This is a genomic window from Actinopolymorpha rutila, from assembly GCF_013407855.1.
GTDB lineage: Bacteria > Actinomycetota > Actinomycetes > Propionibacteriales > Actinopolymorphaceae > Actinopolymorpha > Actinopolymorpha rutila.
Map to the genome: position 1 here is coordinate 4417821 of NZ_JACBZH010000001.1, position 113459 is coordinate 4531279.

The 113459-nt window shown below is 69.5% G+C and carries 105 protein-coding genes and 1 pseudogene (2 of these 106 cut by a window edge); 55 read left to right on the top strand and 51 right to left on the bottom strand.

From position 1 onward, the window contains the following. Together F4554_RS19685 and F4554_RS19690 are read left to right on the top strand one after the other, a co-directional pair. Positions 1 to 351 carry the 3' end of a phytanoyl-CoA dioxygenase family protein gene (locus F4554_RS19685; RefSeq protein ID WP_179788930.1) on the top strand. Its footprint begins 366 nt before the window's first position, so the window shows 351 of its 717 coding nt (coding positions 367-717); its start codon lies beyond the left edge, outside the window; its stop codon occupies positions 349 to 351. 120 nt (positions 352 to 471) lie between these two features. Then, positions 472 to 1197: a GNAT family N-acetyltransferase gene (locus F4554_RS19690; protein WP_179788931.1), complete on the top strand. Its 726-nt coding sequence runs from the start codon at positions 472 to 474 to the stop codon at positions 1195 to 1197. 15 nt (positions 1198 to 1212) lie between these two features. Here the strand turns inward: F4554_RS19690 and F4554_RS19695 are convergent, their stop codons facing one another. Further along, positions 1213 to 1734: a hypothetical protein gene (locus F4554_RS19695; RefSeq protein ID WP_179788932.1), complete on the bottom strand. Its 522-nt coding sequence runs from the start codon at positions 1732 to 1734 to the stop codon at positions 1213 to 1215. 359 nt (positions 1735 to 2093) lie between these two features. Here F4554_RS19695 and F4554_RS19700 point away from each other — a divergent pair, with 359 nt between their 5' ends. Continuing rightward, the gene (locus F4554_RS19700) at positions 2094 to 2891 is read left to right on the top strand and encodes a phytanoyl-CoA dioxygenase family protein (RefSeq protein WP_179788933.1); all 798 of its coding nucleotides are present in this window, start codon (positions 2094 to 2096) and stop codon (positions 2889 to 2891) included. Here F4554_RS19700 and F4554_RS19705 read toward each other — a convergent pair. Then, a complete protein-coding gene (locus tag F4554_RS19705) occupies positions 2882 to 3280 on the bottom strand; it encodes an ATP-binding cassette domain-containing protein (RefSeq protein ID WP_337796113.1) in 399 nt (132 codons plus the stop codon). The two genes, F4554_RS19700 and F4554_RS19705, sit on opposite strands and share 10 nt — an antisense overlap. A gap of 120 nt (positions 3281 to 3400) precedes the next feature. On the opposite strand from F4554_RS19705, the gene F4554_RS19710 reads away from it, so the two are divergent. After that, positions 3401 to 5452 (top strand): ABC transporter substrate-binding protein, encoded by a 2052-nt coding sequence (locus F4554_RS19710; protein WP_179788935.1) that lies wholly within the window; start codon positions 3401 to 3403, stop codon positions 5450 to 5452. Positions 5453 to 5517: 65 nt separating this feature from the next. On the opposite strand, the gene F4554_RS19715 is transcribed toward F4554_RS19710, so the two are convergent. Further along, complete coding sequence (locus tag F4554_RS19715) at positions 5518 to 6318, bottom strand: hypothetical protein (protein ID WP_179788936.1); 801 nt, start codon at positions 6316 to 6318, stop codon at positions 5518 to 5520. Positions 6319 to 6667: 349 nt separating this feature from the next. Between F4554_RS19715 and F4554_RS19720 the strand changes: the two genes are divergently transcribed. Continuing rightward, entirely contained in the window at positions 6668 to 9511 is a 2844-nt protein-coding gene (locus F4554_RS19720; protein WP_179788937.1) for a glycosyl hydrolase, read from the top strand. 45 nt (positions 9512 to 9556) lie between these two features. Continuing rightward, positions 9557 to 9916, top strand: a complete 360-nt coding sequence (locus tag F4554_RS19725) for a DUF488 domain-containing protein (RefSeq protein WP_238341358.1) — start codon at positions 9557 to 9559, stop codon at positions 9914 to 9916. A gap of 43 nt (positions 9917 to 9959) precedes the next feature. Here the strand turns inward: F4554_RS19725 and F4554_RS19730 are convergent, their stop codons facing one another. Continuing rightward, positions 9960 to 11867, bottom strand: a complete 1908-nt coding sequence (locus F4554_RS19730; protein WP_337796114.1) for an ABC transporter substrate-binding protein — start codon at positions 11865 to 11867, stop codon at positions 9960 to 9962. A 577-nt stretch (positions 11868 to 12444) separates the two neighbouring features. Between F4554_RS19730 and F4554_RS19735 the strand changes: the two genes are divergently transcribed. Beyond that, complete coding sequence (locus tag F4554_RS19735; RefSeq protein WP_179788939.1) at positions 12445 to 13386, top strand: ATP-binding cassette domain-containing protein; 942 nt, start codon at positions 12445 to 12447, stop codon at positions 13384 to 13386. Further along, positions 13383 to 14126, top strand: a complete 744-nt coding sequence (locus F4554_RS19740; RefSeq protein WP_179788940.1) for an ABC transporter permease — start codon at positions 13383 to 13385, stop codon at positions 14124 to 14126. Before F4554_RS19735 ends, F4554_RS19740 begins: the two co-directional genes overlap by 4 nt. Here F4554_RS19740 and F4554_RS19745 read toward each other — a convergent pair. Beyond that, positions 14110 to 17286: an ATP-binding protein gene (locus tag F4554_RS19745; protein ID WP_179788941.1), complete on the bottom strand. Its 3177-nt coding sequence runs from the start codon at positions 17284 to 17286 to the stop codon at positions 14110 to 14112. The two genes, F4554_RS19740 and F4554_RS19745, sit on opposite strands and share 17 nt — an antisense overlap. A gap of 176 nt (positions 17287 to 17462) precedes the next feature. Between F4554_RS19745 and F4554_RS19750 the strand changes: the two genes are divergently transcribed. From F4554_RS19750 to F4554_RS19765, 4 genes are all read left to right on the top strand, one after another. After that, a complete protein-coding gene (locus F4554_RS19750) occupies positions 17463 to 18689 on the top strand; it encodes a cytochrome P450 (RefSeq protein ID WP_179788942.1) in 1227 nt (408 codons plus the stop codon). A 165-nt stretch (positions 18690 to 18854) separates the two neighbouring features. Beyond that, positions 18855 to 19163, top strand: coding sequence for a circadian clock KaiB family protein (locus F4554_RS19755; RefSeq protein WP_179788943.1), 309 nt, complete (start codon positions 18855 to 18857; stop codon positions 19161 to 19163). Next, positions 19160 to 20671 (top strand): circadian clock protein KaiC, encoded by a 1512-nt coding sequence (gene kaiC, locus F4554_RS19760; protein ID WP_179788944.1) that lies wholly within the window; start codon positions 19160 to 19162, stop codon positions 20669 to 20671. Before F4554_RS19755 ends, kaiC begins: the two co-directional genes overlap by 4 nt. A gap of 147 nt (positions 20672 to 20818) precedes the next feature. Continuing rightward, positions 20819 to 22414, top strand: coding sequence for a GAF domain-containing protein (locus F4554_RS19765; RefSeq protein WP_179788945.1), 1596 nt, complete (start codon positions 20819 to 20821; stop codon positions 22412 to 22414). Between the two features lie 75 nt (positions 22415 to 22489). Here F4554_RS19765 and F4554_RS19770 read toward each other — a convergent pair whose 3' ends face one another. Next, positions 22490 to 23332 (bottom strand): HAD family acid phosphatase, encoded by an 843-nt coding sequence (locus F4554_RS19770; protein ID WP_179788946.1) that lies wholly within the window; start codon positions 23330 to 23332, stop codon positions 22490 to 22492. A 222-nt stretch (positions 23333 to 23554) separates the two neighbouring features. On the opposite strand from F4554_RS19770, the gene F4554_RS19775 reads away from it, so the two are divergent. Beyond that, the gene (locus F4554_RS19775; protein ID WP_179788947.1) at positions 23555 to 24910 is read left to right on the top strand and encodes an MFS transporter; all 1356 of its coding nucleotides are present in this window, start codon (positions 23555 to 23557) and stop codon (positions 24908 to 24910) included. A 128-nt stretch (positions 24911 to 25038) separates the two neighbouring features. Further along, a complete protein-coding gene (locus tag F4554_RS19780) occupies positions 25039 to 26661 on the top strand; it encodes an alkaline phosphatase family protein (RefSeq protein ID WP_202889375.1) in 1623 nt (540 codons plus the stop codon). A gap of 16 nt (positions 26662 to 26677) precedes the next feature. Here F4554_RS19780 and F4554_RS19785 read toward each other — a convergent pair whose 3' ends face one another. Continuing rightward, positions 26678 to 27328, bottom strand: a complete 651-nt coding sequence (locus tag F4554_RS19785) for a hypothetical protein (protein ID WP_179788948.1) — start codon at positions 27326 to 27328, stop codon at positions 26678 to 26680. 190 nt (positions 27329 to 27518) lie between these two features. Continuing rightward, positions 27519 to 28028 (bottom strand): GNAT family N-acetyltransferase, encoded by a 510-nt coding sequence (locus F4554_RS19790; RefSeq protein ID WP_179788949.1) that lies wholly within the window; start codon positions 28026 to 28028, stop codon positions 27519 to 27521. A 223-nt stretch (positions 28029 to 28251) separates the two neighbouring features. Between F4554_RS19790 and F4554_RS19795 the strand changes: the two genes are divergently transcribed. The 3 genes from F4554_RS19795 to F4554_RS19805 are packed head-to-tail and all read left to right on the top strand — an operon-like array spanning position 28252 to position 30657. Continuing rightward, positions 28252 to 28899 carry a TetR/AcrR family transcriptional regulator gene (locus tag F4554_RS19795; RefSeq protein WP_337796115.1) on the top strand — a complete coding sequence of 216 codons (648 nt, stop codon included), beginning with the start codon at positions 28252 to 28254 and terminating at the stop codon, positions 28897 to 28899. A gap of 19 nt (positions 28900 to 28918) precedes the next feature. Continuing rightward, the gene (locus F4554_RS19800) at positions 28919 to 29824 is read left to right on the top strand and encodes a carboxymuconolactone decarboxylase family protein (RefSeq protein WP_179788950.1); all 906 of its coding nucleotides are present in this window, start codon (positions 28919 to 28921) and stop codon (positions 29822 to 29824) included. A 44-nt stretch (positions 29825 to 29868) separates the two neighbouring features. Next, positions 29869 to 30657, top strand: a complete 789-nt coding sequence (locus F4554_RS19805) for a phosphotransferase (protein ID WP_202889376.1) — start codon at positions 29869 to 29871, stop codon at positions 30655 to 30657. Here the strand turns inward: F4554_RS19805 and F4554_RS19810 are convergent. The 3 genes from F4554_RS19810 to F4554_RS19820 all read right to left on the bottom strand — a co-directional run bounded on the left by F4554_RS19810 (position 30623) and on the right by F4554_RS19820 (position 33701). Beyond that, positions 30623 to 31045, bottom strand: a complete 423-nt coding sequence (locus tag F4554_RS19810) for a hypothetical protein (protein ID WP_179788951.1) — start codon at positions 31043 to 31045, stop codon at positions 30623 to 30625. The two genes, F4554_RS19805 and F4554_RS19810, sit on opposite strands and share 35 nt — an antisense overlap. A gap of 259 nt (positions 31046 to 31304) precedes the next feature. Further along, positions 31305 to 32723 (bottom strand): IS1380 family transposase, encoded by a 1419-nt coding sequence (locus F4554_RS19815; protein ID WP_179785658.1) that lies wholly within the window; start codon positions 32721 to 32723, stop codon positions 31305 to 31307. 78 nt (positions 32724 to 32801) lie between these two features. Beyond that, positions 32802 to 33701 carry an alpha/beta hydrolase fold domain-containing protein gene (locus tag F4554_RS19820; protein WP_337796116.1) on the bottom strand — a complete coding sequence of 300 codons (900 nt, stop codon included), beginning with the start codon at positions 33699 to 33701 and terminating at the stop codon, positions 32802 to 32804. A gap of 243 nt (positions 33702 to 33944) precedes the next feature. Here F4554_RS19820 and F4554_RS19825 point away from each other — a divergent pair, with 243 nt between their 5' ends. After that, positions 33945 to 34919, top strand: a complete 975-nt coding sequence (locus tag F4554_RS19825; RefSeq protein ID WP_179788953.1) for a phosphotransferase — start codon at positions 33945 to 33947, stop codon at positions 34917 to 34919. A 13-nt stretch (positions 34920 to 34932) separates the two neighbouring features. Here the strand turns inward: F4554_RS19825 and F4554_RS19830 are convergent, their stop codons facing one another. The 3 genes from F4554_RS19830 to F4554_RS19840 are packed head-to-tail and all read right to left on the bottom strand — an operon-like array spanning position 34933 to position 36701. Continuing rightward, positions 34933 to 35403, bottom strand: a complete 471-nt coding sequence (locus F4554_RS19830) for an HIT family protein (RefSeq protein WP_179788954.1) — start codon at positions 35401 to 35403, stop codon at positions 34933 to 34935. A gap of 24 nt (positions 35404 to 35427) precedes the next feature. Continuing rightward, the gene (locus tag F4554_RS19835; RefSeq protein ID WP_179788955.1) at positions 35428 to 36090 is read right to left on the bottom strand and encodes a hypothetical protein; all 663 of its coding nucleotides are present in this window, start codon (positions 36088 to 36090) and stop codon (positions 35428 to 35430) included. Beyond that, positions 36087 to 36701 (bottom strand): hypothetical protein, encoded by a 615-nt coding sequence (locus tag F4554_RS19840; protein ID WP_179788956.1) that lies wholly within the window; start codon positions 36699 to 36701, stop codon positions 36087 to 36089. The genes F4554_RS19835 and F4554_RS19840 overlap by 4 nt, the downstream gene beginning before the upstream one ends. 120 nt (positions 36702 to 36821) lie before the next feature. Between F4554_RS19840 and F4554_RS19845 the strand changes: the two genes are divergently transcribed. The 4 genes and pseudogenes from F4554_RS19845 to F4554_RS19855 all read left to right on the top strand — a co-directional run. Next, entirely contained in the window at positions 36822 to 37829 is a 1008-nt protein-coding gene (locus tag F4554_RS19845) for a phosphotransferase (RefSeq protein WP_179788957.1), read from the top strand. A 205-nt stretch (positions 37830 to 38034) separates the two neighbouring features. Further along, positions 38035 to 40353 (top strand): DUF4838 domain-containing protein, encoded by a 2319-nt coding sequence (locus F4554_RS19850; RefSeq protein WP_179788958.1) that lies wholly within the window; start codon positions 38035 to 38037, stop codon positions 40351 to 40353. 26 nt (positions 40354 to 40379) lie between these two features. Continuing rightward, complete coding sequence (locus tag F4554_RS34230) at positions 40380 to 40532, top strand: MerR family DNA-binding transcriptional regulator (protein WP_476495512.1); 153 nt, start codon at positions 40380 to 40382, stop codon at positions 40530 to 40532. Beyond that, positions 40511 to 40786, top strand: a pseudogene (locus F4554_RS19855) (MerR family DNA-binding protein); the annotation flags it as partial. The gene F4554_RS34230 and the pseudogene F4554_RS19855, both read left to right, overlap by 22 nt. A 32-nt stretch (positions 40787 to 40818) precedes the next feature. On the opposite strand, the gene F4554_RS19860 reads toward F4554_RS19855, so the two are convergent. Continuing rightward, on the bottom strand, positions 40819 to 41505 hold the full coding sequence (locus F4554_RS19860) for an acetate uptake transporter family protein (protein ID WP_179788959.1): 687 nt from the start codon (positions 41503 to 41505) through the stop codon (positions 40819 to 40821). 146 nt (positions 41506 to 41651) lie between these two features. Between F4554_RS19860 and F4554_RS19865 the strand changes: the two genes are divergently transcribed. Continuing rightward, a complete protein-coding gene (locus tag F4554_RS19865; protein WP_179788960.1) occupies positions 41652 to 42572 on the top strand; it encodes a PrsW family intramembrane metalloprotease in 921 nt (306 codons plus the stop codon). Here F4554_RS19865 and F4554_RS19870 read toward each other — a convergent pair. Beyond that, positions 42542 to 43378 (bottom strand): SCO family protein, encoded by an 837-nt coding sequence (locus F4554_RS19870; protein ID WP_179788961.1) that lies wholly within the window; start codon positions 43376 to 43378, stop codon positions 42542 to 42544. The genes F4554_RS19865 and F4554_RS19870 overlap by 31 nt on opposite strands. A gap of 208 nt (positions 43379 to 43586) precedes the next feature. Between F4554_RS19870 and F4554_RS19875 the strand changes: the two genes are divergently transcribed. Together F4554_RS19875 and F4554_RS19880 are read left to right on the top strand one after the other, a co-directional pair. Continuing rightward, positions 43587 to 44696 carry an enolase C-terminal domain-like protein gene (locus F4554_RS19875; RefSeq protein ID WP_179788962.1) on the top strand — a complete coding sequence of 370 codons (1110 nt, stop codon included), beginning with the start codon at positions 43587 to 43589 and terminating at the stop codon, positions 44694 to 44696. Positions 44697 to 44890: 194 nt separating this feature from the next. Then, positions 44891 to 45778: a sigma-70 family RNA polymerase sigma factor gene (locus F4554_RS19880; protein ID WP_179788963.1), complete on the top strand. Its 888-nt coding sequence runs from the start codon at positions 44891 to 44893 to the stop codon at positions 45776 to 45778. Positions 45779 to 45795: 17 nt separating this feature from the next. Here the strand turns inward: F4554_RS19880 and F4554_RS19885 are convergent, their stop codons facing one another. The 3 genes from F4554_RS19885 to F4554_RS19895 are packed head-to-tail and all read right to left on the bottom strand — an operon-like array spanning position 45796 to position 47267. Continuing rightward, the gene (locus F4554_RS19885; RefSeq protein WP_179788964.1) at positions 45796 to 46416 is read right to left on the bottom strand and encodes a dihydrofolate reductase family protein; all 621 of its coding nucleotides are present in this window, start codon (positions 46414 to 46416) and stop codon (positions 45796 to 45798) included. Then, entirely contained in the window at positions 46416 to 46922 is a 507-nt protein-coding gene (locus F4554_RS19890) for an SRPBCC family protein (RefSeq protein WP_179788965.1), read from the bottom strand. Before F4554_RS19890 ends, F4554_RS19885 begins: the two co-directional genes overlap by 1 nt. Before the next feature lie 3 nt (positions 46923 to 46925). Beyond that, on the bottom strand, positions 46926 to 47267 hold the full coding sequence (locus F4554_RS19895; RefSeq protein ID WP_179788966.1) for an ArsR/SmtB family transcription factor: 342 nt from the start codon (positions 47265 to 47267) through the stop codon (positions 46926 to 46928). A gap of 294 nt (positions 47268 to 47561) precedes the next feature. Between F4554_RS19895 and F4554_RS19900 the strand changes: the two genes are divergently transcribed. From F4554_RS19900 to F4554_RS19910, 3 genes are all read left to right on the top strand, one after another. Beyond that, positions 47562 to 48824, top strand: coding sequence for an MFS transporter (locus F4554_RS19900; protein ID WP_179788967.1), 1263 nt, complete (start codon positions 47562 to 47564; stop codon positions 48822 to 48824). Positions 48825 to 48966: 142 nt separating this feature from the next. Then, positions 48967 to 51516, top strand: coding sequence for a wax ester/triacylglycerol synthase domain-containing protein (locus F4554_RS19905; RefSeq protein WP_179788968.1), 2550 nt, complete (start codon positions 48967 to 48969; stop codon positions 51514 to 51516). A 1-nt stretch (position 51517) separates the two neighbouring features. Continuing rightward, entirely contained in the window at positions 51518 to 52429 is a 912-nt protein-coding gene (locus tag F4554_RS19910) for a DMT family transporter (RefSeq protein WP_179788969.1), read from the top strand. A gap of 23 nt (positions 52430 to 52452) precedes the next feature. Here the strand turns inward: F4554_RS19910 and hpnH are convergent, their stop codons facing one another. From hpnH to F4554_RS19940, 6 genes are all read right to left on the bottom strand, one after another. Then, on the bottom strand, positions 52453 to 53457 hold the full coding sequence (gene hpnH / locus F4554_RS19915; protein ID WP_202890069.1) for an adenosyl-hopene transferase HpnH: 1005 nt from the start codon (positions 53455 to 53457) through the stop codon (positions 52453 to 52455). Positions 53458 to 53524: 67 nt separating this feature from the next. Beyond that, positions 53525 to 54643 (bottom strand): polyprenyl synthetase family protein, encoded by a 1119-nt coding sequence (locus tag F4554_RS19920; protein WP_179788971.1) that lies wholly within the window; start codon positions 54641 to 54643, stop codon positions 53525 to 53527. Further along, the gene (locus tag F4554_RS19925) at positions 54640 to 55542 is read right to left on the bottom strand and encodes a phytoene/squalene synthase family protein (RefSeq protein ID WP_179788972.1); all 903 of its coding nucleotides are present in this window, start codon (positions 55540 to 55542) and stop codon (positions 54640 to 54642) included. The genes F4554_RS19920 and F4554_RS19925 overlap by 4 nt, the downstream gene beginning before the upstream one ends. Next, positions 55539 to 56384 (bottom strand): squalene synthase HpnC, encoded by an 846-nt coding sequence (gene hpnC / locus F4554_RS19930; RefSeq protein WP_337796117.1) that lies wholly within the window; start codon positions 56382 to 56384, stop codon positions 55539 to 55541. The genes F4554_RS19925 and hpnC overlap by 4 nt, the downstream gene beginning before the upstream one ends. A gap of 272 nt (positions 56385 to 56656) precedes the next feature. Continuing rightward, entirely contained in the window at positions 56657 to 56992 is a 336-nt protein-coding gene (locus F4554_RS19935; RefSeq protein WP_202889378.1) for a WhiB family transcriptional regulator, read from the bottom strand. A gap of 105 nt (positions 56993 to 57097) precedes the next feature. Then, on the bottom strand, positions 57098 to 57565 hold the full coding sequence (locus tag F4554_RS19940) for an STAS domain-containing protein (protein ID WP_179788974.1): 468 nt from the start codon (positions 57563 to 57565) through the stop codon (positions 57098 to 57100). A gap of 258 nt (positions 57566 to 57823) precedes the next feature. Between F4554_RS19940 and F4554_RS19945 the strand changes: the two genes are divergently transcribed. Beyond that, a complete protein-coding gene (locus F4554_RS19945; RefSeq protein ID WP_179788975.1) occupies positions 57824 to 58528 on the top strand; it encodes a GAF and ANTAR domain-containing protein in 705 nt (234 codons plus the stop codon). Between the two features lie 60 nt (positions 58529 to 58588). Here the strand turns inward: F4554_RS19945 and F4554_RS19950 are convergent, their stop codons facing one another. The 4 genes from F4554_RS19950 to F4554_RS19965 all read right to left on the bottom strand — a co-directional run bounded on the left by F4554_RS19950 (position 58589) and on the right by F4554_RS19965 (position 64681). Continuing rightward, entirely contained in the window at positions 58589 to 59617 is a 1029-nt protein-coding gene (locus F4554_RS19950) for a mechanosensitive ion channel family protein (protein ID WP_179788976.1), read from the bottom strand. Positions 59618 to 59732: 115 nt separating this feature from the next. Beyond that, the gene (locus F4554_RS33705) at positions 59733 to 63035 is read right to left on the bottom strand and encodes a discoidin domain-containing protein (protein WP_179788977.1); all 3303 of its coding nucleotides are present in this window, start codon (positions 63033 to 63035) and stop codon (positions 59733 to 59735) included. Between the two features lie 152 nt (positions 63036 to 63187). Further along, the gene (locus tag F4554_RS19960) at positions 63188 to 63949 is read right to left on the bottom strand and encodes a class I SAM-dependent methyltransferase (protein WP_179788978.1); all 762 of its coding nucleotides are present in this window, start codon (positions 63947 to 63949) and stop codon (positions 63188 to 63190) included. Positions 63950 to 64027: 78 nt separating this feature from the next. Beyond that, positions 64028 to 64681: a TetR/AcrR family transcriptional regulator gene (locus F4554_RS19965; RefSeq protein WP_179788979.1), complete on the bottom strand. Its 654-nt coding sequence runs from the start codon at positions 64679 to 64681 to the stop codon at positions 64028 to 64030. 73 nt (positions 64682 to 64754) lie between these two features. Here F4554_RS19965 and F4554_RS19970 point away from each other — a divergent pair, with 73 nt between their 5' ends. The 8 genes from F4554_RS19970 to F4554_RS20005 all read left to right on the top strand — a co-directional run bounded on the left by F4554_RS19970 (position 64755) and on the right by F4554_RS20005 (position 71871). Then, positions 64755 to 65780, top strand: coding sequence for a hypothetical protein (locus F4554_RS19970; RefSeq protein ID WP_179788980.1), 1026 nt, complete (start codon positions 64755 to 64757; stop codon positions 65778 to 65780). A gap of 98 nt (positions 65781 to 65878) precedes the next feature. Then, a complete protein-coding gene (locus F4554_RS19975) occupies positions 65879 to 66892 on the top strand; it encodes an alcohol dehydrogenase catalytic domain-containing protein (RefSeq protein WP_337796118.1) in 1014 nt (337 codons plus the stop codon). Next, complete coding sequence (locus F4554_RS33710) at positions 66889 to 67938, top strand: Gfo/Idh/MocA family oxidoreductase (protein ID WP_179788982.1); 1050 nt, start codon at positions 66889 to 66891, stop codon at positions 67936 to 67938. Before F4554_RS19975 ends, F4554_RS33710 begins: the two co-directional genes overlap by 4 nt. Before the next feature lie 142 nt (positions 67939 to 68080). Next, positions 68081 to 68836 carry a transglycosylase domain-containing protein gene (locus tag F4554_RS19985; protein WP_179788983.1) on the top strand — a complete coding sequence of 252 codons (756 nt, stop codon included), beginning with the start codon at positions 68081 to 68083 and terminating at the stop codon, positions 68834 to 68836. A 167-nt stretch (positions 68837 to 69003) separates the two neighbouring features. Further along, the gene (locus tag F4554_RS19990; RefSeq protein WP_179788984.1) at positions 69004 to 69279 is read left to right on the top strand and encodes a Sec-independent protein translocase subunit TatA/TatB; all 276 of its coding nucleotides are present in this window, start codon (positions 69004 to 69006) and stop codon (positions 69277 to 69279) included. 116 nt (positions 69280 to 69395) lie between these two features. After that, positions 69396 to 69845 carry a MarR family transcriptional regulator gene (locus F4554_RS19995; RefSeq protein ID WP_202889379.1) on the top strand — a complete coding sequence of 150 codons (450 nt, stop codon included), beginning with the start codon at positions 69396 to 69398 and terminating at the stop codon, positions 69843 to 69845. Next, on the top strand, positions 69842 to 71323 hold the full coding sequence (locus F4554_RS20000) for an MFS transporter (protein ID WP_202889380.1): 1482 nt from the start codon (positions 69842 to 69844) through the stop codon (positions 71321 to 71323). Before F4554_RS19995 ends, F4554_RS20000 begins: the two co-directional genes overlap by 4 nt. After that, entirely contained in the window at positions 71320 to 71871 is a 552-nt protein-coding gene (locus tag F4554_RS20005; RefSeq protein WP_179788985.1) for a cysteine hydrolase family protein, read from the top strand. The genes F4554_RS20000 and F4554_RS20005 overlap by 4 nt, the downstream gene beginning before the upstream one ends. A 35-nt stretch (positions 71872 to 71906) precedes the next feature. Here F4554_RS20005 and F4554_RS20010 read toward each other — a convergent pair whose 3' ends face one another. The 3 genes from F4554_RS20010 to F4554_RS20020 form a co-directional block, all read right to left on the bottom strand. Then, complete coding sequence (locus F4554_RS20010; RefSeq protein ID WP_179788986.1) at positions 71907 to 73022, bottom strand: DNA glycosylase AlkZ-like family protein; 1116 nt, start codon at positions 73020 to 73022, stop codon at positions 71907 to 71909. A gap of 78 nt (positions 73023 to 73100) precedes the next feature. After that, the gene (locus F4554_RS20015) at positions 73101 to 74594 is read right to left on the bottom strand and encodes a serine hydrolase domain-containing protein (protein WP_179788987.1); all 1494 of its coding nucleotides are present in this window, start codon (positions 74592 to 74594) and stop codon (positions 73101 to 73103) included. A 71-nt stretch (positions 74595 to 74665) separates the two neighbouring features. After that, positions 74666 to 77191: a GH116 family glycosyl-hydrolase gene (locus F4554_RS20020; protein WP_179788988.1), complete on the bottom strand. Its 2526-nt coding sequence runs from the start codon at positions 77189 to 77191 to the stop codon at positions 74666 to 74668. 353 nt (positions 77192 to 77544) lie between these two features. Here F4554_RS20020 and F4554_RS20025 point away from each other — a divergent pair, with 353 nt between their 5' ends. The 12 genes from F4554_RS20025 to F4554_RS20080 all read left to right on the top strand — a co-directional run bounded on the left by F4554_RS20025 (position 77545) and on the right by F4554_RS20080 (position 84938). Further along, positions 77545 to 77700 carry a hypothetical protein gene (locus F4554_RS20025; RefSeq protein ID WP_179788989.1) on the top strand — a complete coding sequence of 52 codons (156 nt, stop codon included), beginning with the start codon at positions 77545 to 77547 and terminating at the stop codon, positions 77698 to 77700. A 21-nt stretch (positions 77701 to 77721) separates the two neighbouring features. Continuing rightward, positions 77722 to 77874 (top strand): hypothetical protein, encoded by a 153-nt coding sequence (locus F4554_RS33715; protein WP_179788990.1) that lies wholly within the window; start codon positions 77722 to 77724, stop codon positions 77872 to 77874. Further along, a complete protein-coding gene (locus F4554_RS33720) occupies positions 77871 to 78143 on the top strand; it encodes a gas vesicle protein GvpO (RefSeq protein WP_337796307.1) in 273 nt (90 codons plus the stop codon). Before F4554_RS33715 ends, F4554_RS33720 begins: the two co-directional genes overlap by 4 nt. A 56-nt stretch (positions 78144 to 78199) precedes the next feature. After that, on the top strand, positions 78200 to 78607 hold the full coding sequence (locus tag F4554_RS34235; RefSeq protein ID WP_337796119.1) for a gas vesicle protein: 408 nt from the start codon (positions 78200 to 78202) through the stop codon (positions 78605 to 78607). Beyond that, positions 78604 to 79863, top strand: coding sequence for a GvpL/GvpF family gas vesicle protein (locus F4554_RS20045; protein ID WP_179788993.1), 1260 nt, complete (start codon positions 78604 to 78606; stop codon positions 79861 to 79863). Before F4554_RS34235 ends, F4554_RS20045 begins: the two co-directional genes overlap by 4 nt. Beyond that, on the top strand, positions 79860 to 80606 hold the full coding sequence (gene gvpJ / locus F4554_RS20050) for a gas vesicle protein GvpJ (RefSeq protein ID WP_179788994.1): 747 nt from the start codon (positions 79860 to 79862) through the stop codon (positions 80604 to 80606). Before F4554_RS20045 ends, gvpJ (F4554_RS20050) begins: the two co-directional genes overlap by 4 nt. Beyond that, on the top strand, positions 80603 to 81070 hold the full coding sequence (gene gvpJ / locus F4554_RS20055; protein WP_179788995.1) for a gas vesicle protein GvpJ: 468 nt from the start codon (positions 80603 to 80605) through the stop codon (positions 81068 to 81070). The genes gvpJ (F4554_RS20050) and gvpJ (F4554_RS20055) overlap by 4 nt, the downstream gene beginning before the upstream one ends. Positions 81071 to 81086: 16 nt before the next feature. After that, a complete protein-coding gene (locus F4554_RS20060) occupies positions 81087 to 81863 on the top strand; it encodes a GvpL/GvpF family gas vesicle protein (protein ID WP_179788996.1) in 777 nt (258 codons plus the stop codon). A gap of 4 nt (positions 81864 to 81867) precedes the next feature. Next, positions 81868 to 82110 (top strand): gas vesicle protein GvpG, encoded by a 243-nt coding sequence (locus tag F4554_RS20065; protein ID WP_179788997.1) that lies wholly within the window; start codon positions 81868 to 81870, stop codon positions 82108 to 82110. Positions 82111 to 82158: 48 nt separating this feature from the next. Then, positions 82159 to 82800 (top strand): hypothetical protein, encoded by a 642-nt coding sequence (locus F4554_RS20070; RefSeq protein ID WP_179788998.1) that lies wholly within the window; start codon positions 82159 to 82161, stop codon positions 82798 to 82800. Continuing rightward, the gene (locus F4554_RS20075; RefSeq protein WP_179788999.1) at positions 82797 to 83894 is read left to right on the top strand and encodes an SRPBCC family protein; all 1098 of its coding nucleotides are present in this window, start codon (positions 82797 to 82799) and stop codon (positions 83892 to 83894) included. The genes F4554_RS20070 and F4554_RS20075 overlap by 4 nt, the downstream gene beginning before the upstream one ends. Before the next feature lie 291 nt (positions 83895 to 84185). Continuing rightward, a complete protein-coding gene (locus F4554_RS20080) occupies positions 84186 to 84938 on the top strand; it encodes a GNAT family N-acetyltransferase (RefSeq protein ID WP_179789000.1) in 753 nt (250 codons plus the stop codon). Positions 84939 to 85019: 81 nt separating this feature from the next. Here the strand turns inward: F4554_RS20080 and F4554_RS20085 are convergent, their stop codons facing one another. Both F4554_RS20085 and F4554_RS20090 read right to left on the bottom strand, forming a co-directional pair. Further along, the gene (locus F4554_RS20085; RefSeq protein WP_179789001.1) at positions 85020 to 86879 is read right to left on the bottom strand and encodes a glycoside hydrolase family 9 protein; all 1860 of its coding nucleotides are present in this window, start codon (positions 86877 to 86879) and stop codon (positions 85020 to 85022) included. A 411-nt stretch (positions 86880 to 87290) separates the two neighbouring features. Then, positions 87291 to 87587, bottom strand: a complete 297-nt coding sequence (locus F4554_RS20090) for a hypothetical protein (RefSeq protein WP_179789002.1) — start codon at positions 87585 to 87587, stop codon at positions 87291 to 87293. 126 nt (positions 87588 to 87713) lie between these two features. Here F4554_RS20090 and F4554_RS20095 point away from each other — a divergent pair, with 126 nt between their 5' ends. Next, entirely contained in the window at positions 87714 to 88325 is a 612-nt protein-coding gene (locus tag F4554_RS20095) for a hemerythrin domain-containing protein (protein WP_238341360.1), read from the top strand. Positions 88326 to 88359: 34 nt separating this feature from the next. Here F4554_RS20095 and F4554_RS20100 read toward each other — a convergent pair whose 3' ends face one another. The 10 genes from F4554_RS20100 to F4554_RS20145 all read right to left on the bottom strand — a co-directional run bounded on the left by F4554_RS20100 (position 88360) and on the right by F4554_RS20145 (position 96790). Next, complete coding sequence (locus F4554_RS20100; protein ID WP_179789003.1) at positions 88360 to 89184, bottom strand: Fpg/Nei family DNA glycosylase; 825 nt, start codon at positions 89182 to 89184, stop codon at positions 88360 to 88362. A gap of 67 nt (positions 89185 to 89251) precedes the next feature. Further along, entirely contained in the window at positions 89252 to 91012 is a 1761-nt protein-coding gene (locus tag F4554_RS20105) for a complex I subunit 5 family protein (RefSeq protein ID WP_179789004.1), read from the bottom strand. Positions 91013 to 91035: 23 nt separating this feature from the next. Beyond that, the gene (locus F4554_RS20110; protein WP_179789005.1) at positions 91036 to 91404 is read right to left on the bottom strand and encodes an NADH-quinone oxidoreductase subunit K; all 369 of its coding nucleotides are present in this window, start codon (positions 91402 to 91404) and stop codon (positions 91036 to 91038) included. Continuing rightward, complete coding sequence (locus tag F4554_RS20115; protein ID WP_179789006.1) at positions 91401 to 92417, bottom strand: MnhB domain-containing protein; 1017 nt, start codon at positions 92415 to 92417, stop codon at positions 91401 to 91403. The genes F4554_RS20110 and F4554_RS20115 overlap by 4 nt, the downstream gene beginning before the upstream one ends. Next, positions 92414 to 92791: a Na(+)/H(+) antiporter subunit B gene (locus F4554_RS20120; RefSeq protein WP_179789007.1), complete on the bottom strand. Its 378-nt coding sequence runs from the start codon at positions 92789 to 92791 to the stop codon at positions 92414 to 92416. The genes F4554_RS20115 and F4554_RS20120 overlap by 4 nt, the downstream gene beginning before the upstream one ends. Further along, entirely contained in the window at positions 92791 to 93189 is a 399-nt protein-coding gene (mnhG, locus tag F4554_RS20125; RefSeq protein ID WP_202889381.1) for a monovalent cation/H(+) antiporter subunit G, read from the bottom strand. Before mnhG ends, F4554_RS20120 begins: the two co-directional genes overlap by 1 nt. After that, a complete protein-coding gene (locus tag F4554_RS20130; RefSeq protein WP_179789008.1) occupies positions 93186 to 93446 on the bottom strand; it encodes a monovalent cation/H+ antiporter complex subunit F in 261 nt (86 codons plus the stop codon). Before F4554_RS20130 ends, mnhG begins: the two co-directional genes overlap by 4 nt. Further along, entirely contained in the window at positions 93443 to 93946 is a 504-nt protein-coding gene (locus F4554_RS20135) for a Na+/H+ antiporter subunit E (RefSeq protein WP_179789009.1), read from the bottom strand. The genes F4554_RS20130 and F4554_RS20135 overlap by 4 nt, the downstream gene beginning before the upstream one ends. Positions 93947 to 93986: 40 nt before the next feature. Then, complete coding sequence (locus F4554_RS20140; RefSeq protein WP_179789010.1) at positions 93987 to 95774, bottom strand: thiamine pyrophosphate-requiring protein; 1788 nt, start codon at positions 95772 to 95774, stop codon at positions 93987 to 93989. 59 nt (positions 95775 to 95833) lie between these two features. After that, entirely contained in the window at positions 95834 to 96790 is a 957-nt protein-coding gene (locus tag F4554_RS20145; RefSeq protein ID WP_179789011.1) for a SigB/SigF/SigG family RNA polymerase sigma factor, read from the bottom strand. Positions 96791 to 97130: 340 nt separating this feature from the next. On the opposite strand from F4554_RS20145, the gene F4554_RS20150 reads away from it, so the two are divergent. Further along, the gene (locus tag F4554_RS20150; protein ID WP_179789012.1) at positions 97131 to 100295 is read left to right on the top strand and encodes an FAD-linked oxidase C-terminal domain-containing protein; all 3165 of its coding nucleotides are present in this window, start codon (positions 97131 to 97133) and stop codon (positions 100293 to 100295) included. A gap of 95 nt (positions 100296 to 100390) precedes the next feature. Here F4554_RS20150 and F4554_RS20155 read toward each other — a convergent pair whose 3' ends face one another. Next, positions 100391 to 101365, bottom strand: coding sequence for an AraC family transcriptional regulator (locus tag F4554_RS20155; RefSeq protein ID WP_179789013.1), 975 nt, complete (start codon positions 101363 to 101365; stop codon positions 100391 to 100393). A gap of 100 nt (positions 101366 to 101465) precedes the next feature. Between F4554_RS20155 and F4554_RS31555 the strand changes: the two genes are divergently transcribed. Both F4554_RS31555 and F4554_RS20165 read left to right on the top strand, forming a co-directional pair. Further along, entirely contained in the window at positions 101466 to 102407 is a 942-nt protein-coding gene (locus tag F4554_RS31555; RefSeq protein ID WP_238341361.1) for a Rossmann-fold NAD(P)-binding domain-containing protein, read from the top strand. A gap of 274 nt (positions 102408 to 102681) precedes the next feature. Continuing rightward, positions 102682 to 104490, top strand: coding sequence for a GAF domain-containing protein (locus F4554_RS20165; protein WP_179789014.1), 1809 nt, complete (start codon positions 102682 to 102684; stop codon positions 104488 to 104490). 131 nt (positions 104491 to 104621) lie between these two features. On the opposite strand, the gene F4554_RS20170 is transcribed toward F4554_RS20165, so the two are convergent. The 3 genes from F4554_RS20170 to F4554_RS20180 form a co-directional block, all read right to left on the bottom strand. Next, positions 104622 to 105494 (bottom strand): sugar phosphate isomerase/epimerase family protein, encoded by an 873-nt coding sequence (locus F4554_RS20170; RefSeq protein WP_179789015.1) that lies wholly within the window; start codon positions 105492 to 105494, stop codon positions 104622 to 104624. 99 nt (positions 105495 to 105593) lie between these two features. Further along, entirely contained in the window at positions 105594 to 106670 is a 1077-nt protein-coding gene (locus F4554_RS20175; protein ID WP_179789016.1) for a Gfo/Idh/MocA family protein, read from the bottom strand. A gap of 280 nt (positions 106671 to 106950) precedes the next feature. Next, a complete protein-coding gene (locus F4554_RS20180; protein WP_179789017.1) occupies positions 106951 to 108633 on the bottom strand; it encodes a DEAD/DEAH box helicase in 1683 nt (560 codons plus the stop codon). A 786-nt stretch (positions 108634 to 109419) separates the two neighbouring features. On the opposite strand from F4554_RS20180, the gene F4554_RS20185 reads away from it, so the two are divergent. Further along, positions 109420 to 110262, top strand: a complete 843-nt coding sequence (locus F4554_RS20185; RefSeq protein WP_179789018.1) for a phosphotransferase enzyme family protein — start codon at positions 109420 to 109422, stop codon at positions 110260 to 110262. A gap of 41 nt (positions 110263 to 110303) precedes the next feature. On the opposite strand, the gene F4554_RS20190 is transcribed toward F4554_RS20185, so the two are convergent. Further along, the gene (locus F4554_RS20190; protein ID WP_179789019.1) at positions 110304 to 112166 is read right to left on the bottom strand and encodes an HNH endonuclease signature motif containing protein; all 1863 of its coding nucleotides are present in this window, start codon (positions 112164 to 112166) and stop codon (positions 110304 to 110306) included. A 258-nt stretch (positions 112167 to 112424) separates the two neighbouring features. Between F4554_RS20190 and F4554_RS20195 the strand changes: the two genes are divergently transcribed. Continuing rightward, positions 112425 to 112739, top strand: a complete 315-nt coding sequence (locus F4554_RS20195; protein ID WP_476495514.1) for a DUF402 domain-containing protein — start codon at positions 112425 to 112427, stop codon at positions 112737 to 112739. A gap of 123 nt (positions 112740 to 112862) precedes the next feature. On the opposite strand, the gene F4554_RS20200 is transcribed toward F4554_RS20195, so the two are convergent. Both F4554_RS20200 and F4554_RS20205 read right to left on the bottom strand, forming a co-directional pair. After that, entirely contained in the window at positions 112863 to 113063 is a 201-nt protein-coding gene (locus F4554_RS20200) for a ferredoxin (protein ID WP_179789021.1), read from the bottom strand. A 114-nt stretch (positions 113064 to 113177) separates the two neighbouring features. Next, positions 113178 to 113459, bottom strand: the 3' portion of a protein-coding gene (locus tag F4554_RS20205) for a cytochrome P450 (protein ID WP_420360729.1). 1005 nt of this gene lie beyond the right edge of the window; 282 of the gene's 1287 nt are visible here — the last part of the coding sequence; the start codon falls outside the window, past its right edge; it ends in the stop codon at positions 113178 to 113180.

The window sequence follows — 113459 nt, forward strand, 5'->3', positions numbered from 1 at the left end:
GGAACCGTCGTTGTAGCCGGGTCACACCAGCTTGTACGGCGAACCGTCGCCGCGGCCGGCCCTGACGCCCGCCTGCGGTCCTCGGAACTCAAGGCTCGACTGGCGTCCCGCGACGTGTGGCTCCGCGACCTCTGGACACAGAACGCTTCCGGCGATCGACGTCGGCGGTACCTTCACGACGGCGCGGTCGTCGACGGGGTGCCGCTGCACGTGGCGGAGCTGACCGGCGAACCGGGCGACGTGATCCTGATGAACTCCCGCTCCCTTCACGCCCCTGCACCGAATGTCCTCGACACCCCGCGCATGATGCTCGTGCACATCGTGGCGAACGAGAAGGCTCCGCAGACCTGACATCGGCCGCTACCCAGGAGTTTCCGACTACGTGGAGGACGGTTGCTCACAAGGCTCCCCCAGCATGCGTACGCCGCAGTCGGTCCGCTGCTCGCCGGGCTTGATCACCAGCTCAGCCTGGTGGCGGTCCTCGCCGGTGCGATGCCCGGCCAGGTGTTCGCCGATGACGCCGTACGCCCGAGTGCGGTCTTCGTACACAGCCCGGAAGGAAACTTCGTCGGTGGCGACCCCACGAACAGCCGTGTCGTCGCGGGCTTGCGCGAACACCTCGCAGCTACCTTCCTGCCCGGACGCGATGAGGATCTTGTGCTGTCCTGCGCCCACGACGACGGCTGGACGCAGGCCGCGCAGATGCTCGCGCCGGAACTCACCCACGTCGCAGTACTGCGGCGGCACTACCTGTTCGGCACCGAGCAGCCGATGCCCCGGCCGAACCCGCCTCCCGGGTACCGAATCGTGCCGATCGACGCGGCGTTCCTTCGGCAGCAGAACGTGCCCGGCCATCTGCGGCGCTGGATGGAAGGCAACTGGGGCAGCAAAGACGGGTTTCTCTCCCATGGCTTCGGCGCGGCGGCACTGCACGGCGATGCCGTCGCCGGCTGGAGCCTGGCCGACTGCATCGTCGCCAACCGCGCCGAGATCGGCATCCACACCACGCCCGAACACCGCCGCCGCGGACTTGCCTCCCAGGTCGCCGGAGCGGCTGTCACGCTCGCATTCGACCAGGGGCTGACCGAGGTCGGCTGGCACTGCAACGACGACAACATTGGGTCGTACCGCACCGCCGAGTCTGTGGGCTTCAAATTGCAGCGGCTCTACCACCTCTTCGCGTTTCGCCCTCGCTGAGCTGGCATGCTCGCGTCAGCGAGGCATCTGCTGCTTGCCGTGATGAGACTTCATGAGCGAGAGGTCGAACACGTGCACCGCGGTCGCGTTCTGAGTGCTTCCCGTCGCGACCACGACCACCTGGTCACCATCCTTGATCGACGCGATGCCGTTCCGTCCGGCGACGACCATTGCGTCCGCACCGACGGTGTAGGCGCCCCGGAAGCCATCGCTGCTGCGCAACGTGATCTCGGTGGAGCCGACACTCTGCACCGCACCTCGCTGGACCAGCAACGTCTGGTGGCCGCCACCTGGCTTCGCCATCACGAACTCACCATGCAGCACCCGCTCGAACATGCCGTGCATGCCGTGCATGCCGTGCATGTCGTCCGGCGCCCCGACCTGCAGCGACTGCGAGGTCTGCGCGACCTGAGCCGTCTGCGTCCCCGTACTCGCCGCGGCCGGGCTGCCGGCCGCCGCGGCGCCACCGGTCGTGAGCGCCACCACCGCCACGCCCGACGCGAGGATCCCGGCGAACGAAGATCGGTTGATCTTCATGGGCGTACTCCTTTCTGTGGCAGGAGCTTTCAACCCACTCTTCACCATGCCGTGTCGGACCCTTCCAACGAGGTGCCCGCAGGCGCTGGTGCCTCGCCTGGCGTCCGCTCGCCCTGCGCCCCCACCGCCGCGACCCCGCGCCGTGAGCGCACTCCGACGGTGTCCGGAATCGGATGCCGACCGGCAGCCGGCACAGAATCTGGTAGCGGGACACAGCTCCGACAGGTAGCGTCGGTGCCACCTTCGGGCAGACACCCGAAGTCACCAACCAGATTCAGGTACGCCGGATCTGGTGGCGTGACTCGCTGTCTTCCCGAGGGTCACGTCGCCGCTCCGGCCCCAGCCAGGAGAAGTGAGCGATGTTGACCGACGAGCAGATGGCACAGTTCGAGCTGCACGGGCTGCTACCACTCCCCCGGACCGTGCCGATGGCCGAGGCTCAGGCGATGCGCGATCGACTGTGGGCCTTCCTGTCGTTCACGCACGGGCGCAGGTCCGACGACCCCGCGACCTGGGAACCCATCGAGGGCCGCACCGGCTTCAAGACGCTCATGCGCACAGGTGCCTTCGACGGCCTGAGTGCGTACCTGTCCGAGCCCATCACCGACCTGCTGGGCACGACATGGGCTCCGCCCGCCCACTGGGGCCACCCACTCGTGACCTTCCCGGACCCGGACCAACAATGGGCGATCCCGGCGAGGCGCTGGCACGTCGACTCCACCCAGTGGTCCACCGGAGCCGTCCCTGGCGTCGTCGCCTTCACCTTCCTGGACGAGGTTCGTCCCCGCGGCGGTGGCACCCTCGTCATGGCCGGCTCGCACCGCCTTACCTGGCAGCTCTGCCTGCAAGCAGGCGGGTTCATGAAGACGAACAGCATGAAGGCCGTACTTGCCGATCGACACAGCTGGTTCGCCGACCTGTGGCGCGAACCGGTCACCGGCGAGGATCAGCTCCGCCGCTACCTCGATGAGGGAGCCGACATCGAGGGCACCCATGTTCGGGTCGTCGAGCTCTGTGGTCGACCGGGCGACGTCGTGCTGATGAACCAGCGCATGCTCCACGTCGCCGCGCCGAACACCCTCGACACACCACGGATGATGCTCTCCGACTTCATCACCCGGAACCCGGACGGTGAGCCCGACAGCAACTACGCGTAGGAACGCGCCTGAAGGGTGTAGAGCTCGGCGTACACACCACCTTGGGCCATGAGCTGTTGGTGGTCGCCGAGTTCGGTGAGCCGACCGCGGTCGACCACGGCGATGAGGTCGGCCGTACGAACGGTCGAGAAACGGTGCGAGACAAGGATGGTCACGGCACCGCAAGCGGTACTTGCCTGTCCCGCGGCGGTGTAGTGAGCGAACAGGTCGTGTTCGGTCTGGGCGTCCAGGCTCGCGGTCGGCTCGTCGAGAAAGAGCAGCAGTGGCTTCGTTCTCATGAACGCCCGTGCCAGCGCGAGCTTCTGCCACTGACCGGTCGACAGGTCCGTGCCCTCGTCCCAGGTGGCGCCCAGCCGGGTGTCGGTCCCACCCGGCAGGCGCTGTGCCATGGCGGCGCTCACCTCTGCCGGCGACGCCGGAACGCGACTCACCGTCCGAACCTGGTCGCACCAAGTCGTGTACTGACCCATCCGACCGCCATAGCCTCCCTGGAAAGGGAGGCGGTTGCCATGCGCGCAGATCGCTCGGACGACGCTGTCGATCAGACCCCGCAGCACGAGCACGACTTCTCGATCCTGCGCCACCCGTCACGAAGACATCTGCTGCGTGCCGGCGGTGTCGCCGTCACGGCCGCGATCACGGCCGGCTGCGACATGCTGTCCACCAAGCCCCAGGCGAAGCGTGGCGGCGGCGCTGACGGGGAGGGCGCTTCCGCGAGCGCGAAGGAAGCACCGGCGCTGACCAAACGCGTCAAGGCAGGTCAGCTTCCACCGCTGAAGCAACGGCTCCCCACCGACCCGCTGGTGGTCTCGCCACAGGAGCGGATCGGCACCTACGGCGGCCAGTGGGACCTGTTCGGTGACAGTCCTCCCGCGGCCGGCGGCGCGGAGGTCTACTACGAGTGGCTGGTCCGGTGGAGTGCGGACTGGAAGAAGGTGATCCCGAACGTCGTTCGTTCGTGGGAGATCGGCGGCGAGGGCCGGGAATACACCTTCCACCTGCGCCGGGGCATGAAGTGGTCCGACGGAAAGCCCTTCACCACCGAGGACATCGCCTTCGCCTACGACGACGTGGTGCTCAACAAGGAGCTGTTCTCCGCACCGCCGTCGTTCTTCGTCACCGCCGACAAGCCCGCACGGCTGGAGGTGCTCGACGAGCACACGTTCCGCTTCGTCTTCACCGAGCCGAACGGACTGTTCCTCGAGCAGTTGGCATCGAACGGTGCGCACGTCCTGACCATCTGCCCCAGGCACTACTTCAGCCAGTTCCATCCCAAGTACAACAAGAACATCGGTGAGCTGTTGAAGAAGGAGAAGACCGACCACTGGTACCAGCTCTTCGCCGAGAAGGGCGGGTCACAGGGGTGGATCGGCAACATCTGGCAGCCGCAGGTTCCGCTGCTGACGGCGTGGCACACCACCAGCGTCACCCAGCAGGGCACGCGCATGATCCTCGAACGCAACCCGTACTACTGGAAGACCGATCCCGACGGCCGTCAGCTTCCCTACCTCGACCGCATCGTCCGGCACGTGATCAGCGACCAGGAAGCCGCGCTGTTGCGGGCGATGGACGGGGAGTTCGAGTTCCTCTGCCCGACGTTCTACAACCCGAACCTGGGTACGCCGAAGAACAAGCCGGTGCTGGCGTCCAACCGGGACCGCGGCGGGTACGAGTTCGTCGAAGGGCTCGACGCGACGATGAACAAGACGGTCATCGCGTTCAACCTCAACCACCCGGACCGCAAGCTCCGCGAGGTTTTCCTGAACCGCGACTTCCGGATCGGCCTGTCCCACGCGATCAACCGCAAGGAGATCATCGCGGCGGTCTACCAGCGCCAGGGCGAACCCTGGCAGGCGGCACCGCGCAAGGAGTCGGAGTTCTACCTCGAGCAGCTCGCCACGCAGTACACGACGTACGACCCCAAGCTGGCCGAGCAGCACCTGGACCACGCCGGCTACACCCGCCGCGACCCCGAAGGCTTCAGGCTGCGCCCGGACGGCAAGCGGCTGACGTTCAACGTCGACGTGATCACCGAGGAGCCCACGCAGATCGACGCGCTCCAACTCGTGCGCGGCTACTGGGAACACGTCGGGGTGAAGATGAACCTCTACTCGATCGACCGTTCGCTGTACTACACGCGCAAGGCGGCCAACAAACACGACGCCAGCGTGTGGACCGGCGACGGCGGTCTGCGGGACGGGATCGTTGACCCCCGTTGGTACTTCCCGGCCAACAGCGAGTCGAACTTCGCGCTCCTGTGGGCGACCTGGTACACCAGCCGCGGAAAGAGCGGCGAGAAGCCGCCCGCGGCCGCGCTTCGGCAGATGAGCCTGTACGACCAGATCGGGGAGACCGTCGACGAGTCCCGCAGACGCGAGCTGTTCATGGAGATTCTGCGGATCGCCGCGGAGGAGTTCTGGGTGCTGGGCACGGTCCTTCCGATCGGGACGTTCGGCATCAAACGCAAGAACTTCCACAACGTGCCGAAGTCGATGATCGCGTCCTGGCGCTACCCCACCCCCGGCCCGACCGCACCGGAGCAGTACTTCGTCACGTCCTGAAGCGCATCGAGACAAGTGCCACGGGAAGCGCGGTCGTTCGAGCTGCCCGAACGGGTGGGTGGACGCTAACAGCCCTCGGACTCGCGGCGCCGCCTTCGGGAGCGGATCTCGTCTCGGTCCCTCCTGTCCCGCTTCTTCTCACCTCGGCGGTCCGGCTCCGTCCGCCCTGCCTGGTGGGCGCTTCTCCTCCGGTGCTCGGTACGTCGCTCCCCCTCGTCGACGTCTCCGCCGTGGCGGTCGGACTCGTCGCGGTCGGACTCGTCGCGGTCGAACTCGTCGCGGTCGGACTCGTCGCGGTCGGACTCGGTGCGTCGCTCCCCCTCGTCGACGTCTCCGGCATCGCGGTCCGACTCGTCGTAGTCAACGTCATAGTCGGTCTCCACCGATGGGGCCTTCTCCGCCGTGGGCTCGCCCGACGCGGCGTCCTCCGTCCCTGAGGAGGAGCCTCGGCCCAGAGCGCGCACGCCCTCGCCCGCGCCGCGACCGAGTTCCTCGACACCTCGGCCGACGGGTGCCGTCAGGCTGGTGACTATCTCGGGGTTGTTGTCGATCGTCCGGAGCACCCGGTCCACGACTTCGGCCACCTTGTCCAGCTTGACCTTGAGCATGGCCTGCGCGTGCACGTTGTCGATCTCCAGGTCGACCTTTCCCAGCGACGCGTGGGCGCCCACGTGCAGGTCGACGACCTGCAGGACCCGCGCGTGAAGGTCGACGTCCGCCTGGAGATCCTCGACCGTGAGGGTGATCTTGTCCACGCCCAGGTCGGGGACGCTCAGCAGGACGTCGGGATCCTGGTTCGAGCCAAGCCAGTCCTGTGCGTTCGCGTCCTCGAGGCCACTTCGTCGGCCGGAGTCGCTGTCGTTCATCCAGTCCCCCAGTCACTCGAACACGAGGCGGCCACCCAGGCACATGGGAAGCGGCTCGATGCACCGCCACCCCCGGCACGATCAGAGGCCGTTACGCGCAGGCTAGGTGCGGCCGCGGACGACGCACCTCACCCGTCGGGCCCCGGTCCGGAGGGAAAGGGCCCGGAGCGCCATGACAGAAGCGCGCGTTGCGTGTAGAAACTAAACGAACATTTGGGGCCAGCCCCAGCGCACCCACCCTTCTTGCTCTCGAGGAGCAGACGTGTCCGGAGTACCTCTCCGTCGGCCTCGTCGCCCACTTGCTCTGACCTGCGCAGCTATCGCTGCGGTCTCAGCAGCGGTGGTCGCAGTGAGCACGACCGCCATCCCCCACGGCACAGGCGAGACCACGCACCGAACAGCGCTACCACACGTAGCGAAGGAGTACTTACACGAGATCCAGGGCGTCGACGAGGCCGACGGCGCCGGCGGCGAGACCAAGGAGATCACCAGCGCCCTCGCCCAGTTCAACGACGCACGCAACGCCCCGGGCTTCGCGCTCCAGGGCGGCTACACCGCGGCGGTCGACCACATCCGCGACATGACGTCGACGGGTGGCGCCTGGGACGAGGTCAGCGACGTCCCCTACAACTCCGACGACCAGCGCTACCGCGACTACTACGCGAACACGACTGCGGGCGGCGGCTTCGTGACCGGCCGGGTCCAGGCACTCGCGGCCGGTGGCGACTACCTGTTCGTGGCCGGCGCCACCGGCGGCGTCTACCGCAAGGACGTCGCCCAGAACGGCCCGTGGACGCCCATCTCCGACGTCAGCGGCGGAGTGCCCGCGCTGTCGAGCGGCGCGCTCGCCTACGTCGCGTCCCGGGACGAGCTGTGGTACGCCACCGGCGACGGGTCGACCGGCGCGACCACCTACACCGGTGACGGCGTCTGGGTCGCCAAGCACGCGAGCACCACGCCCGTCTGGACCCACCTCTCCGACGGAGACGCCGCACCCGGCCAGACCGGCACGCGTAAGAACCTCTTCGACGGCGCCGTCATCCAGCAGGTCCGGTTCAACAAGGCCGGCACCTGGGCGTACGCCCCGTCCAGCTTCGGGCTGTGGCGCCACTCGACCACGGACCTGAACGCCAACTGGCAGCCGGTGTTCGTGCCCAACCCGAGCGCACTGCCCGGAGACACCCCCACCGGCACCCACAGCACCGACAACTACGTCACCGACGTCGCCCTCGATCCCGCGAACGACGGCCACCTGGTCGTCGCCTTGGGCTGGGTCGCCGGGGGTGCCGACAACGGGTGGTACGACGGGCGCTACGACGCGGGCAAGCAGTCGTGGACGTTCGCGAAGTCGAACGTGACCGGCTCGATCAACCCGAAGGACATCGGGCGGACCACCTTCGCCCGGGGCCAGAAGAAGCTGTACGCGCTCGTGCACAACCCCGACCACGCCACCCAGGGCAAGAGCTACTCCGAGCTCGGCGGCATCTACGTCTCGAACAGCGGCTCGGTGTCCGGACCGTGGTCGAAGATCGCCGACTCCCACAAGCTGGCCCAGGCCGGCTCCGCACTGGACCCGACCGTCAAGCACGCCGGTGCGGTGAACCCGGGCTACCAGCCCGGCGTCCAGGCCTGGTACAACCAGTTCCTCGCCGTCGACCCGACGAACGACGACCACGTGTTCGCGGGGCTCGAGGAGGTCTACGAGACCAGGAACTCCGGAGCGAACTGGACCACCCCCGGCCCGTACTGGAACTTCTTCTTCTCCTGCTGGGGCAGCGACCCGAACGCCGACCAGCTCGGCTGCCCGAGCACCACGCACTCCGACCAGCACGCCGTAGCGATCGCGAACGGCCGGCTCTACGTCGGCAACGACGGCGGTCTCTACACCCGGCCGGTCAGTGGCAAAGCCGACAGCTCGGGTCACGCAACCGACTGGCAGAGCCTCAGCGCTCCGCAGAGCGGCACGCCGGACTTCCTGCAGTACTACGCCGTCGGCATCGGCAAGGTCGACCCCGGCAAGGCGGCCGCCATCATGGGCACGAGGGCGTACGACCACAACGGCGTCGTGGTCAGCGGTGGTCTCCAGGACAACGGTGGCTCGATCCTGTTCACCGGTGCCTCCTCCGAGAAGGCGATGGGCTCCAACTTCGGCGGCGACGGCGGCGACGTCCTCGTCGACCCGAACGACGGCTGCCGGATCGTCCAGGAGTACGTCGACCTGGCGATGCGGGTGACCAACGTGTGTGCCGCGGCGACCGGGACGGCCTCGTTCACCGACCTCAGCAAGGCGCACACGCGCAGCATCGCGCCCCCGGAGACGACGGCCCGGTTCACCGCGCGGTTCGCCGCGGACCACAAGAACATCGACAACTGGCTGGCCGGCGGGCAGCACGTCTGGCTGAACACCAAGGGCTTCAACATCGCCTCCGGCAAGGACTGGAGGGAGCTCGTCGACCTGGGCACGAACACGGCCGGCACGGCCGCGCGCACCGCGACGGCGGTCGCCTCCGACGATGGTGACGCGATCGTGCCGTTCTGCGGCTCGTGCAACGCCGGTGGCGCGTTCGAGAGTGGCTACGCCGTCGGCAAGGCCACCGCGGCGGCGCTCGGCGACACCTCCGCCAACCACGGCTGGAAGGTCGCCACGACCGGTGACGCCAATGTCGTCGACGCGGGCGGCAAGGTCGTCGGTACGCTGCCGAACCGGATGATCTCCGGCTCGGACGTCTACCACGACACCACCGGGCAGGTTCACTACCTGCTGGCGTTCAACGGCTTCTCGCGGCACTGGGTCGAGGGGCCGGGTGCGGGCGTCGGGCACCTGTTCGAGTCCACCGACGGAGTGACGTGGCACGACTGGTCCAACGGCAGCGACGCCTCGGCCAGCCTTCCTGACGTACCGGCCAACACCGTGAAGTACGTCGGCGACGGCAGGATCGCCCTCGGCACGGACTTCGGGGCCTTCCTCCGCGACGCGGACGGCAACTGGGCAAGGCTCGGAACCGGCCTGCCGGCCACCGTCGTGAACGACCTGGAGCCGGGTCCGGCGGGCGACGACCACCTGTACGCCGCCACCTACGGTCGGGGGATCTGGAAGCTGGCCACGCCGACGGTGCACTACGCCGGCGGCAACGCCTCGCAGGATGACTGGTGGAACGCGAACAAGCCCGCGGGCGCGGCCACCAACCCGTAAGCACCACAACCGGGCCTAGCAGTCGGCGTCGGCCGGCGACCACTGTTGCGGTCGCCGGCCGACGCCGTTTCCGTCTCGGGCTGGACGAGGGATCCTGAATACAGGGCGATCCTGAATACAGCGATCCTGAATACAGGGACACATCCTGGTCGACCGGTCGGATATACGCAGCTACGCAAGTGGTACGGCCACCAGCCGGAGAAGTTCGAGGAGTTCAGGCGCCGCTACACCGCTGAGCTGTCCGAACCCGAACGTGGCGCCGTGCTCGACCGGCTGCGAAAGCTCGCCCGCAACCCGGTGACGCTCCTGACCGCGACGAAGGACATCGAGCACAGTCAGGCTGCCGTGCTCGCTCAATGCCTCAGCGGCTCGAAGACGACGGTGGCCGGCACCCGCGGAACATAGTCCGAGGGCGCCGGCCACCGATGCGACAGGCCGACCGAGCGGCTCAGATCTTGTGCTGCTCCGGATTCTCCCAGAACACCGTCTCAGGGTCGTAGACCGCCGGTGTCGGGTGGATCCACGGAGCCGTGAACCCGCCTTGGGCGAGGTTTTCCTTGCGGGGGACGTTCTTCAGCTCCTGGTGCGCGAGCATGACCGAGGGCGCGTTCGACACCGAGCCCTGGAAGAACGGTCCCTCCTTGATGTGGATCTTCGTCATCTCCCACACCAGGCGGTTCCGTCCCATCTCGTCGACTGTCGTCTTGCTCTGGTCGTAGAGCTTCCAGAGCCGGTCGACCGGGCCACCCTTCTCGGGCTCCATCCGGGGCGGTGTCCGCTTGAACGGGTCGACGTTCTTCTGCTTCCCCTCGTCCGGGGTGCCGATCACGTTGTAGAACTGCCCTTCCAACGGCGCCCAGCGGCTCGGCTCCAACGGGACGAGCCACTGGGGGTAGACCAGGCAGTTGGGACCGTCGCCGACGCCCCAACCGGAGTTGGACATGAGTTTGCCGTTGTTCCACTCCGTGCCGTACGCCTCCGGCGAGATGGGGAACTGACGGGCGTCGATTCCGACCGCCTTCCAGTCCCGCTCCAGCAGATCGTTCAGCTTCTTGTAGTCGTTGCTGACGTTGGAGGCGTACTGCAGCCGAACGATCAGCTTGCTGCCGTCCGGCGCCTCCCGCTTGCCGTCACCGTTCTTGTCCACCACGCCAAGCTCGTCGAGCAGCTTCTTCGCCGCCTCGGGGTCGTGCTTCACGTAGGAGTCGCGCCACTGCTTGTAGACCCCCTTGCCCTCGTCGTTGACGTGGTACTCGATGGCCTTGACGCTCATCGTCCCGGTGGTCTTCTCGCCGGTGTTGAAGTAGATCGACTTCTGGGCGTCGTCGCGGTTGAAGGCGAGCGAGAGTGCCTGGCGGAACTTCGGTTCGCGGATCAGCTTGCGCAGATTCGCCTCGTAGTAGTCGTAGTTGAAGAAGAACGCCGCACCGGTGCCGTCGCCGGCGTCCCAGAGGATGGGTACGACCTTGCTCCTCGCCTGCGCCTGCTTGAGCCCCGACACGTCGCTCAGCGCCACGCCCATGAATCCGCCGAACGTGTAGTCGATCTTGCCCTGCTGGATCTGGAGCTTGGCCACCTCAGGGTTCTGCACGGCGGACGCAACGAGCGTGTCGACGTAGGGAAGCTGGTTGCCCTGCCGATCGACGCACCAGTAGTAGGGGTTGCGCTCCCAGGTGATCTGGCGGCCTTCCTTGTACGACTTCAGCCGCCAGCCCGTCATGGTCGGGCTGTCCGGGTTGATCTGCCAGTTGCGCTTCTTCTCGAACTCACCGTCGGCGGTGGCCCAGTTCTTGGCGACCTTCTTGTTGTACTTCGGGTGGAACTGCTTCATGTAGTGCTTCGGCTCCATCCAACCGGGTCCGATGCCACGGTTGACCCACATGGCGAGCCGGTCGGCGGTGAGCGGGGCGGGCGCGTCGAACTTCATCACGAGCGTGTAGTCGTCCGGTGCGGTCATCTTCATGACCGTCCCCTTGCCCGACTTCGCCTCGTCCGGCGGGACCTCGGGGTGTTGCGTGTTGAGGACCATGTCCTCCCACCAGAACATCACGTCCGCGGTGGTCCACGGCTGGCCGTCGGACCACTTCAGCCCCTTGCGGAAGTGCAGCGTCCACTCCGAGGCGTCGGCGTTGGACTCCCAGCTCTCGACGAGGCCCGGGCCGATGTCGAGGCCGTCGTTGAGCCACCGCAGCGGGGAGTGACCGTACATGTACTCCTTCATCTGCCCGTCGTCGGTGGCGGGCAGCATCATCCGGACGTTGCCGCCGTACTTGCCAGGGTCGAGCCAGTTGTGCGGAACGACGTAGGGCTTCTCCGGCAGCCGCTTCTCGACGGGCGGCAACTTCCCCTGTTTCACCTGCGCGGCGAGCGTAGGAGCTTCCTTGAACGAAGACGGTGGCGCGAGCGGCTTGCTCGCCGAGCCCTTCCGGTTCGCGCTTCCGGACTGGGCCGCAGCCTTCTTCTTCGACCCTCCCTCCTGCCCACCCGAACTGGAGTTACAGCCGGCAACGGTGAAGGCCGCCGCCGCGACCGCGGAACCGTACAGGAGCGCCCGGCGCGTCAGCCCTCCCTGCTGGTTCTCGACTGCGGGGTCGTTGCTCGCTGTCCTACGGACCATGCGTTTCACCACCGATTCCCAACGCTGCAGCTAGAAAACGGTGAGGCCGCCGTACTGGCCGAGCTTCACCGGGGTGACGAGAAGAATAGGTACGCCACCTTGGTTTACCGTCGCTTTTCCGATTTCGGCCACCTAACAACGGCATAACGCTGACCGGCCGTGTACGAGGGATTTCGTACCGTCTTTGTGACCCGGTGCACAACCCTGATCACGCGTTGGAGCCCCCACGTCACCGGGCCCCTCCCGACGCGGGGCCCGGCCGGCCGTGTCAGGGCGAGGTCAGGCCCGTGTCAGCCCGCCCGGCGAGAGTCACCGCATGACAAGTTCAGCGATCGCGGTCTCCGGACTGCGGAAGTCCTACAAGGACAAGATCGTGCTCGACGGCATCGACCTTGACGTCCCCGCGGGAACGATCTTCTCCCTGCTCGGCCCGAACGGCGCTGGCAAGACGACGACCGTCAACGTGCTGACGACCCTGATCAGGGCGGACAGCGGGACGGTCCGCGTCGCCGGGCACGACGTCGGGACCGAGGCCAGAGCGGTACGCGCCGCCATCGGGGTCACCGGTCAGTTCGCGGCGGTGGACGAGCTTCTGACCGGGCAGGAGAACCTCCAGCTGATGGTCGATCTCTCCCCGGTACGCGCCAAGGAGGGCAGGCGGATCGTGACCGAGCTGCTGGAGCGCTTCGAGCTCGTCGAGGCCGCGCGAAAGTCCGTCTCGACGTACTCCGGAGGCATGCGCCGCAAGCTCGACCTGGCGATGACCCTGGTCGGCAACCCGCGAATCATCTTCCTCGACGAGCCGACGACGGGTCTTGATCCGCGTAGCCGGCGCACGATGTGGTCGATCATCCGGGAGCTGGTCGCCGACGGCGTGACGATCTTCCTCACCACGCAGTACCTCGACGAGGCCGACCAGCTCGCCGACCGGATCGCGGTCCTCGACCAGGGCCGCCTCGTCGCCCAGGGCACCCCCGACGAGCTCAAGCGCCAACTCCCAGGGACCCACGTCCGGCTCCGGTTCGCCACCGCCGAGGAGCTCGAGGCGGCGGCGCTGATCCTCCCCGACTCCACGCGGGACGAGGAGGCGCTGACCCTGCGGGTTCCCGGCGACGGCGGCACGAGGTCGCTGCGGGCCCTGCTGGACAGGCTCGACGAGTACTCGATCGGTGCCGAGGAGTTCTCCGTCCACACCCCCGACCTCGACGACGTTTTCCTCGCCCTGACGGGCCACGCCACGGAGGTGGTCGCGAAATGATGTCCCACTCGACGGTGATGCTGCGCCGCAACTTCAAGCACATCGCCCGGAACCCGATGACGGTGTTCAACGCGGTCCTGATGCCGGTCGTGGTGATGCTGATGTTCGTCTACATGCTCGGAGACGCGTTCAGCGTCGGGGTGGACTACGTCGACTACGCGACGCCGGGCCTGATGCTGCTGGCCGTCTGCTACGGGCTGGGGTCGGTGGCGACGGCTGTCAACTCCGACATGACGAAGGGCATCATCAACCGGTTCAAGGTCATGGACGTCTCCCGCGGCGCGGTGCTGACCGGACACGTCGTCGCCAGCGTTCTCACCAACCTGGTCGCCGTCGCCGCCCTGGTCGGGGTGGCCTTCGCGCTGGGGTTCCGCCCGTCGGCGGGGCTCCTCGACTGGCTCGGCGCGGTCGGCATGGTCGTACTGCTCGGTCTCGCGGCCGGCTGGCTCACGATCGCCCTGGGACTGGCGGCGAAGTCCCCGGAGACGGCAGGCCTCGCCTCGGTGCCGCTGGTGATGCTGCCGTTCTTCAGCAGTGCGATCGTGCCGGCGGAGAAGATGGGGCCCGGCGTACGCCAGTTCGCGGAGTACCAGCCGTTCACGCCGATCATCGAAACCCTGCGTGGGTTGCTCAACGGCGCGCCGTCGTCCGGCGACGCGATCGTCGCCGTCGCCTGGTGCGCCGGGATCGCGCTCGTCGGGTACGTCTGGGCGCGGTCCACGTTCAGGAAGCGAGCGTGACCGCGGCCAGCTCCCGCCAGTCCGCCTGACTCCCCTCCCGCGTCGCCTCGGTGAACACGGTGTCACCGAGGCGATGCCGGACGGCCTGCTCGATGCGGGCCACGTCCGGTAGGGAGCGATCCGGCAGGCCGCGTACGCTCGTGCTCGCCGCGAGCAACCGCGCGGCCTGCTCGTACTGCTCGCGGCGCAGCGCCAGGTCCGCGATCCCGACGAGTGCCCGCGCGATCAGGGGCGCGTTCCCCTCCCTGGACACCGCGTGGAAGACCGCGATCCGGTGTTCGCGGGACTGGTCGAGATCCTCGGCGAGGTAGCCGAGCAGGTCGTACGTCACTCCCCTGCTGTACTCCTCGCCGTCCGCCAGCACCGCCCTGGCCCGGGCCACCTCCCGGAGAGCCTCGCCGGAGTCGCCCCGCCAGCGTGCGAGCTCCGCCTTCGCCAGGGCGAGCTGGGCCAGCGCGTCCGGCCAGACGATCCGTTCCGCGCACCGCTGCGCCTCGGCCATCGCGGATGCGCTCGACCGATCGTCGCCGGACAGCCAGTACACCTGCGCCTGCTGCGCCCGGATTCGGAGCACATCCTCGATCGCACCGACCTCGCTGACGGCCTCGACCGCCTGCTCGTAGAGGCGGCACGCGCGGTCGAACTCCCCTCGCGTGGCCAGCCGGTCGGCCAGGGCGGCCAGCGCGAAGCCCGCACCCCAGCGTTCGCCGAGCTCGCGGAACTCCGCGAGCGCGGTCTCGATGTCCGCGTCCGCCTCGCGTTCGTCGCGGCCGAGCAGGATGCGCATCCGGCCACGGGTCAGGCGGGCGTTCGCGCGCGTCCACGGGTCGTCGGCGACGAGCAGCGGTTCGAACGCGGGCAGGAAGTCGTCCGGCTCCCGCAGCATGCGTTCCAGCACCGCGACGAACCCCAGCGCCGGGTGGGGGCGCCGAACCCGCTGGCTGATCTCGTACGCCTGGTGGATCCACTCCTGCGCGTGGTGCTCGGAGGCCTGCCCAGCGGTGACGAAGTACGCGGCGAACGCGTACGCCGTCGCCCGCACGTCGTCGGTGACCTCGCCGGACATGCCGGCGGCGGCGGTGGACAGCTCGATGCCCTCGGCCCGGTGCCCACCGAGCATCCAGTACCACCCGGCGGAAGCGGTGAGCCGCATCGCGCCCTGCGCCTCGCCGGCCGCGAGCGCACCACGCATCGCGGCGGCGAGGTTGTCGTGCTCGGCCTCCAACGTGGCAAGCCACCGCAGTTGTTCGGCGCGGCGAAGATGCGGCTCGGCGGTCTCGGCGAGCTCGGTGAAGTACGCCAGATGGGCACGGCGCGTCGACTCCGACTCCCCCGCCTCGGCGAGACGCTGCGCGGCGTACTCCTTGATCGTGCCGAGCATCCGGTAGCGCGGTGCCCCCTCGCCCTCGGTGACGAGCAGCGACTTCTCGGTCAGCGCGGTCAGCAACTCCAGCACCTGGCCCGGCTCGACAGCACCCGGCTCGACCGCACCCGCCTCGGCCGTACCCGCCTCGGCCGCGTCACCGGCACAGACTCCCTCGGCCGCCTCCATGCTCGCGCCACCGGAGAACACCGAGAGCCTGCGCAGAACCACGCGCTCGGCGTCGGTGAGCAGCTCCCAGCTCCAGTCGACCACCGCGCGCAGCGTCCGGTGCCGCGGCAGCGCGGTCCGGCTGCCGCCGGTCAGCAGGCGGAACCGGTCGTCGAGCCGGTTGGCGAGCTGGTCGAGGGACATCGTGCGCAACCTGGCCGCGGCGAGTTCGATCGCCAGCGGCATCCCGTCCAGTGCCCGGCACACGCGTGCCAGCGTCGCCAGCGTGTGGGCGTCGGCCGCGTCGGTCGCGAGCTCGTTGCGTACGGCGCCGGCCCGGTCCCGCAGCAGCCGGATGGCCGGAGCGGACTCGATCTCGCCGGGCTCGGCGTCCTCGGCGGGCAGCAGCAACGGCGCGACCGGCCACAGAGCCTCACCGGTGATGCCGAGGGGCTCCCTGCTCGTCGCGAGGATCCGCAACCGCCGGCACTCACCCAGCACCCGGTGGGCGAACGTCGCGGCAGAGTCGATCACGTGCTCGCAGTTGTCCAGGACGAGCACCATCGCCCGGTCGCGAACCGCGGCGACCACCCGGTCCGTCGGCTCCGCGTCCGATGCCTCGCCGAGCAACGCGTCCCGCAGTCTGAGCGCGTCAAGCGTCGCCTGCGCCACGTCACCGTCGGCTCCGATGGCCGCGAGCTCGACCATCCAGGCACCGTCCGGCAGGTCGCCTACCAGCGTGCGTGCGGTCTCGGCTGCCAACCTGGTCTTGCCCGAGCCGCCCGGCCCGATCAGGGTGGTGAGCCGGTGGTCGGCGACGAGTTCGCGGACCGCGGTCACGTCGGCGTCCTTGCCGACGTAGCTGGTCAGCTCGGCCCGCAGGTTGGTCCTGACGGGCTGCTCCCGGCGCCCCAGTTCGCCCCGCAGCAGCGCGACATGCAACGCGGACAGCTCCGAGGAGGGGTCGGCTCCGAGCTCGTCGGCCAGGATCTCCCTCGTACGCTCGAACACGCGCAGCGCCTCGGTGTCCCGGCCGGTGGCGACGAGGGCACGCATCAACGCCGCGACCAGGCGTTCGCGCACCGGATGCGCGGCCACCAGGTCGGTGAGCTCGCTGACCAGTTCCGCGCCGTGGCCGAGGTCGATCTCCGCGTCGTACCGGTCCTCCATGGCCGCCAGGCGCAGCCCTTCCAGCCGGGTGGCGGCCGCGTCGAACGCCACGCTGTCGGGCAGGGCGACGTCCTGCAGGGCCGGACCGCGCCACAGAGCGAGGGCCTCGCGCAGCCGCCGGGGGTCCTCGTCGTCGCGGGCACGGGCGAGGAGGCGTTCGAAACGTACGGCGTCCACGGCGTCGGGGTCGACCAACAGCCGGTAGCCGTCCGGCTGCCCCTCGACCGACCCGGCCGGCAGCACCTTCCGCAGCCGGGACACCAGGCGCTGCAGGGCGTTCGCCGCGTCGGCGGGTGGGTACTCACCCCAGATCCAGTCGACCAGCGTGGCCTTCGGGACCGCGCGCCCCGGCTCGAGGGCAAGGGCGGCCAACAGCGCGCGCAACCGGGCGCCGGGCACGTCGGCCAGGGCGCCGTCGTCCGTACGAACCTCGAACGGTCCGAGTATCCCGACCTGCATCCGGCTGATTTTGCCATGGCGATCGGCGGCCCTTCGAACCGCCGACGTGGCGGCCGGGGACGGGAGGGTCGGCGTCAGAACCGTGTCAGGCCCGTGTCAGGCCCGTCGGGGACCGTGGCCACACCGACGCCTCGAAACGACGCCCACGAAGACGACGCCACGAAAGGGACATCCCGATGAGCCAGCTGGTTTCCATCCCGCACGGCCTGCCCATGGAGCGCGACGCGGGCCCCTTCGACCCGCCCCACGCGATCACCCGGTTGCGCGAGGCTCGACCCGTCAGCCCGATGGTCTTCCCCGACGGTCACCAGGGCTGGCTGGTCACCGGCTACGAAGCGGTCCGCCGGCTGATGGCCGACACGCGGTTCAGCTCCCGCCAGGACCTCGGCGTCGTCCACGTGCCGTACGAGACGCCTGGCATGCCCGCGGCCACCGAGCCGTCACCGCAGGTGCCGGGCCTGTTCATCGCCATGGACCCGCCCGACCACACCCGGCTGCGGCGCAAGCTCGTCGGCGCCTTCACCGTCCGGCGCATGAAGATGCTCGAGGAGCAGATCGTCGACATCGCCGAGCGGCAACTGGACGAGCTGGCCCGCCTCACCCCGCCGGTCGACCTGGTCAGGGAGTTCGCCCTGCCGGTGCCCTCGCTGGTGATCTGCGAACTCCTCGGCGTTCCCTACGAGGACCGGGCCACCTTCCAGGTCAACTCCGCGCGCTTCCTGGTCAGGGACCAGTCCCTGGAGGAGAAGATGTCGGCGTACGGCGCGATGACCGCCTACCTCGTCGAACTCGTCACCCGCAAGCGCACCGAGCCCGGCGAGGACATCCTCTCCGACCTCGCGCGCGACGACGACCTCAGCATCGAGGAACTGGTCGGCGTTGCCTTCCTGCTGCTGCTCGCCGGCCACGAGACCACCGCCAACCTGCTGGCCCTGGGCACGTTCGCGCTGCTGGAGCACCCCGAACAGCTGGCCGAGCTGCGCTCCCACCCGGACCTGATGCCCGGTGCGGTCGAGGAACTCCTGCGCTACCTGTCCGTGGCGGACATCTTCTACCGCTACGCCAGCGAGGACGTCGAGCTGGGCGGCGAGACGATCGGCAAGGGGTCGACCGTCGTCGTCTCGTTGCTGGCCGCCAACCACGACCCGCTGCGCTTCGACGACCCCGACACCCTGGACCTCCGCCGCAACGCCCGCGGCCACCTGACGTTCGGCCACGGCGTCCACCAGTGTCTTGGCCAGCAACTGGCCCGCATCGAGCTGCGCGCCGGCTTCGCCGGACTGCTGCGCAGGTTTCCGACCCTCGCGCTCGCCGTCCCCGCCGGCGAGGTGAGACTGCGGACCGACATGAACATCTACGGCGTGCACGAGCTCCCGGTCACCTGGACCGAAACGGCGCCGTAGAGCACATGTCAGGTCATCGGTGCCGGTTACGACGCCGGCAGCGCGCAGAGGCGACCAAGAGTAGGGCAAGGACAGGACCCCTGGTTGAGGGCGCCGTCGGCCGACGCGGGTGACGCTCGAGGGGAGACCACCGCCTTAAGGGATGGATTGGACGAGCGCCCCGTTATGACGGTTTACACCTTCCGGCTGTACGTCGCCGACCAGCGCGCAGAGCGGTCCGAGACCGCCTTGTGGAACTTGCGGCAAGTGTGCGAGTCGCGGGTGGCCGGGCGGTACGCGGTGGAGGTGATCGACCTTGACAGTCGACCGGAGATGGCCGAAGAAGCACGGATTCTGATGACACCAACGGTGATAAGAACTGACCCTCCGCCGCGGCGGAGAGTCATAGGAGTCCTCTCCGACCACCAGCGGGCAGCGTCGGCACTTGGCCTTCCCGACGCTGACGGGCGCGCAGAGGAGGACGCGGAGACATGAGGCATTTCGCCGTACTCGACAAGGTTCCTACCGGTATCAGCGGCTTCGACGAGGTCGCCGTGGGAGGCTTGCCAGCAGGCCGATGCTGTCTGGTTTCCGGGACCACCGGTAGCGGCAAGACCCTGTTCGCCGTCGAGTTCCTCGCCCGCGGCATCGCCCAGTTCGACGAACCTGGCGTTTTCGTCACGTTCGAGGAGACCGCCGACGACATCCGCCGCAATGCCGCCTCCCTCGGCTTCCCGATCGAGGAATGGGAAGCCCAGGGAAAGTGGACCTTCGTCGATGCGTCGGCCAAGGTCGCCGACGAAGCACCGACGATCGGGGAGTACGACTTCGGCGGGCTGCTCGCCCGGATCGGTGCCGCCACGCGCCGGATCAGTGCCAAACGGGTCTCGATCGACTCCCTCGGAGCCATCTTCAGCAGATTCCCGCTGGGTGGCGTCGTCCGCTACGAGTTGTTCCGAATCGTCGCGGGCATGGAGCAACTCGGCGTCACCTCGGTGGTGACAACCGAACGTATCTCCGAGTACGACGGCGTGTCCCGGCACAACGTCGAGGAGTTCGTGGTCGACAACGTGGTCATCCTGCGGAACTACCTGGCAGAGCAGAGGCGTCGCCGTACGGTCGAGGTCGTGAAGCTCCGCGGAGCCCAGCACCGCAGCGGCGAGTGGCTCTTCACCATCGACCCCGAACGCGGCCTGGTCGTCATTCCGATGGCCTACATCGTCCACCGGCCGGCCGCGGCCAGCGAGCGGGTCAGTTCGGGGATACGCGGACTGGACGAGATGTGCGGCGGCGGCTTCTTCCGGGACGCCATCATCCTCATCACCGGCCCCACCGGGACAGGGAAGACCTTGACCAGCCTCCAGTTCATCGCCGAGGGCGTTCGCACCGGCGAACGCTGCCTCCTCTACACCTTCGACGAGACCCGTGAGCAGCTCAACCGGAATGCCGCTGGCTGGGGTCTCGACCTGAACGAGATGGAGGCCTCCGGACTCCTGCGGGTCAACAGCGAATACCCCGAGACCGCCGCACTGGATGATCACTTCATGCGGTTGTGGGCCGTCTTGAGGGAGTACCGTCCGCAACGCCTGGCTGTCGACACTCTCTCCGCGCTGGAACGAATCGGCTCCTCACGGGCACTACTCGATTTCGTCATCTCGCTCGGATCCCTGCTGCGGCAAGGCGAGACCACAGCGTTGCTGACGTCTGCCCCCAGCGGGACCGCCGGCCGCGCCAGCCCTCCCATCTCGGTAGAAATCGCCAGCTTCACCGACGTCACGATTCTTTACCGCTATGTCGAAACGCCCGAACGGGAAATCCAACGTGCCATCGCCGTCGTGCAGACACGAGGATCCACACACGACCACGCCATCAGAATGATCCACATCGACGAGCGGGGTATGCACATCGGCGATCGGCTTCCGGCTTTCCAGGGCGGCACGATAAGCCTTCCGGACAACCCGCAGTGGCCCATCTCTCCTGGGCACCCCACCCTAGGCCCCTGATCCACCACCGTCGCACCGCGACGAGTCACCGGCCGGTGCGCGTAGCATGGTCGAGTGGCTGACACCAATAGCCACCGTTCGGCTGTACCCTCACGTGACTCCTGGCGGTCCCAGGCATCCGGGTGGTCTGCCGAATCACGGCGTCCGGTGGCGACATTCGATCCGGTTCTGGAAGGCATCGTCGAGGCGGCTTGCCGCCTCGTCGGCCGACGCTACGGCGTGTTGATGTTCGATATCGGGGGACTTGTCCCCAAAGTTGTCACCAGCGGCTTTCGGAGTGCTCCGGACGTGAGCTACGACCCCTTGATAACTCAGTTGCACGGTGTCGTCGGCGACGCGAAGGATCCAGTCCGCATCAACGAGCTGTCGAGATACCCAGCCGCCCATCGAACTCTTCGCCGCCACCTTTCGCAGGCCCGTGGTCTCCTCGTGGTTCCGATCCGGAAAGGGGACGACCTTCGCGGGTATCTCTGCGTCGTGTCCGACGAGCAGGAGCAAAAGTTCACCGTCGCCAACGAAACCGCCGTGGCCTCCCTTGTCAACGCCACGTACTGCGCTATCGAGAACGCCACGATCCACGACCGCCAACCCCAACGACGTGGGTGGCCGGACATCGCGGCGGAAATCGCCACACTCCTGCTCGGGGAGGTCGACCTCGATCGGGCCATGCGTTTGGTGACGAAACGCCTGAGGGAGCTCGCCGGTGCCGACTGCACAGCCATTGCCCTGACGGATCCGGCGGACCCGAACGGAACGCTGCGGGGAATCCTGGAGTGGTCCCGAATGTGCGCTGTCCGGATTCGCCTCCCGCGCAGAGGTCTGGTCCGGGAGGTCCTGCAGCGGGGCCAGTCGGTGATTGTCGACGATGTCACCCTCGAGCCCGGTATGGACCTACTTCTTGACTGGGCCGGTGAAGTCGGCCCCATTGGCACGGCGATGTTCATACCGCTTGCAGCCCGCGACGGGTTCGCCGGAGTGCTGTTCTCCGGGTGGCTCCAGAACGCTCCGCTGGCAGAGTGCGCCAAAGCCGAGAAAAGTCTCGTCAGCATCTTCGCCGACCAGGTCACTCCTGTCCTGCAACGCGTAGAGCAACAGCGAATCGGTGTGCAGAGCCGTCTGTTGGAAGACCGCGAACAGTTGGCCGGCAAGCTTTGTGACGTAGCGATGGAACGTATGCTTTCCATCAGCACGCAGTTGCACAGTATCGAGGGACGATCCACCGAGAAGGAGCTACGCGACCGGCTCACTCACGAGGTCGGCCAGCTCGACGACTTGATCCAGCAACTGCGCGCGACGATTTTCGGTGTCGGCGACCCAGGGCCGGAGCTCTCCCCCACCGACAACCTGTCGCAGCCGTCGGTGTCCGATGCTCTACTTCACGAGATCGACTCGTCCCTGGCAATCCTTGGGTTCGTGCCACGACTGGTCCTGTACGGATCCGTCGACGGCATCTCACCCGCACCTGGAGCCGAGCTGATCTGCGCGGTCCGCGAGGCGTTGGCGAGTGCGGCTACCAACTCACCTGGGCATGTCGAGGTGCTTGTCCACGCATCAGAGACGAGCATTGCTCTCAAGGTGACCGACGACGCCCCGCCTCACGCGCCGGATCGCTCGACCTGCCCAACAGAGCTACGGGCCAGGGCCGACCGCCTCGGCGGCACCTGCACGCGCCGGACCGACCGGGACATGCGCACCATGGTCGAATGGACCGTACCCAACCCCTCCGGCTCGACCGTCGGATAGGGCAGCGCCACCACCTGCAGCGTCACTGTCCCGGCCGGGCGTCGATGTGTGTCCTGCCGTTCGGCAGGTCGGCGGTCAGGGCAGGTAGTAGTTCGGGTTCGGCAGCTTGAACGTCCGGTCGGCGTAGCCGCCCTTCAGGTCGCTGTACTGGTCGCCGAAGTTCGCCACGATGTCGTAGCCCAGGGACTCGATGTGCTTACGCGTGGCGGACTTGTAGTGGATCGTCGTGCACGATCCGTTGGGGTCGCCGGCGCAGGCGGTCCGCAGATAGTCGGGGTAGTCGGCGACGGCCGGCTTGGTGAACAGCCCGTCCTCGTCGGCGCTGAGGTCGGTGGGCTTGGGGTAGCCCGCGTCCACCCCGGTCCCGTCGGCGGTGAGGTTGCCCAGCGTGGCGTCCTCCTGGGCGGCCGGGCGGCCGGTCAGGTAGAACACCGCGTAGCCCTCGCGCTCGGCGGTGCGAACGAGGTCGATCATCCCGAAGACCGCGGGGAAGCGCTGCTCGGTGACGAAGGTGGCGTTGGTGGCCGGGTTGTAAGCCCAGTTGCTGAAGATCTCGTAGTTCCAGGTCGCCAGCGTTGTGTCGTCGACGTCGAGGACGATGGCCTTCGTCCCGTGCGTGCGATGCGGCCGGCTCAGCCAGCGCTCGCCCTTGGCCGCGACGGACTCGGCCTCCTTGGCGTAGTTGCTGTCGTTCGCGGCGACGCCGGTGCCGGACGGGTCGCCGTAGTAGTTGCGGATCTGCTGCCGGAGCACGTCGATGTTGGTGATCTGACGTTCCGAGTGCGGGGTGAAGGTCTTGATCGCGGGCTCGGTCGACGCCGCGACCGCGACGCCTCCACCGGCGAGTGACAGGACGGCGAGCACGGCCGCGGTGACGGCGAACCGGCGGGAGGGGTGACGCCAGGACTTCCCGAACACAGTGGTTTCCCATCAGGAGTGAAACGTTGCCTGCGCAACCTAATCCCACGCGGTCGTGGACGCCACTCGGCCGGCCCGGGCTCGGGCGGCGTGTCGTCCGGCCCGGGGTGCGTTGATCAACTGCCGGGTCGAGGGAGTACACAGGGGTGTCACGCCTGGCAGCAGACCGGACCGCTGCAGACCGCACCCGCGACAGACCGGACCCGCGACAAGGAGACTCCCATGGAACCGACGCCGCGCACGGACGAGCAACAACGCGGAACGCGGACCGTCGCCGTACCACCCAAGCAGCGACGCATGGTCGCGGGCGGGGCCATCGGCACGCTGATGGAGTACTACGACTACTACCTCTACGGACTCGCCTCCGCGACCGTCTTCCCCGCGGTGTTCTTCCCCAACTCCAACAGCACGGTGGGCACGCTGGAGTCGTTCGCGACGTTCGCCTTCGGATTCCTCCTGCGACCGATCGGCGGTCTGCTGTTCGGTCACGTGGGCGACCGGATGGGACGCAAGAAGGCGCTGATGATGACGGTCGTCGGGATGGGCATCGTCACCGCCGCCATCGGCCTCATCCCTTCCGCGGACTCCATCGGAGTCGCGGCGCCGATCCTGCTGCTGTTCTTCCGGATGCTGCAGGGCCTGTTCGTGGGCGGTGAGATGGGCGGCGCCGCGTCGCTCGTCGTCGAGCACGCACCGGTGGGCAGACGTGGCCTGTTCGGCGCCCTGCTGATCAGTGGCGCGGGGGTCGCGAACGTCGCATCGGCAGGGTTCATGGCCGCGCTCGGCATCGGCTCCGAAGAGTTCTTCATGACCTGGGGATGGCGCATCCCGTTCCTCTTCGCGCTCGTGCTCGCGGTCATCGCCGTCGTACTCCGTTCCAAACTGGAGGAGTCCGAGGAGTTCAAGGAGCACGCGAGCAACCTCCGGGCGAACCAGGGGAAACAGGCCAAGCGCGAACTCCCGTTGAAGGAGGTGTTCCGACACCCGAAGAACGCCGTACTCGGCATTCTCATCGGCCTGCCGCAGAGCATCGCGGGCTACGTCATCCTCACCTTCGGCCTCGCCTACATGGTGTCGAAGGGCACGCAGGCCCAGGTCGGTTTCATCGGCACGATGATCGTCGGCGCTCTGCAGATCGTCGTCGCGCCGCTGTGGGGAAGCCTGTCGGACAGGATCGGCCGTCGTACGACCTACATCGGCGCGTGCGTCGGCTTCGCGCTGCTGATCTATCCGACCTTCGCGCTCTACCAGACCGACGTGGCGGTGCTCATCTGGCTGGGGATGGTCGTCGGCTTCGTCATCCCCGGGGTGGCGATGCAGGGAACGCTGCAGACGATGCTCGCCGAGATGTTCGACGTGGAGGCCCGCACCACGGGCGTCAACATCGGCTACCAGATCTCCAACACACTCGGCGGAGGCTTCGCACCGCTGATCGCCACGGCGCTGACCGCCGCGTTCGACAGCGTGTGGCCGGTCGTCGTCTACGCCGCCGCGATCGCCGTCATCGGCATCGTCGCCACGGCGTACGCGTCGTTCCGCCCGGACGTGGAGAACGCGCCCCGGCTGGCAGAGCTCTAGGGAACGAGGGCAGCGGTGGCGGCGCTCGTCAGGATCCCTCGACAGACCAGGGTTTCGCTGTCACCCTGACGGCCAGATCAACAACCCCGGCTGGTTGGGGAGGAATCATGCGCCGTCGGATGCGAGCGATGTCGGTCGGGTCGTGCCTCTCGCTCCTCGGGATCCTCGCTCTCACGTCGGCCACGTCGCCTGCGACGCGGGTGGTGGCAGCCGACGTCGCGAACGGCGGCCCTCCCAAGGTGGTCGGCAACTACCACCACCTGGTCGTGATCTACGAGGAGAACCACAGCTTCGACAACCTGTACGGCAGGTGGGGCGAGGTCAAAGGTGAGACTGTCGAGGGTCTGTCCGCCGCCGACCCGGCGCACACCGTTCAGGTCGCGCAGGACGGCACGCCGTTCGCATGCCTGCCGCAGCGGGACGTGAACCTCAAGTCTCCTCCGTTGCCGACCACGTGCACCGACAGCACGCACGGCATCAGTGCGAGCCGGTTCACGAACGCGCCGTTCACCATCGACGACTACATCGCCCCGACCGACAGGACGTGTCCCGCACCGGGTGCGCCCAATCCGGAGGGGATTCTCAAGGACAGCCCCGGCGCAGAGCCCGGCGGCTGCACCCGCGACCTGAACCACCGCTTCTACGAGGAGAAGTACCAACTCGACGGCGGCAGGCAGGACCGCTACGTCACGGGCAGCGATGCCATCGGCCTGGCCATGGGTGTGTACGACACGACACGACTGCCGATCTACCGGTACCTTCACTCCCCCGGTGCGCCGAAGTACGTCGTCGCCGACCACTTCTTCCAGGCGGCGAACGGCGGATCGTTCCTCAACCACCAGTATCTCGTCGCCGCGCGGGCACCGATCGACAGCAGTGGCGGAGCCCTGGGTGCACGGCATTCCGTCGTTGACAGCAACGGGATGCCGGCGTCGTTCCCGCAGTACACCGCAACCCGCCGCGGGGTCGTGAACGGCCAGCTCACGGTGGTGTGTGCCGACGGCTCGAAGGCGGACTTCGACAAGGCCTGCGGTGACTACGCGGTCAACACGGTTCAGCCGTCCAGTCCCCCGGCGAGCAACGGAGTGAAGATCGCTCTGGTCGACGACGCCACCTATCCGAACATCGGCGACCGGCTCAGCGACGCGGGTGTGTCCTGGAACTGGTACGCGGGCGGCTGGGACGACGCCGCAGCCGGCCACCCCGGGCCGCTCTTCCAGTACCACCACCAGCCGCTCAACTACTTCGCCAACTACGCACCAGGACAACCCGGCCGAGCACACCTGCGGGACGAGACGGAGTTCGTCGCCGCGGCGAAGGCTGGCACGCTGCCCAGCGTCAGCTTCGTCAAGCCGTACGGCGCGGAGAACGAACACCCCGGGTACGCGAGCGAGCCCGACGGGAGCGACCACCTCGTCGACCTGCTGGAAGCGGTCGTGAACGGACCGCAGGCCGGCGACACCCTGGTGGTCGTCACCTATGACGAGTTCGGCGGCCAGTGGGACCACGTGTCCCCGCCCGGAGAGGGAAGCCCCACCCCGGGGGTGTACGACGCGTTCGGCCCCGGCACCCGCATCCCCGCGCTGCTGATCAGTCGCTCGCTCCCGCGTTCCGGGGTCGACCACACGGTCTACGACACGACCTCCATCCTGGCCACCATCGAGCGCGGTCTCAGACTGCAGCCCCTGTCCTCGCGTGACGCTCAGGTGGCCGACCTCTCCAGCGCGCTGCGGTCCGTGCGTACACCCTGACCGGAGGTGCCCGTCGTCAGTTCACCGCTCCGACCTTGAGTGCGGTCGTACGCCCGAACTCCTGTGCTCCATCGGTGTTCGCGTCACACCGGGTGGCGATGGAGCTGTCGTCGGTGGGCACGGTGATGATCGCGAACATGTCCGCCCGCCCGAATCCCGGGTCCTTGGCGTCGTACATGAACGTGTCGCCCTCCCCCACCACGAGCGTGCTGCCGTTCACCACGAACAGGCAGGTGTTGTTCGTACCGCTGTCGGTGTCTCCCACCACCTCGATCGGCGACCACACGAGGTACGTTCCCGCGGGCAGGCCGCTCAGCGTGACGACCACGGTCGGCCCGTGGATGGGAACGGATCCGCCCGAGGTCGCCGTGAAGGCGTGGCCCGAGCCCTCCGGCCCTGGCGGGCCCTGAGGTCCCTGCGGCCCTTGAGGTCCCTGGGGGCCGGTCTGACTCCAGTCGAGGGCGGACTCACTCGGCCTGCACGAGCCGCCCGCGGACGGGTCGATCACCCGGAGGGCGCCCTGGGAGGTCTGGTAGCAGCCGTGGATCGTGCCACCCGCGTCCGGGATCGCGGCGTAGGCCGCCGCGCCCACGCCGGCGAGAAGGACGGCTGCGGAGACCACGGTTGCCCGGCCGAGCCACCGTCTGCGCATGAGCATGGCGAACATCTGACTGGCTCCTGCTTTCTGACACCTGTAAGTCGCGACGTGCTGTCGTCGAGGTCAGCACACTCGGCACTCTTTTGCCCGAATCGGCTGCATTCCACTCCGAACGGTGTCCGGAATATTGCTTCGATACCGACCGACTTGTCTCCGGATCCAGATTTACACGAAAGCCAGTTGTTTCCGCCGAAGCTGCTCAGTGGCTGCGCAGTCGAGCCAGGCGGCGTTCGCGGAGTTCCTCCAGAGCGCGCCGTCGGCTGTCGGGGTCGCCGTGGTTCGACGACAGTGGCAGCGCCTTGTACATCCCGCCCTTACCGCGATATCCCAGGTGCTGGTAGAAGCCGACCGCCTCGTCGGCGCCCAGGCCGATCCCGCGCACACCGAGCCTGGTCGCCTCCTGCTCGACGCGTTCGACAAGCCGACGCCCGATCCCTCTTCCCCGGTGTTCGGGAACGAGCGCGATGATCCTTAGGGTCACGTCACAGCCTGGGCCCGCCTCGCCTCCCCTGAAGGCGAGCGCCCCGCCGACCAGGCGTCCGCCGTCCTCGACGACCAGCATCATCGAAGCGTCCTGCGGAAATCGGCGAGCGAGATCGGCGAACCGACGGTCCTCGTGGGTGAACGGCTTCGGGAACTGCGCTCCCAGGACGTCGAAGGCCCCGACAAGCTCCTGCTCCGACTCGACCGAACGAATCACGTACGTCATCGTCGTGATCTACCACGTCGACCGAACTCGACGCATCGCAATATTGTCGCGGCCGTCGCTGGTCCGCCTCACCTGCCTTCGACGAACAGGCACTGTCCGGTGCCCTTGTCCGGAGCACCACTTCCTCTTCATCCGTGAGGCGCATCCTCCACCAGAACTTGATCCCCCTGCGGCTGTACGTGTGTATAGTCAGCTGTACGCACGTACAGTCGGCTCTTCTGGAGTGACCCTTGTGACGCACGTCAGCCCCGATGCGGACGACCTGACCGCACGAGCCCGGATCCGCGACGCCGCGATGCAGCATTTCGGCGAGCACGGTTTCGAGCGCGCGACGATCCGCGGCATCGCCGAGACGGCGGGTGTCTCGTTGGGTCTGGTGCGGCACCACTACGGGTCCAAGCAGGCCCTTCGGGAGGCCTGCGACGCGCACCTCGCACAGGTGATCCACCGACTGAGTGACCAGGTGCGCGCCGGCGCCGAACCCGAAGGCGGCAGCTATGTCGCGGCGGCACGGATCGCGGGAGCGCCGTACCAGGCGTACCTCGCACGCGCTCTCGTCGAGGGCGGCGCCGCAGCGGTGTTCGACGAAATGGTCGAACTCGGTACGCAGTGGCACGCCGACCTGGACCAGGCCCGGACGGACCAGCCGAGCGCCAGTCCCAGGGCTCGGGCCGCGGTGCACACGGCGATGGCGCTTTCGCTCACGGTGCTGCACGAACACGTCTCCCGTTCGATCGGCGTCGACGCACTGAGTCCCGAAGGCGACAACATCGTCGCGCGTGCCCTGATCGACCTCTACTCCCGTCCTCTGCTCAGCAAGGACGACGCCAAGAAGGCGCTCGACGCCATCGAACGGCACGAGAAAACCTAATCCCACAAGGAGATCCGTCATGCCGTACGCCACCACTCCACGGATTCGGCCACTTCCGATCGAGGAGATGGAGCCCGGGCAACGCAAGCTGGCGAAGCTCGGCGCCGACACAGTCGTCCAGGTGCTCGCACGCAACCCCGAGTTGACGAACTCGTTCTCCGGCCTTGGCACCTACCTGCTCGGGCAAGGCACACTGCACCCCCGCATCCGCGAACTCGCGATCCTCCGGGTGGCGCTCCATTGCGAGGCGCCGTACGAATGGGCCAACCACGTGCCGGCCGCCCTCGGCGCCGGCGCGACCGCCGACGAGATCAACGCCCTCTCCGATCCCGGAGCGACCTGGGCGCCCGAGGACGACGCGGTACTCCGGGCCGCCGACGAACTGTGCGCGGACGCGTTCGTCTCCGACACGACCTGGGCCGCGTTGACCGCGACGCGCAACGACGCGGAGATCCTGGAGGTGCTCTTCCTCGTCGGGTACTACCGGATGATGGCCGGCTTCCTGAACTCGGCCGGCGTCCCGGTGAAGCCCGGTCAGCCGGCGCTGGGCGAACGGGTGCTGCCGCCGCAGGCCGCGGAGGTCCCTGTCGCTACCGACCGTCCCAGCAGCGGCAAGATCGGCGCGGACGGCCGCTGGAGCATCACGTTCGTCCACCCGGCCGGGAGCAAGGAGATCATCCTGGATCTGAAGACCTCCGGTGGCGCGGTGTCCGGCACGATGTACGACACCATGCTCGGGGTGACCGCCCCGATCATGTCGGGCACAGTCGACGGCGGGGGCCACCTGGAGTTCACCGCGGAGATGACAGAACCGGCGAGGTTCGACCTCAGCGTGACCGCCTCGATCGACGGTGACATCTTCGCGGGATCGGTGACGATCGCCGGTGGCGGGACGTTCCCCTTCTCCGGCACCCGTACGGACTGAGATACGTCTTCCTGTCACCCGACCGACGTCGGTACTCTCCACCGGTGACCGCGCCTGGCGTTCCCGATCCCGAGATGGCTCACCGCGACCTCTTCTCCGATCCCCATCAGCGGGTCGACATCGCGGACGCACCTCCGGTGGTGGCGACTATCGCAGCAGGCGACCCGATCCGGCTGGCCTGGCGAAACGATCTCGGCGGCAGGACCTACCGCCTGGACCGGGACGACCACACGGAGTACGTCAAGTGGGCACCGGACCACCCCGAGATCGACCTCGAACGCGAGGCACGCAAGCTCGCCTGGGCGGCGCGCTACACCGTCGTACCGGAGGTACTGGGGCACGGACGGGACAGCGACTCCTCGACGTGGCTCCACACGCTGGGGATTCCGGCCATGTCGGCGGTCGCGCCGCGGTGGAAGGCCGAACCACGGCGCGCCGCCCGTGCCATCGGGACCGGACTTCGGATGCTTCATGAGCGGCTTCCGGTGTCGGAGTGTCCGTGGTCCTGGCGAATCAGCGATCGACGCACCCAGATCGCGAACCCCGACGACAGAGTGTTGCTCGACATCGCGCCGGAGGAGGACCACCTGGTCGTCTGCCATGGCGACGCGTGTGTTCCGAACACCTTGATCGGTCCCGACGGCAACTGTGCTGGGCACGTCGACCTGGGCAGCCTCGGCGTTGCCGACCGTTGGGCCGATCTTGCCATCGCGACCTACAGCCTGCCCTGGAACTACTCCCCCGCCTACGAAGACGAGTTGCTGGACGCGTACGGCATCGATCGCGACGACGACCGGATCAGCTACTACCGCCGTCTTTGGGACGCGACCTGAGGCAGGTCAGGGACAGGATTAGCTCGGCGACGGCTTCCGGTGACTGGTGATCGGTTTCGACGACGGTCATGTCGGTGCGGGCGCGGAACGTGCGGTTCAGTTCGAGGAGCGGGGCGCGTTCGCAAGGAGATCCCATCCAGGAGCGTTCGCGGAGGCGTCGGTCGAGTTCGTCGTCGGAGCACACGAGTGCGATGTAGATGATGTGGCCGAGGAAGTGCCGTAGTGCTTGCTGCTCCCACTGGTGGGGCATCGAGTAGCCGACGAGGACCAGGCTGTGGCCTCCCTGTGCCACTCCGACCGCAGTACGCAACCACGTGTCGATGAACCCGAGCCATGCCTCCTCCGAACTGTCGTGCTCGGGGCGGGCGGTGAGGTCGGTGTCCAGCACGACGAGTTCGGTTGGCGAGCGTGTCAGCGCGCGGGAACGACGGCGCGAACCGAGACAGCGAACGCCGCGGGGATGACAGGCTGCGCGAGAGATCAGGCCACGTCCGGCACCTTAGCCCGAATCCACCGATGGGCTGTAGGTGATCGTTTCCGGGGGCGCGTTGCTGCTGGGCTGTGGTTGGGGGCAGGCGCTTTCGCCTGGCCTGGTTGCCAGGTGTCCACGTTCGGGGTTCCGGTTCGCGCCGTAGGAGGCTGGGTGGTCAGGTTGTTGCCGGGGTGGGTGGCCCGCAGGCGTGGGTGAACAGGCGTGTCCACGCGGTTTCCCACGGCCAGGCGGTCGGCAGGTGCAGCGTGATCCGTCGGGCGGAGTGCGCGATGCGTGCGGGGACGGCGATCAGCTTGCGGCGGATCGTGGCCGTGGTCGCGCGGGCCAGCGCCGGCCCGGTGAGAGTGGCCGCGGCGCGGGTCAGGTTGAACGCCATCACGGCCAGGACGAGCCAGGCGGCGTTCGCGGCGAACCGGCCCGAGGGCAGGTGCGCCAGGGCTGAGTTCTTCAGGTCGGCATGGACTTGTTCGATGATCGCGTGGGCTCGGTGGGTCTTGTCCACGGTCACGGTGTCCATCGCCTGGGTGGGCACGGTGGTGAAGAAGGCGTGGAACCGCCACACGTCGAACAGGCCGTCCTGCCCGGGTGTGGTGTTGAGGTCGGGGATGCGGCGGACCACCAGCCGGCCGGGCACCTGGTCGGCCTTCTTCTTCCCGCTGAAGGCGGTGAACGGTAGCTCTGCGACCTGAGCCCGGGAGATCCAGCAGTCGGTGGTCTCGTCATAGACCGCGTGCGGGTACTCGATCGTGTGCCACGCGTCGTCAGCGATGGTGGCGATGGCCTTCTTCACGGGCGTGTCCAGGCGGACGGTGACCGACACCTGCGCGCCCGCGCCGACAGCGGCGGCGATGGTGGGCCGGCCATAGAACGCCGAGTCCGCCCGCACGAGCACAGGGGCCGCAGACGACTCTTCGGTGCCGGCGCCTCGGAGGGTCTTCACGGTCTTCAACGCGTCACGAACCAGGCGTTTCGCGCCGCGTGCGGAGCCGCAGGAGCCTTTGCGGAGCCGCTGCGCCACGATCACCGGTGCGGTCTGCCCGGTGGTGAGCGTGGCCAGCAGGGCGTTCAGGCCGCGCACTCCGGAGTAGCCGAACCCCGCCCCCTGCTTGGCATACCCGTGGACTTCGACGATCGTGTCGTCGATGTCGACGACCGCGTAGTCATTGATGCCGTTGATCCCGGCCACCAGCGGCGTCCTGGTCGCCAGCCCGGTCAGCAGCCGCGAGGCGACCGCATCGAGCTGGCGGACGTGGCCGAAGGTGAACGAGCGCAGGAACGACCCCAGCGTCGACGGCGCATAGGTGCCGGTGAAGACCCGGCCCATCCCACCATGGCGGAGCAGCGCCATGTCGTCGATGCTGTCCGCCCCGGCGACCATCCCACCCACCAGCGACGCCACCTTCGAGCCGGCGTTGGCACCTTTATCGGTCGGCACGCTCAGACATGCATCGACAAGGTCGGCCAACCCAGCCGACTCCGCCAGCCCCATCACCGGGACCAGGCCTGCCGACGACACCAGATTCGGCTCGTCGAACACCGCCGAAGTCGCCGCGAACGTGTGAGACAGTTGCATCTTGCGGATGCCCTTCGTAGTGCCAGAGTTTCGACCTTCGACAAGTCCGATCCTCCAACACACAAGGGCATCCGCTCCTCACGCCACGCTCACACCACCACGCCCATCGGTGAATCCGGGCTTAGCGAAGTTTGGTTCGTGCCGACATCCGCGAGCTTCGGTCCACGGCTCGGATCCCCATGGCAGGTCGACATCCGTTCGGAGATTGTGGTGAACGCCCTCCATCACGTGGAACTCGACCTCCCCGTCGTGCGCACGAAGGGCGCGGACCATGGCCTCCGCCTGGTCGAACGGCACGGTCTCGTCCTCGGTGCCGTGCACGACCTGGAACGGTGGAACACCCGTACGCACGTGGGCTTCGGGACTGGCCAGCCGGCGCAGTTCGGCGGTCTTCGTGGACGGCCCGCCGAAGAGCGCGTCCAGCACTTCGTCCTGCCAGTCTTCCTGCGGCAGTGTGAGGAAGTTGCTCGGGGCACAGCGCACGACCGCCGCCTGAACGGCGCTCGACCATCCAGGTGAGCCACACTCCCCTTCCAGGTCTGCTCGCTCAGCCGTGGTCGCGGCCAACGCGGCAAGCTGCCCACCGGCGGAGTCGCCCCAGACCCCTATCCGATCCGGATCGATGCCGTAGTCGGACGCGTTCGCGCGAAGCCATCGGATCGCAGCCTTGACGTCGTGGATCTGCGCAGGGAACGGCGCCTGGCCACTCATCCGGTAGCTCACGTTGGCGACGACGAAGCCGTGCACGGCAAGATGGGGGCTGTGCCATGGATAGAGGCCGTGCGACCGATCCCCATCTCGCCAGCCTCCGCCGTGCAGATAGACGACCGCAGGTGCTCGCCTCACAGGTTTCGGTGTGGGCATGAGCAGGTCCAGGTAGAGGGCACCCTGCCAGACGGGCAGTCCAGGGACCATTCCGTACCGGACCGGACTTCGAAGCTCCACCGCGTATGGCCTTTCGGGCATCGTCATCAGCATGCCGGCGACGTTAGCGAGGCAGGCTCCCTGCAATCCAAGGCCGACTCCTGTCCACGATCGGCCAACCTCCCGCTGAGCGGACGGCGGGCGGTGAGCGTGGAGGCGCCTGAAATCGCTTGAGGTGTTTGGCGACGTGGGCAAGGCTTGCACCCGCGTGGGGGCAGTCCGAAGGTGAGGTGAACGGCGGGACCACCGGAGACGCCCGTACCGACCGTCGGTGAACTGTCGGCCGACGACACCAAGGTGTGGGACGGCAACCAGTGGGGTCCGCTGTGGCTGCTGCGGGCCCAGATCGTCGAGGCCGCCAAGGCATCCTTCGGCCACGTCGCGCACGCACCTCCGACGTTCATGACCGAAGGGCTCATGAACCAGTCGTGGCGAGTCGATTCGGGCGACGGCACGTACGTGATGCGGGTGAGCCGATCCGACCTCAGCCATGAGCGGGTGGTCTACGAGCACGCCGTGCTCGGCCGGCTTCATCATGAGGTACGGGAAGTCGTACCTGCGATGCCCGGTCTCAACGGCGAGACGCTACAGGCTTGGCGCGGCCGACTTCTGTCGATCTTTCCGTACGTCCACGGCGTCCTGGGCACGGAGGTCGAGGCAGACGTGCGCTGGCCGCAGGTCGCCTCGACCATGGCTCGGATCCACCGTGCCGGCACGGGTCTCGACCGCGGTGCGGCAGACGCCCCGCACACCGTCCTCGACAAACCGACCATGTGGTCGACCGTGCGGCCGGTACTGCAGCGGGACCTGCCGCACACCTCCGAGGTGGTCGAGCTGTTCCGGTTCCTCGACGGCGAGGCCACCGAACTCGAAGCCTGGTTGGAGAATCTGCGAACGTCGGGACGGTTCTTGCCACGCGGTGTGGTGCACGGCGACTTCAACCCACGCAACCTGATCTTCGACCAGGATCAACTCGTCGCGGTCATCGACTGGGAGGGCTGCCACGTCGACGTCCTGGCGTACGAAGCCGCGCTCGCGATCCAAGCGCCGGATCCGATGGCGTTCTGGCGCACGTACCTCGAAGCCGGTGGCCCGCTGACAGCAGCTGACGTCGACCTGCTCGGTGGGCTCGCGCGCATCGGCACGCTCGCCGAGCTCCAGTTCACCACCGACGGCGGCCACCGGAGCAAGCCTTGGGCGGTCGAAGTCCTCCGAGACGTCGCCCATGACCTGCGCCGGCTCCGCGAGCGAACAGCCGGCCTCGGCCTGTGACCGGCGAGAAGGTTCAGAGATCGGTGGAGTCGCCAAGAAGTACCCGCAGCGCTGCCGCGTCCTCCCGCCACTGGTCCTCGGCCAGAAGCACGCTCTTCCCGGCGGGGAGCGGATCGCCGGGAGCGACGTCGTCGACGTAGCGAGCCGTCACGTGCGTGTGCAGGTGAGGAGTCCAGTTCCCCATGGTCAGGTAGTTCAGCTTCAGTGGGCGAAAGTGTCGCTGGATGGCCGAGCCGACGCGCAACACGTCGCGGCCGTACTGTGCGGCCTCATCGAGAGACAGCTCCGTGGGCTCGACGACATGCCGACCACGCCAGACGACGACCGCGTAACCCCGTACCAGTGCACGCCGCATCAGGTAGGTGTCCGCGACCGCGCTGGCAAGTACCCGCGTCCCCGACCTCGTTTCCACCGGCCGGCCCTCGTCGCACAGCTCACACGCGACACCGGCGACTCGTTCGTTCCAGTTGCTCGCCCAAGGCATCAGAACTCCTCACTGCCTGTGCTGTCACCTCAGCTCCTGAACAGCAGCGGTGGTGATGTCGGTGGCGAAGGTACGCAGGTGCGGCCGAACCGCCGCAACCAGGTCGGCCAGCTCGATCACTCGGTCCCGCGTCGAGAGGTCGAGACGGGGATCAGCGCCCACCCGCTGGAATCCACGGGTCAGGCCGTCCTGAGCGACCTCCGACCGGCCGCGGAGAACCTGCTTGATCGCGCCCAATGCGTTCATCAGCGCGCTCTCGTACGGACACCACTCGTCGCCCCGCGCCGACGGGTCATCGTCCACCGAGGTGTCGAACGCGACGGATGCCGCCCACACTTCCAGATCCAGCCGCCACAACAGCGGCAGGCCGTCGAAGCGGACGAACAGTCGCCGCAGGTAGGGCGAACGCTGGTTGTCCGGATCGGACCGGAACGACGCAAGCGGTGCGACGTAAGCCAGCGCGGTGGACACGCAACCGAGGGCCGCGCCGAACTGTTCGTCCGGCACGGCCCAGCCAAGATCGATGTCGCTGTAGACGTCGGCGTTGCCGGCCGCGAGTGACCCACGCAGCTCGGCGGTGGAGCCCGGGATCGCCTCGGCAAGGGTGGCGCGAATCCGGTCGGCGAACGCGAGCCGCTGACCTGGATCCCCCACGAGCCGCAACGTCCCCGGCTCGGGCGAGTTCATCGTGACCCTCCTCCTGCGGGCGTGGGACGCCAGTTGGTGCGTTCCCAGACGTCTCTGTCCCCCAGCCAGTCGAGATACTCGGTGTAGGAGACCACACCCACGTCGATGACCGCCCGGTACACCCAGTATCCGTGAGCTCGAGCCCCCTGGCTGACGGCTTCTTCCTTGATCGCCAGGACAGCGTCGCGCCGGTTCTCGGTGAGCGCCTCTGTCAACGCGTCGGCCAGCTGCCCGGAGGACCGGTCGGCGAGATCGCGGGGGAACAGCCACATGTCGACGTGCCAGGTCTCCTCCGGCGTCAGCTCGTACTCGAGCTTCCAATACAGGCCCTGTGGAGGTCGGTCGCGTTCATCCTTGTACCGCATGGCACGAACCCTCGGCAGCTCCGCGAGTGCGGCGACCACACCGAAGCCGTCCCGGATCGACGGGCTGTCGGCGTAGACCTCCAGATCCACATCAGGTCGTACGACAAGGCCCAACGCGACCGAACCGACGACCACCGGATCGCCGACCGCCTTCCATCGGTCGAGCAGGCTCAGCTCCTCCAGCACCTGCCGAGCCTGCGCCAGGCGAGCATCCGCCCGCGCGGCTCGCTCTTCACGTACTCCCATCAACACCCCCAACGATCCACAACGGCAACACGGAAGTGCATCAGGTCGTGCCCTCGGTCGGCAAGCAATGTGTGGTTGACGGACACGTTTCGGTCGTGGCGAGCTGCTACTGTCCGGGCGGTGATCGTCCACCCGTGGGGATCGTCCACCTGGCGCGACGACGCAGAGCAGTGGGCACATCACCAACTCGACAAGTTGCACATCCGACTGGCGGGGCCGATGACCGACCTGTCGATCCAGCCCTGGTCGGCCGTCTGGCGGATCCCGACCGCTGACGGCGACGTCCTGCTGAAGCAAAGCATCGCGGCCAGGGCCACCGAGGGTTCCGTCCACGCGTTCTGCGCGGACGTCGCACCGGACCACGTGGATCCACCGCTCGCCCTCGACGAATCCAGCGGACGCGTCCTGTTCGCCGACGGGGGGCCGGTGATGAGTGAGACGTGTTCCGACACCCCCGCCGGGATCGCCGCGATGGTCGGCGAGTACGCCCAACTGCAACAGGCCACGATCGGCCACGACGACCGAGCCGAAGCGGCAGGACTCCCGGGCTGGGATCCGGCCGCCGCAGGTCGGGAAGCCGAGAGCCAGGCCGCCGTCCTGCACGCGCTGCCACCATCGGACCCACGACACATGACCACGGCGCAGAAGGCTCAACTGCTGGCAGGCCTCGACGTCTTCCACACATCCGGAACGGCCCTGGCCCAGTCGCCGATCCCGTACACCGTCGAACACGGCGATCTCTGGGCGGGCAACGTGCTGGTCCCCCAGGGTCCGAGTGGGCGTTACCGCTTCATCGACTTCGGGGACGCCGCCTGGACCCATCCGTTCATCTCGCTCATGCCGCTCCTCTTCGGATGTCACCATCGTTGGTTGCCAAGGCCATCTCCGTTCGACCCGAACCACCCCGCTCTGCAGTTGCTCATCGAGACCTATCTACGACACTGGACCGAGTACGCCGACCTTCCGGAGCTGACGGAGACGCTCCACCACGCCCTCCGGGTCGCACCACTCAGGCGAAGCCGGGCGCTGATCACGAACATGGACCGCGCTACGTCGGAGGACGTCGACGAGCTCGGCCCACTCCCGTGGGCCTGGCTGCAAACTGCGATCTCACCTCCAGCCTCGTAGTCACCGACGGGCGCTGACGGCGCGGATCCCGGCAGGAACCAGGTGGCCGTGAGTGGACGTGCTCACGTGTGTGACGTTTCCTTGACACTCCGCGAGGTCCGGCCTAGCTTGTGGCCGCGTTCAGAGTCACCCGAATCACCAGCCCCAGCAGGGTTCTCACTGGTTCCACCGCCGGTTTCACTCCGCACGATCGCTGGAGACATCCATGAGCGGCAACGGTGATACGCGCACACCTCGACCCACCCGTAGGAGCGTCGTCGCGGCCGGAGGGGCAGTCGCCGGTGCCGCACTCGCCGGCGGATCGGCACTCACCTGGGCAACTCCCGCCTCGGCGGCGGACAGGCGGATCCGGCTCGCGGACAATGGCCACGCGCGTTACCAGATCTACTGCGGCCCCGACGAGGACGCCACGACTCGGCACGCGGCCGACGAGCTGGCCCACTACCTGAATGCCATCACCTCGGCGACGTTTCGGGTCGTCGTGTCCGACGACCCGCCGGACGACGCGGAGGTTCTGGTCGTCGGGCAAAAGAACTCCCTCCTGCGTCGCTTCGGGAACCTCGACCCAACAGGCCTCGGAGAGGACGGCTTCGCCCTGCGTACGCGCGGACAGGCCGTCCTGATCGCCGGCGCCAACTCCCGCGGAACCCTATACGGCGTCTACTGGATGCTCGACCGTCTCCTAGGGGTGCGGTGGTTCTCCGCCGAGTTCACGGTCGTCCCTCACGCTCGCACGCTCGAGGTCTCCGCTGCACAGCTCAACGGCGACCAACTGCCGCGGTTCACCTACCGGCAGATGTACGCAGGTGACGCAGCGGATCCCGCCTACCGGCACCACAACCTGCTGAACGGCAACCGCGGTTGGGACGACGCAGAAATCCCAACCCCACTTGACACCTGGTCGACGTACTGGCCGGCGACGCCTTTCGGCGGAACGTGGCGGACGATGGTTCCCGACCAGACGCTGTGGTCCGGCGGGCAGATCCTGGCCATGGACGAACGTACCCGTCAGATGGCGGCGGACAACCTGGCCGCCACGATCCGCAAGCGCATCGCCGACGGACTCGATCCTTCCAGCGGCTTCGACCAGCAGGACGCCGACTGGCAGCCCGACCCCGCGAGCAAGAAGTTCGTCGACCAGCACGGCGGCTCGCTCTCCGCCGCGGTGGTGGATCTGGCCAACGATGTGGTCACCCGCGTCCGGAAGCAGATTCCGCAGGCACGCATCAGCACGCAGGCGTACTGGTTCAGCTTCGCTCCCCCGACCGGCATCAAGCTCGACGACGCCGTCGTACTGACCGTCGCGCCGATTCAGGCGAACTTCGCGCACTCGCTGTTCGCCGACGACAATGCCGAGATCGGCCGGCAGATCCAGACCTGGTGCGGGCTCGCGAACAACATCGTCGTGTGGGACTACCTGATCGACTTCGCGTCCTACATCCAGCCCTTCCCCGACTACTGGGCGATGGCCGACGGGATCCAGACGATGGCCGCCCACCCGCAGGTGCAGGGGTACTTCGGCGAGCACGCCTACAACGCCGTCGGAAGCGAGTTCGTTCACCTCCGCACCTGGGTGCTCGGGCGCCTGCTCTGGGATCCGCACCAGGACACGGATCGGTTGATCCGCGAGTTCCTCCGCGGCTACCACGGCCCGGCCGCGACGTACGTCTACCGCTACATGCGGCTGCTCCGCCAGTCGGTCGAGGACACCAGCACCCGCCTAACCGTCAGCGCGTCACCGGCCTCGCCGTACCTCAACTTCGACACGATGGTGGCCGCCGACGACCTGATGGCCCAGGCCGAGTCGGCCGTACGCGAAAGTGCCGACTTCCGCAAGCACGTCCAGGCCGTACGACTCGGCGTCGACTACGTGATCCTGCTGCGGACGTCGGAGTTCCAGCGGACCGCCCGCGAACGCGGAGCCGACTGGGACCCCGACACGCAGAACCGCCTCGACCGATTCGGGGAGGAGATGCACGCCGCCGGACTCACCCGGTACAGCGAGGGGGGCGGCACTCCGGAGGACCTGCTGCGCCAGTTGCGGATCGCCACCGCACCGGCGACCCCGCCCGCCACCGTCGCGGGCCTTCCTCCGGAGGACTGGGCCGACTACCAGGAGCCGGCGCTGCGTCTGTACGCGCCGGTCACCACCATCCTCGACGACCCCGCCGCTTCCAACGGCTACACCGTACGGATGCCCGGCAACCGGTCGGACTGGGGCGTCCAGCTCCCGCTCGACTCGCTACCGACCACCGGAACCTGGAAGGTGTATGCCACCGTCCGCGCCGACACCGGAACGGCCGCTCCCGATGCGGCTGCGATGGTGGCGGGGGTGTACCCGCCGTTCGGAAACGAACGAACCATCAAGGTTTCGGAGGTGGCGGACGGGAAGTATCACGAGCTCCAACTGCCGGGCGTCTACGAGTACGACGCCGCCAATCCGAAGTACGTCTGGATCGCGCCGCCGAACTCCTCCGACATCGCCTATGTCTACGTCGACCGCGTGTTCGTCGTCCGGGCGTAGGCGAGCGGGAGAGCGGTACCTACTCACTGACAGCGAACACCCCTGTTTCCGCCGTCGCCGCGCGCACCGAACTCTCGCTGCGAACGATTCGCCACTACGAGGAGGCCGGGCTCGTCGTTCCGTCCGCGCGCTCCCAGGGACGTTTCGCCTCTACACCGAGCAGGACGTGCAGCGGCTGATCGTGATCCGCCGGATGAAGCCACTCGGCTTCTCCCTGGACCAGATGCGCGATCTGCTCGACGTCACCGACCGCCTGGACAGCGGGGATCCGGTCGCCGCGGACGAGCGGCGCGAGCTACTGAGGCGGCTGCGCGAGTACGAAACCGCAAGCCAGGAACGCGTCACCGAACTCCGCGTACAACTGGCGCGCGCGGAGGACTTCGCGAAGACGCTCGCGGAGCGGATCGACCGGGCCGTGGCGCCGGAGGACTGACCGCGCTCTCACCGGCGGCTCGGACCCTACGCCTACAGCTGTCCGCGTACGCCTGGCTCGCTCGTCACCTGCTCGACGTCGACGCCGGTCGCCGCGGCTTCGGACGTACGGGCGCCTCCGCGGCGCAGCAACGGAGGAACGCCGCGCCCGCGCGCGTCCTGGTAGAGGGCAGCGAACGCACAGTAGAGCGCACAGGCGCACACCACCAGGCCGACGACGCCGGTGACGGTCCTCCACGTCGGTGAGGCGGTCAGCTGGTAGATCCCGGTGAGCAGGAACCGCAGACCCGCGAGCACGAGCACGAGGCTCGGGAGGACCTTGTCCGGCAACCCGACGACGGCGGGAGCCCACAGCAGCACACTGGCGCCCACCAGCAGGACGCCGAGGCCGGCACTCGTCGCGCCCGGCGTGGCGGTCAGCTTGTCCACGGCGACGGCGGCCCACGTGCCGGCGAGCACGCCGAGCGCGGTGGAGACCACCGGGTCACGTGCGAGACAGGAGACCACGGAGCCGACGAACTGCAGCGAGACCACGACCAGGAGCAGGCCGTACGCCACCTCGTGCCCCTCGGCCGCCGGGATCCACCCGAGTTCGAGGGACGCGAGCAGCACGCTCGCCATCGCCAGGCCGAGGAAGCCGGCCGGCAGCGGTGTCGCGACCGGCCGCAACATCACGTTGACGTGTGGAACGCGCCCCACGCCGTCGTCTCTCGTAGCCATCGCAGCGGTGTACCCATGGCGGTCGTCCGGAAAACCGCCGGCCCCGCTCCCCGCCACCGCGAGCCGCCGCGACCGCCGCTCGGACCGTTTCATGATCCCGGCGTGGGGCATCACCAGCCAACCGAGAATCTGCGGAGAGGTGTCCCATGGTCTCGTCCAGCGTGCGCGTGCGGCGGCCGCCGCGGCGGCTCTACCTACGGATCTTCTTCACCGGTCTCCTGCTGTGGCTGATCGCCGTCGCCGTGACTCTGCTGACCTCGAACGCGAACCTGGTACCCACGGTGGTGCTGCTCGGCAGCTTCCTGGTCCCGGTGTCCTTCGTCGCGTGGGCGTTCGAACGCTGGCGGGACGAGGACGTGACCACCGAACTGGTGGTCACGGCGTTCGTTCTCGGCGGTCTGCTCGGCGTCTTCGGCGCGTCGCTGCTGGAGTCGTACGTCCTCCACCCCTCGCCCCTGTTGTTCCTCGGCGTCGGGCTGATCGAGGAGGGCGTGAAGCTCGCGGCGCTCGTCTTCGTCACCCGCCACATGGCACGGCGGCACACCAGGGACGGCGTCGTGCTGGGGGCGGCGGTGGGATTCGGGTTCGCGGCGTTCGAGAGTGCGGGATACGCCTTCAACGCGATGATCACCGAGAAGGGGCTGTCCCTGCCCGACCTGGTCCAGACCGAACTCCTGCGTGGCGTCCTGGCACCGGTCGGGCACGGGCTGTGGACCGCGATCCTCGGTGGTGTGCTCTTCCGCGCGGCCCGCAGCGGCCGCGTCCACTACCTTCGCGGCGCGCTGCCCGTCACGTACCTCTGGGTGGCGATCCTGCATGCCCTGTGGGACTCGATGCACTCGATCGCACTCGCCCTGACCTTCGTTCTGACCGGGGTCTCGGCGAGCAGCTTCATGCAGACGGGATACCTGCCGAAGCCCACCGCGGACCAGATCCGGTTGTTCACCATCCTGTCCATCGGCGGCCTCGCGTTCGTCTCCGTCCTCGGCCTCGCGACGCTGGTCGCGACGTGGCGCAAGGGCAGGGGCGAACGGACTCAGCCGTCGCTGCGCAGGTCGCGCACGTAGGCCACCGCCTGCTCGACGTCGTGGGCGGTCCACGAACTCGCGCCGTCGGCGGCCGGGTGCGCGAGGTTGTCCCGGCCCTCGTCGTTGAGGTACTTCTGCATGCTGGTGGGCAGCTTGGTGCCACGGGCGTCAGGACGCCCGACCGTGATCCACCGCAGGTGACCGTCCTGACCGACGATCAGGACGACGTCCTGGTGGTGCACGTCGTAGGGGTGCTCGACCGGCCTGCCGGTCAGCCAGTCGCGTACCGGCTCCTTGGTCGGGACCTTCTCGGTGGTCACCCCGAGCGCCTTCCACATCGCGGTGATCCGCGCCGGTTTGCCGGTGACCAGCAGCCAGTTGGGCAGCGCGCCGTACAACTTCGCGTAGGCGTGCAGCCGGCGTACGGTGTCGCGGGCGGGGTCGACCGTCAGCTCCACGAAGACGACCTTGGCCGACGAACCGGAACGCCGAGCCGCCTGAGCCGCCTGGTGGAGGTTCTCGCTGGTCATCGGGCAGGTTTCCTGGCACATGGTCAGCAGCGGCGCCAGGACGACGGTCCTGCCCCGCAGGGATCCCAGGCTCAGGTGCCGGCCGTTCTGGTCGGTCAGCGCGGTGCTCGCCGCGGTCGCGGGCAGCGGCTGGTCCATCGTGTTGCCGGTGGCCACCATCTTCGCGGCCTCGGGCGCGTTCTGGCTGTCGGGCGTACGCCCGGCCCGGCCGGAGGTGTCCGCTCCCCCGCCGCAGCCGGCGACTCCGGCCGCCGCGACGGCGAGCGCCGCCAGAACGCCGACGGTATGACGCACGGTCACCAACCGCAGGCGCACAGCGCAGGACCTTCCTTCCCGGGGACGTCAGCGCGCCGATGCTACCTCCGGAACCTGGTCACCCGACGAGACCGGGCTGCCTGTGTGGGGCAGGCGCGAGGATGTCGATCGCGGCCACCGAGCGGCGCATGGGGCCGCACCCGAGTGGGTACGTCGCGGCCGACCACCCAGCACGGCCGGCGAGCCTGCCCTCGGAGAGGAGACGTGCATGGCTGTCGCGACGGACGTACCCGTGACCGAGGTCGAGACGCGTACCTACACCGTCCCCACCGACGCACCCGAAGGCGACGGCACCCTCGCCTGGGACTCGACCACCATGGTCCTTGTCCGCCTCACCGGCGGCGGCCACACCGGGATCGGCTGGACCTACGGGCCGCCGGCCGCCGCCGACGTCATCCGCGGCGAACTCGCCGACGTCGTACGCGGCCGAAGCTGTCTGGACGTCCAGTCCGGCTACCACGCGATGGTGGCCGCCGTACGCAACGCCGGGCGTCCGGGCCTGGTCTCGATGGCGATCGCCGCCGTGGACACCGCGTGGTGGGACCTGCGGGCGAGGGTGCTGGGCCTTCCCCTGCACCGACTGCTCGGCGCCGAGGCCGGTGCACCCGTACCCGTCTACGGCAGCGGCGGCTTCACGACGTACGACGACCGCCAACTTGTACGGCAGTGCGAGGAGTGGGGGCGGCTCGGCGTCTCGTACGCCAAGATCAAGATCGGTGAGTCGTGGGGCGCGAACACCGCCCGCGACCTCGCCCGCATGCGCCTGGCCCGACAGACCCTCGGGGAGGACGTCGAACTCTTCGTCGACGCCAACGGCGCGTTCGCGCCCAAGCAGGCCGTGCGCCTCGCCGCCGCTGCCGAGGACCTGCGGCTCACGTGGTTCGAGGAGCCGGTCACCTCCGACGACCTCGACGGGCTGCGCTGGGTCCGCGAGCACGTGGGGCCGGACGTGACGGCCGGCGAGTACGGCTACGACCTCACCTACTTCGAGCGCATGTGCGCGGCCGGTGCGGTCGACTGCCTCCAGGTGGACGTCAGCCGGTGCGGCGGAATCACCGAGTGGCAGCGGATCACCGCCGTCGCCGCCGCCCACCACCTGCCGGTCTCGGCCCACTGCGCGCCGGCCCTGCACCTGGCGGTCGCGGCGGCGACGCCACACCTGCGGCACGTGGAGTACTTCCACGACCATGTGCGGATCGAGTCGATGTTCTTCGACGGCCCGGTGACGGCGACCGACGGTGCCCTGCACCCCGGCGACGGCCCGGGCAACGGGCTCTCGTTCAGGGAGTCGGACGCGGAGAAGTTCCGCGTGGGCTGAGCCGCGTGAGCTGAGTGAGCTGATCAGCCGGGCCGGGCAGCGCGGTTCTCAAGTTCTTCTTAGAACGCAATAGTTGCGAATGTGCATACATCCTCTAGCGTGGGAGACGGCCGCCACAGGACACGGGGAGGCGCATCGCGCCGCGGTGCGACGGCGGCCTCGGCAGGTACGGCACGACCACGAGGACGATGCCCATGGACCAGCCCCCGACCGCCTCCGCCGGCGATCCGGGCGTCACGCCGCCCGACGATCCCCGGGAACGCGAGACCGCGCGTCTCTACCATCGGCTCGCCGCCGACCCGAACTCCGAGCCGCTGCGAAGACAGGTGTACGACGAGGTCGTCTGCAGGCACCTCGACCTCGCACGCGCACTGGCGAGGAGGTTCCGTGGCCGCGGCATCGCCGACGACGACCTCGAGCAGGTGGCGTACACCGCGCTGGTGCAGGTGGTGCACAGCTACGACGTGAGCCACGGCGAGGGTTTCCTGGCGTTCGCCGTCCCGAGCATCACCGGCACCCTGAAGCGGCACTTCCGCGACCGCGGCTGGACGGTCCGGCCGCCCCGGCGCCTGCAGGATCTGCAGCTGCGGATCCGCGGCGCGGAGGAGGACCTGGGCAACCGGCTGGGGCGCTCCCCGCGGCCCAGGGAGCTCGCCGAGCATCTCGGCGCCGATCTCGGCGAGGTCATCGAGTCGCTCACCGCGTACGCCTGCTTCTCCCCCGCCTCGCTGGACCACCCTCTGGGCAACGACCCGGACCCCGACGGGCCGACCCTGGGCGACCGGCTGGTGTCCGCCGCGGACGAACTGGCCGCCGCGGAAGCGAGAACCGTCCTCCGCCCGGTCGTCTCCCGGCTGAACCCGAGGGACAAGAAGATCCTGCGGCTGCGCTTCTTCGAACAACGCACCCAGCAGGAGATCGCCGACGTCATCGGGGTCAGCCAGATGCAGGTGTCCCGGCTCATCAACCGCATCCTGCGTGACCTGCGAACCGGCATCACCGGCGACGAGTCCGCCGGCCTGAACGGCGTGAACCGCATGAACGGCATGAACCGCATGAACGGCAGGGCCGCCAGCGGCTGACGTCGGCCGCCGCGCGCCTACCGCTCCCGGACGGCGTAGGTCAGGTGCGTCACCCTCGGGGAGGACTCCGAGCGGACCGGCTCCAGTGCCACGCGGCCGGCGTCCACGCCCTCGAACAGGCGGATTCCGGAGCCGAACAGCACGGGTGAGAGCGTGATCGTGAACTCGTCGACGAGGCCGGCGTTCACGTACGCCAGGATCGTCGCGCCGCCGCCGGCGATGCGGACGTCGCGGTCGCCGGCGGCCTCGCGGGCCTGGTCGAGCGCGGACTCGATGCCGTCGTCGACGAAGTGGAAGGTGGTCCCGCCCGGCCGCTCCCAGGGGTCACGCTTCTCGTGCGTAACGACGAAGACCTGGGTGTGGAAGGGCGCATCCTCCGGCCACATCTGCTCGCCGGCGTCGAACATGCGCTTGCCCATGACGCTCGCGCCGGTGCGCTCGAACGTCTCCCGCGCGATGTCGTTGTCGCGGCCCTCCTCACCGCCCCTGCCGAGCTTCAGGTTCTCCCGGAAGAATCGCAGCGGGAAGACCCACCGCTGCAGTTCCATCCACTGCCGCCCCATCAACTCCTCGGGGGAGTCGGGCGCGATGAAGCCGTCCAGCGACATCGACACGCTGAAGAACACCTTCCCGGCCATCAGTCCTCCGCTCCCTTCCGTGCGAGGTCGGCGACGTAGACCGCCAGGTTGCTCAGCGTCTGCCGGCCGCCCTCGATCGCGTGGTACTTCTCGACCGCCTCCTCGCGCAGCTCCCTGGTGGGGAACACCGTGCGCATCTGAATCCGGGTCACCGCACCGTCGGACTCGAACGTCAGGACCGACTCGAACGCGTTCGGGTCGCCGCGGAACTCACCGTGGAGCAGCGCGATCCGCTCCGGCGGGGCGATCTCTGTCCACGAGATCCACTCGCTGTAGTCCGTCCCGTCCGGTCCGTGCATCACGAAGTCCCACACCCCGCCGACGCGGAACTCGAACGACTGCGTGGTCGTGGTGAACCCCTCCGGTCCCCACCACCGCGACAGGTGCCGGACCTCGGTGAACGCCTCGAACACCAGCTCTCGTGGCGCGTCGATGATCCGGGAGATCATGATCTCCCGATCGGCCGTCGCCGGCTCCGCCCGGGCTTCTCGCCTTGCCCCTGCCATCGGTCATTCCTCCTGCCGTGTCTGCTTCAGGTCCTGCACGTATGCGTCCAGCCGGTCGAAGCTCTCGTTCCAGAACCGCTCGAACCCGCCGGTCCACTCGTGGACCGGCCGCAGCCCGCGGGCGTCCAGGCCGTAGAGGCGCTGCTTGCCCGCCTTGCGGTCCCGCACCAGCCCGACCTCCCGGAGCACCCGCAGGTGTTTGGACGCCCGCGGCTGGGTCATCCCCAGCTCCTGGGCCAGGTCGGTCACCGGCCGCTCACCCGCCCGCAGCAGCACCAGGATCTCCCGGCGCCGCGGCTCGGCGATCGCGTTGAAGACGTCCGACGTCGTCGCTGCCCGGGCCATGACCGAAATCATATGCCCATATCGGCATGCGTCAAGTTGAGCTGAGGCCTGGCTTCTCAGGGCCGGAGGTTGCCGGAATCGGACGGCACGCGAGGCCGTCCGGCCGTTTGGACTCCTTCGGTCCGGGAACCGGTCAGCGACCCGTATCAGGGGGGACACGGAAGGTGGCGCATGGCTGACAGGGCCACAGACCGGAGCACAGGCAGGGGCACGGACAGAAGCGCCGGCACCAGCACCCGAGTGGACCGGGGCACGCCCCCCGACCGGCGGCAGGGGCACAGACGACGACTCGGCATGCGCTGGTGGGTCCTCGGCTGGCTCCTGGCAGGCGGCATCATCAACTACTTCGACCGGGCGAACCTCTCTCTCGCCACGCCGCAGATGATGAAGGAGCTTGACCTGTCGGCGGCCGACATCGGCCTGATGGCGTCGGTGTTCTCCTGGACGTACGCGGTGATGCAGCTGCCCGCGGGGCACCTGATCGACCGACTGGGCAGCCGCCGCGTCTACACCGTCGCGGTCACCCTGTGGAGCGTCGCCACCCTCGCGACCGGGCTCTGTTACCGGCTGCCGCAGTTCCTGGCGGCGCGGCTCGTCCTCGGGGTGGGTGAAGCGCCGTGCTTCCCCGCCTCGGCCAAGATCACCAGCAAGTGGTTCCCCAAGCGCGAGCGCGGAACGGCGACCGGCATCTGGGACTCCTCGTCGAAGTGGGGACCGGCACTCGCGCCGCTGCTGCTGGTTCCGGTCATGGTCCACTGGGGATGGCGGGCGCTGTTCGTGGTGACCGGCGTACTCGGCCTGATCTTCGTCATCGCGTTCTGGATCGGATACCGCGACCCGTCCGGAAGCCGCCGGCTCTCCGCGGAGGAACGCGAACTCATCGAGGCCGACCAGCAGGACGCCCCGGCCGAGTCCACATCCGAGTCCGAGTCCGTCTCCTGGCCGCAGCTGTTCACGCAGCGGACGGTGTGGGGCATGATCCTCGGCTTCTTCTGCACGATCTGGATCTGGAACATCTTCCTCGCGTTCCTCCCGCTGTACCTCGTCCGCACGCAGGGCATCGACCTGGCGAAGCTCGGCCTGTACGCGAGCATCCCGTGGCTCGGCGGCGTGGTCGGCGACGTTGGTGGCGGATTTCTCACCACCAGGCTGGTCGCGCGGGGGGTCGGCTCGCCGCTGAAGGTACGCCGGATGCTCATCCTCGCCTGTGCGCTGCTGGCCGGGCTGTCCGTCGTGCTGGTTCCCAGCGCGCACGGCCTCGCACCGACGCTCCTCCTGCTTACCCTCGCGCTCTGCTTCGTCTCGGCGATCACCGGGTCGGCGTGGGCGATGCCCGGTGACGTGGCGCCCCAGCACCAGGTCGCCTCGGTCGGCGCCATCCAGAACTTCGGCGGGTACTTCGGTGGAGCGTTCTCGCCGCTGGTGGCGGGGCTGATCGTCGACCGGACGGACTCATGGTCGCTGGCCTTCTACTCCGGTGGCGTGGTGGCCGCCCTGGCCGGGCTCTGCTACTGGTTCATCGTCCGCCGGCCGATCACCGGATCCGCCACCACCTGACGGCCCCCGCGGCACGTTCGCGCAAGGCGCGGTTGACAGATGGACGAAGGGTGGGAAGCCACGCCCGGGCCACGTGCCCTCGGCAGCGGTGGCACCGGTGGCAGCGGTGTTCTGGATCCCGTTCGATGGGTATCCACCCACAATGAGCCATCCCCCGGCCCGCTCGAACGGTCGTGCCCACATCGGCGCCCGGATCAGCGACCAGTTCGGCGCCCAGGTCGGCGCTCAGATCGGTGAGGGTCCCCATCGCGTCCTGCTGGTCTCGGCCGACATGGGCGGTGGACACAACTCCACCGCCAACGCGCTCGAGGAGGCGGTCCGCAGGCTGTGGCCGGGGAGCGAGTGCCACCGCGTCGACACGCTGGACGTGATGGGTCCGGGCGTCGGCCGGGCGTTCCGGTCCATCTACGTCTCCAACGTCGAGCGCACACCCTGGCTGTACGAGTTCTTCTACGCCAGCGAGTGGCGGCACCGTTGGTTTGCCCAGGCGTCCAAAAGGTTCACCGGCTCCTGGGCCGGGCGGCGGCTGCGGACCGAGATCGACCGCTTCGAGCCCGACCTGGTGCTCTCCACCTATCCACTGGGCAGTTCCGGGCTCGCCTGGCTGCGCCGTCACCGCGGGCTCGGCGTCCGCACCGCGTGCTACGTCTCCGACTTCGCACCGCACCCGTTCTGGGTCTACCCCGAACTCGACGCCAACTTCGTGGTCCACGAGACGGCGGTGGCACTCGCCCGCTCCGCTGAGCCGGAGGTGAACGTCGAGGTCTGTGCACCGCCGGTCGTACGCGCTTTCGCTCCCGGCGACCAGGCGCAGGCCAGGCGCTGGCTCGACCTCCCGGCCGACGCCTTCGTGGTCCTTCTGTCGTGCGGCGCCTACTCCTTCGGCGACGCCGACGCCACGGTGACGGCCCTGCTGGACACCTCGGACAAGGTCTGCGTCGTGGTGGCCTGTGGGCGCAACGAGCAGACGCGCGTACGCCTCGAACGGCTCGGTCTGCCCCGGGAGCGGCTGCTTCCCCTCGGCTGGACCGACCAGATGCCCACGCTGATGCGGGCGGCGGACCTCCTGGTGACCAACGCGGGCGGGGCGACCGCGCTGGAGGGGATGGCCAGCGCGCTGCCGGTGGTGACCACCACGCCGATCGCCGCGCACGGCGTGGCGAACGCCAACCTGATGGTGGTCGCGGGCCTCACCGACCTGTGCCCCGACCTCGCGATGCTCCAGGCGTACGTACGGTCGGTGGCCGAGAACCAGGAGCCGCTGCGGAGACTGCGCGCCGCGACGATGCGGCACCTGGAGCGGTACGACCTCGACTCGGGCCTGCGCGCGCTCGCGGCGCCCCGGCACACACCGACGCCCGCCTCCACGTCCACGCGTCAAGCCGCCCTTGCCGAGCGGCCCTGGCCGATGCGGCCGGCGGACGCGTTCTTCGCCCTCGCCGAGACCGGGCCGTACGCCCAGGAGCTGGGCGCGGTTCTCGAGCTCGGCCCGCTGCCCGGCGGCCGGGCGGTCACCGTCGCGGACGTGCGCCGGACCATGCAGGCCCGGACGAGCGGCCTGCCGCCGATGCGCCGGGTCCTCGTGCGCCGACCACTGGGCTGGCGGCTACTGGACTCCGTCGACGCGTGGAGCCACGTCGAGGAGCAGCGGCTGACAGGCCACGCGGGTGAGGAGGTCACCGCAGCCATCAGCGACTTCTGGTCGCGTACGATTCCGGCCGAGGCGCCGGCCTGGCGCGGGCTGCACGTGGACGGGCAGGCCGGCGGGCGGAGCACCTTCGCGGTCAAGCTGCACCACGCCCAGGGCGACGGGATCTCCGCACTCGGCCTGCTCGACCGGCTGCTCGACCCGATGCCGGGTGACCGGCTGAGCGAACGCCGTCCCGCGGCCCGCCGGCATACGGCCCGGGCGGGTGCGGTGCAGGTCCTGCGCGGGGTCGGGCAACTGGCCGGCAAGGGTCTCGCTCCGCGCCACCCCCTCAACCAGACAAGGCCGACCGGGCAACGGGACCTGGTCACGGTAGCGGTCCCGTGGAAGCGGATCCGCGACCTCGCCACCGCCTGCGACGCCCAGCCACACGAGGCGATCCTCGCACTGGTGGCCGACGCGCTCGACCGGCTGCTCCGCCCGGCCGGCCTGCTGGCACCCGGCCGCCCGTTACGCGCGATGTTTCCGGTGGCGATGCGGCCGCCGAAGCTGGACCGGATCTCGGGCAACTGGACCGGCGCCCTCGCCGTCGACCTGCCGACCGGGCCGCTCGAGCTCACCCAGCGGACCGCGCGGATCCGCGCCGGCACGCGCCTGCACGACCGGCAGGGCGAGGTGGCCGCGTCGGCGATGGTGATGTGGGCCGCGGGGCAACTCCCCCGCCCGCTGCACCGTACTTTCGCCCGCGCCACCTATAACCGGAACTTCTTCAACACCATCGTGTCCTACATGCCCGGCGCACGAGGGTCGCGGACCTTCGCCGGCGCCGACGTACGCGCCGTGTGCCCGGTTCTTCCGCTGACCTCCGGCGTGCCGCTGACCGTCGGGGTGGTCGGGTCGGGCGCAGTGGCCGGTGTGGGAGTTCTCCTCGACCGAGGTCTGGGGCTGGACCGCGGTGTTGTCAAGGACGCCTTTCGCACCAGCTTCATGGCGGACACCGAGACACCACGCGAACCCTCCGTCGCGGTGGGGGCTGCCGGCTGAGATGGGCACTCTCATCGGCGTCCTGTGCGCGTTGGCGGGTGCGGCGGCCTACGGCGCCGCCGGCGTGCTCCAGCACCACTCGGCGCACCAGGCACCGCAACGCGGCGCGATGCGTCCCCGGCTTCTGTTCGACCTCATCCAGATCCGGGCGTTCCGTGCGGGCGTGATCTTCGCCGCGGGTGGGTTCGTCCTGCAGGTGGTCGCCCTGCGGTTCGCGCCGCTCGCGCTGGTCCAGCCGCTGCTGGTCACCGGCACGTTGTTCTACATCGGCTTCGCCTACGCGATGCGGCGGCAGTGGCCGGACGCCCGGCTGATGCTGGGAGCGCTGGTGGCGATGGTGGGCCTGACCGGGTTCCTGCTGCTGGCGTCCCCGAGCGAGGCACCGAGCGAGGTGGCCGAACCGATGGGCGACGTCGCCGTCGTGCCGCTCGGCATGGTGCTGGTCGGACTCGTCGCGGCCTGCCTCGTGGCGGCCACCGTCGTCCACAGCGACCTGCGCGCGATGCCGTTGGCGATCGCCACCGCGATCTGTTACGGCGTCACCGCCGGCCTGGTCCGCGAACTCTCCTCCTCCGCCAACCTCACAGAACCCGGCTACATCCTTTCGCAGTGGCAGTTGTACGGCGTCGTCATCATCGGCGTGGCCGGCTTCCTGCTCAACCAGAACGCCTTCCAGAGCGGGCTGATCGGCGCGCTGGCGTCCGCGGTCATCACCGTCGGGGACCCGATTGTGGCGGTCGCCTTCGGCGCCACCTGGCTCGGTGAGAACATCGCGAGCGGGCCGCTGGTCACCGCGCTGCAGGCGGTCATGATGGCCCTGGTCGCGGGTGGCGTACTCCTGCTCGCCCGGCGTTCCCAGCAGGTGGCGCAGGAGTTCCGCGAGGAGACCGTCTCCGCCGCAGGGGTCTCCTAGGTTGTGCTGCGGAGTGTCCCGAGTCAGCCGGTGGTGACGGCGCGGATGGACTCGCGCAGTGATCCCATCGTGGCGAGGACCGCGCTCGGCTCGTACCCACAGTGGGCCATGCAGTTGGCGCAGCGGTCGTCGCGGCCGCGGCCGTACGCCTCCCAGTCTGTCGTCTCGACGAGTTCCTGGTACGTCGCGGCGTACCCGTCGGACATCAGGTAGCACGGTCGCTGCCAGCCGAACAGCGAGTAGCTCGGGATTCCCCAAGCGGTGCAGCCGAAGTCGGCCTTGCCCTCCAGGAAGTCCAGGAAGAGCGGTGAGTGGTTGAGCCGCCACCGCTTCCGGTTGCCGCCCGCGAACGCCTTGGAGAACAGCTCGCGGGTCTCTGTCACGCCCGGGAAGTGCGCCTGGTCGGGTGCCTTCTCGTAGGCGTAGGCGGGCGAGATCTGCATGTTGTCGACCTTGGCCTCGTCGTTGAGGAAGTCGAGTACGTCGATGATGTTCTGCGGTGTGTCGTCGCTGAAGAACGTGGAGTTGGTGTTGACCCGGAACCCCTTGCCCTTCAGGAACCTGATCGCCTCCACGACCTCGTCGAAGACGCCGTCCTTGCACACCGACGCGTCGTGCCGCTCCTTCAGCCCGTCCACGTGGACGACGAAGGAGAAGTACTGCGACGGCCTGAAGTGGTAACGATCCCACCACTTGCGCACGAGCATCGCGTTCGTGCACAGGAAGACGTACTTCCTCCGCTTGACGAGCTCGTCGACGAGCCGGTCGATCTCGGGATGCATCAGGGGTTCGCCGCCCGCGATCGAGACCATCGGGGCGCCGCACTCCTCCATCGCGGCAAGCGCCTGCTCCACCGGCATGCGCCGTCGCAGCTCGTCGGCGGGGTGCTGGATCTTGCCGCACCCCGCACACTGCAGGTTGCACGCGAAGAGGGGTTCCAGCTCGACCAGCAACGGAAACCTGTCGCGTCCCTTCAGGCGTTGCCGAACGAGATAGCTTCCGACCTTCAGGGACTGACGCAACGGCATGCTCACGCGGAGCAGACCTCCTTCGGTGCGGAGAAACGAGCGTTCTCGGAGGCGAACGGTCGGGCCATCAGTAGGTCCTCCTGCACAGGAGTTCGGCGAGTGCGGCCAACTGGGCACACACCGACGCCGGCACGTCCAGACCGTCCAGTGCGGCGACGGCCGCCGCGGACTCGCGTTCGGCGCGTTCCTCGGTCCAGGCCCGGCCGCCGGCCCGCTCGACGAGGTTTGCCAGCTCCGCCAGCGCGGCGTCGTCCTCGAGCGTCTCCTCGGCGTACATCCGGCGCAGTGCCCGGCCGGCCGTGCAGTCCGAGGCCAGCGCGACGACGACGGGCAGGGACTTCTTCCGCGCCCGCAGGTCGGACCAGACCGGCTTGCCGGTGCGCGCCGGCGTACCCCAGATTCCGAGCAGATCGTCGATCAGCTGGAACGCGAGGCCGAGGTGGGCGCCGTACTCGCCGAGCGCGGTGGTGGTCCGCGACGGGGCGCCGGCGAGCATCGCGCCCAGGGACGCCGAACACGCGAGCAGCGCTCCGGTCTTGTCCCCGGCCATCCGCAGGCACTCCTCCAGCGAGACGCGCACTCTCGTCTCGAACGCCAGGTCGGCTGCCTGGCCCTTCACCAGCCGGCGGGTGGTCATGTTCAGGTACCGGAGCGCTGCCGGGGTGGCGGGCGAGCCCGCCTCGGCCAGGAGTTCGTTCGCCAGCGCCAGCATCGCGTCGCCGGCCAGAATCGCGGTCGCCGGCCCGAACCTCGCCCACACCGTCGTGCGGTGGCGGCGCTCGGTGTCACCGTCCATCAGGTCGTCGTGCAGGAGCGAGAAGTTGTGCACGAGCTCGCACGCCGCTGCTGCCACGACACCGTCCTGGGTGCCGCTGTCCGAGGCCCGCACCGACCCCGCCGCCCGCGCGGACAGCACCGCCAGCGCCGGCCGTACGCCCTTGCCGCCGGCGTCGAGAGGGCTTCCGTCGGCGTCCCAGTAGCCGAGGTGGTAGCCGCAGGCGTGCCGCGTGTCCGGGTCCAGCCGGTCCAGGCCCGCGCGGATCGCCGGCTCGCTGAGCCGCCTGGCCTCCTCCAGGACGGGCACGGCGACGGGCACGGCGACCGGGTCGGGAACGGCGGCCAGGTCGGACCTCGTGACCGGGTCCGGCACAGCGACCGGTACGAACGTGGACCGCGGGCGGCTCATGCCGACCTCCGGACGAGCGCGCGCACGGCGACCCCGAGCTTCTCTCCGGTGCCCAGCGACAACCGGGCCGCGCGGACGGTCTCGGGGTCGTGAGCGATCCGCCGGAGCAGCCGGCGGTAGATGCCGGCCATCGCGGCGGTGCACGCGGCCGCTCGCCGGTCCAGCAGCGGTAGCAGCGTGAGTCCGTGTTGGTACCAGGTCTCGGCCCGGTCCGCCTCGAACCGCACCAGGGCGGCGAGGCGGTTCGGCGGATCAGCCAGCCGGCCGGCCGCGTCGAGGTCGAGCGAACAGCCGAAGCGCCGCAGGTCCTCCTCGGGCAGGTAGACCCGGCCGATCTGCCGGTCCTCGCGCAGGTCCCGCAGGATGTTGGTGATCTGCAGCGCTATGCCCAACGAGTCGGCGAGCGGCATGGCGTGGGTGAGGTCGGCGGGCGCGTAGACACCGGTCGACAACCGGCCCACCGAGCCCGCGACGCAGCGGCAGTAGCCAACGAGGTCGTCGAACGTGGCGTATCGCGTGCCGCAGCTGTCCGCCTCGCAGCCGCTGACGAGCTCGTCGAAGGCGTCCAGGGGTATCGGGAAGCGGGCCGCGGCGTCGGCGAGGGCCAGCAGCACCGGGTCGCCACCGGACACCTCCGGAGTCCCCGCAGGGGCTACCTCGCCGGTCGCATCACCGCCGAGGTTGACGATGGCCTTGCGGACCTCGGCGAGACGCCGCAGCTTGTCCTCGGCCGGCAGCTCGCCGTCGCCGATGTCGTCGATCCGCCGGGCCGTGGCGTACACCGCGCTGAGGGCCCGCCGCTTCGGCGGCGGGAGCAACCTGATGCCGTACGAGAAGTTCCGGGCCTCCCGGCGGGTGATCTCCTCGCAGACGTCGTAGGCGTTCGTGACGTCACTCATCCAGGGCTCCGCACGCTCGCTCGCAGCCAGGCCGCCGCGACCTGCCGGCGACCGGCCCGGGGTGTTCCGGACAACGTGTCGTGTCCGGCCCGGACGATCGCGGCCGCCGCGGCGCGACCGCCGGCGAGGTAGCCGGACACCGCGAGCCGGGCCCATCCGCGCAGGCTCGGCAGCAGCAGCGCTCCCGCATCGAGGTAGGCCAGCGCACGGCCCGTCTCGAACGCCAGCAGCGCCCGGACCGCCTCACCTGCCTGGGGCGCGTCCAGGTCCTGTTCGCGGACACCGAACAGGCGCAGGTCCTCCTGCGGAAGGTAGACGCGTCCGAGCCGGCGATCCTCGGCTACGTCCTGCCAGTGCTCCACCAGCTGGAGTCCGGTGCACAGGTGATCGGACAGCTCGATCCGCTCCGGTGTCGCCACGCCGAAGATGTGGAGTACGACCTCGCCCACCGGGTTCGCCGACAGCCGGCAGTAGTCCAGCAACTCCGCGAAGGTGTACCGCGTCACCCGCTGGTCCACGAGGTTGGCTTCCACCAGCCGCAGGAACGGATCCGCGGGTACGCCGACCTCTGTGACCAGGGGCCGCAGCCCGGCGACCACCGGGTCGGCGACCTCTCCACCGGCGTACACCAGGCGCACCTGCGCCGCCACGTCCCGCAGCGCCGCGGCCCGGTCGCCGGGGGCCTCGTCACCGAGGTCGTCGACGTACCGGGCGTAGCAGTAGAGCGCGTTCAGGTGCCGGCGGACCCGGCCGGGGAGCACCCGCAGCGCGACCGGGAAGTTCTCGTTCGCCGCCTTGTCCAGCGCGGACGACTCGACACTGGTTGCGCCGGCCGCCGTCACCTCAGCGCCCCGGCGAAGGCACGGACGGGGATGTCTGCCCAGGTCGATGGTCCGCGGCGAGCGTCCGCGGATCGCCGGGAGTTCGCAGGTCGTCGAGTGGGCACATCGATCCTCCGTCGAGCCGGTGCAGACCACCTGGACGCGAACGACGAGGCCGCGACGTCCCAGGGGTGATCTTGGCTAAGGGATCGTTACCCAGGCGGCCGAACTACAACCACCTTCGAGCAGGGTGAATTACACCCCGTGCCCGCGCGAGCACGGGGCAGACGGACCTAGGACGCACGCCGAGCCCCGTCGTACTGCTGTGCTCTCGACCAGCGCCGCGTGCCCTTGCGGTGGGCCTCGGTGGTGCCACCCCACACCCCGTACATCTCCGGAAGGTTCATCGCGTGTTTGCGGCACTGTGTGCGGACCGGGCACGTCTCGCACACCGCCAGCGCGGTCGCCTCCCTGGTGGCTCGTTCGGCCGCGCTCTCGGACTCGTGTCCGTAGAACAGCCGGCTCGACAGTTCAGAGCAGGCTGCCTGGTCGTGCCACTGTGTCCAGGCCTTCGCCGGACGCGCGGAGTTGCTGCGTCCGCCCGGCATGGCTGTTCCTCGCTTGGGCATGTCTGTTTCTCCTCGCCCACAAGATGTACGGGCAGTCGACGGGGGCCAGGTCGGCTGCTCGGCCGGGACACCGGTACGGAACCCGAACGCGGCCGTCACGGCCGGTCAGGGCAGCAGCGGATCGCCGGGATCGGTCAGGTGGAGCAGTCGGCCGGCACCGCTCGCGGGGGCGGCCACCCGCATGTCGACACCCAGCTGTCCGGCCCACCGGTAGGCGGCGGCCAGGCACTCGACGCCGAACGAGCCGAGGAAGCGGGCGTTGTTGAGTCGCAGCAGGAGCACCGGCGGCTGCGCCAGCAGCAGCCACTGCAACTGGCGCTTGAACTGCCAGGCGTTGCCGTGCGTGACGTCGCCGGCGACGCTCACGACCGTGTGGCCGTGGCTGTCCGCGCTCCAGGTCACGTCCAGTGCCGGTGTGCTCACCGGCTGGGGACCCGCCACCAGCGGGCTGGAGGTGCGGGGTGCCGGAAGGGGCAGGAACTGCAGGCGGCCGTCGCCGGCGTAGGAGGTGGGACGAAGGGAGGAACGGCCGACGGAGTCGGCGCGGGGACGGGGGAAGAGGTGACCGGTCACAGCTAGCCTCACCTGGATCGACATTGCGGCCAATGTGCGCGGCTAGCTGTCCAACCAGAATTGGACCTACCCGTGGGGATCGTCGCCAATCGTTGCCGGGACGAAAAGATCAACAAGACACGTCCGACTCCGGACATCGCGGGATGGCAGAAAGAGGACCCGCCCCTGTCCCGCCAGCAGGGCGCATCGGATAATCCCGTGGTCGACACCTTTGCGTGCGCCCTGTCGGGCGGGCGCACCCAGTTCTCGAAGGCGGCGATGAGATTGATCCAGTCCTCCGAAGGCGAGCGCCTGGCGCGTACCTTCGCCGAACTCGCTCAGAACCTGTGGGCGGAAGACTCCGAGGAGTCCACCCTCGCCCTCGTCGTCAAGGCCGCCGTCGACTCCGTGCCCGGAGCGACGGCCGCCGGCATCACCATGCGCCACGCGCGCGGCCGAATCGACACGCCGGTCGCGACGGCCGACTACATCTACGCGGTGGACGAGGCGCAGTACCGCCTGGACGAGGGACCGTGCGTCGCGTCCGTGCGCGGCGGAGAGATCCAGCTGGCCAACGACCTGGCCAACGACGAGCGGTGGCCGAGGTTCGGTCCCGAGGCGCTGCGCCTCGGAGTGGGGGCCATGCTGTCGTTCCGCCTGTTCGCGCGCGACGACACCTTCGGCGCGCTCAACCTGTACGCAGACCGAGCCCACGCGTTCACCGACCGTTCGGAAGTGATCGGCCGGATCTTCGCCTCCCACGCCGGCGTCGCCATCGCGGCCACCCGCCAGGCCGACCACCTCCGCGAGGCGCTGGAGACGCGGGCGACGATCGGTGAGGCGCTGGGCATCCTGATGGAGCGACACCACGTCACCAGCGACGCTGCCTTCACCCTGCTCCGGCAGGCCTCCCAGCAGCGCAACGTCAAGCTTCGCGACGTCGCCCGCGAGGTCATCTACACCGGCGAGACGCCGAGCAGCTGAGGTAGAGCAGCTGACCTGGGGCGCGTCTCGGAACACGGCCCCAGGCCGGCGCCTGCACTCTCAGTTGTTGCGGGAGCCCGTCCTCGCCGGCGTGTCGGCGTCGCGCCGGAGGCCGCTCCCTTCGTCCTCGCTGCGGATCCAGATGGTGCGCTGCGGGAACGGAATGTCGATGCCGGCGGCGTCGAGCGCCTTCTTGATCCGCTCGCGGAGCTCTCGGGACACCGCCCACTGCTGCAGCGGGACCGTCTTGACCGCGACGCGGACGTCGACACCGTCGGCGCCGACGGACTGCACGCCCCACACCGAGGGGTCCTCGAGGAGGATCCTTCGGTACGCCGGCTCCGCGCGCATCCTCCGGCCGGTCTCCTGCAGGATCCGGCGTACCTGGTCGATGTCCGCGTCCCGGGCGACGGAGACGTCGAGCACGGCACGGGCCCAGCCCTGGCTGTCGTTCTTCACCCGCAGGATCTCGCCGTTGCGTACATGCCACAGCCCGCCGTGCAGGTCACGGATCCGGGTCAGCCGCAGCCCGACCTCCTCGACCTCCCCGACCGCCTCGCCGAGGTCGACCATGTCGCCCACGCCGTACTGGTCCTCGACCATGATCAGCATGCCGGACAGGTAGTCGGCCACCAGACTCTGCGCGCCGAACCCGATGGCCAGGCCGACGACGCCCGCACTCGCGAGCAGCGGGCCGAGCGCGATGCCGAGTTGGTCCAGGACCATCGCCATCGCCGTCACCACGATCACGATGGCGGCGATGTTGCTCAGCACCGAGCCGATCGTCCTGGCTCGCTGGCGGCGGCGTTCGGAGGCCCGGGTGCGGTCGCGCCACAACACTCCGGAGCCGCGCGAGCGCGATCCTTCCTCCGCGGGCGACTCCTCCTCGGGCGGCTCGATGAACCGCTCGACCACCCTGGTGATGGCACGTTTGGCGACAGCGCGCAACAGCGCGCCGACCAGGATGATGAGCAGGATCCGCAGCGGGACACCCACCAGCGCGGACATGTTGTCGTGCAGCCAGTCCTGCACGATGCCGGCCTGGCCGGTCAGGCTTGTCAGAACGTACGGTGTCGTTGCGTTGTCCATGGTCAGACGAAAACCTCACGGTCGACTCGTTGCGTTCGGCATCCCACCTTAGGAGATCCCGAGTTCGGTGCCGAGCCCCACCGTCGCGTGGACCGGCGCCGCAAGGATGCGGACCTCACGTGTCCGCGCGGTACACGGCGATCTCGGTCATGGTCGGCGTGTAGACCTCGGTGGCGATCTGCCCGGTGAGCGCCACCCGGAGCCGGGAGGTCGTGACGGTGCCGAAACCGCTCACGGTGCGGTCGTGGCCGATGCCGTCGTCACGGCCGGCGAACGTCACCCAGGTTCCGGTGCCGGCGTCCCAGCGCTGCAGTTCGTACGACTGCACTCGCGGGTTGGTGCCCGAGTCGGTGTACTCGTCCAGGTAGACCTCGTCGAACGTCGTGTCCGCCCCGAAGTCGATATCGAGGGTGATCGGGTACGCCGCGTCGTCGGCGGCAGCCCAGCGGGTGGTGTCGTCGCCGTCGGTGAGGTTCGCGGCGACCAGGGTTCCGTTCCCGCCGGGATGGGTGGAGCTCGCGGTCACCGGCTTGCCCAGCGCAAGGTCGACCCGGCTGTCACCCGGCTCGTCCTCGATCGGGTCGTCGTCGACGGGGTTGGCGACCTTCTTCCCCACCCGGCTCTCGGCGATGCCGATGTCGGGTGCGTCGCCGTAGTAGATGTGGGTGCCGAGGAAGTCCTGGGTACCCAGATGCGGGTTGTACCGTCCGGCGTCGACCAGGGGCGAGTCCGAACGCAGCCGGAAGTGTGCCGCCGCCTGGCGGATCCGGTCCACGCCCGCCCCGGTGACGTACCTGTCCGGACGGCCGACGAACCTCGGGTCGGCCCGCTGTCCACGCGGGTCGGCCGGCTCCTGGGCGGAGTGCGTGCCGCTCGCCTCGTAGTAGTCGCTGTTGGAGAACACCGCGTGCCGCAGGGCGCCGGTGCGGCGGTACCACGGTGTCGGTGTGGACTTCGAGTAGTTGTGGAAGATGTTGTTGAGGAAGTAGACCGTGCTCAGGAACGTCTCGTCATGGAAGTAGTCGAGGTCCGCGCCGTCGTAGACGAAGGTGTTGTTGGCGAAGTAGGTCGGCGAGTAGTTCGTCGACAGCATGTTCTTCACCAGTACGCCGTTGTCGTTGACGCTCAGGTTGTAACGCGCGACCGAGTTGGAGCTGTTGCCCATGTAGGACATCCAGCCCGCCGCGTTGTCGTGTGAGTAGTTGAACTGGTAGGTGACGTTGAAATTGGTGTACTCGAGGTCCCAGGGCGTGCCGTCGAACTCGTTGTGGGGACCGCCGTAGACCTCGTTGTACTGCATGACCGAGTCCGCGCCGGCCCACAGGTAGAGCGCCACCGACACCGAGTCGTAGCGCTCCAGGAAGCCGTTCACCTCGTTGTACTCGACCGTCATGTTCTTGGTGTCGGCCAGCTGGATCGCGCCCTGGCCGATGCTCTCGGCGTAGTTGTGGCCGATGTAGACGTCCCGGCTGTAGAGGTCGCGGGTGCGGACCCAGAGCTGTTCCCAGCCCTCGTGGAACTTCCCGTTCTCGTCGTACTGCCCCGCGTCCGCGCCGTCGGCAGCGAACCAGTTGAAGGCGAACTGGATAGCGTGCAGTTCGACGTTCTCGAACGTGTTGTTCTCGATCCGGACGTCCTTGAAGTAGTAACCACCGGTGGCGTAGTCCTTGTAGCTGTGACTGCCGAAGACCTGGAAGTCGACGGCCCCGTAGTGGATCCGCTGCCAGTAGCTCGGCCCGTCGAGGTTGTGGACGTACACGTCGGAGATCCGGAAGTGGTCCATGATGTTGTCGGCGCCGGCCGGCAGCAGGTCGGCGTTGATCGACACCATGATCCCGTCGCGTACGTAGGAACCCTTGGTGATGTTGGTGGCGAAGTCGTCGTCGTTGGACAGCTCGACGTTGTTGATCTCGAAGTACTGCTGGTTGCGCAGCACGATCGCGCCGGTCAGTCCGACCGTGTCGGGGTTCTTCGTGCCGTCGGCCCGCAGCGGGCTGGGAACGTTGCCATTCGTCGCGATGTAGGGCCTGCCGGCCTTCGGATCGCCGTACGCCGAGATGGTGATCGGCCTGCCCTTGCTGCCCGAGCCCTTCGGCCACAGCTGCTCGTCGTTCCACTGCTCGCCCGCTTTGAGCAGGATGCGGTCGCCGGGCTTGAACGTCCTCGCGTTCGCCGTGGCCAGGCTGCGCCACGCGGTCTTCGGTGAGGTTCCGGCAGCTGAGTCCGAGCCATGGGTGGCGTCGACGAAGTAGTCCGTCCCACCGGTCCTGTTCGGTGAGTTGCCCGGCCAGTTCTTCTGGCCGCCGGAGGTGTCTGCCCGGTCCGCGGCGGCCGTCATCGCCGACCTGTCGATGCCGGCGATCGCGGCGGTGTCGACGTGCAGGCCGGCGCGCTTCACCTGACGCGGCACGAACGTCGCGAACTTCCGGTCCACCAGACTCTGCCGGATGCGCTGGGAGTACGTCTTCAGTGCGGCCTTCTCGTCGACGGTCCGGCTGCGGAGTTCGTAGAAGGTGAGCTCGTCCGCACCGACGATCGGGGCGGAGATCCGGCCCGGCGCGAGCCGTCCGAGCACCCCCACGAGCTCCTGGTCGTACGCGCTCGGCCCGGCCGAACGACCGTGGAACGCGCCAGTGGTGAGCTTGGCGCCGCGCAGCTTCCCGGCGACCTCGGCGAGGTGTCCGGAGGCGGTCACCTCGCGCTTCAGGTGGGCCGTGGCTTTGGCCGACGCGCCCTTCGGAACCGGGACCAGGAGCCGGGTGTAGCGGTAGCTGGTCGCGTTCGCGCTCCACGCCTCGGGGTCGGCGTGGAAGGCGCGGCGTACGTCGGCGTCGCTGACCCTCAGCGGGTCACCCTGCTTGGTTCTGAGCCGCTTCTTAAGCACGGTCGTGATCTCGGCGAGCTGGTGCGAGTAGTACTCCCCGGCGGTGAACCTCGACAGGCCGTAAACGGTCTCGTTCTTCGCTGCGGCCGCAGCCCGCTGGTTGTTCTCGGCGGCAAGCTCGGTCCGGAAAGCCTGGTAGTCGACCGGAACGTCGAGTCCGTACCTGTCGGCGAGAACGAGCGTCGCCTTGTCCCGTTGGATCTCCTCGAGTGCACGGGAAAAGAGCCGCTCGAGAGCGGTCCGGTCACCGACCCGAGCGTCCCAGGTGATCGCCCCCTTCAGGTGGTAGGTGTTGCGCAACTCGTTCTGCACCGTCGGCGCGAGCCGGCTCATGTGGAACAGCAGTTCGCCGCGGGTCACCGGGTGACCGTCGACGGAGGCCACCACGTCTCCTCGGTCCACTCGGTCCGCGGCGGCGACGCCCGCGGTCGACATCGCGACCACGACCGCGCACAGGCCGGCGAGGGCCGTGCCGACGAAGCGGCGAACCGCGGAGTCTCGACGGGAGTGTTGCGTACCAGCTTCACCAGACACAGGACAGCACTCCTTCGCGGAACGCGCGGACGAGCCGAGGGGTGTGGAACGTCGCCGTAGTCTGCCCTACCGAACGTGTTCGCGTCGACACTCTCGCAGGAGTCCGTGCACGCCGACGTGGTACGTGGGAGCCCCTGGTCGGCGAGTCCGCGCTAGGGTTTCCGCGCTTTGACGACGTAGATGGCGGGCACCCTTGTCGCCGCGTCGCCGAGCCCCTCGTACATCTCCGCGACCGGCGCCTCGAAGAACTCCTCGACGTGCAAGCCGGCACGCATCAGACTCATGACGACGTCGCTGACCGGCCACACGAACGCGTCGAACGAGGTCGCCGGCGTCGACCCGGCGGGACGCTTGGACTGGTCGTACATCTGCTGGGTCGGGTTGCCGCGGCCGAAGTAGTCGACGGTCACCTCCACTCCGCAGGTCCGGACTCCGAGAACCTCCCACACGGGATGGTGTTCGCAGAGCAGGAAGGTGCCGCCCGGGCGCAGGCGTTCCACGACCGTCGCCGCCCACCTGTCCAGGTCGGGCAGCCAGCACACGACTCCCCAACTCGCGTAGATGACGTCGAAGTCCCGCAGGTCCGCCGGGAGCTCGTACATGTCGGCGATGAGGAACCGCGCATCAGCACCGGTCTCCCGGGCGAGCGCGTTCGCGGACTCGATGCCGACGCGGCTGATGTCGACACCGGTCACGGATGCACCGAGAAAGGCCCACGAGACCGAGTCGTTTCCGCTGGCGCAGGCGAGATGCAACATCCGCTTGCCGGCCACGTCCGGGAGCAGCCCGGCCTCGAAGTCGTCCAGGGTGGTGCCACCGTCGAGGAAGAAGGCGGCCGGCTGAGGTGGGCGCGCAGGCGCGATCTCGTCCCAGCTGCGCTGGTTCGACCTGGTGTAGGCGAGGATCCGGTCCATTGCGCGACCGTACTCAACCGCTCCCTTGCGGCCAACCGATCAGCTCGGCCACCTCGGCCGTCTCGCCGACCGCGCGAGTCACCGACGGCGGCGCGGGCGTGCTCGCTTCTCGGCGGCGTCGAGTGCGGGTGCGAGTGGCGCGAGTGCGGCGCGGAGCAGGTCGGGCAGTGAGCCCGCCGGCACGACGAGCCCGCCGGCCGAGGCGGACTCGACAGCCGCACGCAACCACCGTCGGAGACAGACCCGAACGGCGGCGGAGACGCTCGCGGCGAGGACCTGGGCGGTGAGGTCGTCGCCATCCTTCACGCGCTGGGCGAGCAGGGCGGTGAGCGGATCCTCGATCGCGGCCGCGGATTCCACGAACGCCTCGCGCAGGGTGGAGCGGCCGGTGATCAGCAGCAGCGCCTCGCGTGCCTGGTCGTCCGGAGCGGTGTACTGCTCGACGATCGCCTCGACCACGGCTTCGGCGAGGGGCGCGTCGATCAGTCTGGCCGCCACCGCCGCCGCGACCCGGGCCTCGCGTTCCGCCGTGACCGCGGCGACGATCGCCTGCTCCCGGCTGGAGAAGTAGTTGTTGTACGTCCTCGGGGAGACCCCGGCAGCCTCGGCGATGTCATCTACGCGGACGTTGTCCGGACCGCGCTCCAGCGCCAGCCGCAGCGCCGCGGTGCGCAGCGCCTCTCGGGTGGCCTGCTTCTTCTGCTCGCGCAGGCCTGTCCGCCGAACAGTCATGGTCCCAGAATGGCACGGCTGAAGTGCGTACGCGCAAACTTGCGTGCACGCACTTTTAGGTTATCCTCAACCCATGCGGGCAAGGGGAATCAGTTACGACACCGGCTTCGTGCGGAACGGCGGCAGCTCCCGGGAGAACTTCGAGCCCGAGGTCGTCAGACGCGAACTCCAGATCATCCGCGACGACCTGCACTGCACCGCCGTCCGCGTGATCGGCGGAGATCCGGAGCGGCTGGAACTGGCGGCGACGTACGCGGCCGATCTCGGTCTGGAGGTGTGGTTCGCGCCCTATCCGCTCGAGCTCACCGCCGACCGGATGCTCGGACTCATTGCCGACTGCGCGGAGCGCGCCGAACGGATCCGGCAGCGGGGAGCCGAGGTGGTCTTCGTCGCCGGGGCCGAGCTGAGCCTGATGAATCCGGGGTTCCTCCCCGGCGACAGCGTGGAGGAACGCCTCGACGGGCTGCTGGGTGACCGGGCTCGGATGCCCGAACGGATCGCCACCCTCAGCGCCGGCGTGAACGACTTCCTCGGCCAGGCCGTGAAGGTCGTCCGCGAACGCTTCGACGGAAGGATCACCTACGCGGCCATCCCGCTCGAGCGCGTCGACTGGGCACCGTTCGACATCGTGGGCGCCGACCTCTACCGCTCCGCCGAGGTGGCCGACCAGTTCGCCGACGGCGTATGCGCCCTTGTGGCGCAGGGGAAACCAGTGGCGATCACCGAGTTCGGCTCGACCTGCTACCGCGGTGCGGGTGACGTCGGCGCCCGCGCCATGGAGATCGGCGAGTACGACAAGAAGACCGGCGCCCTCCTTCGGCTGAACGGCCAATACGCCCGCGACGAACCGGGCCAGGCCAGGTATCTGCGCGAGCTGCTGGAGATCTTCGACGCCGCGGGTGTCGACGCCGCCTTCGTCTTCCTCTTCGCGCTCGAAAGCTTTCCGCACCGCCCCGACGGAGACCCCCGCGACGACCTCGACATGGCCAGTCCCGGGATCGTGAAGGTCCTCGAAGGCCGTGGCGGCGAGACCTACCCGGACCTGGCCTGGGAGCCCAAAGCCGCCTTCACCGCCGTCGCGGACTACTACGGCAGATGACGGCGCCACTTCGGGAGTCCCGCGGACCGTCCGGGCCCGGCCACAAGTCCGCGCCGCGTAGAGCGCCCTCGCGTCCTTGCCCTGCGTACATTCGAACCGTGCCGCCACACGGAGTCGTGCCGCGCTTCCGCGGCAACGGAGTCATCGAGTTCGAGCCACACACCTACCGCGACCCGGGCGACGGCGAGCTGCTGCTCGCCGTCGGTGCCAACGCCATCTGCGGGACCGACCGCGGCGAGTACGTCAATGGCAGTCCCATCGTGCCGGGGCACGAGGCCGCCGGTGTCGTCGTGGCCGCCGGCGCGGGCACCGGCGTCGAGGTCGGCACCCGTGGGGCCGTCTACCTCATGGACTACTGCGGAGAGTGCCGCAGCTGCCGGGTCGGAGCGACCAACCAGTGCTTCGCCAAGCGGGCCGACGTCGGCCAGAACACCGACGGCGGCTACGGCCCGTTCCTGCTCACCCACGAGACGAACTTCTTCCCCGTCGACGACTCCATCCCGTTCGACCTGGCGACGATGCTCCTCGACGTCATGGGCACCAGCGGGCACGCCCTGCGCCGGGCCGAGCTGGTACGCGACGGCATCCAGAGCGTCTACGTCGCCGGCGCCGGGCCGATCGGACTGGGACTGGTGGTGATGGCCCGGATCCGTTACGGCGCGGACTTCCCGATCTTCGTCAGCGACGTCAGCCCCTGGCGGCGGAAGTTCGCGGAGTCGTTCGGGGTGACCGCGCTCGACGCCGGCGACGAGGCCGCGCTGAGGAAGCTCGCACCGGACGTCGCGTTCGACTCCTCCGGCCGTGGCTCGGCCCGCCAGGCGGCGATCTCGGCGCTGGCCAAACGCGGCGCGCTGATCTGCGTCGGCCATGGTGAGGGACTGAACCTGAACGTCTCCCGCGACCTCATCTCCCCCGAACGCGCCGTCCTCGGCAGCGAGTACTTCCGGTACGACGAGATGCCGGACAACCATCGGCTCCTGCTCGAGCACCGCGAGCTGATCGGCCGGGTGATCACGCACACGTTCCCACCCAGTGAGCTCCCGCACGCGTTCGAGCTGTTCCTGTCCGGGCAGACCGGCAAGGTCGTCATCGTCCAGGAGCCGGCGACGTGACGTCACGGACGACTGCGCACCCGACCGGGCACAAGACCGGGCACACGAGCGGGCGCGTCCGGGTGGCGGTCGTCGGCGCGGGCGGCTGGGGAAGACAGCACGCGCGGATCTTCGCCGGCCGGAACGACACCGAGCTGGTCGGCGTCCTCGGCCGTTCACCGGAGCGGACCGCCGCCCGGGCACAGGAGTACGACACAACGCCGTACACCGATCTCGACCAACTGCTCGAGGCGGCCAAACCGGACCTGGTGTCGGTCTGCCTGCCGAACGAGGACCACTTCGAGGTGACCCTGCGGCTCCTGCGGGCGGGAACGAACCTGCTGGTGGAGAAGCCGCTGGTGTTCGACCTCGACGAGGCCGACCGGCTGCTGGCCGCCGCGGCCGACAGCGGCAGCTTCTTCGCGATCAACTTCAACCACCGGTACGCCGAGCCGTTCCTGCGGGCCAAGGCGGCGGTCGACGCGGGCGAACTCGGCCGGCTCACGTTCCTCACCTGGCGCTTCGGCGGCGAGGCGAACCGCGGCAGGTCACCGCACGCCAACCTGATCGAGACCCAGTGTCACGGCTTCGACCTGCTGGAGCACCTGGGCGGCCCGATCGAGTCGGTGACGGCCCAGATGGGCAACGCGACCTACGGCGCCTACAGCACGGTCGCGATCGCGCTGACGTTCACCTCCGGCGCGGTCGGGACGTTGCTGGGCAGCTACGACTCGTCGTACGCCTATCCCGGCACCCAGCAGGTCGAGGTCAACGGCACGCGGGGCCGGGTGGTGGTGGACGACACGGTCCGGCGGTTCACCTTCTCCAGGGCCGGCGACGAGACCCGCACCGTCTGGGAGGCCGGCTACTTCAACGACGAGGCTCGCAGCTTCCACGCCACCTTCGACCGGCACGTGGACGAGGTGCTGGCCGCCTTCCGCGAGGGCGCGCCGCCGCCCGTGCCTGCCGCCGCCGGCCGGCGGGCCCTTCAGCTCGCCCAGGCGGCTATTTCGTCGTACGAGTCCGGCCGGCGCGTCCAGACCCCGGAGCCCACGCCTGGCGATTGAGCGACGCCGCGACCGGCCCGCTGCCACGCACAGGTTGGGCATCTAGGGTCTTTCCTGTGGATCAGGTTCCAGGGTGGTGAGCGGAGATGTGGAGACACGGGAACCGGCCATGATCCACAGGAAAGACCCTAGAGTTCCTGTAGTGGACGTACGGAGACGCCGGCGCTGGCCTCGTCGGCTGGCTCGCCTGGTGGCGCTGGCCGTCGCGCTGGCGGTGGCAAGCGTCGCCGTCGCTCTGGCGGTCGTGCCCGATGTCGGCGATGCCGAACACCGCGCGGCCGACCTCGCCCGGTTCCACCACGTCGCCGGTCCGCCCTCCGCCGTGCCGCCGCGCTTCGCGGCGGCGCTGGTCGCCGCGGAGAACTCCCGGTTCTACTCCGACTTCGGGATCGATCCGGTTTCCGTCGTACGGGTGATCGGGGCCGCCGTGAGTGGCGGCGGCGATGTCGGCGGCGCAACTCTGGAACAGCAACTCGCCAAGCAGTTGTACGACGGAGGGTCCTCCGATGGGGTCCGGCGAAAGGCCGAGCAGGCGGTGCTCGCGGTCAAGATCTACAGCCGGTACGACAAGCAGCAGATCCTGCGGATGTACGCGACGGTGGTCTACTTCGGGCACGGCTACTGGGGGTTGGACGCGGCCAGCCGTGGCTACTTCGGCCGCACACCGGCACAGCTGAGCTGGGGGCAGGCCGCGCTGCTCGCCGGCCTGCTGCAGGCCCCGTCGGCGTACGACCCGATCCGCCATCCCGAACGCGCCTGCACCCGCCAGCGCTACGTCCTCGGCCGACTGGTTGCCACCGGTCAGCTCACCTCGCAGGCGGCGGCGTCGGCCGTGTGCAACGGCCGCACGCGGGGCGACTCGGGTGAGACCGATCAGGTTCTCAGGAACCACGTCTAAGCTGCCCGGGCCGACGCGTGAGCGGCGGTCGGGATGTGGGCAAGCGGGTGCAGTTCGGACAGCAAATATCCGAACGGCGTCAAGCGTCGGCAAAACCGGGCAGCCACCCGGCGGTCGGGCGTGCTCGGCCACCTATGCTCGGTGGGGTTTCAAGCTAAGGAGTGATCATGGGCAGCCTCGGCGCACCGGAACTGTTGATCATCGGTGTCGTACTCGTCCTGCTGTTCGGAGCGACCCGGTTGCCCCAGACGGCGAAGGGGCTCGCACAGTCGCTGCGGGTCTTCCGCCAGGAGCTGCGAGACGACGACTCCGAGCGGCCCCAGGCCGGCACACTCCCCCAGGCCCAGGCGCCGCAGGCACAGCCGACCCCGCAGGCACAGCCGGCGCCGCAGCAGGCGCAGGAGACTACTGCCGAGCCGTCCCAGCCGCACCCGTCGAACTGACCGGCAGCACTGCGCAGGCTGAGCTGAGCAGGCTGGGCTGTTAAGACCAAACTACACAGGTTGGACTGCGCAGGCTGAACTGGACAGTTCAGCCTGTGCAATCTATCGTCGCCCACGTGGCAGCGACCAGTGCAGCAGTGTCGGAGTCGGCCGTCCAGGCTGCTCGGGACGTACGCGTCGTCTTCAGCCGGCTGCACCGCCGGCTGCGGGAGACCTACGACACCGGCGGACTCACGCCCACGCAGACCTCCGTGCTCAGCAGGCTGAGCAGCGAAGGCCCGGCGTCGACCAGTGACCTCGCGGCGGCAGAGCGTGTCCGGCCGCAGTCGATGGCGGCCACGCTGTCGGTGCTCGATGAGCGCGGGCTGATCCGGCGTAGCGCCGACCCCGACGACGGCCGCCGGCAACTCGTCTCCCTGAGCAGGGCGGGCAGCACGTTGCTGGCCGACAAGCGGCGTGCGGGCGACGAGTGGCTGGCCAGGTCGCTGCAGGACCGTTGCACCGAGAAGGAACGCCAGAAGGTCATCGAGGCGCTCGGCCTGCTGGAAAAGCTCACCCACTCGTGAGGTCCACCCTCCCCAACCCGTCCGACGCTGTTCGAACCCTGCTCCGGTCCGGGAGGGGCGCCGGCGCCCCCGACGACAGGTCGGGCTCCTTCGACCGCAGGCTGCTGGGCCCGATGATCCTGGGTTCGGTCCTGAACCCGGTCAACTCCTCGATCCTCGCGGTCTCGCTGGTGCCGATCGGGGCCGCGTTCGGCGCACCGCCGTCACAGACGGCCTGGCTGGTGTCCGGCCTCTACCTCGCGACCGCCATCGGGCAGCCGGTCGTCGGCCGGCTGATCGATCTGTACGGGCCACGGCGCCTCTACCTCGCCGGGACGGCCCTGGTCGGAGTCGCCGGGCTGGTCGGCCTGCTCGCACCGAGCCTCGGTGTCCTGGTCCTCGCGCGGGTGCTGCTCGGGTTCGGCACCTGCGCGGGCTATCCGGCCGCGATGTTCCTCATCCGCAGCGAGGCCAGGCGTACCGGTCACAGCAGTCCGGCCGGCATCCTGACCGCGCTCGCGGTCGCCAACCAGACCGTCGCCGTACTCGGTCCGGTGCTCGGCGGACTGCTCATCGGCCTCGGCGGCTGGCGCACCACCCTCGCTGTCAACATCCCGTTGGCGGTGGCCGGGCTGACGCTCGGCCTGTGGCGGCTGCCGAAGTCGCCGGTCACCGAACCCCGTGCCGAGCAACGTCCCGCCGCCGGGATCGACCTGCCGGGCATCGTCACCTTCGCCGCGATGCTCGTGACGTTGTTGCTGTTCCTGATGAACCCACGGGCCGACCGCTGGTACCTCCCCGTGCTCGCGGTCGTCGCCGCGACTGCCTTCGTGCTCGGCGAGCGCCGGGCGGCGGAGCCGTTCGTCGACGTGCGGGTACTCGCCGGCAACCTGCCCCTGCTCATGACGTACGCGCGTACTCTCCTCGCCTACGTCGTGGCCTACTCCACGTTGTACGGCTACACCCAGTGGCTGCAGGAGGGGCGCGGGCTGTCGGCGTCCCAGGCCGGACTGGCGCAGTTCCCGATCTTCCTCACCGCGATCCTGGTCTCCAGCACGACCGGGCCCCGCAAGGAGATCCGCGGCAAACTGCTGGTCGGTGCGGTCGGCCAGGTCGTCGCCTCCGCCCTGCTGTTCCTGCTCGACGGCGGTAGCGCGGTCTGGCTCCTCGTCGTGGTCGCCTGCGTCTTCGGCATCCCACAGGGCCTGAACAGCCTTGCCCTGCAGAACTCCGTGTACCACCAGGCAGACCCGGCGCGGATCGGTTCCTCGGCGGGCCTGCTGCGGACCTTCACCTATCTCGGTGCGATGGCCGCCTCCTGCGCCAACGGCGTGCTGTTCTCCCACCGTGCCGACACCCCCGGGCTGCATCGGCTGGCGTGGTTCATGCTCGCCGCCGCGGCCGGGTTCCTCGCGCTGACCCTCGCGGACCGCTCCCTGTCCTCGCTCACCTCCTCGTCCGCGCCAGACTCCTCGTCCCCGAAGGGCAATCGACCATGACCCGACCCGCTCTGCTCGTGATGGACCTCCAGAACGCCATGGTCGGCCGCGTGAAGGATTCGCGGTATGTACGACGGGTGGCCGGCGCGATCGGCGCCGCGCGCGACGCGGGCATCCCGGTGATGTACGTCGTCGTCGGGTTCCGCCCGGGCCACCCCGAGGTGTCCGCGGCCAACAAGACGTTCGGCGCGATCCCGCCGCCCGCGTTCACCGCGGCCGACCCCGACGCCGCGATCCACCCCGACGTCGCGCCCCTGGCCGACGACGTCGTGATCACCAAGCGTCGGGTGAGCGCGTTCACCGGCAGCGACCTGGACGTGGTTCTTCGCGCCACGGGCGTCGACCGGCTCGTCCTCTCCGGCATCGCCACCAGCGGCGTCGTGCTGTCCACGCTGCGTCAGGCGGCCGACCTCGACTACCGGCTCACTGTGCTCGCCGACGGCTGCTACGACCCCGACCCCGAGGTGCACCGGGTGCTCACCGAGAAGGTGTTCCCGCGCCAGGCCGAGGTCGTCGACGTCGAGGACTGGATCTCCAGCCTGGCTTAGGTTCTGTCCCGCTGGCGGGCACCTCCCAGAGTGCCCTACGTTCGGCTTTCCACGTGCCGGACGGGCAGACCGTGGAAGTCGCCGAGGTGTTCGGCGGCGGCCTCGACCAGACCGCGCTGCTCGTCGTCGAGCGTGCCGAGCAACCTGGACTCTACGGTGACGGCGTTCCTGCCGACAGTGCGCTTCCACGTACCTACGCGAACGTCGTCCACGACGACGGTCGCCCACCACTGGTCCGGCGCGGCCGGCGCCGGGGAGTCCCGCGGCGGCGGGAAGTTGACGGCCGGATAGGTCAGCACCGCCTCGTCGTACGTCGGGAAGAGATGTGCACGGCGAGGCCCCGGGCCACACCGCGCGGGCGACCCCGGCCGGCCCGACCGCTGCCCGGGCAGCAGCGCCGGGTCGTACCAGTGCGGCACGCCGTCGACGTCCACGCGTTCCAGCCCGTCCCCGGAGTCGGCGAGCGCGGCCTTGGCGTCGGTGACCGTCAGCGAGGCCCAGCGGGTGAAGTCCCGGATCGACGCGGGACCGTGGCCGGCGAAGAACCGCCGGGCGAGTTCGGTCAGGGCCTCCTCCCGCGTGCGTGCGGGAGTCGGCGCGACCACCTCGTCCACCAGCGCGTAGGTGTGCTGAACCCCGCGGATGGGCCCGCCGCACACCAGGCCGCGAAGCTCCGCCACCATCACGAGATTGCCGAGGTCCTGGCCGGACTCCGGTAGCCCGTCTGCGGCGAACCGCACGCCGATCTCCTTGCGGGTAAGGAAGTTATGTCCCGCGAGCGCCTCGGCGAGGATCTCCAGCGCCCTCCCGACCTGCCGCTCGTCCACCGACGACCGCCGCAGCTGGACGGCGAGCACGCGTTCCACCCGCGGCGAGGTCAGGTCCAGCAGCCAGCGCAGGTCCTCCGCGGCGACGAAGTGCCAGGTCGGCCGCAGGATGTGAGTGCGCACGAACGCACCGGAGTCGAGTTCGGCACGTACCTCCGTGAGCGTGGTCGCCCGGCTCCGCAACGCGAGCGAGAAGCAGGCATGCTCGCGCTCCTGCGCCTGCACACACGTGAGCAGGCGCACCACGTCGGCGGCGGTGGGCAGCGGAGGACCGGTCAGTCGCTGGGTGGCCAGGCGGTGCCGGAGGACGGTACGAAGCTCCACGCCGTCATCATGCCCGCAGGCACCCCCACGCCACTCGCCGGAGGAGGTCGGCGCCGCCGCCCAGCCGAGGTCGGCCGTTCAGCCGAGGTCGGCCAGCACGGCCGCGGGCGGGGGCAGGACGTTGTCCACCGTCGTCAGCGTCACCTGGTCGCCCTCGAACCTCAGTGCGTGCGTACGGATGAACGGCGTACGCACGAAGCAGATCCGCAGCTCGCAGGTGTCGTCGTCGGTCCAGGTCGCCCGGACGAGCACCGGGTCGGGATCGTCGCGCACCACGGTGGTGGTGCCTGCCCGCCATTCGTTCGCCCCGCCGACCACCTCGTGCTCGCCACCGCTGTCGCGCAACCTGAGCTTGCACTCGCCGTCGTCGCCGATGTCGAGCCGGATCGTCTGGGCGGCACGGACCGGCAGGCGCAGGGCCAGCACCGGATCCTCCGCGCTGTGGTCGCCGATCCGGACGCGGTAGGTCTGCCCGGAAATCCTGTCGGCCGTGGGCGAGGTCGAACGGCCGGAGGGCTCCGGCAGCGACAGGGTGGCCAGCCGGCGTTCCAGCCGGCCGTGGGTGGCGTCGTCGGGCGGCAGCAGCTCGGCGCCCATCGCCGGCAGCAGGTGCTCCCACACCAGGTCGAGCGGGCCCTGCATGTTCGTGGTGCCGCCGATCATCGCCAGCACCGCGTCCTGGTCGGGCATCACCAGGCAGTACTGCCCGAACGCGCCGTCGCCGCGGTAGGCGCCGTGTCGGCAACGCCAGAACTGGTAGCCGTACCCCTGCCGCCAGTCGATCTCCGGCTCGCCGTCGTTACTCGCCTGGCAGGACGTCGCCTCGGCGACCCACTCCCGCGGGATCAACTGCTCGTCGTTCCACGTCCCCTGCTGAAGGTACAACTGGCCGAACCGAGCGATCTCGCCCACCCGCAGGGTCAGGCCCCATCCGCCGGTGTTGACGCCGCGCGGGCAGGTCTGCCACGTCGCGTCGGTGATGCCCAGCGGCTCCAGCAGCCGCGGTCGCAGATAGTCCAGCAACGTCGAGCCGGTCACCTGTTGGACGATCGCCGACAGCAGGTAGCTCGCTCCGCTGTTGTAGCAGAAGTGTGTGCCCGGCTCGTGCTCGACCGGCTTGGCGAGGATCCCCCGGACCCAGTTCTGCTCTCCGGTCGTACGTACGACAGCGGTGTCGGCCGCGTGGCCGGTGGTCATCGTCAGCAGGTGGCGTACGCGCATCCGGGCGAGGTTCTCGCAGACCTCGTCCGGTGCGTCGTCGGGGAAGAACTTCAGCACCGGGTCGTCCACCGACAGCAGGCCCTGGTCCACGGCCAGGCCGACCGCGCTGGAGGTGAAGCTCTTACTGAGGGAGAAGACCATCCGCGGGCCGTTCAGCGGGTATGGCGCCCAGGATCCCTGTGCCACCACGTGACCGTGGCGGACGAACACGAAGCCGTGAATCGCGTCGGCGCGCTCCTCCAGGGCCGTCACGAAGTCGAGTACCGCCCTGGACGGAATGCCCTGAGCCTCCGGAGTCGACCGGGGCAAGGCTTCGTTGACACCTCGGACACCCATACCCCTGACGTCCATGCCAGACCTCGATTCACCATGCGCGCGGACCGTCCGCGCAACCGATCATGCCAACCGGGAACGAGTCCGGCTCACGCGGCCGGCACCCGCACCGTGACCTGCTCACCCGGTCCGAGCGTGCGCTCGCCAAGATCGACCGACCCCAGTCCGGTCAGGGTCAGCTCACGGACCCGAAGGCTTCCCTCGCGTACGTCGAGGCGGACGTCCACACCCGCGCCGGCGGCCCGCGTCTGCTCGACGGTGCCCCAGGCCCAGCCGTTCGACCAGAACCACCGCGTCGTGCCCGTCCCGGCGCCCGTCGTGGACGCGGCCGCGAACGTCAGCACACGTCGTACGCCGTCGTAGCCGAAGCCCGTCAGCGCGGGCACCGCGCCCCAGCTCGCCATCGCCCGGACGTAGTGGTGACCGCACTCCGCCTCGTCGAACGGGTTGCGCCGCCGGCCGTCGTAGCGGCTCCGGGTCGTCTCGATCACCCGGACACCCTCCTCCGCCATGCCCACGCAGATCATGCCCACGGCGGCGGTGTACTCCAGCCCGCTCCACACCTCGTCGAAGTACGGGAACGGCCGCTCCGGGCGGTTGCCGCGCGGGTACGACGCGACCACCAGGCCCGCCTCGTCGCCCAGGGTGTAGCTGCGCATCGGGTTGAAGTGGCCGGCCATCGTGTCGCGCCGGTTGTGCCGCAGGATGCTCGCCAACGTGGTCCGGACGTGTGCCGGGTCGAGCAGGTCGCCCAGGCCGAACAGGTGGGCGAGCTCCTGGCCCACGAGCTGGTCAGCCAGGCAGCCGTCACCGATCTGCAACTCCGGGTTGACAAGATCGCGGGCGCCGATGCCCTTCAGCCGCAGGCCGGGGGCGATCGCGTCCTCAGAGCCGGGCGGGCGGATCTCGTGCCGGTAGTACTCGCCGTTGAACAGGTGCTCGTCCAGCCACGCGCTGCCGCGGGCGAACAGGTCGGCGCAGGTCGCGGCGAACTCCTTGTCGTCGAGGTAGGTCGCCATCTCCTCACAGGCACGCAGGGCGGCGAGGTACCACACCCCGACCTCCGGGTTGGGGCCGAAGTACTCCACGTCCATCGTGTTGTGCTGCGAACCCTCCATCACGCCGTCGCGGTCGGCGTCCCAGCCGCCGGGGATCCAGGCGAACGTCAACGCCCGCTTGGCAGCCGGCCACAAGGTGCGCAGCAGGTCATCGTCGCCGGACATCCGCCACTCGCGGTAGAGCTTGACCAGGCAGCCCATCTGACCATCGGCCGCGGCCGGGCCGGGATCGGTCTGCGCCCGTTCCAGCGGCAACGGGATGCGGAACGGCATCCGGCCGTCCGCGCCGGTGGCGTACCCCAGCTCCACCTCCCGCAGCGAGGTCGCCAGCGCGCCGAAGAGGAACGGCGTGGCCTGCTCGTAGTTCCACACGTGGGTGCAGTTGCCGGCGCAGCAGCCCACGTCGTCACTGCACCCCTCCCAGCCGAAGAACCGCCCGTCCGCGGTACGGAAACACGTCTGGGTGCGCAGCGTGGACAGGTTGGCCAGCGCGGCCTCCTTGACCACGTGTGGCAGGTCGGAGCCGACGACATCCTGCACGAACGTCCGCGTACGGCGTTCGAACTCGGCGAGTGCCGGCACCGTGTCTGCCACCACCTGCCACGCGTCGGCGTACTTCGTGGCGTAGTGGTTGCCGACCGTCTCGGTACGGTCCCAGTTGCGGCGGTTGGGGAAGTGCCAGCCGAGCAGGAACGTGAACGTGTGCGTCTCCCCCGGCGCGAGCGTCCGGGTCGCGGCGACGGAGGCGGTCGGGGTGTCCGTGCCGCTGACGCGTTCCTCCAGCCGGCCGTCGGCGGTGAAGTCGTCCCAGAAGTCCAGCAGTTCACCGCCCCAGCTGTGGTCGGCCCACGCGGTGCGGGTGGTCACGTCGTCCTCGCCGAGCGCGGCGAGGGCGAGCGAGCCCCACTGCTCGGCGTCGCGCGGCACCCCGTCGGAGGTGAGCAGGACACCGGTGCCGAACTCTCCCCGGCGTACGGTGTTGTGATTGTCCTTGGCCACGCCTTCGGAGCCGTCGGTGCCGACGAAGTTCGAGACACTGCCCGCGACGGACACATCCAGCGGGTGGTCGGCGGTGTTGGTCACCACGTGCCGCAGCACGGCCACCGGCAGCCCGCTTGCCTCGGCGTCGGTGGGCACCAGCGGGTTGAACGCCTGCACCCGCACGTCGGCGGGCACGTCGGGGTCGTCCAGCACCACCTGGCCGAACGGGTACGCCGCGAGGAACTCCGACCGCCGGAACCGCGGCAGGCCGTGGTTGGGCACCCCCGAACCATGCCCACCCTCGTACAACACCAGGTCGATCGGTCCTTCCAGCGCCCGGGCCACCACGTCCGCCGGGTCGGTGCTGCCCGCGGGCGCCGTCCGCAACGCGAAGAAACTCCACCTCGGCGCGAACCCCTTGGCGGGACGGTTGACCACCTCCCAGTCGCGCAGGTCACCGCGCCCGCCGAGGCTCACCGTGCCGGTGCCGATGCCACCCAGTGGCAGCGCGACCCGGAGTGAGTGAGCGACGTCGTAGCGGTTGAGGACGGGCCAGTCGAAGGTCTCCGCGGTCATCCGCGCACTGCCTCTCCGCTCCGGCGGCCCGCGCTTGCAGCTTCATCGGGGCGGCGCCTTCCGGAACTTCGGTCGTCACCTGGGTCGTCGTCCGCACCGAGCTTTCGTGCGGATCTTCGCGAAACTATGGTCGCCGCCCGAACCCTGTCAAGGCGACCCACCCCGGTGCCCGCGCTGCTGGCCGCACCCGGCTGACCGGCACCGGCAGATCCCGGTTCGGGACACAACCGCGTGCTCCGCCGCCTTTCGAATTCCGTCGGCCGACATCACTCGACATGGCACCGATTTCACTTTGCCGGACGGCGCAATGCCGAACGCCGGCAACCTCGAATCTTCGGTGCCCACTGCGTAGCGTGGCAGTAGGAATCAGCGAGGAATCAGCGAGGAATCAGCACCGGATCAACCTCGAAATCGACACCGAAATCAGCATCGCACGCCTGGGACGCGAACGATTGCGCGTCACCGCGACCGCGGAAATCAGGCGCAAGGAAGAGAAACGCAACGTATGACCGACGAACGCAGGCGCGGTGGTGACCGCGTTTCCCGGCGTACTCGTGGCGACGGCCGGCCCGAGCGCGCCCGGCGGACCAGCCGTGACGACCGAGGCGACCGAGTCGACCGCCGCAGTGACCGAGGCGACCGCCGCGGCGACCGTGGCGGCGACCGTGGCGAACGGGACCTGACCACGCGGCGCGGCGCGGATCCGATGCGGGTGTCGCGAACCGCCATGGAACAACTGTCCGCGCTCACCAACTGCGAGGCGGCCGGGGTCTCCCGGTTGGAGAACGACGGGGACGGCTGGATATTTCAGGTGGAGATCATCGAGGTTCCTCGCGTTCCGGACACCACCAGCATCCTGGCGAGTTACGAAACACACACCGACTCCGCCGGAAACATCACCTCCTATCGACGGCAGCGGAGGTACCCGCGTAACCAGGCAGGTGAAATGTGACCGCCCGGCCGCAGAACTCCCAGTACCCCCAATACCGGACGACCGGAGCCACTCCAGTGTCCAGGTCGAGTGATTCGCTCGCCGACATCCTCGAACGAGTTCTGGACAAAGGCGTGGTGATCGCCGGTGACATTCAGGTGAACATTCTCGACATCGAACTCCTCACCCTGAAGGTACGGCTCCTCATCGCCTCCGTCGACACCGCGCGCGACATGGGAATCGACTGGTGGTCCTCCGACCCGTTCCTGACCGGCAACTCCCGGCTGGAGCAGGAGAACCGCGAACTCCGCGAACGCATCGAGCAGATGGAGGACCGGATGCGTGCCGCCGAGCTACCCGCCGCCGAGGTGGGGTCCGGCAAGGCGCGTTCCGGCGAGGTGGGTTCCGGCGAGGTGGGTTCCGGCGAGCGGCGGCACGAGCGCGCTGTCGGGTCCACCTCCACCGAGAGCGGGGCCCGCCGATGAGTGCCGCCGCGCGGAACCTGCTCGCCGGCCGGCCGACGTCGGCCGAGGTGACCTCGCTGCTCGACGAGGCGTCCGAGCGCGCCCGGTCCCTGGTGCGCGACGAACTCGTCGACCAGCTCGTCGAGCGCTATCGCCAGGCGGTGCGTTCGGTGCTCGATGTGGAACCGTTCCCACCGCAGGGGCCGGCGGCCGGGTTCGAACCCGGTCAGGTGCCGCGTGCCCGCCAGGCCCCCACCGAACTCCAGCCGTCCACCGAGGGCCCGTCGCCTGCCAAGCCCCGGTCGCCTGCCGAGACCCCGTCGCCTACCGAAGGCCATCCAGCCGACGAGGGCCGGGTGTCCACCGAGACGGCGTGGTACGTCTACGCGATCCTGCGCAAGGCCGACCGCACCGCGGGCCGGTCCCTGCCCGCGCCGGCCGAGCTTCCGGCAGGGGTGGAGGGTGCGCCCGTCGAGATCCTCGACGCCGGCGACCTGGCCGTCGCGGCGTCGGAGGTTCCCCTGGCGGGGTTCCGGGCCAGCGACCAGGACCCCGACCTGAGCGCCCACGGCTGGCTGCGCGCGGCGGTCGGCGCGCACGAGCGGGTGGTGGAGGAAGTGGCCCGGGACCGGACCGTCCTGCCGTTCCGGTTCGGCGCCCTGTACCCCAGCAGGGACGACGCCCGCAAGATCGCGTTGACAGACGCCGGCCGGCTGGCGGCGGAGCTGGACCGGCTCGACGGGGCGAGCGAGTGGGGCGTCAAGGCGTACGTCGAGTCCCCCACCGACAGCACGGAGCAGGTGCCCGCCTACCTGGACGAGCCGGCGACCGGGACCACCTGGATGGTCCGGCGCCGGGAGGCGGCCGCTGCCCGCGAGGCGGCCGGCCGGGTTCGCGGCAGTGTCGCCGCCGTACTGGAGGACGCGCTGGCCGGTCAGGCCCGCGACGTGATCGTCCGGGCCTCGGCCCGGATAGGGCCCTCGACCACGCACACGACCGGGCAGACGACCGGGCAGACGACCGGGCAGACGACCGGGCAGACGACCGGGCAGCCCGCCGGCCGCACCGACCTGGCGTTCGACGCCGTCTACCTCGTCTCCCACCCCAGGCAGGAGGAGTTCGACGGCGTGCTGCGGGAGGTCGCAAGGCAGTACGCCGCCGACGGTCTGCGGGTGGAGGTCTCCGGACCGTGGCCGCCGTACCACTTCGTCCGGATGCCGACGGACACGGGCCGGTCGCGGACGTCCTCCTCGTCGACGACGGGAGCTTCGCCATGAGTGGCGGCGAACGCCGGCTGGCGCTCGACGACGGCTCGCTGGTCGACGTCCTGGACCGGCTGCTGGACTCCGGGGCCTGCGTCGACGGCAGCGTGCTGATCACGCTCGCCGACGTGGACCTCGTACGCCTCGATCTGCACCTTCTGCTGGCCTCTGTGCACACCCTCGAACGCGCCGCCGAGCGCACCGCCGACGAACACGCGAGGTCGGCGGAGGTGCCCGCCGGGTCGAGCCCGCCGAAGCAGGTCGGCGCCGGGCCCGCACCCGCGCCGCACACCGAACGACCGCACGCCGAACAACTACACGCCGAGTCACCGCACACTGAACGACCGCACGCCGAGTCACCGCGCACCGGTTCGGCGTACCGGCCGAGCACAGGCATGCCTCCCACACCACCTGCCGTCCGTACGGCCGCGGACCTGCCCGATGCGGGTACGGGTGCGGGTACCGAAGAAGGAGACCGCGAGGCCGGTGTCGCCGGCCTGGTGGTGTTCGTGGTCGACCTCGTTCGCCAGCTGCTCGAACGTCAGGCGCTGCGTCGCATGGACGCCGGTGAACTGACCTCGACCCAGGTGGAGCGCCTCGGCCGGTCCCTGATGGCACTGGAACGCCAGGTCGGCGAGCTCACCGAGTTCGTGTCCGGCCGCCGTCGGCGCAGGCCGGACCTGTCGCCGTTCCCCGCTCACGTGGATCCGTTCCCCAACCGCCGAAACCCCGTCGCAGAAGGAAGATGGCAACGATGACAGTCAGCCCCTGGCAGGGCTCGGGCAGCAACCTCGCGCAGCGAGGAAGCTCCAGCAGTCTGTACGACGTCCTCGAACTCATTCTGGACAAGGGCCTGGTGATCGACGTCTACATCAGGGTCTCGCTGGTGGGCATCGAACTGCTCACCATCGACATCCGGATCGTCATCGCCAGCGTGGACACCTATCTGCGGTTCGCCGAAGCCGTCAACCGGCTTGATCTCACCCAGAGCGGCAAGTCCCGCACCTTGCCCGAGTTCATCGGCGACATGGAGGAGAAGGGCGCCGGCCGCAAGGTGAAGGGCGCGCTGAGTGGAGCCGCCGAGTCGGTCGGCGAGGTGTTCCACCGCGGTGGCGACGACGAGGAAGCCGAAGAGGACGAGGAAGAACGAGGCGGGAAGCGGAAGGAACGCGTCAGCAGCAGCCGTGCCCGTCAGGCACGTTCGCGGTCGCGGTCGGAGTGAGGCAGAGGGGGCAACCATGGCAGGGCAGACGAGGCGGACGGAACCCAAGGCGGTCTACGTCTACGGCGTCGTGGCCGCCGACCACCCCTGTGACCTGACCGGGCTCGGCGGCGTGGGGGACCCGCCCGCGGCGCTGCGGAGACTTCGAACCGGCCGGGTCGCGGCCGTGGTCAGCGACGCCCCTCCCGGACTGCGCGCCAAGCGAAGGGACGTCCAGGCCCACCAGGGGGTCCTGGACCACCTCGGCCGGCAGGGAACGGTGCTGCCGATGCGGTTCGGTGTGGTCGCCACCGACGAGGACAGCCTGCGCGGCGAGCTCACCGCCGAGGACTCCGCGCACCTCGCCACCATCGACAACCTCGCCCGAAGGGCGGAGATCAACGTCAAGGTGTTCTGCGACGAGGACGAGCTGATCCGGTCGGTGGCTGAGAACGATCCCACGGTGCGGCGGTTGCGGGAGCACACCGCCAACCTGGACGAGCAGATCCAGCTCGGCGAGGCGGTCGCGGCCGCGATCGAGGACCGGGAGCGCGCGCTCGAGGAACTGCTGGTCGCGGGGCTCGGTCCGATCGCCGTCGACCACCTGGCCGGTTCCAGGGTTCGCGGCGCGGCTGTCAACCAGAGCTTTCTCGTGGACAACGAGCGTGCGGAGGAGTTCGCCGAGACCGCGGAACATCTCGACGCCGCCTGGGGTCCGGCGATCCGGTTGCGGCTGTCCGGGCCGCTTCCGCCGTACAGCTTCGTCAGCACACCGAACCTCACACCCGAGCCGGCGTCGGGAAGGGGGGCGTAGGCACATGGGACTGGTCACCGGGCTGCTCACGTTGCCACTGGCGCCGGTGCGTGGCGTGGGCTGGATCGCCGAGCAGGTCCTCGACCTGGGCGAGCAGGAGTACTACAACGTCGCCCGGATCCGCGGCGAGCTGGCCGACCTGTCCGAGGCGTACGACGCGGGCCTGCTCACCGAGGAGGAGTTCGACGTCGCCGAGGACGAGATTCTCGACCGGTTGGAGGAAGCACAGCGACGCGGCAACCGATGACGGCGCCCGGACGGCAAGGAAGCCGGCCGGCGTCACGAGGAGGGGGAGATGAACAACTCGACGAAGATAGCTCTGGCCGTGGTCGGGGGCTATGTGCTGGGCCGGCGCAAGAAGGCCAGGTTCGCCCTGTTGCTGGGCTCGGCCCTGATCGGCAAGCGGCTCGACCTGCGTTCGCTCGGCCAGGAAGCGTTCGAACGGCTCTCGGAGTCGCCACAGTTCGGCAGGATCCGCGACGAGGTGACCGGTGAACTGGCGTCGACCGGCCGTGCGGCCGCGCTGGCCAGCCTCACCAGGCCGCTCGACCGGCTGGCCGACTCCCTTGAGGAACGCACCGCGGGCTTGACGGGCAAGCCGACCGGGGATGGGAAGGGCCGAGGACGCGAGGACGAGGACCGCGCCGAACGCGAGGAGCCCGAGGAGCCCGAGGAAGAGGAGGAGGAAGAGGAAGAGGAACGCGCCGGGCCCCGTCGCGGTGAGCGGAAGGAGCGCCCCGCTCGCGGGCGTAGTGGCGAGAAGCGTAGCGCCAGCAGGCGTACCGGCGAGGGGCGTACGGGCGAAGGCCGACGCCCCAGCGGCGGCCGTGGCCGCGGCGACCACCCGGAGCGAAGCGGTCGAGGTGGCGACAAGGGCCGACGCACCGGCGGTGAGCGGTCCGGCAGTCGCGGCGCGTCGAGAGGGGGAACCAGATGAGCCAGGCAGGATTCGGGCGCGCTCGCCCCGACCCGGTGAGCCTTTCCGACATCGGTGGCGGCATCCGCAAGGCCGCCGGCCGCAACCCCGCCACGCAGCGCCTCTTCGAGGCCGCGCAGGCGTTCGCGGCGGCGAAGGCCGAAAAGATGCTGGGGAATCTCGGTGACAAGGTGGGCGACGCGACGAAGAACCTCACCGGGATCGCCGGCGGAGACGACGACGGAGGCGGCATGGTCGGGCGAGTGGTCAAGGAGACGCTGAGCGGTTCCTCGCCGGGCAAGGCGGCGGCGAAGGCCGGTGCGCAGGGACTGAAGGACAAGGTGAAGGGCATCTTCGGCCGTGGGAAGGGCAAGTCCGCCTCCGGCGGGAAGTACATGAACATCGTGGAGGATCTCTACGTCCCGGTGCCGGCGCGGACGGCGTACAACCACTGGACGCAGTTCCAGGACTTTCCCAAGTGGTCAAAGGGACTGCAGAGCGTGGACTTCGACAAGGAGGACGAGACGAAGAGTTCCTGGAAGGGGAAGATCGCCTGGTCCAACCGGAGCTGGAACGCGACCACCAGTGATCAGATCCCCGACGACCGGATCGTGTGGCGGTCGGAGGGCCAGACCGTGGTGAACGGTGCGGTCAGCTTCCACCAGTTGGAGGACAACCTCACCCAGGTGTTGCTGCTCCTCGAGTACCACCCGCACGGCTTCTTCGAGAAGACCGCCAACCTGTGGCGGGCGCAGGGGCGCCGCGCCCGCCTGGACTTCAAGAAGTTCCGGCACTACGTGACGGTCGAGGCCGACCCCGAGGAGGAGGGTTGGCGTGGCGAGATCCGGGACGGCGAACTCGTCCGCGATCATGACGAGGTGATGCGCGAGGAGGAAGAAGAACGCGACCGGGACCGCGAGGAGGAGGAAGAACGCGACCGGGATCGTGACGAGGAAGAGGACCGCGACGAGGAAGACCGCGACGAGGAAGAGGACGAGGACGACTTCGAGGACGAGGACCGCGACGAAGAAGAGGACGAGGAGGACGAGGACGAAAGCGAGGACGAGGAGGACGAGGAGCGGCCCAGGTCGCGGCAGCGGTCAAGCCGACGTTGACGGCCTCTGACTGCCTGTGTCTGTCTGAGTGTTTGAGTGTCCGCCTGCAAACCTGTTGACCCTGGCTGACCTCGACGGCATGCTTACGCCGGTTCGCGTCCGGCGCGGACAGTTCCTCCGACCTCTTGGATGATGCCTGTGATCTCGGCGACCCGCCGCGGCCGCCCGTACGCCCAGTCGGCTTGACGCTCTCGCGTACTCTCCGTGCGGCCTCACGCGGCTTCGTGCTGCCCGCATCCCTCTCAGGGCATGTCTCGACACGCCCCCGCTGACCCGAGGTCACACCTGATCATGGACAACATCGTCCAGAGTTCTGTCGTACACAACCTGTCCCGGCGCCCGGCGACCGTCGCCACCGGCCCGTTCGTCATCGGCTGGGATCCCACCACCGACAGCCGGTTCGTCAACTACGCGACTCCGTTGCCGGGAGCCACCGTCACTCCGGCCGACGTGGCCGTCCTCGTGGCCGCCTTCCGGAGCATCGGACGGCTACCCCGGCTGGAGTACGTCACCAGTTGCGCGCCCGACCTCGAGCGCCACCTGCTCGACGCCGGGTTCATTGTGGAGGCCCGCAACGAGTACCTCACCTGCTCACCCGCCACCCTACGGACACCGCCCGATCCCGCAGGGGTGGAGATCGGTGAGCCCACCACCGACGAGGAGCGCGCGGGCGTCGTCACCGCCCAGAACGCGGCGTTCGGATCCGAACGCGTGGCCGGCCCGGACGACATCGCCCGCATCCGCCGCGCCCAGCGAGACGGCGGGGTGCTGGTGTACGCCCGGGATCTCGACGGTGCCTACATCGGTGGCGGCCTGGCGAGCGCCCCGGCCGTCGGCCTGTCCGAGGTGACCGGCATCGCCGTCCGGGAACCGTACCGGCGACGGGGCATCGCCGGCGTGCTCACCGCGCTGGTCACCCGTCGGGTGTTCGAGGCAGGTGCCGTCGGCGCCTGGCTGGAGGCGTCCGGCGAGGACTCCTGGCGGGTGTACGAGCGGATCGGCTACGCGCCGACCGGCAGGCGGCTCTACATCGCCCTGGACTAGCGCACCGCGCCGACGACACAGCGCCCCGGGCCGGCATCCACTGGTGCCGGTCCGGGGCGCTGCGCGATCCGCTACGCCCTGTCAGACCCGACCGCGAGCCGTGCCGGTGCCCTGGTCGGCCGCGAACGACGTCATCCACACCAGCGCGGAGTTCCAGTTGATGGCGTACTCGTTGGTGGAGAAGGACTGGATGTCGTCGACGTAGCACAGCTGCGGACGGCAACCCGCCAACCGCTGCTGCGCCACCGGGTCCTGCAGCGCGGCGTTGGGTCCGCCGGCGAGGAAGCCCGGCGGCGGCGGCGGCAGCCGCTTGTCCAGCTCGTGCGCGAACGCCCGGCTGTGCAGGTTGTGGGACACCTTCTTGCCGTAGCCGGTGACGTAGGACTGGTTCAGCGCGTTGCGGCCGAGAAGGTAGTCCATCCCCTGCAGCGCACCCGTGCGGTAGGACTCCTTCCCGGTGAGGTCGTACGCCGTGGACAGGACGGCCAGGTTGTTGAGCACGTTGGAGTTCGAACCCCAGCTGTAGGACTCCGGCCCGCCGGGCAGCGGAAGTCCGTACGCCTGCCCGCGCTGGGTGGCGAGGTAGCTGTTAGCGGCCCGGACCACCGACGCCTGGGCGGCCCGGCGTTCGGCTGCCGGGACCTTCCCCGGCACCGTCGCGAGGTCGAGCCGGGCGACCGGTCCCACCGACTGCCAGCCGAAGCCGGCGGGAGTGAACACCTGCGCCTTGTGCAGCGGCGATGCCCGCAGGGCGTCGAGGTAGGGACGCTCGCCGGTGGTGAGCGCGAGTTCGGTGGCCGCCCAGTAGAACTCGTCGGTCACGTTGGTGTCGCCGTAGGCACCGCCGCCGGTGCTGTCGCTGTCCGGCGCGTACAGCTTGGGGTGCCGCTTCGCCGCCGCCCACGCCGTCTTGGCCGCGCCGAGGCAGCGGTTGGCGAACGCCTTGTCGTACGGCGCGAAGACGCGGGCGCACTGGGCGCCGGCGGCCGCGAGGTTCAGCGTCGCGGCGGTCGAGGGCCGGTGCAGTTCGCGCGGCTGCGGGTCGTCCTGGGGTGCCATCGGCAGGCCGGTCCACGCCCGGTCGTGCATCTTGTGGTGCGCCATCCCCGCCAGCGGCTGCCCGGACGGAACCTGCATGCGGAGCAGGAACTCCATCTCCCACCGTGCCTCGTCCAGGACGTCCGGCACGCCGTTGTGGCGTTCGGGAATGTTCAGCGTGCCGTCGCCGAGCTCCTTCGGCTGTCCGGTGCGGGCGTACTTCGCGCGCTCCCAGGTGCTGAACAGCTGGTGCACCGCCAACCCACCGTTGACGACGTACTTGCCGTGGTCGGCGGCGTCGTACCACCCGCCGTGCACGTCGAGGCGGTACTTGCAAACCCTGGGTTGACAGGGCACGTCGGCGTCATTGCCGTTGGCGCCCACACCGACGTGGCCGGCGGGCCGGGCGTACTTCTTACCGACCAGGGAGGCGAGGATCGGGATGCCGCTGCGCTGGTGGTAGAAGAAGCGCAGGGCGCTGTAGCGCATCCGCGTGTAGCCCTGCGTGGAGATGTCGAACGGAAGACTGGTTTGTCCGTCCATCCGCAGCGTGTAGCCCCTGCCCGGCCGGTCGTAGCGGGAGAAGTCGACGGTCTGGACGTTCTGCCCCGACGCCTGGTCGGTCCCACGGGGCGTCGAGCGCCCGTCGGCCACCACCCGGCCGTTTCCGTCGCGCAACTGCCACGACAGCGGCTCGTTGGACCGGGTGACCACCGTGGCGTCCTTGGGCCCCGCGGGGAGGTAGCCGACCTGGTTGACCCGGATCCGGCTCCCGGTGTCCTTCTTCCACTCGTCGCCACCTCCGGCGCCGAGGCCTGGGTCGACCGCGCCGGGCCGCCCGCCCGGGTTGTTCTTCACGGCCGTGGTCGTCGGCGCCTGTGGCGAGCCCGCACAACTGGTCATGAACGTGATGAAGACCGCGGTGCACGCGAGTGCGACAGAGCGGGTGCGGCGCGCGGATCTTCTCTCGGGGACACTTCGATGCGAAGGGGAAGGAGTCACGGGCGTCCTCACACGCGGTCGGCGGCCCGGTGGGGCCGCTGAGCGGATTGGTCGTTGGACCCGCTCGGTCGTGACAGACGACCCTGTGTCCCCGATACGGTCGTGCCGACGATTGGAGCGGCTCAAGCCGTGATGTTGACAGCCTCCCTTCGCCGGTGTCAATCACTGCCTGCCTCGTACGCACAAGTGCCGAACAATGTCCCTAAAACAAGGAAAACGGCACTTCACCGGGCGGTTGATGCAGGCCTGTTCCGGGCTTGGTTCAGGCCTGTTCCGGGCCTGTTCCGGGATGGGACCGGTCCCCGCGACCGGTCAGTTGGGACGCGGCTGGTTCGGGTCCTCGGCCTGAGCACGGCGTTCGGCGCCGGACTCCTGCGCGGCACCGGCGTCGTCGTCCCCGCCCACACGACCGACGTAGGTCTCGCTCTGCGCGGTGCCGGTCGTGCCGGTGCCGGTCGAGCCGGTGGGCTCGGGCCCCGCGGCCTCCGGTCCGCCACCGGTTGCCCGCGAGCTGCCCGGTCCGGCGTCCGACGGCGCGTCCGCCTCACCCAGGTGGCGACCGCCCCGGTCCTGCTTCACTCGATCACGAATCCGCGTCCACAGCGACATGACGTGTTCTCCCATTCCGCGACCTGTCCGGCCGCACCTGGACTACCTACCACGCAGTGGACCGCGTACGCGTACGCCACACCCGACGGGGTAGGCGTTATCGGACGTCCTACGAAGGAGGTTCTCATGGGTGACGCACCGATCCAGATGCCCGGAGACGCCGCCAGAGGCGGAACGCAGGACCTCGTCGACCTGCTGGTCGAGGACCACCGCGAGGTCGAGGAACTCTTCCGCGAGCTCGAGTCGGGGCAAGGCGACACCGAACGCCGCCGGCAGGTCGCGGACGTGATGATCGCCGAACTCGTCCGGCACTCCGTGGCCGAGGAGCAGTACCTCTACCCAACGGCGCGCGGTGTCCTGGCCGACGGCGACGAACTCGCCGACCACGAGACGCAGGAGCACGCCGAGGCCGAGAAGCTGATGAAGCGGCTGGAGGGCCTGGCCCCACAGGATGCGGAGTTCGACCGGCTGGTCGGTCAGCTGATCGCCGACGTGCGCCACCACATCCAGGAGGAGGAGGGCATGCTCTTCCCGAAGCTGCGGCAGGCGTGCCCGCAGAACGAGCTGATCGACCTGGCCCGCCGGATCGCGGCCGCCAAGGACGCCGCACCCACCAGGCCACACCCGTCCTCGCCGAGCAACCCGCCGTGGAACCAACTGCTCGACCCCGGCACGGGCCTGGTGGACAAGATGCGCGACGCGCTGTCCCGGCGTTCCACCACGCCGGACGACCTCTGAGGCAGCGCCTGGCCCAGGTGGACAGGGGCAGGCGTCAGCCGGGTTGGCAGTGCGGGCACCACACGGTCGTACGTCCGCCCACCCGGCCGCGCCGAAGCGGGGTGCCGCATCGGGGGCAGGTCTGGTCCTGCCCCCGATCGCGGTGCCCGGTCAGCCAGGAAGGGTGCGCCGGCACCCGGCCGTGCCGAGCGCTGTGCCGTACGACGGTGCGCATCCGCGCGTGCACGCGGTTCAGCGTGGCGGCGTCGAGGTCGGCGGTCGCCTGGTCGGGGCGAAGTCCGGCACGCCACAGGGTCTCGTCCACCAGCAGGTTGCCGAGCCCCGCGAGCACCGTCTGGTCCATCAGGGCGGGCTTGAGCTGACGTCGTAACGGCCTTACCTGCTTGCGAAACTCCCCCGCTGTCACCGTCGCGGCGTCCGGGCCGAGCCCGCCCAGCAGGACGTCGACGGCGTGGTCGTCGGTGGCCAGCCGGATTCCCTGCAACTTCCGCATGTCGCGGAAGCGGAGCTCGCCGGCTGCCGTACGGACGACCACCCGGTCGTGCCGGTGCCGGGGCTCCCCCTCGACTCGCTCCGCCGGCACCCACGACAAACCGCCGGTCATGCCGAAGTGGAAGACCACGCTCGGGTCGTCATGTCTGTGTACGGCCCGCCCGGACCGGGCGAGCGGCAGCACCAGCCACTTGCCGTGCCGGTGAGGTGAAGTGAGCGTCGCGCCGGCGACCTCGCGCCGGAACGCACGACCGCTCACCCCGCGCAGGACTCCCTCGTCGGCGACGTGCACGCTCTCGACACGGGCACCGACCACGTGGTCACTCAGGACCCGCCGGAACCCTTCCACGTCAGGGAGTTCGGGCATCGGTCACCCACCTCCCAACCCGGCCTCACCGAGTCGCCCATCCGAGCCGCCTACCCATCCGAGCCGCCTACCCGAGCCGCCCGGCCAGCAGACCTCCGCACACCAGCAGCAGGCCGGCCACGAGGAAGCTCGCGTAGTCGTTCACCGACCCGGTGTGCAGCCTGCGCAGCGGCACCACCGAACGCGGCACACGGTCACCGGCATACCTCCACGCCAGCAGCACGCCGACCACCGCCGTGCCGAGCGCCACCAGCAACGACGTCGGCGCGAGGTAGTCGAACGTGACGACCGGGCCGAGGGACACGTGCCCGCCACCGGCCAGCACCGACCGGCCGTAGTCCCCCGCGTCCAGCAACCAGTCCGCGGCCGGGCTGAGCACCCGGTGCAGCAGCAGCTTCGGCACCGCGCCGAACGCCACGCACAACGTCGCCAGGGCGACGAACCCGGCCACCATCCCCGGCCGCGCCGACTCCCCGGCCGGCGCCGGGCCCCGGGCCGGCCCGAAGAACACCCGCCACGCCGCCCGGCCCAGCGCAGCCACCGTGACCGCCTGACTGACCAGGAGGGCCGCCAGCGGGACGTACTGATGGGTCTCCTCCAGCCCCTCGTGGATCAGCCCCAGCGACACGTAGCCGTTCAGCGGCGGGACGCCGGAGATCGCGAGTACGCCGACCAGGAACGCCGCCGCCACCAGCGGCATCTGCCGACCCAGCCCGCCGAGCTCGGACAGGCGTTCCTTCCCGGTGACGTGCAGGACCGTCCCCGCGCACAGGAACAGCAGGGACTTGAACAACGTGTGGTTGAGCAGCTGGTACGTGCCGCCGGCCACCCCGACCCGGGTCCCGATCGCCAGGCCCACCGTCACCACGCCGATCTGGGACACCGTGTCGTACGCCAGCAGTCGTTTGAGATCGTCCTGGCCCAGGCTCAGCAGCGCACCCACCACCGCCGAGACGACCCCCACCACCATCAGCACCCCGAGCACAGGTGGCGGCCGGTCGTAGACCAGGAAGGCGAACCTGGCGATCCCGACCACGCCCAGGCTCACCATCAGGCCGGAGAACAACGCCGACACGGGGCCCGGCGCGGCGGTGTGCGCGTCTGCCAGCCAGCCGTGGAAGGGAATCAGCCCGGCCTTGGTCCCGTAGCCGGCGACGAGCAGGCCCAGCGCGACCAGCCCCACCACCCCGACGCCCGGTTCGAGCGACCTGTGCAGCTGACCGAGGTTCAGCGCGCCGTACTCCGCGTACAGCACGCCGGTGCCGACGAAGACGCAGAACGTCCCGATCGTGGTCAGTACGAGAATCTTGAACGCCGCCTCCAGCGCGGTCGGGCGTTCCAGGAAGAAGCCGGTCAGCGCGTAGCTCGCCAGTGCCGCGACCTCGAGCCAGACGAACAGGTTGAACGCGTCGGCGGTCAGCGCGATCCCCACCAGGGCGGCGGCCAGCAGCAGGAACAGGCAGGCGTAGCCGCCGAGCTCGCGGGGTCCGAGCCGGCCGAGCATCGACAACGTGAACACGGTGAGCACCAGACTCACGACGGTCACCGCGAGGGCGTAGCTCAGCCCGAACGGGTCGGCGGCGAACGCGATGCCGAGCGCCGCGCCCCCCTTCGGAGTCCAGCCGCCGAGGTAGGTCACCAGCAGCCGGCCCGAGTAGACCGCGGGGGCGAACAGCGCCAGGATCCCACCGGCGGTGCCGCAGGCCAGCACCGCGACGACCATGGGCGCACGAGCCGAGATTCTCCCCAGTAGCGGGCACACCGTCGCGCCGACGATGAGGACGACCGCGGGCAACGGCAGCAGCGAGTCCAGTGTGGCCGTGCTCATCGGGCTCGCCGTGCTCAGGATGCTCATCCGCGCATCGCCCGCACCTCGTCGGCGTCCACGGTGCGGTGGTGCTGGGCGATCCGGACCACCACCGTCAGGAAGACCGCCGTGACCGCCACCCCGATGACCACCGCGGTGATGCAGAAGTTCTGCAGGACGGGGTCGGCGACGTTGCCGGCCGCGAGCTCGCTCGGGGTCTTTCCCGGCGGCGGGTCGAGCAGGACCGGCGCCGTGGAGCCGCGGCGGTAGGCCATCGACACCAGCAGCAGGTAGGTCGAGGACTCCATCAGGGACAGGCCCATCACGATCCGCAGCAGGTTGCGCCGGGTGAGAACGGCGTACAGGCCGATGCAGAACAACACCGCCGCGGCGACGTAGTTGACGTGGATCACCGGCCGCCCCCGGTGTCGCCGCCGTGGTTGTCGTCGTTGTCGCTGTTGTCGCTGTTGTCGCCGGTGTCGGGGTCCGGCGCCCAGTCGTGGCGCATGCCGAGCAGCCCGAACACCGCGAGGGTGAGGCCGGTCGACACCTCCACCAGCTCCGCCACCGAGAACGCCTGCACGATGCCGCCGGAGCGGATCGTCTGCGCCGGGGCGAGCGGCAGCCAGTTCGCCCAGAACGCACCGGCGACCGCCAGCCCCACCAGGCCGAGGGCACAGATCGCCAGTGCGCCGGCGAGTTCGAGGGGCTCCAGCAGTCCGGGCCGGATCACCCGGCTGATCGCGCCGTAGCCGAGTGCGGCGTAGACGAGCAGGACGACACCGAGCAGTACGGCTCCGGCCGGGAAACCCCCGCCGGGCGAGTATCCCCAGGCGACGAGGTACAGCCCCATGACCGCGAGCAGGGGCGCCGCGGTGCGGATGCCGCCACGGACGACCACGGACATGCCCTGCGCGCGTTCGGGTGCCGGTGTCCCGAGCGGCTCGTCGTCCGGGGTGGCCGGCGCCCGGCTCTCGTGCTCACTCCTCTGCTCGGCGCGCTCCGCGGCCCGGGCCGCGTCCTCCTCGCCCGCACCGTGGGCATCGCCGGGCTCTCCGTGCCGCCTCGAGCCCGGGTCCTCCTGCAGCTGTTCGGGGCCGGCGGCAACCTCCTCGCCCACGAAGCCGGCGCGGGGTTCCCTGGTGCGGGCGAGCAGGACCACTCCCACGACAGCCGCCAGCAACAGGAACGTCTCGCCGAAGGTGTCGAACCCGCGAACGCCGTACACCACGACGTTGACGGGTTCGGTGGAGTGCCAGACCGGGAGGGACTCTTCCAGTGCCTGCCGGGCGACGGCCGGCAACGGCGCCCGGTCGCCGGGCAGTCCCAGCAGCGCCACCACCAGCACGCCCAGGAAGCCCAGCGAGAGCACTGCTCCGACCACTGGGCGGTGCGTCGCCTGCGAGCCGGGCCGGTCGCCACTCATCCGCCGGCCTTCCCGGCCTCTCCCCCGTCCGCGCGTTCGGCTGGGTGCTCGGTCCCGGGCGGGTGCTCGGTCCCGCCCGTACGCTCCGTCCCAGGCGGGTGCTCGGTCCCGGACGGCTCACCGACCTGGGCGGGCTCCACGACCGTCCGGACCTTGCCGATGGCGACGAGGAAGAGCACGGGCAACGCGATCGCGCCCACCGCGACCTCGGCATGTGCGACGTCGGGCGCGCCGAGGACGACGAACAGCAGGGTGAGGACGGTTCCCACCGCCGACAGCGCAACCACGGCGCCGGTGAGGGTACGCAGGCGGACCACCATGACCGCAGCGCCGAGAATGACCGCCAGGCAGGCGAAATCGAGCACCCAGAACATCACCGGCGGCCTCCCCTGTCACCGGAGCCGTTGCCAGAACCCTCGCCGGAACCGTCGCCGCGCCGTTCACCAGCCGACGCCCGGACCTGGTCGACGACGGCGCCTCGCCACATCGGCGCACCGCTCTTGTACGCGGCGCGGACGAGCGCGTGCGAGGCGATCGGGTTGATCAGCAGCAGCAGGCCGGCGACCAGCAACGCCCGGCTGCCGTACGTGCTGAGCGCGCCCATGCCGACCACCAGCGCGAGCAGGGCCGGCAGCGCGCCCATCGTGATGTTCTTCGTCGAGCACTGGATGCGGGTGTACACGTCGGGCATCCGGAGGATTCCGACGACGCCGGAGAGGGAGAAGAACAACCCGGCCACCAGCAGACCGGCCACGATCACGGTCCGGATCACAGCAGGCCCCGCTCGAGATAGCGCGCCCAGACGATCGTGCCCAGATAGCTGAACGCCGCGAGCCACAACGCGACGTCCAGGTAGATGGGCCGCTGGGTGGCCGCCGCGGCGAACACCACCGCCAGCGTCGCCTGGGTCGCCACGGTGTTCACCGCCACGATCCGGTCGGCGATGGTCGGACCGCGCCCCAGCCGGGCGAGCAGCGGAACGGCGAGGAGGGTCTCCGCGACCGCCGCCAGCCAGAAGATCTCGGTCATCGCGACTCCCCTGCCAGGCGATCCACCAGATCCTCCACCGGCGCGTTGATCCGGGCCCGGTTGCGGATCGGGTCCTCGTCGCTCACCCACACCGCGTGGTACTGCAGGCGGGAGCCGTTCCGGTGTACGTCGACCAGCTGGTTGTCGACGATGAGCGAGGTGAGTACGCCGACCGTGGTGAACTCCGCGGCGGTCCGCGCGTTGGTCGGCACCACCAGCATCCCCGACCGGGTCCTCGGGTGCGGCGACCAGATCCGCGCGGCGAGCTGGGCGTTGGCGACGGCACTTCGGCGCAGTGCCGTCGCCACCAGCCTGCCCAGCCACCACAACCGGCGCGGCCCCAGCCGCCAGGGCCGGGGCACCGCACCGAGCGGTGCGAACGTCACCGCCACGACGGCTGCCACCACCGCACCGACGACCCACTGCTCGACGGTGAGCGTCCAGGTGAGCAGCACCCACAGGGCGAACATCCAGATCCACAACGCGGCGAAGCGGCTCATCGGTCCGTCTCCCCGGCCCGGCGACCGGCCCCGGGACGCCTCAGCGCCCGCGGCGCAGCTCCTGTGCCTTGGTCTTGGCTCCCTGCACCATCAGGTGCCAGGCGTTCGGATCCCCCTTCAGCACCGACTGGGCGGTGGCCTTCATCTGCTCCCAGGTGGCGTGCGGCGGGATCGGCGGCACCTCCGGGTCGCAGCGCACGTCGAGCACGGCCGGCCGGTCGGCGTTCAGCGCGCGCTCCCAGGCCGGGCCGAGCTGGTCGGGGCCGTCCACGGTGACGGCCTCCAGGCCGATGCCGGCGGCGAAGTCGGCGTACGAGACCTCCGGCAGGGCCTGCGACTCCTCGAACTTCGGCTCGCCGCCCATCGCCCGCAGCTCCCAGGTGACCTGGTTCAGGTCGTTGTTGTGGAAGACGCAGATCACGCACCTCGGGTCCGACCACAGCTGGTAGTAGCGCGAGATCGTGAGCAGCTCCGCCATGCCGTTCATCTGCATCGCGCCGTCACCGACCAGAGCGATCACCGGCCGGTCGGGGTGAGCGAACTTCGCGCCGATCGCGTACGGGACGCCCGGCCCCATGGTGGCCAGGTTGCCGGACAGCGACCCCCGGATGTCGCCGCGGATCCGCAGGTCGCGGGCATACCAGTTCGCGGCGGAACCGGAGTCGGACGTCACGATGGCGTTCTCGGGAATCCGCTGGGACAGCTCCCACACGATCCGCATCGGGTTGACCGGCTTGGCCTCCAGCATCGCCTGGTGCTCGACGGTCTCCCACCAGCGGGCGACGTTCTTCTCGACGGTCTCCCGCCAGGACCGGTCGTCCTTGCGGGTCAGCCGGGGCAGCAGTGCCGCGAGCGTGCCACGGGCGTCGCCGAGCAGGTTGACCTCGGTGGGGTAACGCATCCCGATCAGGCCGGGGTCGAGGTCGATCTGCACCGCGCGGGCCTGGCCGAAGTCCGGCAGGAACTGCGTGTACGGAAAGCTCGACCCGACGATCAGCAGGGTGTCGCAGTCACGCATCAGCTCATAGCTCGCCCTGGTGCCGAGCAGTCCGATGGAGCCGGTGACGTACGGAAGGTCGTCGGACAGAACGTCCTTGCCCAGAAGGGCTTTCGCCACGCCGGCACCGGTGACCTCGGCGACCTGGCACACCTCCTCCGCGGCGTTCCGGGCACCCTGGCCGACCAGGATCGCGACCTTCGAGCCCGAGTTGAGCACCTCAGCGGCGCGAGCGATCTCCTCCTCCGGCGGCACCGCCAGCGACCGCAGGTCGGCGGGCGGGCTGGAGGGCACCTGCTTGAAGACGTGCTCGGGCGGGGAGTACTCCTCCTCCTGCAGGTCGGCCGGGATGATCAGCGCCGTGGGCGCCCGGCGTACCTGCGCCGTACGGATCGCGCGGTCGAGGGCGTTGGGGAGCTGTTCGGAGACGTTGACCTCGACGAGGTACTCGCTGGCCACGTCCTTGAACAGGGTCTGCAGGTCGACCTCCTGCTGGTAGCTGCCGCCCATGGCGCTGCGGGCGGTCTGCCCGACGATCGCCACCACCGGCACGTGGTCGAGCTTCGCGTCGTACAGGCCGTTCAGCAGGTGGATGGCGCCCGGCCCACTGGTCGCCATGCACACGCCGACCTGGCCGCTGAACTTCGCGTACCCCACGGCCTCGAACGCCGACATCTCCTCGTGTCGCGACTGCACGAACCGTGGCTGGTTGTCGGACTCACCGAACGCCGCCACCAGGCCGTTGATGCCGTCGCCCGGGTAGGCGAACACCTGCTCGACACCCCAGTCGCGAAGCCGGGAAAGGACGTGGTTGGCGACTGTTTCGGCCATCTTCTCCTCCAGTCTCGTGCGGTTCGGTTGGCCGCGGTGCGGGGCAGGCGTGCGAGGTGTCAGCTCGCCTTCTGGCGAGGTGTCGGCCAGTTGGTCGGAACGCCCTTGTCCTCGATCACCGCGGACCGGATGTTGGACAACGTGGTGGCCAGCAGCCGGGAGACCTGCATCTGCGAGATGCCGAACTCGGCGGCGATCTGGGCCTGCGTCCGCTCGCGGAAGTAGGTGAGGTACAGAATCCGACGTTCCCGCTCCGGCACGTGCGGAATCACCCGGCGGACGGCCTCGCGGTTCTCGACGTACTCCACGTTGCTGTCGTCGTGCCCGATCAGGTCGCCCAGGGTGTCGGCGTCCGGCTCGCCGCTGTCCACCGGGCTCTCCAGCGACAACGCCGAGTAGGCGCCGGCGCTCTCCTGCGCCTGGAGGATGTCCTCCTCCCGGACGTCGAGTTCCTCCGCCAGCTCGCTCACCGTCGGTGACCGCCGCAGCGAGTTGGACATGTCCTCGTTGGCCTGGCGTACGGCACGGTGCAGGTCGTGCAGCCGGCGCGGGATTCGTACTGACCAACAGTGGTCACGGAAGTGCCGGCGAAGCTCACCGAGAATCGTCGGCACGGCGAAGGTGCTGAAGCTGGTGCCCCTCTCCGGGTCGAACCGGTCGGCGGCCAGGACGAGCCCGACCATGGCCACCTGCTGGAGCTCCTCGAGCGGCTCACCGCGTCCGGCGTAGCGGGACGCGAGGTTTCTGGCCAGGCCGATGTGGTCGAGAACCAGCTGGGAACGGGAGCCGCGACGGGCGTTCCTGCGGTCGGCGTCCTTCCTGGCCGCGGAAATTGCGGCGGAGTCCTCCTCGGTAGTGGACTCGATGGACTCGGTGGTGGACTCGGCGTCGGACGGGGGGTTCGCGGCGAGCGCCATCCGCGCCTGGCGGATGCTCTCGGTCGGGGAGATGCGGGAAGAGCGAGCGGTGCGCTTGCGGGCGGGGACCGCGGATGCGGCCGTGGTGCTGGTGGCCATGGGTGACCTCCTCGTCCATGCCGGGGTTCGGGGCTGGGTAGGGACCCCTCCCCACGCCGCACACATACGAAACCTCCCGATCGACTGTTTCTCCCCCGGAACCGCTCCCAGGGGACAGAACTACCCTCCAAGACGTATCACCACCCCGCATTACTTGCAATCGCGCAAGTATTGCGAGTATGCAGGAATCCCGCGGGTATCACCGGCCGGGAGCCGGCCGAACGAGGTGGGTACTCGCCGGGATGCACGGGAACTGACTGTGACAACCGGCTGTGCCGACCGGCCGTGCTGACCAGCCGAGACCGACCGGCCGTGACAGACCGGGAGAGGAGCTCCGCCCGTGACCGAGGTCGACCTGCCCGCACCCGTCCTCCATGCCCCACGCCGCTCGCACGTCGACGTGGCCGCCCTGCGGCGGGACCTCGAGTCGAGGGTCGACGGCGAGGTGCGGTTCGACGAGGGCACCCGCGCCGCCTACTCCACCGACGCCTCCAACTTCCGGCAGGTGCCGATCGGAGTGGTCGTCCCCCGGTCGATCGAGGCGGGGGTCGAGGCGGTGACCGTGTGCCGCGAGCACGACGCACCGCTGCTGTCCCGTGGCGGTGGTACGAGCCTGGCCGGGCAGTGCACCAACGAGGCGGTGATGATCGACTGGGCGAAGTACTGCAACCGGCTGCTGCGGGTCGACGCCGAGCGGCGGACCTGCGTGGTCGAGCCCGGCATCGTGCTCGACGTCCTCAACAAGCAGCTCGCACGCCACGGACTGCGGTACGGCCCGGAGCCGGCCACCCACCCCAACTGCACGATCGGCGGGATGATCGGCAACAACTCCTGCGGCGCGACCGCCCAGCGCTCCGGCAAGGTCGTCGACAACATCGCCGGGCTGGAGGTGCTGCTCTACGACGGCACCCGCTTCTGGTGCGGTGAGACCGACGACGAGGAGTACGCAGCGGTCGAACGCCGCGGCGACCGGCGCGCCGCCGTCTATCGTTCCCTGCGCCGGCTGCGCGAGCAGTACGCCGACGAGATTCGTGCCCGCTACCCCGACATCCCGCGCCGCGTGTCCGGCTACAACCTCGACTCCCTGCTGCCCGAACACGACTTCGACGTCGCCGGACTGCTCGTCGGCAGCGAGTCCACGCTGGTGACCGTGCTGCGGGCCGAACTCGAGCTCATTCCCGTACTCCCCTCCCGCACCCTCGTGGTGCTCGGCTTCGACGGAATCGCCGCGGCCGGCGACGCCGTACCCGCCGTGCTCCCGCACGAGCCGATCGCGCTGGAGGGCCTGGACGAACGCCTGCTCACCGACGAGAAGATCAAGCACCTCAACCCGCTCGCCCGCGAGGAGCTGCCCGAGGGATCGGGCTTCCTGATGGTGCAGTTCGGCGCGGAGACGAACGAGAAGTGCGACCAGGCGGCGCAGCGGATGCTGCGGGCGCTGGGGAAGTCCGGCGACGACCCCGACGTCGCCTTCCTCGACAAGCCCGAACGCGAGGACGAGCTCTGGCGGGTACGCGAGGCCGGCCTCGGCGCCACCGCGCACGTGCCCGGCCACCCGGAGACCTGGGAGGGCTGGGAGGACTCGGCCGTCTCACCGGAACGACTCGGCGACTACCTGCGCGACCTGGAGCGGTTGTTCGAGGAGTTCGGGTACGCCGACGAGACCGCGCCCAGCCTGTACGGCCACTTCGGTCAGGGCTGCGTGCACACCCGGATCCCGTTCGGGCTCACCGACGCCGAGGGCGTGGCGACGTACCGCCGGTTCCTGGAGAGCGCCGCCGACCTGGTGGCGTCCTACGGTGGTTCGTTCTCCGGCGAACACGGCGACGGGCAGGCCCGCGGCGAGCTGCTGCCCCGGATGTTCGGGCCGACCATCATGCGGGCGTTCGGCGAGCTGAAGGCGATCTTCGACCCGGGCGACCGGATGAACCCCGGCAAGGTGGTCGCGCCGCACCGGCTGGACGAGAACCTCCGCCTGGGCGCGACGTGGACGCCGCACCTCGAGGGGGAGGTGTTCTTCCACTATCCCGAGACCGACGGGTCGTTCGTGCAGGCCGTCAACCGCTGTGTCGGCGTGGGCAAGTGCCGCCAGCATTCGCACGAGGGTGGCGCGGTGATGTGCCCGTCGTACCAGGCGACCATGGAGGAGGAGCACTCCACCCGCGGTCGTTCCCGCCTGCTGTTCGAGATGCTGGCCGGCCACCACGACTCCCCCGTCGTGGACGGCTGGCGTTCGACCGCCGTACGCGATGCGCTGGACCTCTGCCTTGCCTGCAAGGGATGCAAGAGCGACTGCCCGGCCAACGTCGACATGGCGACGTACAAGGCGGAGTTCCTCGCCCACCACTACGCGGGCCGGCTACGTCCCCGTGCGCACTATGCGCTCGGCTGGCTGCCCGTCGTCGCGGCCGGCGTTACCCGGGCGCGGCTGGGACGGGTGGTGAACGCCTTCACCCACGCACCCTTGCTGCCCCGGCTGGCGACCGCGCTGGCCGGCCTTGAGCCCCGGGAGATCCCGTTGTTCGCGGGCGAGACCCTGCGGCAGTGGTGGCAGCGTCGCGGATCTCGCCCCGCCGGGAGCCGCGGCACGGTGATGTTGTGGCCGGACACGTTCACGAACACCTTCCACCCACACATCGGCCGCGCCGCGGTGGAGCTGCTGGAGGACGCCGGCTGGGAGGTGCGGATGCCGGAGCAGACGCTGTGCTGCGGCCTCACCTGGATCTCCACCGGCCAGCTCGCCACGGCCAAGAAGGTGCTGCGTCGTACGATCGACGCGCTGTCGGATCACCTGCGCTCCGGTGGCTTCGTGGTTGGCCTGGAGCCCAGCTGCACAACGGTTTTCCGCTCCGACGCGACCGATCTGATGGGTTCCGACGACGACGTCGAACGGCTGCGCAAGCAGACCTTGACACTGGCCGAGCTGCTCACCGAGCACACGCCCGGCTGGACGCCACCGTCACTGAACGGCGTGCACGCCCTCGCCCAGGTGCACTGTCACCAGCACGCCGTCCTGGGCTGGGACGCCGACGCCGAACTCCTCGACCGCGCCGGCGCCCGGGCCGAGCGCCTCGACTCCGGTTGTTGCGGCCTGGCCGGCAACTTCGGGTTCGAGGCCGGGCACCTGGAGGTCAGCGAGGCCTGTGCGGAGAGCGTGCTGTTGCCGTCGGTGCGCGACGCCGAGCCGGGCACGGCGATCCTCGCGGACGGGTTCAGCTGCCGTACGCAGCTGCACGAACTCGACAGCGGCGGACGCGAGGGTGTCCACCTGGCCGAGCTCCTCGCCCGCGGGCTGCCGGACCGGCGGCACTCCCCCGACGGTGTGCGGATCGGGGCGACCCGGAACGACCTGGCGCCCGGCGACCGGCCGGGCACACCGAGCTGGGCCGCCCGGGCCGCCGCGCTGGCCGCGACCGCGCTGGCCGCCGGCGCCGCGGCCGCTGTCGCCGCCCGCATGGGTAGCAGCGCCGCCGCCCGGTTGACCAGCCGTCGCACCAGGCGATGACCGTCGTCAAGGCGTAGTTGTCACGGAAGGTCCGTCAGGGCTCCGGGGCCAGGATCTCGCGTGGTCGCATCCACCCCCTCCTGCCGAGAAGATCCTCAGCCTCCGGGTGTGGCCCCCGCCGCTCCGGACTGTTCGGCCGCCGTACGCCGTTGGTGCTCGCGTGGACTCAGCCCACGCACCCGCTTGAACGCCGTACTGAGGGCGAACGGGCTCGCGTATCCCACCCTGGTCGCCACCGACGCGACCGTGGCGCCCGGCTCGGCCAGCAGGTCGGCGGCGAGCGCGAGCCGCCAGCCGGCGAGGAACGCCATCGGCGGCTCACCGACGAGCTCGGTGAACCTGCGCGCCAGCGCCGCCCGCGACACACCGCACTCCGCAGCGAGCCGGGCCACCGTCCACGGCCGGGCCGGCGCGTTCTGCAACAGCCGCAGAGCTTTCCCGACGACCGGATCGTCCTGCGCGGCGTACCACGGCGGTGTGGCGGTGTCCGGGCGCGCGAACCACGTCCGCAGCGACATCACCACCAGCAGGTCGAGCAGCCGGTCCAGCACGACCTCCTGCCCCGGGTCCTCGCGTTGCGCCTCGGCGCCGAGCAGCGGCACCAGCGGTGAGTCCAGGGCCGCGCCCGGCAGCACCACCAGCGCGGGCAGGGCGTCCAGCAGCAACGCCCCGACCGCGCCGACCTCGGGGTAGGTGCCGACGAGCATGACAACCTGGCCTTGCGGGTTGGTTCCCCAGCTCCGTACGCCGAGGTCCATCGCCTGGCTCAGGCTCTCCCCGGTCGGGGTGGTGCAGCGCTGGCCGGGGTGGATGACCACCTGCGGGGGCGTGTCCGGGTGGTCGGTGACGACGTACGGCTCGGGTCCCCGGAAGAGCGCGACGTCACCCGCGCGGAGCGGGCGCGGCTCACCCCTCTCGGGCAGGACCCACGCGTCGCCGCGCACCATCACCACCAGGGTCAGTGGCGCCTGGTCCTGTACCCGCATCGACCACGGCGGGTCGAGCAGCGCACGCAGCAGGAACGCCTGCCGGGCGCGGGGTCCGGACAGTAGCCCGGCGAGCGGGTCCATGTCCGGGAGTCTAGGTCCCAGGTCCAGGCGTGGACGCACGCGTATGGAACCGAGCTTCTCAGCCATGGCGCGTCCAGGTCGGCGGCGGTTGGCTGGAGCCATGACACAGACCTCGCAGAGCCAGAATCCGACCCAGCAGACAGCCCAGCGGGCAGCCCAGCAGACAGCCCAGCAGACAGCCCAGCGGGCAGCCCAGCAGCCGGCGAGGGGCGCTGCGGGCACCACCCTCGTCCTGGCCGGTACGGGAAAGACCGGTGCCCGGGTCGCGCGGCGGCTCGCCGAGCGCGGCGCATCCGTCCGGATCGGCTCCCGGTCCGGGACCCCGCCCTTCGACTGGGAGGACGCTCGCACCTGGCCGGCGGCGGTGGAGGGCACCTCGGCGGCCTACGTCGCGTACGTCCCCGATCTCGGCTTTCCCGGAGCAGCGGAGACGGTCGGCGCTTTCACCCGGTTGGCCGTCGACCACGGCGTGCGCCGACTGGTCCTGCTCAGCGGGCGCGGGGAACCGGAAGCCCAACGGACCGAGCAGGTGCTGCGGAACGCGTGCGCGGACGACGCCGCCTGGACGGTCGTACGATCCAGTTTCTTCGCGCAGAACTTCAGCGAGGGCTTCCTGGTCGACGCCGTCCGCGTGGGCGTGCTTCCCTTCCCCGCCGGCGATGTCGCCGAGCCGTTCGTGGACGCCGACGACGTGGCCGACGTGGCGGTCGCCGCCCTCACCGAGCCGGGCCACGAGGGACAGGTGTACGAGGTGACCGGGGCGCGGTCGCTCCGCTTCGCCGAGGTCGCCGCGGAGATCTCCGCGGCGTCCGGACGGGAGGTGACATACGCACCCGTCTCCGTCGAACAGTTCGCCGCCGGCATGGTCGAGGAGGGTGCTCCGGCGGAGTTCGCCGCCCTGCTGTCGGGGCTGTTCGGCGAGGTGCTCGACGGGCGCAACGCTGGGTTGACAGACGGTGTGCGGCGCGCGCTGGGCCGCGCACCGCGCGACTTCTCCGCGTACGCACGGTCGGCCGCCGCGCTCACTGCCTGGACGTCCTGACCGTACGGAAGTCCCGACGACCCGAAAGCCCTGACCGCACTAAAGCCCCATGGCACGAAAAGCCTGACAGGGCAGGCGGAACGAGGACCGGTCGGCATCGTGACAGCACCCCTGCCGGGCACCAGTACGAGGCACTACTGACAGTCGCTACGACCAGCGCTACGAGAAGCGTGGGGGATTCCCCGAACAACCTGGCGACCGACCGCCGAAGCTGGGGTGATCACCCCGGTTTCGGCGGATCGGTCCCGGTTGACAGCCGCCTACGATCGAAGCCATGGCATCGACCGCCGACCGTTTCGGCCCGGCGTCCCCCTCGTCGCCCGGCCCCCAAGACACCGGACAGGATCTCACCGAGACCCTCCAGCGAATCGTCTCCACGGCGTGTGAGCTGGTGGGTGCTCGCTGTGGTGCCCTGCTGGTCACCGAGTCCGACTGGAACGTCCGCGAGTTCGTGACCTGCGGGCTGACCGACGAGGAGAGTTCGGAGGTCGCCGGGCTTCCCCGGCTGCACGGACTGCTCGAATTACTGCTGGAATCCGAGCGGCCGGTCAGGCTGAACTCGCTGCGCGACCACCCCGCCGCGCAGCATCTACCGGCCCACGAACTGGCCACCACGCTCCTTGCCGTCCCGGTGCACCTGCGCGACGCGTCGTACGGCCACCTCTACCTCGCCGACAAGGTGGACGGGCAGGAGTTCTCCGAGACGGACGAGCAGACGGCCGTCGGGCTCGCCCGGGCGGCGGCACTGGCGATCGAGAACTTCCGGCTGCTGGGCCAGCAGCAGCGCAGGCAACGGTGGCTGGAGGGTTGCTCGGAACTGACCGCCATGCTGCTGGACGAGGTGGACCTCGCCGCGACGACCCGGCTGGCGACCCAGCGGTTCCGGAAGATCTCCGGCGCGGAGTACGCCGCGGTGATCCTGGTCGATCCGGCCGACCCGGACCGACTCGTCTACCAGGCGGCCGCCGGCCTGGCCGACCTGCCCGCCCCAGGTACCCGCGTTCCCCGCCGGGGGCTCGCGGCCGCCGTCCTGGACAACGGCGAGCCGATCGTCACCGAGCACCTCCTGGACGACCCGCGCTTCGACCCGGGTCCGGACCCGCAGGAGGACCTGTCCGGTCTGGGGCTGACCATGGTCCTGCCGCTCGCGGTGTCCGGCGAGTTGCTGGGTGTGCTGTTCGTGGGCTGGCGGCGGGACTCCCCCGCCGCGCCGGTGGCCGCGTGCGAGGGTGACCTCGTCCGTACGTTCGCCAACCACACCGCCCTGGCCCTGCTGCGTGTCCGTGCCCAGGAGGCCCGCAACCGACGCGAACGCTGGCTCGAGGCCGCCGCCGAGATGGCCCGGCTGCTGCTCGGTGAGGTGGACCGCGACGAGGCGATGCGGTTGCTGGTGGACCACCTGCGCGAGGTGTCCGGCGCGGACGTCGCCGGCGTGCTGCTGGCGGACCCGATCGATCCGGGCTCGGTGTTCGCCGTGGTCTTCGAGGGCGGCGGTCTGGTGCCCGCACCGCCCGACCTGCGCATCCCGCGGGCAGGTCTGCTGGCCCGGGTGCTCGACACCGGCGAGCCCGTCGTCAGCGACGACTATCCGAACGAACCCGGACACGACCCGCCTCCGGCCTGGCAGAGGGCGCTGGCGGTCCTGGGACTGGGCATGATGCTCCCGCTCACCACCGACGGTGAGGTGCTGGGCACGTTGTTCGTCGCCTGGCGCCGCGGTTCACCCCAGGCTCCCCTCGCCCGCGAGGAGGTCGTGCAGATACAGATCTTCGCCGACGTGGCCGCGCTCGCACTGCAGCGAGTGCGTACGCAGGGAGACCGCGAGCACCTGGCCGTACTGGAGGAGCGCGACCGCATCGCGCACGAGATGCGGGACGTGATCGTCCAGCAGTTGTTCGGTGTCAGCCTGCGCCTGCGCAGCGCCGGCGGCCTGAGCTCCGAACCGGTCGTACGACAGCGGCTCAGTGACGTCCTCGACGACCTGGACCGCACCAGCCGTCAGGTCAGGAGCGCCATCTTCGGCGGCGACGACGACTCTCCCGACGGCTACGACGGGTACCACCCCTCCGACACCGGCGACTGAGCGCTCGCCCTGAGGTCTGTCTCCGCGACACATCCTCGGTGCGGCGTCGGACAAGCCCGGGTTGTCGTCAGGGTCACCTTGACGACAACCCGGGCGTCAGGTCCGGCTTGACAGCACCCCTGCGGCCGAGGTCACACGCCGAGGCCGCGGAGGTTGTCCCTGCTGATCCGGGCGCTCTCCAAGGGCGTCTCGCGCTGGGTGACGTCGGTCTCCACGATCAGCCAACCGGCGAAGCCGGCCTGGCCCAGCAGGGAGAACATCGTGGCGAAGTCGACCTCGCCGTGTCCCACCTCGGCCCAGATCGCGTGTTTTTCGAACGTGGAGTAGTCCCAGCCCGCCACGCGGCCGCGGTCTCGTACGGCCGTGTCGATGTCCTTCAGGTGCGCGGTCTTGATGCGCTCGGCGTGCCGGCGGGTGAACTCCACCACGTCGACGCCGGCCCAGGCGAGGTGACCGGTGTCGGGGCCGAGGAACAGGACCTCCGGGTCCACCGCTGCCAGCAGCCGCTCGATCTCGTCCTCGGTCTCCACGAACGTGCCGACGTGGTTGTGGTAGCAGGATCGCACGCCGTACTCCAGCGTCGCCCGCGCGATCGCGTCCACGGTCCGCACCAGCTGGCCGAACTCCTTCTCCGACAGGGCGTCGTCCGGGCCCGCGTGCGCGGCGACGTCCCGGCGGGTGTGACCGGACCGGGTGGTGGTGTTGAACCCGCCCGCGGAGACGTAGAGCTCACTCACTCCGAGGTCGCTGGAGATCCGGGCCTGTTCGTGTGCCTGCGCGACGTACTCCTCGTGCCGGTCCTCCTCCCAGAAGTCGCCGCCGAAGTAGCCGGGTGCGGGCGCGAGGCCGTACCCGCCCCAGATCTCGGCGATCTGCTTGGCCGTACGCCCGCCGCGGGCACTCAACGGCGCGCCGGCGTAGCCCGCCTCGGCGATGTCGGCGAGCACCTTCTCCTCCGGGACACCTCGCCACGTGATCTGGCCACAGCCCAGGTCGACCTTCATCCCGCCTCCTCGATCTGCCTCGGACGACTTCCTGACCACGCAGAACGACTCCGGATCACTCCGAAACCCTTGCCTGCATGGTGTTCCGACACAACCACGCTAGCCCAGCAGGGCCGCACGCTCCTCCGCCGACAGCGGTGGCGCCGGAGTGCACGTCGTGGTCAGCTCCACCCGCTCCCCCGTCCCTGCCGAGCGGACCAGGCCGGCGATCAGCTCGACCACGTGACAGGCGATGTCGCCGCCGGCACGAGGTCTGCGGCCCGCCCGGACCGCCGCCGCGAGCTCACCCACGCCGAGTCCGCGCAGGTTGTGCGGGAGGTCGGCCGGCTGCCGACTGTCCGGGACCTCCTGCCAGTCCTCGCCGTACCGGCGGACGTAGGCCGGATCACCAAAGTTGTTCGGGTTCGGCGCGGCGAGCTCACCGTCGCTGCCGTAGACGGTGAGCACCGGAACCTCCCGCGGATGGTCGGTGCCCCACAGCAGCGCGGTGTTCGCCAGCAAGCCGTTCGCGAACTCCACCACCCCGGCGGTGGCGATCGCCGCGCCCGCCGGCGGCCGGGTCGGTTCCTCCCCCGCACGCAGGGTGTGGGCCGCGCCGCTCACCCGCACCGCCGGGCCGAACAGGTTGACCAGCGCGGAGAAGTAGTACGGCGCCATGTCCAGAATGGGTGTCGCGCCCTCGGTGTAGAAGCTCGCCCGTCCCATCGCGCCGCGAAACATCAGTCCGGTCGCGGACAGCGGCGTGCCGACGGCGCCGTCGGCGAGAGCGGTTCGCGCGGCCTGGAATCCCGAGCCCAACAGGGTGTCCGGGGCGCATCCCACCGCCAGCCCGCGCTGGTCGGCCTCCGCGATGAGCTCCCGCGCCTGTTCCAGCGTGGGGGCGAGCGGCTTCTCCGACCACAGGTGCTTGCCCGCTGTCAACGCCGCCTTGCTCACCTCGACGTGCACCGCGATCGGGGTGAGGTTGACGACCACCTCGACGTCCGAACTCTCGAGCACGGTCTGCGGATCCGTCGCCTGCGGCACGTCGTACTTCGTGGCGACCTGTGCCGCCCGCTCCTGGTCGACGTCGGCCACCACGGCGACCTCGACGCCGGGCATCCGGCCCAGGATCGGAAGGTACATGTGGCTGACCTGTCCGCACCCGATGACTCCGACCGTCGTCGTCGCCGGCATCCCGCATCCCCACCCTGAGTGTCGTCGGATCGGCTGTCGCGGCTCGGCGCGACCTCGCGCCCCTTCGCGGTGCGGGCGGTCACCAGGCGGGCCGGAACCGTTCACTGGACGCTAGCAGGGTGCGGGCGGCCGGGCCTGTCCGATTCCTGACGTACGAACCTCGCCACGGTCCGGTGACGCGGGTGCGAGCCGGTTCCGGCCGTCCTGCCCCACTACGCGGACAGCCGCGCGGGCGGTCGCGCGGGCGGTCGCACGGGCGGTCGCACGTCGAGGGTGGCGGTCAGCGCTGGCGTTCCCTGCGTACGTTGACCTTCCGGCCCTTCACTGTCGTGGACCGCAACGCTGAGATGACCTCGTTGGCGGCGTTCTCCGGCACCTCCACCAGGGAGAACTTGTCCGTGATCTCGATCGCACCGATCTCCCGCCCACGCAGGCTGGACTCGTTGGCGATCGCACCCACCAGGTCCTGGGGCCGCACGCCCGCCCGCCGGCCGAGGCCGACGAACAGCCGGGTCATGCCACCTGCCCCGCCACGGCCCCGCGCGCGACCGCCCTGCGGACGGCCGCCATCTGCCCTGCGCCGCGCGCCGTCGGACTCCGGAGTCGCGTCGGGAATCTCCGGCTCGTCATCGTCGACCCGGCCGCCGGTCGCCTCGTGCGCCAGCTTGACCGCGGCCAGCGCCACCTCCATCACGTCGAACTCGTCGGTGAGGGTCTCCACCACGACCCGGAAGTGCTCCAGGTCGTCCTCGAGCAGGCTCTCCTGCAGGGCGGCACGGGTGAGTTCCAGCCGGCGGGCCTGCAGGTCGGCGACCGTCGGCATCTTCTCGACCGCGATCTTGCGGCCGGTCACGCGTTCGATCGTCTTCAGCATCCGGTGCTCGCGCGGTGCGGCCAGCGTGATCGCCACGCCCTCCCGGCCGGCCCGGCCCACCCGGCCGATCCGGTGGACGTAGGACTCCGGCGCGGACGGCACGTCGTAGTTGACGACGTGGCTGAGGTGTTCGATGTCCAGGCCACGGGCGGCCACGTCGGTGGCCACCAGCAGATCGGCGGTACGGCTGCGTAGGCGCCCCATCACCCGGTCGCGCTGCTCCTGGCTCATGCCGCCGTGCAGGGCCTCCGCGCGATAGCCCCTGCCGTTCAGCGTCTCGGCGAGCTGGTCGACCTCCTCGCGCGTACGGCAGAAGACCAGCGACGCGGTGGGCGACTCGACGTCGAGGACCCGGCCCAGCGCCGCCGACTTGTGCGCCCGCGGAATGACGTACGCGACCTGCCGTACCAGCGGCGCCTCACCAGGCTCTGGCGCGCGCCGCTCGATCTCGATCCGCTCCGGGTCACGTAGGTGGCGCCGGACCATTCCGCTGATGCGCGGCGGCATGGTCGCGGAGAACAACACCGTCTGGCGTTCTTCCGGCGTCTCCTGCAGGATCGCCTCGATGTCCTCGGCGAAGCCCATGTCGAGCATCTCGTCGGCCTCGTCCAGGACCACGCAGGTGAGGCTGTCCAGGTGGAGGGTGTCGCGGCCGATGTGGTCGAGGGCGCGGCCCGGCGTGGCGACCACGACGTCGACGCCGTTCGACAGCGACCGCAACTGGCGGCCGATCGGCTGACCGCCGTAGATGGGCAGGACCCGGATGCCGATGCCCCGGCCGTACCGATGGAACGCCTCCGACACCTGTACCGCGAGCTCGCGCGTGGGGACCAGAACGAGCGCGGTCGGGTCCGGGCCGCGGTCACCTCCGGGCATCCGCTGCAGGATCGGCAGCGCGAACGCAGCCGTCTTGCCCGTGCCCGTCGCCGCCTGCCCGAGCACGTCCCGCCCGGCCAGCATCGGTGGGATCGCCTCGAGCTGGATCGGCGTCGGCTCCTCGTAGCCCAGGCTGGACAGCTCGTGGAGGAGCTCCGGACGCAGACCGAGATCGTCGAAGCTGGTCGGGTTGTCGGATTCGTGCACGGCCATGGTCAGGTCAGGCTCCTCAGGGGTCCGGGCACGAGTGTCCCGGCGTCGCGGCGACGTCAGGGTTCATGTTCCCCCGCCCGTCGTTGATTCGCGCGCACGACTGGCGCGGCGGGCCGGAAAGGCACACGCAGTCCCCACGACGAACACCCTGTGTCACCTACGGGGCGCGCACGGCCGGGCTCGTCCGGCCCGGTGGAACCCGCGGTTGCCGAGAGACCCTGGCCGCGGAGTCGAACCGCGTCAGGACGATCTTGCCGGATCGCCCGCTCTTCCGTTGAGCTAGCCAGGGGAGAAGATCACGTGGCAGTCCTCAACCAGGCGGGAGTTCCGTGACCGAGAAGGACGTTCCCCTATGATCGACCCGGCATGATCCCGTTGTCCGGGGAATGATCGAAGTGCTGTCGCAGTCGCCTTTGGAGTCGTTGCCGACACCCCGGTGAACGTCCTACGATCGGGCTGCGCCTGGTTGCCGATCCGGCCGGCGCATTCGCCCGCGACGCACATCGCGCGCCGGGCCGCCCGACTCCCCGCCACGCCGGTCCTGGCGTACCGCGGATCCCGCCTCGGCGGACCTTCTCGCCCTCCTCCGTTCGCGTGCCCCTCTCCCGTGAACCTCTCCCGCGCATCTGCCCTGGCGCTCCTTTCTGCGCATCCCCGCTGGCGCGCCCCGTTCTGAGGCACCCGCTCTCGCGCGCACCTCTGCTCGCTCCCTCGTCCTCGTCCACTCCCTTCGTCCTTGTCCACTCCCCTCGTCCCTGTCCGCTCCTCTTCACTACGAGGTCTCCCATGACTGCCCCATCCGCGACGACCGTTCTCTCCTTTGTCGACGAAGTTCTCGGTCCGTGCACGGTCGTACGCGAGCACAGTTGGCCGCACCGCGGTGCCGCGGTCTTCGAGGTGCGCGATGCGCAGGGCCGCCGGTGGTTCGCGAAACGACACCAACGTCAGGACCAGTACGAACGCGAACTCTCCGCGTACCGCCGATGGGTGCCCGCGCTGCGACCGAACGCTCCCGACCTGCGCGCGTACGACGACGAACGACGCACGTTGGTGCTGTCGGCGGTGCCGGGGAAGTCCGTGCCCGATCAGACTGCCGACCTGTACCACGCGGGCGGGGCGCTGCTGCGCCAGCTGCACGATGCCGAGGAGTTCGCGCCGGACCCGGACTACGCGGCCGCGAAGGCCGCCGAACTGGAGGGCTGGCTTGCGCGTTCCGACGGGCTCCTCGATGCCGGGGAGATGGCGTTCGTACGGACCGAAATCCGTTGGCTGGAACAGCTTCCGAGTCCGAGGACGGTGCCGTGCCATCGTGACTACGGTCCGCGCAACTGGCTTCTGGACGGCAGGAGTCTGTACGTCATCGACTTCGAGTGGGCTCGTCCCGACGCTTGGGTGACCGACCTCGCCAAGCTGTTCTTCGGGCCCTGGCAGAGCCGGCCCGACCTGCGCGAGGCGTTCCTGGACGGGTACGGGCGCAGGCTGACCGCGGACGACCTCGCCCACCTCGTCCACGGACACGCACTGACCGTGACCTGGCAGCTCATCTGGTCGACCCGGCACGACAACCTGAGCTTCGCCACGGGCATCCGCCAGGTCCTCCAGGGACTGATGCGCCGCGCCTACTCCTGACCGTGTGACGTCGGTGCGCCGTCGGAGGTCATCGATGCCGCTCACGGGCGGACGATCCGTTGTCGCACGTCCACCCACTCGGGCGGGATGTACTCGGGATGGCCGTGGTCACCCATCCGTACATGCCAGCCTCTGTGGTGGACGAACGTGTGGTGGGTCTTGCAGAGCAGTACTCCGTTGGCGAGATCGGTCGGTCCGAAGTCGTCCCAGGCCGTCATGTGGTGGGCGACGCAGCGGCGTTCGGGTACCTGGCAGCCGGGGAAGTGACAGTGGGACCCGTCGCGGATCGCCAGTGCCCGTCGCTGCGCCTCGGTGAAGAACCGGTCGGCCATCCCGACGTCGAGGATCTCACCGTTGCCGCCGAGCACCACGGGGATGATGTTCGCGTCACACGCCATCCGGCGGATCGTGGCGACCGAGAGCGGCTCTCCTCGCAGGCCGAGGATCCGGGCCGACCCACCACCGCCACCCTTCTGGCAGCCGTCGTGGGGGTCGATGTGGTCGTGGGCAGCCTCCGGCCCCGCCGCCCCCTCCTCCGGTTCGGAGTCAGTGGCGGCGTCGTCTTCCGCCGCGAGGCCCCAGTCCTCGGGTTCGGCGTCTACCTCCGGATCTGTTTCACCTGTTGGACCCGATCCGGTGGCGGAGTTCGGCTGTCGGTGTTGCCCGGGTTCCCGGGGTTCGGGTATCCGGTCCGCGACCCCACCCGGATCGGTGGTGTCGGGTGGTCGATTCTCCTCGACGGGTTGAGCATTCCGGCCACTCGTCCCACTACCGCCGTGAGCCTCGTCCGGGTCGGTGACACCGCCAGTGCCGGCTCCGCGCTCGGTGTCGTCGGTGCCTTTGCGGCGGGCGGGCTTCTTGGGCTTGGTGCCCGTGGCACCTGTGGTGTCGTTGTTGTTGCCAGTGTTCGTGTTCTGTTGTCGGGTCTTGCGCTGGGTCAGGCGTTTGGCGTCGGGGGTTTGGCAGGTGCAGGGCATGGGGCGGACGGGGTTGAGGTCGTCGATGGTGCCGAACCCGAGGCCGGTCAGTAGCTGGTCGACTCCAACGGTGACCGTGACGCAGTCGCGTCCGCGTCCTCTGTTGGGCGATGCCTGCTGCTGCGCCCACTGGGCGATGAGTTCGGCGAACGCGTCACCTCGGCGCTGGTCGAGGGGCCGTTCGTCGGGGTCAGGGCGGGAGTCGGAGGCGATCAGCGCCTCGATCAGCTTCCGAAGGGTCTCCATCTCCAGCACCGGCAGCTTGATCACCACGGTCTCCGACCCCGGAATACCGTTCGCCAGGTAACGCAGGGACCGTTTGCGTTCGGCGGCACGCTCGGCGTCGCCGAGCTCCTTGCCCAGGCGCCGTTCCCACTCTTCGGGTGCGAGCACCTGCAGCAACGCCCGGCCCAACACCCGGATGTCGTCGGGGTTACGCCGCTTCGACCAGGCGATCAGGTACTCCTCGGCCTTCACCCGTTGTTCAACACCGATCCAGGTAGGCAGGTCCTTGACCGCGAACGCGATCACCTGCGCGTGCTTGAACGACAGCTCACCCCGCGCCAGGGCGGCGGCGGTCAACGTCACCGTGCGGTCCAGATCCCTCGCCAGCGTCACCGTCGCGGAGGCCTCGGTCTTCGACATCCGCTGCGCGGTACGCAACCACCCCGCCGTCGTCGCAGCACCCGTCGTCTTGCCCACATCACACGCCTCGGCCTGACGAACCCAGCCGAGCTTCACCGCGTCGAAGCGGGCCGCCTCGACCCCCAGCTCCCCGAACAGCAACCCCCAATCGCCGGCCTCCACCGAGGTGGCGGGTGTTGAAAGCATCTCCGTCACCCCGGCACGCACCATCGCCAACGCAGCCCTCAACCGGCCAACGGCACCACTGCCGCTGCCGGGAAGGTCCTGCGTCATCGAATGCATGTTCGAAGTCTAGAGGCGACGACCGACACGAAGATCGTTGTCCACAAGGAGACCCGAGACACAACCGATCCGCCACCTGTGGACAAAAACCGGGTCACGGAAGCAATGCCCGCCGGTGAACCGTTCGCCTCGAACCGGCTTGTGCGAAGCCCTGATTAGGTCGTCATATGGCGCCTACCCCAGGCCGAGCCTGAGATCGACGAGCCGGTGAGTTTCAGGCTGCACAAGTGGGACGGGTCACCGCACCGCCAGACGACGATGGTGTATCTGGGGACCGACGAGTACGGTCCCTGGCTCCCCATCCCGACCGGCGTCAGAGTACGGCGACCAGGTTGCACTGCCGTCGGCAGCCCGGCGCACGTCATGCTCGTACCGCACGACGGGTACTACCTCGCTCACTTCAACGCACCAACAAGCGAGAATGTCATCTACGCGGACATCACGACCTTGCCGGAGTTCGCTCACGACGGGAATGGCTGGGTCATCGCGGCGGCGGACATGGACCTCGACGTGGTACGCCACGCCGACGGCCGGGTCTGGATCGACCGCACCACGGTGGTCACAGATCTCTGAGTTGCCAGCCGGAGGACTGCCCAGCCCGGCCGCTCCAGAAGCAAGCAGGTACGGAAAGCACCAAGGAGCGGACGACGATGCGTCGCCCCCTCCTCAGCGCCTGGCCGTCAGGATCCTGGTCGCTCAGTCCTCTTCGTCCGCGACGCTGATCGCACCGGACGGGCACAACTGCGTCGCTTCCCGTGCGACATCGGCCTCGGCAGCCTCGGGCTGGCGGAGCAGTACCACCAGCCCGTCCTCTTCGCTCTGGTCGAAGATGTCCGGCGCGGTCAGCACGCACATCCCCGCGCCACAGCAGATGTCCCGGTCAACGTTGATCCTCATCCCGTCACCTCCCGTACCGGGGAACTCCGTGCCGCACAACGTAGCGGCCGAACCTCGCCGCATGTCGAGCGGTCACAACGGCCACAGCGGCCACAGCGCCCACGACCACGCCGGCTACCACGCCACCGGCAGACTGTGCACGCCGTAGATGGCCATATCGGTTCGCAGCTGCACGTCCTCCGGCTCCACCGCCAGCCGGAGATTCGGGAACCGCGAGAACAGCGCGTTGAACCCGGTCCGCATCTCGATCCGTGCCAGCTGCTGACCGAGGCACTGGTGGATGCCGTGCCCGAACGCCAGGTGCCCGGTCGCCGAACGGCGCAGGTCGAGCTCTTCGGGGTCCTCGAAGCGTTCCGGGTCACGGTTGGCGGCCGGCAGCGACAAGGTGACGACCTC

Excerpts from the sequence above, each read along its gene's own strand:
- F4554_RS19735 (WP_179788939.1), top strand. The coding sequence starts at position 12,445 with ATGACAAGTTCAGCGATCGCGGTCTCCGGACTGCGGAAGTCCTACAAG.
- F4554_RS20070 (WP_179788998.1), top strand. The coding sequence starts at position 82,159 with ATGAACAACTCGACGAAGATAGCTCTGGCCGTGGTCGGGGGCTATGTG.
- F4554_RS19715 (WP_179788936.1), bottom strand. The coding sequence starts at position 6,318 with ATGAACGACAGCGACTCCGGCCGACGAAGTGGCCTCGAGGACGCGAAC.
- F4554_RS19785 (WP_179788948.1), bottom strand. The coding sequence starts at position 27,328 with ATGTTCGCCATGCTCATGCGCAGACGGTGGCTCGGCCGGGCAACCGTG.
- F4554_RS19910 (WP_179788969.1), top strand. The coding sequence starts at position 51,518 with ATGGGCACTCTCATCGGCGTCCTGTGCGCGTTGGCGGGTGCGGCGGCC.
- F4554_RS19705 (WP_337796113.1), bottom strand. The coding sequence starts at position 3,280 with ATGGCACAGCGCCTGCCGGGTGGGACCGACACCCGGCTGGGCGCCACC.
- F4554_RS19905 (WP_179788968.1), top strand. The coding sequence starts at position 48,967 with ATGAGCCATCCCCCGGCCCGCTCGAACGGTCGTGCCCACATCGGCGCC.
- F4554_RS20005 (WP_179788985.1), top strand. The coding sequence starts at position 71,320 with ATGACCCGACCCGCTCTGCTCGTGATGGACCTCCAGAACGCCATGGTC.
- F4554_RS31555 (WP_238341361.1), top strand. The coding sequence starts at position 101,466 with ATGACACAGACCTCGCAGAGCCAGAATCCGACCCAGCAGACAGCCCAG.
- F4554_RS19970 (WP_179788980.1), top strand. The coding sequence starts at position 64,755 with ATGCGGGCAAGGGGAATCAGTTACGACACCGGCTTCGTGCGGAACGGC.
- F4554_RS19920 (WP_179788971.1), bottom strand. The coding sequence starts at position 54,643 with ATGAGCCGCCCGCGGTCCACGTTCGTACCGGTCGCTGTGCCGGACCCG.
- F4554_RS20065 (WP_179788997.1), top strand. The coding sequence starts at position 81,868 with ATGGGACTGGTCACCGGGCTGCTCACGTTGCCACTGGCGCCGGTGCGT.
- F4554_RS19710 (WP_179788935.1), top strand. The coding sequence starts at position 3,401 with ATGCGCGCAGATCGCTCGGACGACGCTGTCGATCAGACCCCGCAGCAC.
- F4554_RS19750 (WP_179788942.1), top strand. The coding sequence starts at position 17,463 with ATGAGCCAGCTGGTTTCCATCCCGCACGGCCTGCCCATGGAGCGCGAC.
- F4554_RS20170 (WP_179789015.1), bottom strand. The coding sequence starts at position 105,494 with ATGAAGGTCGACCTGGGCTGTGGCCAGATCACGTGGCGAGGTGTCCCG.
- F4554_RS20075 (WP_179788999.1), top strand. The coding sequence starts at position 82,797 with ATGAGCCAGGCAGGATTCGGGCGCGCTCGCCCCGACCCGGTGAGCCTT.
- F4554_RS19700 (WP_179788933.1), top strand. The coding sequence starts at position 2,094 with ATGTTGACCGACGAGCAGATGGCACAGTTCGAGCTGCACGGGCTGCTA.
- F4554_RS19835 (WP_179788955.1), bottom strand. The coding sequence starts at position 36,090 with ATGAACTCGCCCGAGCCGGGGACGTTGCGGCTCGTGGGGGATCCAGGT.
- F4554_RS20135 (WP_179789009.1), bottom strand. The coding sequence starts at position 93,946 with ATGAGCCGCTTCGCCGCGTTGTGGATCTGGATGTTCGCCCTGTGGGTG.
- F4554_RS19895 (WP_179788966.1), bottom strand. The coding sequence starts at position 47,267 with ATGGCCCGGGCAGCGACGACGTCGGACGTCTTCAACGCGATCGCCGAG.
- F4554_RS20115 (WP_179789006.1), bottom strand. The coding sequence starts at position 92,417 with ATGAGTGGCGACCGGCCCGGCTCGCAGGCGACGCACCGCCCAGTGGTC.
- F4554_RS19875 (WP_179788962.1), top strand. The coding sequence starts at position 43,587 with ATGGCTGTCGCGACGGACGTACCCGTGACCGAGGTCGAGACGCGTACC.
- F4554_RS20085 (WP_179789001.1), bottom strand. The coding sequence starts at position 86,879 with ATGACCAGTTGTGCGGGCTCGCCACAGGCGCCGACGACCACGGCCGTG.
- F4554_RS19960 (WP_179788978.1), bottom strand. The coding sequence starts at position 63,949 with ATGGACCGGATCCTCGCCTACACCAGGTCGAACCAGCGCAGCTGGGAC.
- F4554_RS19950 (WP_179788976.1), bottom strand. The coding sequence starts at position 59,617 with ATGGACAACGCAACGACACCGTACGTTCTGACAAGCCTGACCGGCCAG.
- F4554_RS19840 (WP_179788956.1), bottom strand. The coding sequence starts at position 36,701 with ATGGGAGTACGTGAAGAGCGAGCCGCGCGGGCGGATGCTCGCCTGGCG.
- F4554_RS19800 (WP_179788950.1), top strand. The coding sequence starts at position 28,919 with ATGCCGTACGCCACCACTCCACGGATTCGGCCACTTCCGATCGAGGAG.
- F4554_RS20045 (WP_179788993.1), top strand. The coding sequence starts at position 78,604 with ATGAGTGCCGCCGCGCGGAACCTGCTCGCCGGCCGGCCGACGTCGGCC.
- F4554_RS19900 (WP_179788967.1), top strand. The coding sequence starts at position 47,562 with ATGCGCTGGTGGGTCCTCGGCTGGCTCCTGGCAGGCGGCATCATCAAC.
- F4554_RS20180 (WP_179789017.1), bottom strand. The coding sequence starts at position 108,633 with ATGGCCGTGCACGAATCCGACAACCCGACCAGCTTCGACGATCTCGGT.
- F4554_RS19850 (WP_179788958.1), top strand. The coding sequence starts at position 38,035 with ATGAGCGGCAACGGTGATACGCGCACACCTCGACCCACCCGTAGGAGC.
- F4554_RS19925 (WP_179788972.1), bottom strand. The coding sequence starts at position 55,542 with ATGAGTGACGTCACGAACGCCTACGACGTCTGCGAGGAGATCACCCGC.
- F4554_RS20080 (WP_179789000.1), top strand. The coding sequence starts at position 84,186 with ATGGACAACATCGTCCAGAGTTCTGTCGTACACAACCTGTCCCGGCGC.
- F4554_RS19790 (WP_179788949.1), bottom strand. The coding sequence starts at position 28,028 with ATGACGTACGTGATTCGTTCGGTCGAGTCGGAGCAGGAGCTTGTCGGG.
- gvpJ (WP_179788994.1), top strand. The coding sequence starts at position 79,860 with ATGAGTGGCGGCGAACGCCGGCTGGCGCTCGACGACGGCTCGCTGGTC.
- F4554_RS20105 (WP_179789004.1), bottom strand. The coding sequence starts at position 91,012 with ATGAGCACGGCCACACTGGACTCGCTGCTGCCGTTGCCCGCGGTCGTC.
- F4554_RS19965 (WP_179788979.1), bottom strand. The coding sequence starts at position 64,681 with ATGACTGTTCGGCGGACAGGCCTGCGCGAGCAGAAGAAGCAGGCCACC.
- F4554_RS20200 (WP_179789021.1), bottom strand. The coding sequence starts at position 113,063 with ATGAGGATCAACGTTGACCGGGACATCTGCTGTGGCGCGGGGATGTGC.
- gvpJ (WP_179788995.1), top strand. The coding sequence starts at position 80,603 with ATGACAGTCAGCCCCTGGCAGGGCTCGGGCAGCAACCTCGCGCAGCGA.
- F4554_RS19990 (WP_179788984.1), top strand. The coding sequence starts at position 69,004 with ATGGGCAGCCTCGGCGCACCGGAACTGTTGATCATCGGTGTCGTACTC.
- kaiC (WP_179788944.1), top strand. The coding sequence starts at position 19,160 with ATGAGGCATTTCGCCGTACTCGACAAGGTTCCTACCGGTATCAGCGGC.
- F4554_RS20095 (WP_238341360.1), top strand. The coding sequence starts at position 87,714 with ATGGGTGACGCACCGATCCAGATGCCCGGAGACGCCGCCAGAGGCGGA.
- F4554_RS20155 (WP_179789013.1), bottom strand. The coding sequence starts at position 101,365 with ATGGACCCGCTCGCCGGGCTACTGTCCGGACCCCGCGCCCGGCAGGCG.
- F4554_RS20190 (WP_179789019.1), bottom strand. The coding sequence starts at position 112,166 with ATGCATTCGATGACGCAGGACCTTCCCGGCAGCGGCAGTGGTGCCGTT.
- hpnH (WP_202890069.1), bottom strand. The coding sequence starts at position 53,457 with ATGCCGTTGCGTCAGTCCCTGAAGGTCGGAAGCTATCTCGTTCGGCAA.
- F4554_RS19780 (WP_202889375.1), top strand. The coding sequence starts at position 25,039 with ATGTCGGTCGGGTCGTGCCTCTCGCTCCTCGGGATCCTCGCTCTCACG.
- F4554_RS20020 (WP_179788988.1), bottom strand. The coding sequence starts at position 77,191 with ATGACCGCGGAGACCTTCGACTGGCCCGTCCTCAACCGCTACGACGTC.
- F4554_RS20130 (WP_179789008.1), bottom strand. The coding sequence starts at position 93,446 with ATGACCGAGATCTTCTGGCTGGCGGCGGTCGCGGAGACCCTCCTCGCC.
- F4554_RS20145 (WP_179789011.1), bottom strand. The coding sequence starts at position 96,790 with ATGGCCACCAGCACCACGGCCGCATCCGCGGTCCCCGCCCGCAAGCGC.
- F4554_RS20140 (WP_179789010.1), bottom strand. The coding sequence starts at position 95,774 with ATGGCCGAAACAGTCGCCAACCACGTCCTTTCCCGGCTTCGCGACTGG.
- F4554_RS20120 (WP_179789007.1), bottom strand. The coding sequence starts at position 92,791 with ATGTTCTGGGTGCTCGATTTCGCCTGCCTGGCGGTCATTCTCGGCGCT.
- F4554_RS19865 (WP_179788960.1), top strand. The coding sequence starts at position 41,652 with ATGGTCTCGTCCAGCGTGCGCGTGCGGCGGCCGCCGCGGCGGCTCTAC.
- F4554_RS19885 (WP_179788964.1), bottom strand. The coding sequence starts at position 46,416 with ATGGCCGGGAAGGTGTTCTTCAGCGTGTCGATGTCGCTGGACGGCTTC.
- F4554_RS19755 (WP_179788943.1), top strand. The coding sequence starts at position 18,855 with ATGACGGTTTACACCTTCCGGCTGTACGTCGCCGACCAGCGCGCAGAG.
- F4554_RS20175 (WP_179789016.1), bottom strand. The coding sequence starts at position 106,670 with ATGCCGGCGACGACGACGGTCGGAGTCATCGGGTGCGGACAGGTCAGC.
- F4554_RS19890 (WP_179788965.1), bottom strand. The coding sequence starts at position 46,922 with ATGGCAGGGGCAAGGCGAGAAGCCCGGGCGGAGCCGGCGACGGCCGAT.
- F4554_RS20100 (WP_179789003.1), bottom strand. The coding sequence starts at position 89,184 with ATGCCCGAACTCCCTGACGTGGAAGGGTTCCGGCGGGTCCTGAGTGAC.
- F4554_RS20090 (WP_179789002.1), bottom strand. The coding sequence starts at position 87,587 with ATGTCGCTGTGGACGCGGATTCGTGATCGAGTGAAGCAGGACCGGGGC.
- F4554_RS19695 (WP_179788932.1), bottom strand. The coding sequence starts at position 1,734 with ATGAAGATCAACCGATCTTCGTTCGCCGGGATCCTCGCGTCGGGCGTG.
- F4554_RS19935 (WP_202889378.1), bottom strand. The coding sequence starts at position 56,992 with ATGCCCAAGCGAGGAACAGCCATGCCGGGCGGACGCAGCAACTCCGCG.
- F4554_RS20015 (WP_179788987.1), bottom strand. The coding sequence starts at position 74,594 with ATGGACGTCAGGGGTATGGGTGTCCGAGGTGTCAACGAAGCCTTGCCC.
- F4554_RS19820 (WP_337796116.1), bottom strand. The coding sequence starts at position 33,701 with ATGCTGATGACGATGCCCGAAAGGCCATACGCGGTGGAGCTTCGAAGT.
- F4554_RS19945 (WP_179788975.1), top strand. The coding sequence starts at position 57,824 with ATGAGATTGATCCAGTCCTCCGAAGGCGAGCGCCTGGCGCGTACCTTC.
- F4554_RS20060 (WP_179788996.1), top strand. The coding sequence starts at position 81,087 with ATGGCAGGGCAGACGAGGCGGACGGAACCCAAGGCGGTCTACGTCTAC.
- F4554_RS20165 (WP_179789014.1), top strand. The coding sequence starts at position 102,682 with ATGGCATCGACCGCCGACCGTTTCGGCCCGGCGTCCCCCTCGTCGCCC.
- F4554_RS19745 (WP_179788941.1), bottom strand. The coding sequence starts at position 17,286 with ATGCAGGTCGGGATACTCGGACCGTTCGAGGTTCGTACGGACGACGGC.
- F4554_RS20185 (WP_179789018.1), top strand. The coding sequence starts at position 109,420 with ATGACTGCCCCATCCGCGACGACCGTTCTCTCCTTTGTCGACGAAGTT.
- F4554_RS19815 (WP_179785658.1), bottom strand. The coding sequence starts at position 32,723 with ATGCAACTGTCTCACACGTTCGCGGCGACTTCGGCGGTGTTCGACGAG.
- F4554_RS19880 (WP_179788963.1), top strand. The coding sequence starts at position 44,891 with ATGGACCAGCCCCCGACCGCCTCCGCCGGCGATCCGGGCGTCACGCCG.
- F4554_RS19775 (WP_179788947.1), top strand. The coding sequence starts at position 23,555 with ATGGAACCGACGCCGCGCACGGACGAGCAACAACGCGGAACGCGGACC.
- F4554_RS19740 (WP_179788940.1), top strand. The coding sequence starts at position 13,383 with ATGATGTCCCACTCGACGGTGATGCTGCGCCGCAACTTCAAGCACATC.
- F4554_RS20195 (WP_476495514.1), top strand. The coding sequence starts at position 112,425 with ATGGTGTATCTGGGGACCGACGAGTACGGTCCCTGGCTCCCCATCCCG.
- F4554_RS19830 (WP_179788954.1), bottom strand. The coding sequence starts at position 35,403 with ATGCCTTGGGCGAGCAACTGGAACGAACGAGTCGCCGGTGTCGCGTGT.
- F4554_RS19860 (WP_179788959.1), bottom strand. The coding sequence starts at position 41,505 with ATGGCTACGAGAGACGACGGCGTGGGGCGCGTTCCACACGTCAACGTG.